This is a genomic window from Pontixanthobacter sp. (assembly GCF_049682855.1).
GTDB lineage: Bacteria > Pseudomonadota > Alphaproteobacteria > Sphingomonadales > Sphingomonadaceae > Pontixanthobacter.
The window spans coordinates 1-112935 of the sequence record NZ_JBAUIK010000007.1; the positions used below are offsets into that span (position 1 = coordinate 1).

119 protein-coding genes and 1 tRNA gene (1 of these 120 only partly in view) are annotated in these 112935 nt (G+C 57.6%); 64 read left to right on the forward strand and 56 right to left on the reverse strand.

Annotated features, from left to right (window positions below; translation table 11 throughout):
- Positions 1-860 (forward strand): ion transporter (locus WA922_RS02915; protein ID WP_424770178.1); only part of this gene is annotated, 860 nt, incomplete at its 5' end.
- A gap of 83 nt (positions 861-943) precedes the next feature.
- Positions 944-3265: a DNA topoisomerase IV subunit A gene (gene parC, locus WA922_RS02920; RefSeq protein WP_424770179.1), complete on the forward strand. Its 2322-nt coding sequence runs from the start codon at positions 944-946 to the stop codon at positions 3263-3265.
- Positions 3266-3329: 64 nt separating this feature from the next.
- Here the strand turns inward: parC and WA922_RS02925 are convergent, their stop codons facing one another.
- From WA922_RS02925 to WA922_RS02950, 6 genes are all read right to left on the reverse strand, one after another.
- Positions 3330-4934, reverse strand: a complete 1605-nt coding sequence (locus tag WA922_RS02925) for a DEAD/DEAH box helicase (protein WP_424770180.1) — start codon at positions 4932-4934, stop codon at positions 3330-3332.
- A 253-nt stretch (positions 4935-5187) separates the two neighbouring features.
- A complete protein-coding gene (locus WA922_RS02930; RefSeq protein WP_424770181.1) occupies positions 5188-6363 on the reverse strand; it encodes a CCA tRNA nucleotidyltransferase in 1176 nt (391 codons plus the stop codon).
- Positions 6356-6961: a CoA pyrophosphatase gene (locus WA922_RS02935; RefSeq protein WP_424770182.1), complete on the reverse strand. Its 606-nt coding sequence runs from the start codon at positions 6959-6961 to the stop codon at positions 6356-6358. The genes WA922_RS02930 and WA922_RS02935 overlap by 8 nt, the downstream gene beginning before the upstream one ends.
- A gap of 2 nt (positions 6962-6963) precedes the next feature.
- The gene (locus tag WA922_RS02940) at positions 6964-7512 is read right to left on the reverse strand and encodes a DUF1285 domain-containing protein (protein WP_424770183.1); all 549 of its coding nucleotides are present in this window, start codon (positions 7510-7512) and stop codon (positions 6964-6966) included.
- 52 nt (positions 7513-7564) lie between these two features.
- Positions 7565-8101, reverse strand: coding sequence for a GNAT family N-acetyltransferase (locus tag WA922_RS02945; RefSeq protein WP_424770334.1), 537 nt, complete (start codon positions 8099-8101; stop codon positions 7565-7567).
- Positions 8102-8265: 164 nt separating this feature from the next.
- Positions 8266-9462, reverse strand: coding sequence for a PQQ-dependent sugar dehydrogenase (locus WA922_RS02950; protein ID WP_424770184.1), 1197 nt, complete (start codon positions 9460-9462; stop codon positions 8266-8268).
- Between WA922_RS02950 and WA922_RS02955 the strand changes: the two genes are divergently transcribed.
- A complete protein-coding gene (locus WA922_RS02955; protein ID WP_424770335.1) occupies positions 9461-10096 on the forward strand; it encodes a ribonuclease HII in 636 nt (211 codons plus the stop codon). The two genes, WA922_RS02950 and WA922_RS02955, sit on opposite strands and share 2 nt — an antisense overlap.
- 40 nt (positions 10097-10136) lie before the next feature.
- Here WA922_RS02955 and WA922_RS02960 read toward each other — a convergent pair whose 3' ends face one another.
- On the reverse strand, positions 10137-11036 hold the full coding sequence (locus WA922_RS02960; protein WP_424770185.1) for a hydrogen peroxide-inducible genes activator: 900 nt from the start codon (positions 11034-11036) through the stop codon (positions 10137-10139).
- Positions 11037-11136: 100 nt separating this feature from the next.
- Here WA922_RS02960 and WA922_RS02965 point away from each other — a divergent pair, with 100 nt between their 5' ends.
- The 6 genes from WA922_RS02965 (at position 11137) to folP (ending at position 16704) form a co-directional block, all read left to right on the forward strand.
- Positions 11137-11310 (forward strand): hypothetical protein, encoded by a 174-nt coding sequence (locus WA922_RS02965; RefSeq protein ID WP_424770186.1) that lies wholly within the window; start codon positions 11137-11139, stop codon positions 11308-11310.
- Between the two features lie 140 nt (positions 11311-11450).
- Positions 11451-12626 carry a Na+/H+ antiporter NhaA gene (gene nhaA, locus WA922_RS02970; RefSeq protein WP_424770187.1) on the forward strand — a complete coding sequence of 392 codons (1176 nt, stop codon included), beginning with the start codon at positions 11451-11453 and terminating at the stop codon, positions 12624-12626.
- The gene (locus WA922_RS02975) at positions 12623-13540 is read left to right on the forward strand and encodes a calcium/sodium antiporter (protein WP_424770188.1); all 918 of its coding nucleotides are present in this window, start codon (positions 12623-12625) and stop codon (positions 13538-13540) included. The genes nhaA and WA922_RS02975 overlap by 4 nt, the downstream gene beginning before the upstream one ends.
- Before the next feature lie 261 nt (positions 13541-13801).
- Entirely contained in the window at positions 13802-14917 is a 1116-nt protein-coding gene (locus tag WA922_RS02980) for a site-specific DNA-methyltransferase (protein ID WP_424770336.1), read from the forward strand.
- Positions 14918-14933: 16 nt separating this feature from the next.
- Positions 14934-15344 (forward strand): hypothetical protein, encoded by a 411-nt coding sequence (locus tag WA922_RS02985; protein WP_424770189.1) that lies wholly within the window; start codon positions 14934-14936, stop codon positions 15342-15344.
- 229 nt (positions 15345-15573) lie between these two features.
- Positions 15574-16704 (forward strand): dihydropteroate synthase, encoded by a 1131-nt coding sequence (gene folP / locus WA922_RS02990; RefSeq protein WP_424770190.1) that lies wholly within the window; start codon positions 15574-15576, stop codon positions 16702-16704.
- Here the strand turns inward: folP and WA922_RS02995 are convergent, their stop codons facing one another.
- Positions 16705-17163 carry a hypothetical protein gene (locus WA922_RS02995; RefSeq protein ID WP_424770191.1) on the reverse strand — a complete coding sequence of 153 codons (459 nt, stop codon included), beginning with the start codon at positions 17161-17163 and terminating at the stop codon, positions 16705-16707.
- Between the two features lie 209 nt (positions 17164-17372).
- Here WA922_RS02995 and WA922_RS03000 point away from each other — a divergent pair, with 209 nt between their 5' ends.
- The gene (locus tag WA922_RS03000) at positions 17373-18149 is read left to right on the forward strand and encodes a hypothetical protein (RefSeq protein WP_424770192.1); all 777 of its coding nucleotides are present in this window, start codon (positions 17373-17375) and stop codon (positions 18147-18149) included.
- A 95-nt stretch (positions 18150-18244) separates the two neighbouring features.
- Here the strand turns inward: WA922_RS03000 and WA922_RS03005 are convergent, their stop codons facing one another.
- The gene (locus tag WA922_RS03005) at positions 18245-19015 is read right to left on the reverse strand and encodes an SDR family NAD(P)-dependent oxidoreductase (protein WP_424770193.1); all 771 of its coding nucleotides are present in this window, start codon (positions 19013-19015) and stop codon (positions 18245-18247) included.
- 84 nt (positions 19016-19099) lie between these two features.
- Positions 19100-20530 (reverse strand): sigma-54-dependent transcriptional regulator, encoded by a 1431-nt coding sequence (locus WA922_RS03010; protein WP_424770194.1) that lies wholly within the window; start codon positions 20528-20530, stop codon positions 19100-19102.
- 159 nt (positions 20531-20689) lie between these two features.
- Between WA922_RS03010 and WA922_RS03015 the strand changes: the two genes are divergently transcribed.
- The 6 genes from WA922_RS03015 to WA922_RS03040 are packed head-to-tail and all read left to right on the forward strand — an operon-like array spanning position 20690 to position 24502.
- A complete protein-coding gene (locus tag WA922_RS03015) occupies positions 20690-20815 on the forward strand; it encodes an aa3-type cytochrome c oxidase subunit IV (protein ID WP_424770195.1) in 126 nt (41 codons plus the stop codon).
- 12 nt (positions 20816-20827) lie between these two features.
- The gene (locus WA922_RS03020) at positions 20828-21946 is read left to right on the forward strand and encodes an NAD(P) transhydrogenase subunit alpha (protein WP_424770196.1); all 1119 of its coding nucleotides are present in this window, start codon (positions 20828-20830) and stop codon (positions 21944-21946) included.
- A complete protein-coding gene (locus WA922_RS03025; protein ID WP_424770197.1) occupies positions 21943-22356 on the forward strand; it encodes a hypothetical protein in 414 nt (137 codons plus the stop codon). The genes WA922_RS03020 and WA922_RS03025 overlap by 4 nt, the downstream gene beginning before the upstream one ends.
- A 58-nt stretch (positions 22357-22414) precedes the next feature.
- A complete protein-coding gene (locus tag WA922_RS03030; RefSeq protein WP_424770198.1) occupies positions 22415-22699 on the forward strand; it encodes an NAD(P) transhydrogenase subunit alpha in 285 nt (94 codons plus the stop codon).
- Complete coding sequence (locus tag WA922_RS03035; RefSeq protein WP_424770199.1) at positions 22699-24147, forward strand: NAD(P)(+) transhydrogenase (Re/Si-specific) subunit beta; 1449 nt, start codon at positions 22699-22701, stop codon at positions 24145-24147. Before WA922_RS03030 ends, WA922_RS03035 begins: the two co-directional genes overlap by 1 nt.
- Before the next feature lie 13 nt (positions 24148-24160).
- Positions 24161-24502, forward strand: coding sequence for a hypothetical protein (locus tag WA922_RS03040; RefSeq protein WP_424770200.1), 342 nt, complete (start codon positions 24161-24163; stop codon positions 24500-24502).
- Between the two features lie 6 nt (positions 24503-24508).
- Here the strand turns inward: WA922_RS03040 and WA922_RS03045 are convergent, their stop codons facing one another.
- Positions 24509-24925, reverse strand: a complete 417-nt coding sequence (locus tag WA922_RS03045) for a DUF2147 domain-containing protein (protein WP_424770201.1) — start codon at positions 24923-24925, stop codon at positions 24509-24511.
- A gap of 100 nt (positions 24926-25025) precedes the next feature.
- On the opposite strand from WA922_RS03045, the gene WA922_RS03050 reads away from it, so the two are divergent.
- From WA922_RS03050 to WA922_RS03085, 8 genes are all read left to right on the forward strand, one after another.
- Positions 25026-26243, forward strand: coding sequence for a parallel beta-helix domain-containing protein (locus tag WA922_RS03050; protein WP_424770202.1), 1218 nt, complete (start codon positions 25026-25028; stop codon positions 26241-26243).
- Positions 26240-27262: an SO2930 family diheme c-type cytochrome gene (locus WA922_RS03055; protein ID WP_424770203.1), complete on the forward strand. Its 1023-nt coding sequence runs from the start codon at positions 26240-26242 to the stop codon at positions 27260-27262. Before WA922_RS03050 ends, WA922_RS03055 begins: the two co-directional genes overlap by 4 nt.
- Entirely contained in the window at positions 27263-28309 is a 1047-nt protein-coding gene (locus WA922_RS03060) for an alpha/beta fold hydrolase (RefSeq protein WP_424770204.1), read from the forward strand.
- Positions 28310-28337: 28 nt separating this feature from the next.
- Complete coding sequence (locus tag WA922_RS03065; RefSeq protein WP_424770205.1) at positions 28338-29033, forward strand: aspartate/glutamate racemase family protein; 696 nt, start codon at positions 28338-28340, stop codon at positions 29031-29033.
- Between the two features lie 81 nt (positions 29034-29114).
- A complete protein-coding gene (locus WA922_RS03070; protein ID WP_424770206.1) occupies positions 29115-30275 on the forward strand; it encodes a deoxyguanosinetriphosphate triphosphohydrolase in 1161 nt (386 codons plus the stop codon).
- A complete protein-coding gene (locus WA922_RS03075) occupies positions 30268-30963 on the forward strand; it encodes an NAD(P)H-binding protein (RefSeq protein ID WP_424770207.1) in 696 nt (231 codons plus the stop codon). Before WA922_RS03070 ends, WA922_RS03075 begins: the two co-directional genes overlap by 8 nt.
- An 11-nt stretch (positions 30964-30974) precedes the next feature.
- Positions 30975-31424, forward strand: coding sequence for an ABA4-like family protein (locus WA922_RS03080; RefSeq protein ID WP_424770208.1), 450 nt, complete (start codon positions 30975-30977; stop codon positions 31422-31424).
- The gene (locus WA922_RS03085; RefSeq protein WP_424770209.1) at positions 31425-32027 is read left to right on the forward strand and encodes a DUF938 domain-containing protein; all 603 of its coding nucleotides are present in this window, start codon (positions 31425-31427) and stop codon (positions 32025-32027) included.
- A gap of 7 nt (positions 32028-32034) precedes the next feature.
- On the opposite strand, the gene WA922_RS03090 is transcribed toward WA922_RS03085, so the two are convergent.
- Entirely contained in the window at positions 32035-32163 is a 129-nt protein-coding gene (locus WA922_RS03090; protein WP_424770210.1) for a hypothetical protein, read from the reverse strand.
- A gap of 40 nt (positions 32164-32203) precedes the next feature.
- Positions 32204-33118 carry a DMT family transporter gene (locus WA922_RS03095; RefSeq protein WP_424770211.1) on the reverse strand — a complete coding sequence of 305 codons (915 nt, stop codon included), beginning with the start codon at positions 33116-33118 and terminating at the stop codon, positions 32204-32206.
- Between WA922_RS03095 and WA922_RS03100 the strand changes: the two genes are divergently transcribed.
- Positions 33105-33428 carry a hypothetical protein gene (locus WA922_RS03100; protein WP_424770212.1) on the forward strand — a complete coding sequence of 108 codons (324 nt, stop codon included), beginning with the start codon at positions 33105-33107 and terminating at the stop codon, positions 33426-33428. The two genes, WA922_RS03095 and WA922_RS03100, sit on opposite strands and share 14 nt — an antisense overlap.
- Before the next feature lie 12 nt (positions 33429-33440).
- Here the strand turns inward: WA922_RS03100 and WA922_RS03105 are convergent, their stop codons facing one another.
- On the reverse strand, positions 33441-34970 hold the full coding sequence (locus WA922_RS03105; RefSeq protein WP_424770213.1) for a CpaF family protein: 1530 nt from the start codon (positions 34968-34970) through the stop codon (positions 33441-33443).
- Between the two features lie 216 nt (positions 34971-35186).
- Here WA922_RS03105 and WA922_RS03110 point away from each other — a divergent pair, with 216 nt between their 5' ends.
- The 4 genes from WA922_RS03110 (at position 35187) to WA922_RS03125 (ending at position 42089) form a co-directional block, all read left to right on the forward strand.
- Entirely contained in the window at positions 35187-36638 is a 1452-nt protein-coding gene (locus WA922_RS03110) for a sulfatase-like hydrolase/transferase (RefSeq protein WP_424770214.1), read from the forward strand.
- A gap of 159 nt (positions 36639-36797) precedes the next feature.
- Positions 36798-37691 (forward strand): DMT family transporter, encoded by an 894-nt coding sequence (locus WA922_RS03115; protein ID WP_424770215.1) that lies wholly within the window; start codon positions 36798-36800, stop codon positions 37689-37691.
- A gap of 98 nt (positions 37692-37789) precedes the next feature.
- Positions 37790-39613 (forward strand): glutamine--fructose-6-phosphate transaminase (isomerizing), encoded by a 1824-nt coding sequence (gene glmS, locus WA922_RS03120; protein WP_424770216.1) that lies wholly within the window; start codon positions 37790-37792, stop codon positions 39611-39613.
- A gap of 175 nt (positions 39614-39788) precedes the next feature.
- The gene (locus tag WA922_RS03125; RefSeq protein ID WP_424770337.1) at positions 39789-42089 is read left to right on the forward strand and encodes a putative bifunctional diguanylate cyclase/phosphodiesterase; all 2301 of its coding nucleotides are present in this window, start codon (positions 39789-39791) and stop codon (positions 42087-42089) included.
- A 36-nt stretch (positions 42090-42125) separates the two neighbouring features.
- Here WA922_RS03125 and purQ read toward each other — a convergent pair whose 3' ends face one another.
- From purQ to purC, 4 genes are all read right to left on the reverse strand, one after another.
- Positions 42126-42803 carry a phosphoribosylformylglycinamidine synthase subunit PurQ gene (gene purQ / locus WA922_RS03130; protein WP_424770217.1) on the reverse strand — a complete coding sequence of 226 codons (678 nt, stop codon included), beginning with the start codon at positions 42801-42803 and terminating at the stop codon, positions 42126-42128.
- Positions 42803-43048, reverse strand: a complete 246-nt coding sequence (gene purS / locus WA922_RS03135; RefSeq protein ID WP_424770218.1) for a phosphoribosylformylglycinamidine synthase subunit PurS — start codon at positions 43046-43048, stop codon at positions 42803-42805. Before purS ends, purQ begins: the two co-directional genes overlap by 1 nt.
- Before the next feature lie 123 nt (positions 43049-43171).
- On the reverse strand, positions 43172-46084 hold the full coding sequence (locus WA922_RS03140; RefSeq protein WP_424770219.1) for a M16 family metallopeptidase: 2913 nt from the start codon (positions 46082-46084) through the stop codon (positions 43172-43174).
- Between the two features lie 65 nt (positions 46085-46149).
- Positions 46150-46950: a phosphoribosylaminoimidazolesuccinocarboxamide synthase gene (gene purC / locus WA922_RS03145; protein WP_424770220.1), complete on the reverse strand. Its 801-nt coding sequence runs from the start codon at positions 46948-46950 to the stop codon at positions 46150-46152.
- Between the two features lie 222 nt (positions 46951-47172).
- Between purC and WA922_RS03150 the strand changes: the two genes are divergently transcribed.
- From WA922_RS03150 to WA922_RS03160, 3 genes are read left to right on the forward strand one after another with little or no spacing between them, the layout of a single operon-like run.
- On the forward strand, positions 47173-47715 hold the full coding sequence (locus WA922_RS03150; protein WP_424770221.1) for a MaoC family dehydratase: 543 nt from the start codon (positions 47173-47175) through the stop codon (positions 47713-47715).
- A gap of 30 nt (positions 47716-47745) precedes the next feature.
- Positions 47746-48501, forward strand: coding sequence for an enoyl-CoA hydratase/isomerase family protein (locus WA922_RS03155; RefSeq protein ID WP_424770222.1), 756 nt, complete (start codon positions 47746-47748; stop codon positions 48499-48501).
- Between the two features lie 21 nt (positions 48502-48522).
- On the forward strand, positions 48523-49422 hold the full coding sequence (locus WA922_RS03160; protein WP_424770223.1) for an SDR family oxidoreductase: 900 nt from the start codon (positions 48523-48525) through the stop codon (positions 49420-49422).
- On the opposite strand, the gene WA922_RS03165 is transcribed toward WA922_RS03160, so the two are convergent.
- From WA922_RS03165 to infA, 6 genes are all read right to left on the reverse strand, one after another.
- Positions 49419-51050, reverse strand: coding sequence for an AMP-binding protein (locus WA922_RS03165; RefSeq protein ID WP_424770224.1), 1632 nt, complete (start codon positions 51048-51050; stop codon positions 49419-49421). The two genes, WA922_RS03160 and WA922_RS03165, sit on opposite strands and share 4 nt — an antisense overlap.
- Positions 51051-51123: 73 nt before the next feature.
- A tRNA-Phe gene (locus WA922_RS03170) sits at positions 51124-51199 on the reverse strand.
- 121 nt (positions 51200-51320) lie between these two features.
- Complete coding sequence (gene yacG / locus WA922_RS03175; protein WP_424770225.1) at positions 51321-51500, reverse strand: DNA gyrase inhibitor YacG; 180 nt, start codon at positions 51498-51500, stop codon at positions 51321-51323.
- On the reverse strand, positions 51497-52468 hold the full coding sequence (locus tag WA922_RS03180; RefSeq protein WP_424770226.1) for a ribonuclease: 972 nt from the start codon (positions 52466-52468) through the stop codon (positions 51497-51499). Before WA922_RS03180 ends, yacG begins: the two co-directional genes overlap by 4 nt.
- Entirely contained in the window at positions 52461-53048 is a 588-nt protein-coding gene (locus WA922_RS03185; RefSeq protein WP_424770227.1) for a Maf family protein, read from the reverse strand. Before WA922_RS03185 ends, WA922_RS03180 begins: the two co-directional genes overlap by 8 nt.
- Before the next feature lie 12 nt (positions 53049-53060).
- Entirely contained in the window at positions 53061-53318 is a 258-nt protein-coding gene (infA, locus tag WA922_RS03190; RefSeq protein ID WP_067600927.1) for a translation initiation factor IF-1, read from the reverse strand.
- Between the two features lie 176 nt (positions 53319-53494).
- Here infA and WA922_RS03195 point away from each other — a divergent pair, with 176 nt between their 5' ends.
- The gene (locus WA922_RS03195; RefSeq protein ID WP_424770228.1) at positions 53495-56332 is read left to right on the forward strand and encodes a hypothetical protein; all 2838 of its coding nucleotides are present in this window, start codon (positions 53495-53497) and stop codon (positions 56330-56332) included.
- Positions 56333-56368: 36 nt separating this feature from the next.
- Here WA922_RS03195 and WA922_RS03200 read toward each other — a convergent pair whose 3' ends face one another.
- From WA922_RS03200 to WA922_RS03210, 3 genes are all read right to left on the reverse strand, one after another.
- Entirely contained in the window at positions 56369-57172 is an 804-nt protein-coding gene (locus WA922_RS03200; RefSeq protein WP_424770229.1) for an esterase/lipase family protein, read from the reverse strand.
- Positions 57169-58803 carry a WS/DGAT/MGAT family O-acyltransferase gene (locus WA922_RS03205; RefSeq protein ID WP_424770230.1) on the reverse strand — a complete coding sequence of 545 codons (1635 nt, stop codon included), beginning with the start codon at positions 58801-58803 and terminating at the stop codon, positions 57169-57171. Before WA922_RS03205 ends, WA922_RS03200 begins: the two co-directional genes overlap by 4 nt.
- A 132-nt stretch (positions 58804-58935) precedes the next feature.
- Positions 58936-59886, reverse strand: coding sequence for a division plane positioning ATPase MipZ (locus WA922_RS03210; protein WP_424770231.1), 951 nt, complete (start codon positions 59884-59886; stop codon positions 58936-58938).
- Between the two features lie 191 nt (positions 59887-60077).
- Here WA922_RS03210 and uvrC point away from each other — a divergent pair, with 191 nt between their 5' ends.
- Positions 60078-62081: an excinuclease ABC subunit UvrC gene (uvrC, locus tag WA922_RS03215; RefSeq protein WP_424770232.1), complete on the forward strand. Its 2004-nt coding sequence runs from the start codon at positions 60078-60080 to the stop codon at positions 62079-62081.
- Here uvrC and WA922_RS03220 read toward each other — a convergent pair whose 3' ends face one another.
- The 9 genes from WA922_RS03220 to hisG all read right to left on the reverse strand — a co-directional run bounded on the left by WA922_RS03220 (position 62082) and on the right by hisG (position 70989).
- Positions 62082-62996, reverse strand: a complete 915-nt coding sequence (locus WA922_RS03220; protein ID WP_424770233.1) for an acyl-CoA thioesterase — start codon at positions 62994-62996, stop codon at positions 62082-62084. It abuts the gene before it with no gap.
- Positions 62997-63049: 53 nt separating this feature from the next.
- On the reverse strand, positions 63050-63952 hold the full coding sequence (locus WA922_RS03225) for a transcriptional regulator (protein ID WP_424770338.1): 903 nt from the start codon (positions 63950-63952) through the stop codon (positions 63050-63052).
- A gap of 2 nt (positions 63953-63954) precedes the next feature.
- Positions 63955-65112 (reverse strand): GNAT family N-acetyltransferase, encoded by a 1158-nt coding sequence (locus WA922_RS03230; RefSeq protein ID WP_424770234.1) that lies wholly within the window; start codon positions 65110-65112, stop codon positions 63955-63957.
- An 89-nt stretch (positions 65113-65201) separates the two neighbouring features.
- Complete coding sequence (locus tag WA922_RS03235; protein ID WP_424770235.1) at positions 65202-65351, reverse strand: prolyl oligopeptidase family serine peptidase; 150 nt, start codon at positions 65349-65351, stop codon at positions 65202-65204.
- A gap of 97 nt (positions 65352-65448) precedes the next feature.
- Positions 65449-67557: a sodium-translocating pyrophosphatase gene (locus WA922_RS03240; RefSeq protein WP_424770236.1), complete on the reverse strand. Its 2109-nt coding sequence runs from the start codon at positions 67555-67557 to the stop codon at positions 65449-65451.
- A 133-nt stretch (positions 67558-67690) separates the two neighbouring features.
- Positions 67691-68605, reverse strand: a complete 915-nt coding sequence (gene thiL, locus WA922_RS03245; protein ID WP_424770237.1) for a thiamine-phosphate kinase — start codon at positions 68603-68605, stop codon at positions 67691-67693.
- Positions 68580-69038 (reverse strand): transcription antitermination factor NusB, encoded by a 459-nt coding sequence (nusB, locus tag WA922_RS03250; protein WP_424770238.1) that lies wholly within the window; start codon positions 69036-69038, stop codon positions 68580-68582. Before nusB ends, thiL begins: the two co-directional genes overlap by 26 nt.
- On the reverse strand, positions 69035-70324 hold the full coding sequence (gene hisD / locus WA922_RS03255; protein ID WP_424770239.1) for a histidinol dehydrogenase: 1290 nt from the start codon (positions 70322-70324) through the stop codon (positions 69035-69037). Before hisD ends, nusB begins: the two co-directional genes overlap by 4 nt.
- The gene (gene hisG / locus WA922_RS03260) at positions 70324-70989 is read right to left on the reverse strand and encodes an ATP phosphoribosyltransferase (RefSeq protein ID WP_424770240.1); all 666 of its coding nucleotides are present in this window, start codon (positions 70987-70989) and stop codon (positions 70324-70326) included. The genes hisD and hisG overlap by 1 nt, the downstream gene beginning before the upstream one ends.
- A gap of 93 nt (positions 70990-71082) precedes the next feature.
- Here hisG and WA922_RS03265 point away from each other — a divergent pair, with 93 nt between their 5' ends.
- Positions 71083-72153 (forward strand): DUF2332 domain-containing protein, encoded by a 1071-nt coding sequence (locus WA922_RS03265; RefSeq protein WP_424770241.1) that lies wholly within the window; start codon positions 71083-71085, stop codon positions 72151-72153.
- 94 nt (positions 72154-72247) lie between these two features.
- Here the strand turns inward: WA922_RS03265 and WA922_RS03270 are convergent, their stop codons facing one another.
- Genes WA922_RS03270 through WA922_RS03280 form a run of 3 tightly spaced genes read right to left on the reverse strand, consistent with a single transcriptional unit; the run spans position 72248 to position 74240 of the window.
- Positions 72248-73063, reverse strand: coding sequence for an SDR family NAD(P)-dependent oxidoreductase (locus WA922_RS03270; RefSeq protein ID WP_424770242.1), 816 nt, complete (start codon positions 73061-73063; stop codon positions 72248-72250).
- 28 nt (positions 73064-73091) lie between these two features.
- Positions 73092-73970 carry a pirin family protein gene (locus tag WA922_RS03275; RefSeq protein ID WP_424770243.1) on the reverse strand — a complete coding sequence of 293 codons (879 nt, stop codon included), beginning with the start codon at positions 73968-73970 and terminating at the stop codon, positions 73092-73094.
- Positions 73971-73973: 3 nt separating this feature from the next.
- The gene (locus WA922_RS03280) at positions 73974-74240 is read right to left on the reverse strand and encodes a BolA family protein (protein ID WP_424770244.1); all 267 of its coding nucleotides are present in this window, start codon (positions 74238-74240) and stop codon (positions 73974-73976) included.
- A gap of 52 nt (positions 74241-74292) precedes the next feature.
- Here WA922_RS03280 and WA922_RS03285 point away from each other — a divergent pair, with 52 nt between their 5' ends.
- Positions 74293-74880 (forward strand): J domain-containing protein, encoded by a 588-nt coding sequence (locus WA922_RS03285; RefSeq protein WP_424770245.1) that lies wholly within the window; start codon positions 74293-74295, stop codon positions 74878-74880.
- Here the strand turns inward: WA922_RS03285 and WA922_RS03290 are convergent, their stop codons facing one another.
- Positions 74881-75990 (reverse strand): oxygenase MpaB family protein, encoded by a 1110-nt coding sequence (locus tag WA922_RS03290; RefSeq protein ID WP_424770246.1) that lies wholly within the window; start codon positions 75988-75990, stop codon positions 74881-74883.
- A gap of 90 nt (positions 75991-76080) precedes the next feature.
- Between WA922_RS03290 and cobS the strand changes: the two genes are divergently transcribed.
- Both cobS and WA922_RS03300 read left to right on the forward strand, forming a co-directional pair.
- Complete coding sequence (cobS, locus tag WA922_RS03295; RefSeq protein WP_424770247.1) at positions 76081-77064, forward strand: cobaltochelatase subunit CobS; 984 nt, start codon at positions 76081-76083, stop codon at positions 77062-77064.
- A 71-nt stretch (positions 77065-77135) separates the two neighbouring features.
- A complete protein-coding gene (locus WA922_RS03300; RefSeq protein WP_424770248.1) occupies positions 77136-79358 on the forward strand; it encodes a transglycosylase domain-containing protein in 2223 nt (740 codons plus the stop codon).
- Positions 79359-79372: 14 nt separating this feature from the next.
- Here WA922_RS03300 and WA922_RS03305 read toward each other — a convergent pair whose 3' ends face one another.
- From WA922_RS03305 to pyrE, 9 genes are read right to left on the reverse strand one after another with little or no spacing between them, the layout of a single operon-like run.
- Positions 79373-79789 carry a PaaI family thioesterase gene (locus WA922_RS03305; RefSeq protein WP_424770249.1) on the reverse strand — a complete coding sequence of 139 codons (417 nt, stop codon included), beginning with the start codon at positions 79787-79789 and terminating at the stop codon, positions 79373-79375.
- Positions 79782-80231, reverse strand: a complete 450-nt coding sequence (locus WA922_RS03310) for a PaaI family thioesterase (protein ID WP_424770250.1) — start codon at positions 80229-80231, stop codon at positions 79782-79784. Before WA922_RS03310 ends, WA922_RS03305 begins: the two co-directional genes overlap by 8 nt.
- An 8-nt stretch (positions 80232-80239) precedes the next feature.
- Positions 80240-80710 carry a Holliday junction resolvase RuvX gene (gene ruvX, locus WA922_RS03315; RefSeq protein WP_424770251.1) on the reverse strand — a complete coding sequence of 157 codons (471 nt, stop codon included), beginning with the start codon at positions 80708-80710 and terminating at the stop codon, positions 80240-80242.
- An 8-nt stretch (positions 80711-80718) separates the two neighbouring features.
- Complete coding sequence (locus WA922_RS03320) at positions 80719-81864, reverse strand: DUF3089 domain-containing protein (protein ID WP_424770252.1); 1146 nt, start codon at positions 81862-81864, stop codon at positions 80719-80721.
- Entirely contained in the window at positions 81854-82936 is a 1083-nt protein-coding gene (locus WA922_RS03325; RefSeq protein ID WP_424770253.1) for an AI-2E family transporter, read from the reverse strand. Before WA922_RS03325 ends, WA922_RS03320 begins: the two co-directional genes overlap by 11 nt.
- Positions 82933-83811, reverse strand: a complete 879-nt coding sequence (gene lepB / locus WA922_RS03330) for a signal peptidase I (protein ID WP_424770339.1) — start codon at positions 83809-83811, stop codon at positions 82933-82935. Before lepB ends, WA922_RS03325 begins: the two co-directional genes overlap by 4 nt.
- A gap of 39 nt (positions 83812-83850) precedes the next feature.
- The gene (gene acpS / locus WA922_RS03335) at positions 83851-84258 is read right to left on the reverse strand and encodes a holo-ACP synthase (protein ID WP_424770254.1); all 408 of its coding nucleotides are present in this window, start codon (positions 84256-84258) and stop codon (positions 83851-83853) included.
- Positions 84255-85007 (reverse strand): pyridoxine 5'-phosphate synthase, encoded by a 753-nt coding sequence (locus WA922_RS03340; protein WP_424770255.1) that lies wholly within the window; start codon positions 85005-85007, stop codon positions 84255-84257. Before WA922_RS03340 ends, acpS begins: the two co-directional genes overlap by 4 nt.
- 18 nt (positions 85008-85025) lie before the next feature.
- A complete protein-coding gene (gene pyrE, locus WA922_RS03345; RefSeq protein ID WP_424770256.1) occupies positions 85026-85604 on the reverse strand; it encodes an orotate phosphoribosyltransferase in 579 nt (192 codons plus the stop codon).
- Positions 85605-85791: 187 nt separating this feature from the next.
- Here pyrE and coxB point away from each other — a divergent pair, with 187 nt between their 5' ends.
- The 16 genes from coxB to WA922_RS03425 all read left to right on the forward strand — a co-directional run bounded on the left by coxB (position 85792) and on the right by WA922_RS03425 (position 97652).
- A complete protein-coding gene (coxB, locus tag WA922_RS03350) occupies positions 85792-86868 on the forward strand; it encodes a cytochrome c oxidase subunit II (protein ID WP_424770257.1) in 1077 nt (358 codons plus the stop codon).
- A 61-nt stretch (positions 86869-86929) separates the two neighbouring features.
- Positions 86930-88633, forward strand: a complete 1704-nt coding sequence (gene ctaD / locus WA922_RS03355; RefSeq protein WP_424770258.1) for a cytochrome c oxidase subunit I — start codon at positions 86930-86932, stop codon at positions 88631-88633.
- A gap of 110 nt (positions 88634-88743) precedes the next feature.
- Positions 88744-89685, forward strand: a complete 942-nt coding sequence (locus WA922_RS03360; protein ID WP_424770259.1) for a heme o synthase — start codon at positions 88744-88746, stop codon at positions 89683-89685.
- A complete protein-coding gene (locus tag WA922_RS03365) occupies positions 89682-89807 on the forward strand; it encodes a hypothetical protein (protein WP_424770260.1) in 126 nt (41 codons plus the stop codon). Before WA922_RS03360 ends, WA922_RS03365 begins: the two co-directional genes overlap by 4 nt.
- 3 nt (positions 89808-89810) lie before the next feature.
- Entirely contained in the window at positions 89811-90395 is a 585-nt protein-coding gene (locus tag WA922_RS03370; protein ID WP_424770261.1) for a cytochrome c oxidase assembly protein, read from the forward strand.
- An 80-nt stretch (positions 90396-90475) separates the two neighbouring features.
- The gene (locus WA922_RS03375; protein ID WP_424770262.1) at positions 90476-91342 is read left to right on the forward strand and encodes a cytochrome c oxidase subunit 3; all 867 of its coding nucleotides are present in this window, start codon (positions 90476-90478) and stop codon (positions 91340-91342) included.
- A 14-nt stretch (positions 91343-91356) separates the two neighbouring features.
- On the forward strand, positions 91357-91779 hold the full coding sequence (locus tag WA922_RS03380) for a DUF983 domain-containing protein (protein ID WP_424770263.1): 423 nt from the start codon (positions 91357-91359) through the stop codon (positions 91777-91779).
- The gene (locus tag WA922_RS03385; RefSeq protein WP_424770264.1) at positions 91776-92345 is read left to right on the forward strand and encodes an SURF1 family protein; all 570 of its coding nucleotides are present in this window, start codon (positions 91776-91778) and stop codon (positions 92343-92345) included. The genes WA922_RS03380 and WA922_RS03385 overlap by 4 nt, the downstream gene beginning before the upstream one ends.
- Before the next feature lie 75 nt (positions 92346-92420).
- Positions 92421-93821, forward strand: a complete 1401-nt coding sequence (gene thrC / locus WA922_RS03390) for a threonine synthase (protein ID WP_424770265.1) — start codon at positions 92421-92423, stop codon at positions 93819-93821.
- Entirely contained in the window at positions 93821-94711 is an 891-nt protein-coding gene (locus tag WA922_RS03395; protein ID WP_424770266.1) for a class I SAM-dependent methyltransferase, read from the forward strand. Before thrC ends, WA922_RS03395 begins: the two co-directional genes overlap by 1 nt.
- A gap of 9 nt (positions 94712-94720) precedes the next feature.
- A complete protein-coding gene (locus WA922_RS03400) occupies positions 94721-95092 on the forward strand; it encodes a dihydroneopterin aldolase (protein ID WP_424770267.1) in 372 nt (123 codons plus the stop codon).
- Complete coding sequence (locus WA922_RS03405) at positions 95079-95420, forward strand: Rossmann fold domain-containing protein (protein ID WP_424770268.1); 342 nt, start codon at positions 95079-95081, stop codon at positions 95418-95420. Before WA922_RS03400 ends, WA922_RS03405 begins: the two co-directional genes overlap by 14 nt.
- A gap of 13 nt (positions 95421-95433) precedes the next feature.
- Entirely contained in the window at positions 95434-96438 is a 1005-nt protein-coding gene (gene moaA / locus WA922_RS03410) for a GTP 3',8-cyclase MoaA (protein WP_424770269.1), read from the forward strand.
- 1 nt (position 96439) lies between these two features.
- Positions 96440-96682 (forward strand): MoaD/ThiS family protein, encoded by a 243-nt coding sequence (locus WA922_RS03415; RefSeq protein WP_424770270.1) that lies wholly within the window; start codon positions 96440-96442, stop codon positions 96680-96682.
- Positions 96683-96689: 7 nt separating this feature from the next.
- Positions 96690-97136 carry a molybdenum cofactor biosynthesis protein MoaE gene (locus WA922_RS03420; protein WP_424770271.1) on the forward strand — a complete coding sequence of 149 codons (447 nt, stop codon included), beginning with the start codon at positions 96690-96692 and terminating at the stop codon, positions 97134-97136.
- 78 nt (positions 97137-97214) lie between these two features.
- Positions 97215-97652 (forward strand): hypothetical protein, encoded by a 438-nt coding sequence (locus WA922_RS03425; protein ID WP_424770272.1) that lies wholly within the window; start codon positions 97215-97217, stop codon positions 97650-97652.
- Positions 97653-97699: 47 nt separating this feature from the next.
- Here the strand turns inward: WA922_RS03425 and WA922_RS03430 are convergent, their stop codons facing one another.
- On the reverse strand, positions 97700-98395 hold the full coding sequence (locus WA922_RS03430) for a Crp/Fnr family transcriptional regulator (RefSeq protein ID WP_424770273.1): 696 nt from the start codon (positions 98393-98395) through the stop codon (positions 97700-97702).
- Positions 98392-98901: a hypothetical protein gene (locus WA922_RS03435; protein ID WP_424770274.1), complete on the reverse strand. Its 510-nt coding sequence runs from the start codon at positions 98899-98901 to the stop codon at positions 98392-98394. The genes WA922_RS03430 and WA922_RS03435 overlap by 4 nt, the downstream gene beginning before the upstream one ends.
- A gap of 194 nt (positions 98902-99095) precedes the next feature.
- Between WA922_RS03435 and rplU the strand changes: the two genes are divergently transcribed.
- The 3 genes from rplU (at position 99096) to WA922_RS03450 (ending at position 100599) form a co-directional block, all read left to right on the forward strand.
- Positions 99096-99578, forward strand: coding sequence for a 50S ribosomal protein L21 (gene rplU / locus WA922_RS03440; protein WP_424770275.1), 483 nt, complete (start codon positions 99096-99098; stop codon positions 99576-99578).
- Positions 99579-99604: 26 nt separating this feature from the next.
- Complete coding sequence (rpmA, locus tag WA922_RS03445) at positions 99605-99874, forward strand: 50S ribosomal protein L27 (RefSeq protein ID WP_424770276.1); 270 nt, start codon at positions 99605-99607, stop codon at positions 99872-99874.
- A 218-nt stretch (positions 99875-100092) separates the two neighbouring features.
- On the forward strand, positions 100093-100599 hold the full coding sequence (locus tag WA922_RS03450) for a GNAT family N-acetyltransferase (RefSeq protein WP_424770277.1): 507 nt from the start codon (positions 100093-100095) through the stop codon (positions 100597-100599).
- A gap of 73 nt (positions 100600-100672) precedes the next feature.
- On the opposite strand, the gene WA922_RS03455 is transcribed toward WA922_RS03450, so the two are convergent.
- A complete protein-coding gene (locus tag WA922_RS03455) occupies positions 100673-101599 on the reverse strand; it encodes a metal-dependent hydrolase (protein ID WP_424770278.1) in 927 nt (308 codons plus the stop codon).
- A 29-nt stretch (positions 101600-101628) separates the two neighbouring features.
- Between WA922_RS03455 and WA922_RS03460 the strand changes: the two genes are divergently transcribed.
- Entirely contained in the window at positions 101629-102237 is a 609-nt protein-coding gene (locus tag WA922_RS03460; RefSeq protein ID WP_424770279.1) for a TetR/AcrR family transcriptional regulator, read from the forward strand.
- Here the strand turns inward: WA922_RS03460 and WA922_RS03465 are convergent.
- Entirely contained in the window at positions 102234-103049 is an 816-nt protein-coding gene (locus tag WA922_RS03465; protein WP_424770280.1) for a YgfZ/GcvT domain-containing protein, read from the reverse strand. The two genes, WA922_RS03460 and WA922_RS03465, sit on opposite strands and share 4 nt — an antisense overlap.
- A 178-nt stretch (positions 103050-103227) precedes the next feature.
- On the opposite strand from WA922_RS03465, the gene pyrC reads away from it, so the two are divergent.
- Positions 103228-104259: a dihydroorotase gene (gene pyrC, locus WA922_RS03470; RefSeq protein WP_424770281.1), complete on the forward strand. Its 1032-nt coding sequence runs from the start codon at positions 103228-103230 to the stop codon at positions 104257-104259.
- Here the strand turns inward: pyrC and rarD are convergent.
- Entirely contained in the window at positions 104256-105182 is a 927-nt protein-coding gene (gene rarD, locus WA922_RS03475; protein ID WP_424770282.1) for an EamA family transporter RarD, read from the reverse strand. The two genes, pyrC and rarD, sit on opposite strands and share 4 nt — an antisense overlap.
- Positions 105183-105562: 380 nt before the next feature.
- On the opposite strand from rarD, the gene WA922_RS03480 reads away from it, so the two are divergent.
- A complete protein-coding gene (locus WA922_RS03480; RefSeq protein ID WP_424770283.1) occupies positions 105563-106291 on the forward strand; it encodes a hypothetical protein in 729 nt (242 codons plus the stop codon).
- A gap of 5 nt (positions 106292-106296) precedes the next feature.
- Here the strand turns inward: WA922_RS03480 and astD are convergent, their stop codons facing one another.
- Together astD and WA922_RS03490 are read right to left on the reverse strand one after the other, a co-directional pair.
- Positions 106297-107718 carry a succinylglutamate-semialdehyde dehydrogenase gene (astD, locus tag WA922_RS03485; protein ID WP_424770340.1) on the reverse strand — a complete coding sequence of 474 codons (1422 nt, stop codon included), beginning with the start codon at positions 107716-107718 and terminating at the stop codon, positions 106297-106299.
- A 114-nt stretch (positions 107719-107832) separates the two neighbouring features.
- On the reverse strand, positions 107833-109230 hold the full coding sequence (locus tag WA922_RS03490) for a protein adenylyltransferase SelO family protein (RefSeq protein ID WP_424770341.1): 1398 nt from the start codon (positions 109228-109230) through the stop codon (positions 107833-107835).
- Positions 109231-109302: 72 nt separating this feature from the next.
- Between WA922_RS03490 and WA922_RS03495 the strand changes: the two genes are divergently transcribed.
- The 4 genes from WA922_RS03495 to WA922_RS03510 form a co-directional block, all read left to right on the forward strand.
- Complete coding sequence (locus WA922_RS03495; RefSeq protein WP_424770284.1) at positions 109303-110175, forward strand: alpha/beta fold hydrolase; 873 nt, start codon at positions 109303-109305, stop codon at positions 110173-110175.
- Positions 110172-111323, forward strand: a complete 1152-nt coding sequence (locus WA922_RS03500) for a glycosyltransferase (protein ID WP_424770285.1) — start codon at positions 110172-110174, stop codon at positions 111321-111323. The genes WA922_RS03495 and WA922_RS03500 overlap by 4 nt, the downstream gene beginning before the upstream one ends.
- 122 nt (positions 111324-111445) lie before the next feature.
- A complete protein-coding gene (locus tag WA922_RS03505; RefSeq protein WP_424770286.1) occupies positions 111446-112255 on the forward strand; it encodes a tetratricopeptide repeat protein in 810 nt (269 codons plus the stop codon).
- 45 nt (positions 112256-112300) lie between these two features.
- Positions 112301-112935: the beginning of a PQQ-binding-like beta-propeller repeat protein gene (locus WA922_RS03510; RefSeq protein WP_424770287.1), read on the forward strand. The gene runs 718 nt beyond the window's last position; 635 of the gene's 1353 nt are visible here — the first part of the coding sequence; its start codon is at positions 112301-112303; the stop codon falls past the right edge of the window.

Below are 112935 nucleotides of genomic sequence, written 5' to 3' on the forward strand. Positions count from 1 at the left end.
TTTCTGGACCGACGGATCAGGTGGCGAATTGCCAGCAAGACGGGCAGCGGCTAACGACCCGGTCTGAATTGTGCGAACCGTTCCGGAAAAACCCTGATATCATGCGCGACACTCTCCGTAGCTTTATCGAATCCAGCCGTTTTGAATGGACAATCACCGCAGTTATTGTGCTCAATGCGATCGTTTTGGGGCTGGAAACGGTGCCGGGTATCATGCGCGATTATGGCGCAGTGCTGGCGCTGCTCGATCAGTCGGCGATCATGATTTTTGTGATTGAGATACTGCTTAAACTGTTTGTTTACCGGCTCAAATTCTTTGCCAATGGCTGGAATGTGTTTGACGCGGTTATCGTTTCGGCTGCGTTGATCCCCGCCAGCCAGCAGTTCAGTGTCCTGCGTGCGCTGCGAATATTGCGGGCTTTGCGGCTTGTTTCGGTCGTGCCCAGTATGCGCAAGGTCATAATGGGCCTGTTCAAAGCCATTCCGAGCATCGGGACGGTCATTGTCATGCTGTTGCTGCTATTTTATATCAGCGCGGTCATGGCAACGAAGCTGTTTGGTGCGGCATTTCCTGACTGGTTTGGGACTCTCGGCCTGTCGCTATATTCGCTGTTCCAGATCATGACTTTGGAAAGCTGGTCGATGGGCATCGTGCGGCCGGTGATGGAAGTCTACCCTTATGCGTGGGCATTCTTCGTACCGTTTATTCTGCTCACCAGTTTTATCGTGCTGAACCTGTTTATCGGTGTAATTGTCAACGCTATGGCAGAAGCGACCGAGGATGATGCGCATAGCGAGCGCGAGGAGATTCTGGCCGAATTGCGCGCGCTGCGCGCCGATATCGCCCAGTTGAAGAGGTAAGCTGTCAAAATACCCCAACAAACCGGTGTGAAACCCGCGAAAAGCACCTCCCGCAGTGCCAAGCGACTTGCTAGATAGCGTATATGAGCACAGCCGACACCGACAATTTAGAGCCTGATCCGTTTGATGCGATTGTGGATGCGCCGTTTGATTCGGCTTTATCTGAACGGTATCTGGTCTATGCGCTTTCCACCATAACCGCCCGCTCGCTGCCCGATTTGCGCGATGGGCTAAAGCCGGTTCACCGGCGGCTGCTGTGGACCATGCGCCAGTTAAAGCTGGACCCGTCCAACACGTTCAAGAAAAGCGCCCGCGTTGTAGGAGAGGTAATCGGCAAATATCACCCGCATGGCGATACCGCCGCTTATGATGCGATGGTTCGGCTCGCACAGGATTTCTCGCTTCGCTATCCGCTGGTTGAGGGGCAGGGCAATTTCGGCAATATCGACGGCGATAATGCGGCGGCGTACCGCTATACCGAAGCGCGGCTGACCAAAACCGCGATGCATCTTATGGCGGGGCTCGATCAGGGCACGGTAGATTTCATCCCGACCTATAATGGCGAAGAGGAAGAGCCTGAGCTGATGCCGGGCCTGTTCCCCAATCTGCTGGCCAATGGCACCAGCGGGATTGCGGTGGGTATGGCAACCAACATTCCCAGCCATAATGTCGCCGAGATTATCGATGCAACGCTGGAATTGATTGATAACCCTTCGGTTGAGCATAGCCGTTTGATGGAGCTGTTTCGCGGACCTGACCTTCCCACCGGCGGCCTCGTCGTGGACAGTCCCGAGGTTATTTCCCACGCCTATGAAACAGGGCGGGGTTCATTCCGCATTCGCGGGCGGTTTCATGCGGCAGAGGCAGAAAAAGCCGCAGACCGTGATGCGGGGATAGAGCGGCTGGGCGGCGGACAATATCAGCTGGTCATCAGCGAAATCCCCTATCAGGTGCAGAAGGGCAAGCTGATTGAACAGATCGCGCAATTGATCGCGGATAAGAAGCTGCCGATCCTGGAAGATGTGCGCGATGAAAGCGACGAGAATATCCGTCTCGTGCTGGTGCCCAAGAACCGCAACGTCGATCCTGAATTGCTCAAGGCGTCGCTGTATAAGCTGACCGATCTCGAAACGCGCTTCGGGCTCAATCTCAACGTGCTCGACGCCGCGCGCACGCCGCTGGTGATGGGCCTAAAGGAACTGCTGCAAAACTGGACAGCGGCACAGATAGAGATTTTGCAGCGCCGCACGCAGCACCGGCTGGACAAGATCGCGGCCCGGCTGGAACTGGTCGAAGGCTACATCGTCGCCTTCCTCAATCTTGACCGCGTGATCGAGATTATCCGCTATGAGGATGAACCCAAGGCCGTGATGATGGCCGAATTTGAACTGACCGACCGGCAAGCCGAAGCGATCCTCAACATGCGGCTGCGCAGTCTGCGCAAGCTGGAGGAAATGCAGCTGCGCGGAGAGCGTGATGATCTGCTGAAAGAGCGTGAGGAGCTGGAAAAACTGCTCGGTTCGCCTGCGCGCCAGCGCACCCGGTTGAAGCGCGATCTGGCCACTTTGCGCAAGGAATATAGCGAAGACACCGATATAGGGCGCCGCCGGACCACCATTGCCGAGGCCGCGCCGACGACGCAATTCAGCATGGATGCCATGATCGAGAAGGAACCGATTACGGTCATCCTCTCACAAAAAGGCTGGATCAGGGGCGCGAAGGGGCATGTCGATCTGGGCGCTGATGGCAAAGGCGCCGATTTCAAATTCAAGGAAGGCGACGGGCCCGCTTTTGCGCTTCACGCGCAGACGACGGACAAGCTGCTGATTGCGGCTGATAATGGCCGCTTCTTTACATTGGGCTGCGATAAATTGCCCGGCGCGCGCGGGTTTGGGGAGCCGGTTCGCAACACGCTGGACATCGATGCCGAGGCGGGCATTGTGAATGTGATCGTCTATCAGGCGGGCGGGCAATTGTTGCTCGCCGCGACCAATGGCAAGGGCTTTGCCGCGCGGACCGACGAGATTCTGGCGGAGACCAAAAAGGGTCGCCAAGTCGTCAATCTGAAAGGCGATGCCAGGCTGTCGGTCGTGCGTCCTATCGCCAAGGAGCACGATCATATCGCGGTGGTGGGCGAGAACCGCAAACTGGTCGTGTTTAATCTGGAAGAATTGCCCGAACTCGCGCGCGGGCAGGGCGTGATGCTGCAACGCTACCGCGCGGAAAAGGGCGGCGGCGGGTTGTCCGATGCGATTACGTTCACATTGGCAGACGGGCTGAGCTGGGCGATGGGCGGCGATAGCGGGCGCACACGGACAGAGAGCGATATCTGGCAGTGGAAAGTCGCGCGCGGGGCTGCGGGGCGGATGCCCCCGCAGGGCTTCCCGCGCGACAACACGTTTTAGACTGATCAATGGTGAGCGGCCCGGCTGCTGAGTTTAGATCAGCTTTTGGGCCCAACCTCTGGGCTTAGCCTTGGCGGCGGCGCTGCGGGCGATTGCCGCCACTTTGCCCGCTATTCTGCCCTCCACTCTGACCGCCTCCATTGTTCCCGCCGAACCTTTTCTTGGCAGGCTGGCCGCCTGAACGGCCATCGCTGCGTTTGGCCTCGACCACCGGTTTGGTAACCGGTCCTTTTTTGTGGCTGACATTTTTTGCGCGGCCATAGACTGGCTCGTCGCGGCCATCTCTGCCGCCGCTGCGCTGGTCGCGGTCTTCGCGGCTTCGGTAATTGCCCTGATCGGGGCTGCGCCCCTCGGCATCACGCCAGTTACGGTCGCGTGGTTGCTGCGGCTTTTTCTTGGGGTTGTTGCCGCCCCGGCTTCCTCCGCCGCCTGACCCCTTGCGGAAACGGGCGGTGCGGTCATCGGGATTGCGCTCAGCGCCGGACCCTTTGCGCGCGGGCGCGGGCAGGCCAGCGGCCTGCGCAACAAAGTCTTCGGGCAATCTCGCAGGGGTCAGCTTAACATTGGTCAGCCGTTCAATATCGCGAATATAGGGGCGTTCATCGGGCGCGATATAGCTGACAGCAAGGCCGCTTTTGCCCGCGCGGGCAGTGCGCCCGATGCGGTGGACGTATTGTTCGGCCACATTGGGAATTTCAAAGTTGAACACGGCGCTCACGCCCGGCACATCGATGCCGCGCGCGGCAATATCGGTGGCGACCAGCACGGGCACACTGCCCCGCCGGAAACCGTCCAATGCACGGGTGCGCTGGGCCTGCGATTTGTTGCCGTGAATGGCGCCAGCATTGATACCGGCTGCAACCAGATGGCGCACAACGCGGTCCGCGCCGTGCTTGGTACGGGTAAACACCAATGCGGTTTCAATCTCTCCGCTATCGATCCCTTTCTTCAGGCTGAGCGTCAGCAGCGCCTGTTTCTCCTTCTGGTCGACAAAGGTCGCGAATTGATCGACGCGTTCCGCCGTGGTGGATTGCGGAGCAACCTCCACGCGGACCGGATTGGTAATGAAACGCTTGCCCAGATTGGCGATGGCATTGGGCATGGTGGCGCTGAAGAACAGGCTCTGGCGTTCTTTGGGCAGCATATTGGCGATGCGGGTCAGCGGCTTGATGAAGCCGAGATCCATCATCTGGTCGGCTTCGTCCAACACGAAGATTTCAACATGGCTGAGGGTCAATGCCCGCTGCTCACACAGATCGAGCAATCGGCCCGGTGTTGCCACCAAGACATCGCAGCCCGGCACCAGTTTGCGCGCCTGTTGGCGAACCGGCAGACCGCCGAAAACGCATTGCACCGATAGATCAAGGAAACGCGCATAATCGCGCATATTGTCGGCAATCTGTGCCGCCAGCTCGCGCGTGGGCGAGAGGATCAGCATCCGGCAAGCTGCAGGCCTGCGGGCGACCGGATTGGCAGCCAGACGGTGCAGCGAAGGCAGCGAAAATGCCGCCGTCTTGCCGGTACCCGTTTGGGCCACACCCAGCAGATCGCGGCCATCCAGCAAGGCAGGAATACTCTCGCGCTGGATCGGGGTGGGTTCGGTATAGCCTTTCGTATTCAAGGCACGGAGGATAGGCTCGGCTAGGCCGAGTTTTTCAAAATAAGACATAAATTACTTTCATTGCGCGCCAAACGGATTTTGAAATCCGGGCACGGAGAGGTCCTTACGGCGACCCACGCGTGAAACGGGAAGCAATGCGAATAACGCATATTCCATAAACCATATGCGGGACTAGCCCGTTGATAATACGGGGAAGTTCACGCTCGCAAATAGTGCCACAGGACCATTCCTGCGCTGGACGTTGGACGCCATGTAAGGGCAAAGGTGTGAATAAGCAATGAAATTACGCAGCGCGCATATTTCATTGCTTTAAGGCCGTATCCAGAATCTGTAATAAGCGCGTCTGATCGGGGAAGCCTTCTGCCACCCATTGCGCTTCTATATGTTTGGACAGGCGCGATATTTGCGGCCCGGCGGGAACCCCGCGATCCATGATGGCGCTGCCTTTCAGCGGGAATTGCGGCGGGGACCAATCTTTCAGCACAGCGGTATCTGCGCCGTTCAGCAACAGCCGGTCCAGCGCGCTTTCCCGCCCTTCATAATAGGCCAAAGCGCGCGGGTTTCCGGCGTCGCTTGCGCTGCGTTCAGCAGCACAGACCAGACGCCTGCGTTCTGCATTGGACAGGCGCAACCGGGTGCCGACTTCTTCTGCAATTGCGGGCAGGGCGGGTAACAAAGCGGCGAGGCGGCGGATTGGATCGGCGGCAATATCAGCGGCATTCTCGGCGCAAATCACATCGCGCAGACGCTGCAAATCGCGCGCGCCGCTTTCGGGCACGATCACTTTCCACACACCGAGCGCCATCATCTTTTCGACCGTTTTTGCGGGATCAGGCAGTGCGAGCAACAGCAACACTTCCTTCGCCACACGCTCGCGGCTTAAATGGGTTACTGTGGATGCCAGATCGCGGCAGGCATCCACCGCGCCGCGATTCCACTGCCCGCCAAACCGCGCCTGAAACCGGAAATAGCGCAGGATACGCAGATGATCTTCCCGAATTCTTTCACCCGCATCCCCGATGAAGCGTACATGATGGTTGGAAAGGTCCTCCAGCCCGCCGAAATAATCGGAAATCTCCCCGGTGTCGGGCGCCGCGTATAAGGCATTGATGGTAAAATCGCGACGGGCCGCGTCGCTGCGCCAGTCGCTTGCGAAGGCGACCGTAGCGCGGCGTCCGTCAGTGGCGACATCTTTGCGCAAAGTGGTGATCTCTACCGCGCCGCCTGCCAATACCGCGGTCACGGTCCCGTGGTCGAGGCCGGTGGGGATAGAGCGGATACCGGCCTGTTTCAGCCGGTCAATTACGGCATCGGGCAGCAGCGTGGTCGCCGCATCGACATCGGCCACATCTGCGCCCAGCAAAGTGTCGCGCACCGCGCCGCCAACCCAGCGGACATTGTCTGCGCCCAATGCCGCGACAAGCTGCGCCAGATCAGTCCGCCGCATCCAGCCGGAAAGGGGCAATCTCTTATCCATCCAGCACATCTTTAGCCGCAATCCGCCGCGAAAGGTTGAAAATTATCGCGGCAGTGACGCCCCAGATCCGAAAATTATGCCACTGCATTTCCAGAAAGGCACGATTTTGGCCGCGCCACATCACTTCATTATGGGTCCAGTTGCGGTCATCCAGCAGAATATCGAGAGGCGTCTCGAACCAGTCCTCAACTTCACGCGGGTTGGGTATATATGGCAGATCTGGCGGGACCACGCCCACCACGGGTGTAATCGTGAAGCCGGTGCCGGTCTGGTAAATGTCGGTGCTACCGATCAGCCGGACATTATCAGGATGGAGCGCCAGTTCCTCATGCGCTTCGCGCAATGCGGCAGAGGCAGCGTCTTCACCCGGTTCCAGCTTGCCGCCAGGAAATGCCACCTGTCCAGGGTGATCGCGCATTGTCGTTGGCCGCTGGGTTAGGATGACCCCCGGCTGCGGACCATCGGTAACCGCAATCAGAACGGCGGCCTGCGTATTACGGCCTGCCAGTGCGAAGCGTTCATCGGTAATCAGGCCGTCCACTTCGCGCATATGGCCGCGTTTGAACGCGCAGGATAACCGGTCGAACAGGACGCTCACGGTTACGCAGGTAACAAGGAGAATACAGCGCCCTGGCTGGGCACTGACCAATCATCACCCGCCGCCAGCGCAATCTGCGCCAGTTGCTGATAGGTACTGCGGTTCAGCCGCGCCTCGCATCCGCGCCGTGCGTGCAAATAAAGCGCGGGCGTATCGGCACTGCCGCGGGCCATTAGCGGATGATCCGGCCCGGCGATAACCAGCTCGTCAGTATTCAGCAGGAACGCCAAACCGTCATCCCTCTGAGCCACATCAACCGCGATAAAGGCGGCGTCCTCGACTGCGATAGACAGTTTTTGGTAAGGCGTGACCAGCCAATAGACCCCGTCCTGGCCGCGTGTCAGCAGACTGGCAAAGGCGCGCACCATAGCCGGGCGGGTTATCGGGCTGTTATCATGCAGCCATGTCCCATCGGCGCAGATGCGCATTCGGCTGTCGCCGCTATGCTCCGGCGCCCAGCTTTCAACAGGCGGCAGTTTGCGCTGCGCGACCTGATGGGCAATTTCCGATAGCGACAGCGAGGCGAGTTCCGGCGGGGGTATGTACGGCATTTCGGAAGATGCGATGCCAGAAACCATGCGCCGGGCCAAGGGGTTAAGCACTTTACCCCTCATCGCCCGCATTTATAGGCCACGGGCCAAGCATACCCTCGGCGGGTAAAATAGCCGGATTATCACAGCGCACTAGCAATCGCGCTGGATCATATGGTCCGGGGCAATGCCAGCCTTGCGTCGGCGCCGATGCGAAGCCGAAAAACCGGCCGTAATAGTCAGGGTCGCCGATCAAGACCTGCGGCAAGGCAGGTCCGGCTTCTTCCAGGCCAAGCGCACCGAGCGCGGCCACCATCAAGGCCTTGCCGTACCCCTCATTCTGTTTTTCTGGCAATACCGCCACTGGCCCGATCATGATCATGGGATGCGGCCGCCTGTCCCTGCCGGTAAGAGCGACCGGCCATAGCTGGATGGTGCCCGCCAGATAAGCATCATCATCCAATGCGGCGAAGCTTAAGGCGTCCAGACACTGTGCGCCCTCACGAATGCGGTAGGCGGTGCGTGCATGGCGCTGCGGCCCAAACGCCCGGTCGAGCAGTTGCTCGGTCATATCCGGCTGGACATTTGTTAAAGGGACAATCATCGCCATATGCGCGCGCCGATAGGATGCTGCGCGCACGCTGTCGAACACTTTGTCGCTTAGCCAGCCGCCAGCCTGCCGCGACCGCGAAAATTGCGTGGGTGTTCGGTTTGGCGATGCCCGCGCTATCCCTTTTTCGGTGTTATTTCGCGCCTGCGCGGTCCGATGCGCGCCTATTCTGCGGGTACCAGGCGGAGCAAGCGGCCGTTGCTGCCGTCTTCCAGCACCCAGATCGCGCCATCGCTCGCTTCAGTGACAGCGCGAATTCGCGATCCAAGATCATACCGCGCCACTTCTGCTGCAGCATCACCAGCAATTTTCACATGGACCAGACCCTGCGATTTCAGCCCTGCGATCAGGGCTGTTCCTTTCCAATCAGCAAACATGTCGCCGCGCATGAATGTCATGTCTCCCGGCGCGATTACCGGAGTCCAGGTAATGGCGGAACCGGCAAATTCGGGGCGAGTGGAATTGTCGGGGATAGGATCGCCATTGTAATGCTCCCCATCGGATACGATCGGCCAGCCGTAATTGCTGCCCATCGCAACCAGATTAAATTCATCGCCGCCAGCCGGTCCATGCTCGACTTCCCACAACCGGCCATTGGCATCAAAATCCATGCCCAGAATATTGCGGTGCCCGTAAGACCAGATCTCAGCCGCCGAGCCACCTTTATCGGCCATCGGGTTGCCTTCTGCGGGCGTGCCGTCCGGATTAAGGCGGACTATGGTACCCATCGTGTTCGAAATGTCCTGTGCCGGGGCCATTTTCTGGCGGTCACCCGAAGCGATAAATACATGTTCGCCGCCGGGCGAAAAGCGAATGCGGTGCGAATAATGGCCGCGTCCGGTAACTTTCGGGCTCTGCCGCCAGATAATATCGAGCCCTTCTACCGCGCAGCTGGTGGCTGTGAGGCAGTTTAATGTGCCGCGGCCGACGGCTGCGCCGCGCGTATCGTTGTCACCAGCTTCGGCCCAGCTAAGATATATCATTCGGCTGGTTTCATAATCGGGTGCAAAAGCGATGTCGCCAAGGCCGCCCTGACCGCCATAATCGACCGTCGGTGTGCCGCCGACTGCATGGGCTGTGCCCGTGGCCGGATCGAACATTTTCAGCTGGCCGGATTTTTCAGTGATGAAAAGCCGATCGGTTCCAGGTTCAAAAGCAGCCGCCCACGGTTCATCGAAACTGCCATGCTCCGTTATTGTAAAGGGCCCTTTCACCTCTCCCTCTGCCGCGCCGGAGGCAGACAGGACACCGGCGCTGCTATCCCCTGATGCGGCAGCACTGCAACTTGCGAGGGCAAGCGCAAACGGCGATAGGGACAGTGCACATGCGCGCGCGAGCGAAGGTATATTTTCTGTGGTCATAACCTCTGCAACACCCGAACACGGATTTGGTGCCCAGGAAATCATCATCGGCGTGGATGAGGCGGGCAGAGGACCATTGGCGGGGCCGGTCGTCGCCGGGGCGGCGGTATTGTGTGATAATCCGCCCTCCGGCCTGGCGGACTCCAAAAAACTGACCGCGAAACGCCGGGCTGTGCTCGATCTGGAGATACGCGCGAGCTGTATTTGGGCGGTGGGTAAAGTGGATCCGGCTGAGATTGACAGAATCAATATCTTGCAGGCGACCATGCTGGCCATGACCATAGCGGTTCAACGCGTCCTCGTGCTTCTCGATCGCGCACCGACGGCAATCCTGATCGACGGAAACCTGACGCCGGAGGGGCGCTGTCATCAATGGCGCTCCCCTGCAGGATCAGCGGTGCGCGCGATTGTGGGCGGGGATGGCAGCGAGCCATGTATCTCTGCTGCATCAATCGTCGCGAAGGAATGGCGCGACCGGGCGATGGTTGCTGCGGCGCAGGAATATCCGCATTATGGGTGGGAGCGCAACAAGGGCTACGGCACTCGGCAGCACTTGGCCGCTTTGCACGAATATGGGGCGAGCCCGCATCACCGGCAGAGTTTTGCTCCGGTCGCGCAATTGCATTTAATCTAAGGCGGGTTCTATAAGCCGGGGCCTGAATGGGGTGATGACCCTAAGTCAGAATATCGCGCGCTTCCTTGGCGACAACTTCGGCAATCGCGGCATAGGTATCGGCGAAGGCGGTCCCTTCGCGCCACAATGCGGCGATAGAGCGTTTTTCCGCCCAGCCGCGAATATCAAACCGCCTGACCATATCCTCGCCGCCGGTTTCTGACCTTAAATACAGTTCGGGCAGAATGGCAAGGCCCAGTCCCGAACCGGCCATCTGGCGCAGACTGTCAAGGCTGGTCCCTTCATAATCGCGCTGGATTTCCGCGCCGAGCCGCTCGCAAATGCCGCTCGCTTGCGCGTGTAAGGGGTGTCTGCGGTCCAGGCTCAGCACAGGCTGATCGGTGAAGTCGCTATATTCCAGCAACCCTTTGCCAAACAGCGGATTATCCGGCGCGCCAACCAGCTGGAGGCGCTCCTGAAACAGCGGTTCAATATGAATGTCCGATCCTGAAACCGGCAGCGGCGCCAGCATCATATCGAGATTGCCACCGCGCAATTCGGTGAATTGATCGGCGGGAATACCTTCACGAATGTAAAGCTTCAGCGCGGGATAATCGCGGTGTAATCGCACGACGGCGAGCGGCATGAGATAGGGGCCGATAGTAGGGGATACGCCGAGCCGGATTGTACCGGCCATTCCGTCCTTACTGCGTTCCGCGATGAGTTTGATTTGCGATATATCGCGCAGCACCCGCCGCGCCCGTGCTGCGATATCACGGCCGATCGGAGTTAGCCGGACTGGCCGTCCGCGTTCCACCAGCGTGCTGCCAAGCCGCAGTTCCAGCTCCTTTATCTGCTGGCTGAGTGTGGGCTGGGTGACGTTGACACTGTCGGCTGCCCGGCCAAAATGCTGCGTATCTTCGATCGCGACGAGATACTGCAATTGTCGAAGTGAAGGCATGATAGATTTTATCTATCGAAAATGAAGAATACTTGCAATTGGAATTATCACTCATTCGCCGCCATATAAGCTTGGAGACAGGCGAGATAGGACGAGTTTGATGGGGCACCATTTGCACACATTGCTGCTTCGCCATTGCCAGCCCGATCGCACGATCGATACGGCGAAAACTGCGGGAAAGCAGGAGGACCGCAAAGCCCCAAGGCGCATCCGATTGCGTTTGAAAGACAAAATTACCGCGCTGGGGCAGGACAGAGCATCTGTAACGCAGTAGAGCGGTAAGGGCGGTATCTGGTCTCTTCCCCTCCTCCGGGGACTGGATACCGTCCCAAAAATTAGTATGATCTAAACTTAAATAACAGCGCGGCGAGCGGGACCACCCTGCCGCGCCGCGTATGCTAAGGGGCTACCATTATGGCAGTAAAAGGCGCAGCAAAATTTCTTCAGGATTTCTTGAAAGAGGAAAGCGCGGGGGGCGTTGTCCTGATGATGTCTGCCCTTGCGGCTCTCATCGTTGCCAATAGCGCGCTTGCGGGCTGGTATATCGACACCTTGGCCACGCCGATCCACTTCACCGTTGGCGGAACGGGCATTGAAAAACCTGCTCTGCTGTGGATCAATGATGGCTTGATGGCGCTGTTTTTCTTCCTGGTGGGATTGGAAGTGAAGCGCGAGGTTCTCACCGGTCAGCTGTCCAGCTGGCAGCAATCATCGCTGCCTATTTTTGCTGCGCTGGGCGGTATGATTGCGCCCGCTGCGGTATTTGCGGCGATCAACTGGAACACGCCGGAAAATCTGAACGGCTGGGCCATTCCGGCGGCAACCGATATCGCTTTCGCGCTGGGTATTCTGGCCCTGCTCGGCAGCCGCGTTCCCGTTGCGCTGAAGGCCCTGTTGCTCGCGATTGCGGTGATTGATGATATTGGCGCGATCGTGATTATTGCGCTGTTTTACACGCCCGGCGTGGAAACGAACATGCTGATCGCGGCGGCGGTTGTATTGGCCGCCCTGTTCCTGATCGGCAGAGCCAGGGTTGGATCGCGCTTGCCCTATATCATACTGGGCGTGATCCTGTGGTATCTGGTGCTGAAATCGGGCGTCCACGCAACGCTTGCCGGTGTGGCCCTGGCGCTGACAATACCGCTGAAAAGCCGCGGCGGTGACACCGTGCTGGAAGAGATGGAGCATAGCCTCCATCCCTGGGTCGCTTTTCTGGTGGTGCCGATCTTCGCGTTTGCCAATGCCGGTGTCGGATTGCTCGATATTGAACCGTCAGCTTTGCTCGCACCGCTGCCCTTGGGGATCGCGCTGGGTCTGTTGGTGGGTAAGCAGGTGGGTATTGTCGGTCTGGCATGGGTCGCGACAAAAACCGGCATTGCATCTTTGCCTGACGGGATCAGCTGGGTGCAGATGTGGGGGCTATCGCTGATCGCCGGTATCGGTTTTACCATGAGCCTGTTCATCGGCAATCTTGCCTTTGCTTCGCCAGAGCAGATTGCGGCGGTGAAACTGGGCGTACTCAGCGGATCGTTGATTGCGGCGATTGCAGGGGTGGTTATCCTGCGCTCAGCGGGTAATAGACCCGCATGATTACGGCATCATTACTGGTCCTTGCGGGCCTCGTCGGACTGGCTTTTGGCGGTGACTGGCTCGTGCGCGGCTCGGTCGGAATCGCGCAGCGTATGGGCATATCCAACCTCGTCACAGGTTTGGTGATTGTCGGCGCGGCCACATCAATGCCCGAAATGGTGGCGAGCATTCAGGCGGCCCTGATCGGCTCGCCGGAAATTGCCTGGGGTAATATTGCCGGGTCCAACCTCGCCAACACATTGCTGATATTGGGCGCAGCGGCATTGGTCGCGCCGATTGTCCTCACCGGGGCTGGGCGGCGCGATGCGGTGGTGGCCCTGGCTGCATCGGTGTTGATGTGGTTTATCGCATGGCAGGGGTATGCTTCTGCGCTTGTGGGTATTGGTCTGCTGGCCTTATTGGCAGCCTATATCATCTGGCGCTACCGTCATCCGCGCGTGGATGATGAGGGTGAAGAGGAGGCCCCGTCTGCCTTGTGGCAGGCGATTGCATTTTTTGTCGTTGGTGTCGCCACATTGATCATCGGGGGTAAATTGCTGGTGGACGGCGCTGTCGATATTGCCCGTTTTGCCGGATTGAGCGAAACGGTGATTGGGTTGACCGTGGTGGCCGTCGGTACCTCCTTGCCCGAGCTGGCCGCATCGGTGGCTGCCGCGCTCAAAGGGAAATCATCGCTCGCATTGGGCAATGTCGTGGGGTCCAATATTTACAATATTTTCCTCATCGGCGGAGCGACCATGATAATCGCGCCATTCCCGATCCCGCGCGAGCTGATAGATGTGGAAATGCCCGCAGTGGTTATGACCGCTCTGATGGTTTTGCTGCTGTGCTGGTTCGCCAACAGCATCAGCCGCGTGATGGGCGGCCTGCTGGTGGCCGGGTTCGCGGTGATGACGGTGCTGTTTTTCGTCTAGGTACGAATTTTTTTCAAGAAAACTGCAAACCAGAGTCCTCCGCGCAACACCCCATCATATCGAGTCCAGGAAACCTTCGGGACTCAATATGTTGTGGGGGACTCTTTTCGTTCTGTCCCACGTCAAACATGGTTAGCGGCGCGTTAACCATGTTCCGCCATAGTCTGTGCTTGACGCAGGGCACGTTTGGACTCACCCTGTGGATAACTTGTAGGCGGGACAGTTTGGGGAACAGTAATGGGGGTCATCGAGACCAAAGGGATGCGCGCAAAAACGGCGCCAGAACGTAAGGCGACCGCTCCGGCCGATCTGCCGCTTGGCACGATATTGTCCGGCGATTGTGTCGAGGCTATGCGCTCGCTGCCGGACAACAGCGTGGATATGGTATTCGCCGATCCGCCCTATAATCTGCAACTTGGCGGCGATCTCAACCGCCCTGATGGCAGCCAGGTTGATGCGGTGACCGATCATTGGGACCAGTTTGCCAGCTTCAAAATCTATGATGATTTCACGCGCGACTGGATGGTGGAGGCGCGCCGCGTGCTCAAACCCGACGGCGCATTGTGGGTTATCGGCAGCTATCACAATATCTATCGCGTTGGGTCGATTTTGCAGGATCTGGGGTTCTGGATTTTGAACGATATCGTCTGGCGTAAATCGAACCCCATGCCCAATTTCAAGGGCACGCGCTTTACCAATGCGCATGAAACATTGATCTGGGCGAGCCAAGGGGAAAAATCCAAATATCAGTTCAATTACCGCGCGATGAAAACGCTTAATGATGAGCTGCAAATGCGCAGCGACTGGGTGTTGCCGATTTGCGGTGGCGGCGAACGGTTGAAGCATAATGGCACCAAAGCGCATCCAACACAGAAACCCGAATCGCTGCTATACCGTGTGATGCTGGCGACCACAGAGAAGGGCGATGTCGTGCTCGACCCGTTCTTTGGCACGGGCACGACCGGCGCTGTCGCGAAGCGTCTTGGCCGTGAATGGATCGGCTGCGAGCGCGAGGATTTCTACCGCGATGTCGCGATGAAGCGGATCGAAAAGGAATTGCCGCTGGATGAGAGCGCGCTCGAAACGATGCGGAGCAAGAAAAACGCCCCGCGGGTCGCCTTTGGTGCATTGGTGGAAAATGGCTATATCGCGCCGGGTACGGAACTTTTCGACAAGAAACGCAACTGGGTCGCGAAAGTGCGCGCTGACGGATCATTGAAATATCAGAAGCAGACCGGATCAATCCACGGCCTCGGCAAAGACTTGCAAGGCGCGCCCAGCTGCAACGGCTGGACATTCTGGCATTTTGAAGACGGCAATGATGTGAAGCCAATTGACGCGGTGCGGCAGACCTATCTGCTTGCAACGGAAGATTGAAATAAGGAGAAAAGTGATGTTTAATAAAATGTGGGTCAAGCTTGCAGCAATGGCCCCGATTGTGTTTGCATTGACGGCCCAATCAGAAGTTGAGCAACCCAAGCTCTACACATTGGCGTTGGTGATCAGCGATTCCGGTGAAGTCATCGGCTCTCCTCAGCTTAAGACTATGCTCGGTGAAACCGCAACATTCCATATCGAACCTGGCAACGGCAATTCATATAAGGCCCAGGTAAATCTTTCGGGTACCAATTCCGATCAAATAAATGTGAAAACCCAGATAGATGTGACCTCGCCGACCGTTGGCACGATCAACTGGACGCCCGAATTTGACATCAAGCAGGGGAGCCCTGTGCGGATCGAATATGGTAATACGGTTCCGGGCAACCGCCCATTGTGGATCGAGTTCACACTTTCTGATGAATAAATGTTGCGGGACCGGCCCGACACTTTAGCGCAAAAATTTGCGCCCTTGATCTGATCAGGGGTGGCGCGATGTATGGGAAAACAACCGCTGTCATCTGTCCTACTTTCTGCAGTTGAGCTAACACTGGTGAATGACCCAAAAGCGCCCATTTCTCACCGTCTTGATTCCAACCCTAGGACTGTGTCCCATATGTCACTTTCCTACAATTTGACCGAGGTGAAGCTGAGCAATGACTGCGCAAATCTATATCCAACCCACCGGCCTTTCGCTTAGCCCGCAAAGCGATGGCGGCAATGCGGTTCGTCTGGCGGGCGGCATGGCCTATGCGCATCAATTTGCGGTCATCACTCGCGACGGGGCGCAGATCACGGCACGCCATATTGTCACGCCGGATAGTATTGACAGTGTGCTGGGTAACTTGCCGGATGATCTGGCGAACAGTGCCCGCGAACAATGGACCGCTTTATCTGCTGTCCATGCTCCGCTGCAATTGGGCGAGCGGACTATCTGCCTCGACCAGCCACAAATTATGGGCATCCTCAATGTTACGCCCGATAGTTTTTCCGATGGCGGCGAATTTCTTGATAAGCCCGAAGCGGGGCGGGCCCATGCCTCGGCCATGCTGGAGGCTGGCGCGGCGCTGATCGATATTGGCGGTGAAAGCACGCGCCCAGGTGCGGCAGCAACTTGGGAAGGGGACGAGCTGGAGCGCGTGCTTCCCGCCGTGGAATATTGCGCCGCGATGGGTGCAGCGATCAGCGTGGATACGCGCCGCCCCGCTGTGATGGAGGCGGCGCTGGATGCAGGCGCGCATATCATCAATGACGTATCGGCATTACGTTATGACCCGCGCAGTCTGAACATGGCGGCAGCGCAGGACTGTCCGGTCATTTTGATGCATGCGCCGGGCAATCAGGGCGGGGAGGGCGATGATCTGCATGCCAATGGCAGCTATTCCAATGTCGTGCTCGACGTGTTCGACTGGCTCCGCGCCGCGCGTGATCGTGCACGCGGCGCAGGGATTGCGCGCGACCATATTATCCTTGATCCCGGTATTGGATTTGGCAAAACTCTGGCGGACAATCTGGCATTGATGAATGCGCTGCCACTGTTTCATGCGCTGGGTCAGCCACTGGTGCTGGGGGTGAGCCGGAAGCGGATGATCGGAGCCTTGTCGCATGAAGCGCCCGCTGATCGGCGGCTTGGCGGCAGTATTGCTCTGGCTATGGCCGGGATGAATGCCGGCGTGCAATTGCTGCGCGTGCATGACGTTCCGCAAACGGTGCAGGCGCGCAATGTGTGGCGCGGTTTGCGCGATGCGGCACTGACGGATTTCAGTATGCTGGCGGCAGAGGAATAATCACGCGGCTTCCTGCTGCCCGCTGCCACCTTGATCAAAAATCTTTGCAGCCGGTTTGTCACCAGCGGGTATAATCCGCATGATCACCAGCTGCAGCGCCTGTTCGATCCAGCATTCATCGAGATGCTCATAATCGTCGGTGATCGGTGCACCCTCGGCCAAGGCGAAGCGGCTACGCTCCACAGTGCTGCAATCCATCACGGTCTGTCCGTCTTTCAGGCACATGGATACTGCAACGGTCCGCTGGCCATGAACCTTGATGACGAACCGCTTGACCGTGCTCGTCGCGCCTTCTTCTGCAAGTTCAAAATCTTCGCGCTTGTCAAATGCCGCGCGCAGCAATTGCGCCATCCGGGCGAGCCGCGGCGCTTCGTCACGCGTCCAGCGGAACCGTTCATATTGGGTGTCATCAACGGCGCTGGACAGCGTGTCGCAAGCTTTTTGGAAATTGTCTTCCATCGCGGTGTTCCTCGGTTGGTGCAGATCATCAACGCTGCCAGACCGGCCATACCCGCAATATCCTAACAACTTGCAATCAGCCGGGGCCAACGCGGTCAGAGCCGGCATAGTAGGCGCACATGTAACGATTAAGCCGAAGCGCCCGAATATTCTTACGGGAAGGGCAGGCACCGCCATCACAAACTGGCGCATTGATTGAGAAAGTTATTATGACCCCCGCACCATCGCTTCGTATTGTCGCCGCTGCCGGATCGCTTGCGGTTCTGGCCATCGCTTCGCCATCAATTGCACAGGACCGCGATGAGTTTGTGCCGAAGGGCGGTGCATATGTGGCCATTCTGGCCGGTGTGACATCCCCGACAGATGGCGATTTCAGCGGCATACAGGATCCGCAAGGCAATGCGCCCGGAGCGGCGGGCGCAGCTGCCAATGTGCGGGCGGAATATGATGACGCATTTCAGGGGGCCGTCGCACTGGGGTATCGCATTCCCAAGCGAGTATTCAGCCTGTTTCAGCCGAGCGTTGAGCTGGAATACAGCCGCTTCAGTGCAGATGTCAGTGCTGGATCATTCAACGGCGGTAACCAGACTTTCGCTGGCGGTGCTGACGTGAGCGTCTACGCGGTAAATTACCAGTCTGACATTCGCTGGTCGACCGATCAGCGGGTTATTCCGTTTCTGGGTAGTGGTATCGGCGTCGCTGATGTCGGCGCGGACCTGGCGTATTTTCCCAATAACGGCATTGCTTCCGCGCCGACTTTTGCCGTGCGCGATGGTGATACGGGTCTATATTTGCAAAGCAATGCCGGTGTGACGTTTGTGATCAACGATACCGCTGATTTCAACACTCGCCTGCGGTACCAGCGGGTCAGCGGGCTTGATCTCGATCGCCGTTTTGTTGCTGGCGGCGCTGATGACCGCAATGCCGAACTGGAAGGCCAGTTTGAGACTGTCAGCCTGCTGGCGGGTGTTCGCTTCCGCTTCTGATTCATCCCAGCCCAAGCAATCCGCGGCATCGTGCCGATTGCAGGGGGGATACGCGCCTGAAAATCGGGTCAGCGAAACCCGGGGTTGGTCAGCGTTTAGAGCGAGAAACCGCCATCACTGATATGGACAGTGCCGGTTACATTGGCAGCGGCGTCGCTGAGTAAATAGCCGATATTGGCGGCAATTTCATCAGACGTGGCGAGTTTGCCGCGCGGCGTACCAACGGCCAGCCCTTGCAAGGCGGCATCACGGCCGTGCTCTTTGGCTGCCTTGCGGAACGCCTCGCCTGTATCCCAGATGGCAGTATCCGCGCCGCCCGGCGCAATGGCATTGACGCGGATATTGTCCCCGGCGCTCTCTGCCGCAGCGATCCGCGCCATGTGCGATACGCCCGCCTTGGCAACACCGTAAGCGCCGATACCGGGGACAGCCTTGTGGCCGGTCACCGATGAAACCATTACTATGCTTCCGCCACCTGACGCTTTCATCGCCCGCAAGGATGAGCGCAAAGTGAGAAATGCGCCATCAACATTAACGCCCATGACGCGCCGCCAATCCGCAAGCGTGTGTTCTGAAAACGGGGCGAACGCACCAATACCGGCATTTACCACAGCAAAGTCGAGAGCGGTGATGGATGTATCGAGGCTATCCCAAAACGCTTCATCGCTTACATCCGCGCCATGTCTTTGCACAGCGCAGCGAAAGTCCAGCCTGGCCAGCCCGGCCTCGTCCCGGTCGATCAGGATAAGCGTTCCGATGCCCTGGCTATCGAGGTGCCGTGCGCATGCAGCACCAATGCCCGATGCTGCGCCGGTGACGAGGGCGGTTTTTCCGGTGAAGCCGGGAAGCGATAAGGGGGATGGCATAGAGCGGGAATTCCTTGTTTCGGGTTCCGGCCCTTTGGCTCAATTCAGCAGTATGAGCAATGTCTGGCAATGTTTCGCCGCCGGTTATGCAGCATCGCCGATGCCCAGGTCACCCAGCTTGCGGTATAATGTCGAGCGTCCGATGCCAAGCCGGCGCGCGACCTCTGTCATACGTCCCCGATAGTGGCCGATGGCAAGGCGGATGACATCAGCCTCGATCTCGTCAAGCGGGCGTAAATTGCCGTCTGGCGTGTAGAGCATGATCCCGACGCCCTCTTGCATCGGATTGATCGCCTCATCGCATTCGCCCAGCAGTTCAGAGAGCTGCGGGAAGCTGTCCGCGGTCAATGTTTCCTTATCGCAGTGCACGGCAGAGCGAAACAGAACGGCCTGCAATTGGCGGACATTTCCTGGCCAGTCGAATGCGGATAGCAGCGCGAGAGCGCCGTCGGTAATGGTGATATGCCGCAATCCCGGCTGTTCACCAATCCGCGCGAGGAAATGGCGGGTCAGCGCCGGAATATCGCTTTGGCGTTGACGCAAAGGCGGCAGAACGATTGTCGTCTGACCAATCTGTTTCAACAGATCTGGGTGGAAATGCCCGACATTATTGTGTTCATTGGTCAAATCTGCAAGCGGCAGATTGCTGGCGCATAACAGGCGAACATCGACCCGGAAGCCGTGCGCTGCGCCAATCGGGCGGACAATGCCGCTGTCCATCGTCTCCGCCAATTTCGCCTGCAAACGTTCATCAAGCCGGTCAATTTCGTCCAGAACCAGCGTTCCGCCATCGCAGTGCTGCAACGCGCCGACTTGTCGGTCGAACGCCCCGGGGAATGCGTTTTGTTCATGACCAAACAATACCGATTCGATCGAATTGGCGGCGACACTGCGGATATTGATCAGGCGGAACGGGTTTTTGGCGCGCGGGCTGGCGGAATACATCGCCCGCATCAGCATTTCCTTGCCGGTACCGTTCTCGCCCTCGATCAGAACCGGCCCGTGGCCGCGCGCTGCCTTGGCCGCTTTGGCCAAAGCCGAACGAAATGCCGGGGAATTACCGATCATCGCGTCAAAATCGAGCGAAGCGGGCATTTTTTCGGTCAGAGGCTGCAACTCGTCCTTGGGCGGCTCGTTCTTGGTCGAGCTGCGCAGCGCCTGCATCAGCCGGTCTGGCGAAACCGGTTTGATCAGATAATCAGTCGCGCCTGCGCGCATCGCTTCGACCGCGAGCAGCGGGCTGGCGCTGGTGGTCAGCATCAGGATGGGCATGGCCGGGCGGCGCGTTTTCAACTCTTCAATCAAGGTGCAGGCATCATCGCCGGGCACCCATTGATCCAGAATGATCGCGGAACACTGCATCCCCTGACGCGTACCGAGCGTTGCAATGGCCGTTTCGGAATCCTTCACCACCAGCGTGCGCCACCCCTCACGCGCAGCAAGTGCTGTGATGAGACGGCTTTGGGCAGGCTCATCATCAATCAGCATCAAAAGGCGCGATTCGCTGTCTGACATAATTCCAAAATTGTCCCGTCGTGATACGGTGCAAGTCTCTAAGGCAGAGGAGTAAAGGTCAGATTAAGGCTAAGAACAGCTTTTGCGCTCTTGATGGGCATCGTGGCTCAGGTTAGACGGTTATCACATATTTCAACATACGATTTGGGGAACGATACAGTGCCAGCAGAAAACGACATGAAAGCCGCGAAAAGCACATATGACAGCTTTATCGCCAACCTTAAATGGAGCGTGCCATTGATCGCGGTAATAACCCTGATTGTCGTCATCGTCATTGCGCCATAGGGTAGAACGGCATTGAAAATCGCAGCATTGAAAGAGAGCGCGCCGGGCGAGACCCGGGTCGCCATAACGCCTGAAACGGTCAAGAAATTCATCGCGCTGGGCGCATCGGTTTCGGTCGAGAAAGGCGCAGGAGGCTCAGCCTCTGTCTCCGATGCTGCTTTTGAAGATGCAGGTGCACAGGTCACGGCAGCTGCCGAAGCGGTTGCGGGCGCGCAGATCGTGCTTGGTGTGCAAGCACCCGATACGATGCTGCTCAAAGGCGCGGCTGACGGCGCATGGGTTGCTGCAACCTTTGACCCCTTTGCCCAAACAGGCCGTATCGCCGCCTATGCCAAGGCCGGTTTTGAAGCCTTGTCGATGGAATTTATGCCGCGCATCACCCGCGCGCAAAGCATGGATGTGCTCTCCAGCCAATCCAATCTGTCTGGCTACAAGGCTGTTCTGGCTGCCGGGCATGAATATGGCCGCGCTTTTCCGATGATGATGACCGCTGCGGGCACGGTCCAGGCAGCGCGGGCTTTTGTGATGGGCGTCGGGGTTGCCGGTTTGCAGGCGATTGCAACTGCGAAACGGCTGGGCGCGCAGGTTTCTGCCACCGATGTGCGGTCTGCAACGAGGGAGCAGATCGCATCGCTGGGCGCAAAACCGATTTTTGTTGAGGACGTTGCCGGTATCGAAGGCGAGGGCAGTGGGGGGTATGCGTCGGAAATGAGCGAAGAATATCAGCGGGCGCAGGCCGAACTGGTATCACGCCATATTGCGAGGCAGGATATCGTCATCACAACCGCGCTCATCCCGGGCCGCGCCGCGCCGCGCCTGATATCGGACGCCCAGATCGCAACGATGAAGCCCGGGAGCGTGATTTTCGATCTCGCTGTGGCGCAGGGCGGCAATGTCGAGGGAAGCCAGGCTGACGAAGTGGTTATCAGGCACGGCGTGAAAATCATGGGCTATTCCAACACGCCCAGCCATCTGGCGGCGGATGCTTCGGCATTGTTCGCCCGCAACCTGTATAATTTCCTGTCGGCCTTCTGGGATCAGGAGCTGGGAAAGCCCGTCCTGGACGAAGAAATTGGCAATGCTGTCCGACTGACAAAGGGCGGCGTTATCGTAAATGAGAGGCTGAAATGATCAAATTTACGTTACCGATCGCCTGCTTCGCGCTCGCCGGATGTTCGATGATGGAAAGCGACACCAGCTACAGCGCATCTGATGCCAGCGATGGTGCCGCGTTCCGGGTGGAAGCGCGCGAAGTGTTCGGGCGGCTTGACCCCGTCTGTCCGTTTACCCGGGATGCTGATCAGCTGGCCCGCTATGCAGCAATGCAGGATCGTTACGCGCAACTGAAGGATTGGGTTGGCGGCACCCCCTTCGCGGTCGATCTGGCGATCATAGAGGCCGACTATGCCAATTTCTGGGCGTCCAATTCGGTCGAATGCGGACCGACTGATACCAAGGAAAGTATTGCGCAAATGAATGCCGAACTGGAAGCGATAAATACGCGGCTGGACACGCTGGAGACATTGGCCGGAGCCGTATAGCCAGCCAGACTGTGTCTTTACGCGGATGTGAAGATTTTACTTTTTGGGAATGCCGCTGATGGACTTTATTTCAATCCTGTCGATTTTCGTGATGGCCTGTTTTGTCGGCTATTATGTGGTGTGGTCGGTTACGCCTGCGCTCCACACGCCGCTCATGGCGGTGACGAATGCCATCTCATCGGTGATCATAGTCGGCGCATTGATCGCTGCGGCGGAAGCGGGCAGCCCCACGGCCAAATGGCTCGGGCTTGCAGGTGTAGTCCTGGCGAGCGTGAATATTTTTGGCGGCTTTGCTGTGACCGAACGAATGCTGGCGATGTATAAAAAGAAGGAGAAGAAGTGATGCTGACGCTTCTTGCCTCTGGAACAGGCGCGATTGCAACGCCTGCCTGGGCGATGCTCGCCTATCTCGCATCGGGTGTATTGTTCATCCTGGCATTGCGCGGATTAAGTTCGCCGCAAACCAGCCGCGCGGGAAACCGTTATGGCATGGTAGGTATGCTCATCGCGGTCGCAACCACTCTTGTCACTCACAGCATTGCGACATTGCCAGAAATCGCCATTGCTATTGCGATTGGCGGGTTTGCTGGTTTCACAATCGCGCGCAAAATCGCGATGACGGACATGCCGCAACTGGTTGCAGGGTTCCATTCGCTGGTTGGCCTCGCTGCCGTTCTGGTGGCGCTGGCGGCATTTCTTGATCCGCTTGCATTCGGGATTGCTGATCCTGCGGGCCAGATCATGGTTGTCAGCCGGATAGAGCTTGCGCTGGGCGCCGCGATCGGTGCGATTACATTTTCCGGCTCGGTCATTGCCTTTGCGAAGCTTAACGGCAATATGTCGGGTACGCCTATCCTGTTGCCCGCGCGCCATTTGATCAATCTGGGCACGCTGGCGGGGATTATCGTGCTGACAGGACTATACGCCATCAGCCCGGTGGGCGGCGCGGGCGAAGGCTGGATGTTCTGGGTCATTCTGGGCGCGGCATTCATTATCGGGTTCCTGCTGATCATCCCGATTGGCGGCGCAGATATGCCTGTCGTGGTGTCGATGCTGAACAGCTATTCCGGCTGGGCTGCCGCCGCGATGGGATTTACGCTTGGCAATACGGCGATGATTATCACCGGCGCTCTGGTCGGGTCGTCAGGTGCGATCCTGTCCTACATCATGTGCAAAGCGATGAACCGCAGCTTCATCAGCGTAATTGCCGGCGGCTTTGGCGCCGATGCATCGAGCAGCGGCAGCGAACCGCGCGAACAGCGTCCTTACAAGCAGGGCAGCGCCGCCGATGCGGCCTTCATGCTGGAACAGGCCGAGCGGGTTATCATCATCCCAGGCTATGGCATGGCGGTTGCGCAGGCACAGCACGTGCTGCGCGAAATGGCCGACGTGCTGAAACAAAAGGGCGTTGACGTGAAATACGCCATTCACCCGGTCGCTGGCCGGATGCCAGGGCATATGAACGTGTTGCTGGCCGAAGCCAATGTGCCCTATGACGAAGTGTTTGAGCTGGAAGATATCAATAGCGAATTCGCGCAGGCCGATGTCGCCTTCATCATCGGGGCGAATGACGTGGTGAACCCGGCGGCAAAGACTGACAAGTCCAGCCCGATCTACGGCATGCCGGTATTCGATGTCGACAAATCCAAGCAGGTGTTCTTTATAAAACGCAGCATGGGCGGCGCGGGCTATGCCGGGGTCGATAATGACGTGTTCTACATGGACCAGACCATGATGCTGTTATCCGATGCGAAAAAGATGGTCGAAGAGATCGTCAAGAACCTTGACTGAACCGGTGTAGCTGATGCGTAAATTGCTGATCGCTATTGTTGTGGTGGCGCTGCTGGCGGTGATTGCGGTGCAAACCGGCGCGGCAAAGCCGGTTGTCCAATGGCGCGTAGAGGCTGCATTGCTGGACTCCGGCCTGTCCGAACAGCGCGCTGAGTGTATGTCCGCACGGATGGTGGACCGGCTATCGATTTGGCAGCTTTACAAATTGCAGCAAGGTATGGCGCCGCAAGCGGGCGAGGCAGAAAGCCCCACCGGCCTAGGCGATTTGATCAAGCGTCTGCGCCGTGCGGATGATACAGAAGCTGTCGCGGTCACCGCCAGCAGTGCAGGCCTGTGTGCCATAGGGATCGGCTAGAGTATTTCAGGCCTTAGTGAATGTCGCAGTACGGCAGAACAGCAGCACGCACCCCTTGACTTTCAGACGATTACCTTCGCGCCAGACCTGCGCGTTAAAATTGCGGCCATCTTCGGGGCTATAGCCGTTGCCTTTGAACTTGCTGCCATCAGCCTTGAGGTTCCAGAAAATCCGCAAGCCCAATAGACGTTGCGACCGCTTTGACCGGTCAGGGTTTTCGGTGTCACGCGCGCCGCCTGCAGGTTCCGGGACGAGAAACTTTGAAATCTTGCCGCACATGGATGATCCGCATTGGTAGAACTGGATGATCGATTTTCCGTCATCGGTCTTCCAGTTGCCGGTAATGGATGCAGGTGCTGCCTGTGCCGGCGCGGCAATCATCAGTGAAGCAATCAGGGGCATAACCCATTTGGCGGTTGTCATTCGCATATTCCTCTTAAAAATGCCCAATGCGTCTTTCGCATGAAAGCGGCACTTGGTTTCATTGTAATTTTAGGACACAATGATTGTAACCGGGAGAAATATGATGGCAAAGCTGAACATGACGTGTCTGGCAGGTGCGGCTGCGCTCATGATAGCCGCGCCAGCTTGCGCCGAGACGATCATTGTCGCGCCGGGGGAAGGTGCTCAGGAACGGCTTCAGGAAGCGTTGATTTTGGCTGAGCCGGGCGACGAGATCCGCCTGGCAGAAGGGCGCTTTGTTCTGACTGACGGGCTTTCCCTGGATGTTGACAGCGTAATCCTGCGCGGTGCGGGCAGGAATAAGTCGGTGCTTGATTTCTCTGCTCAACGAGATGCAGGTGAGGGCTTGCTGATTACCTCCGACAACGTAACCTTGCGCGATTTCGCGGTCGAGAACACACGCGGGGACGGGATAAAATCAAAAGGTGCGGACGCCATTGTCTATTACCGCTTGCGCGTGGAATGGACCGGCGGGCCGCTGGAAACCAATGGTGCCTATGCCGTCTATCCGGTGGAGAGCGAGGATGTGCTGATTGACAGCGTCACCGTGCGCGGCGCATCTGATGCGGGCATTTACGTGGGCCAGAGCACAAACATCATCGTGCGCAATTCTGTCGCAGAATATAATGTTGCCGGAATAGAGATAGAGAACAGCCGCAATGCGCGCGTCTTTGGCAATTACGTTGCCCATAATACAGGCGGTATCCTGGTATTCGACTTGCCCAATCTGCCGGTGATGGGCGGCGGTAATGTGATGGTCGATCACAATCTGGTGATCAACAATGATGTTCCCAATTTTGCGCCTGCTGGAAATATCGTCGCCAGCGTGCCGATGGGATCGGGCATCATGGTGATGGCGAATGACAATGTCGCGATTGAAAATAACGTTGTCGACGGCAATGCCACAGCGGGGGTTCTGGTGGTCGCTTATTCACAGAGCTATGATGATGACCGGTATGATGCGCTGCCGCGCAGGGTTAGCGTATCGGACAGCAACCACTTCGGCAATAATGGCTATGCGCCCGATTTCCCCGGCGGTGCGATGCTGGCCGCAGCGTTTGGCGGCAATATCCCGGCTGTCATGTGGGATGGGCTGGGCACCGATGCGTTGTTGGCGGATGCAGAGGTGCCGGTTCTCTCGCTCGGCTATAGCGAGCAAGGGCAGGGGCCGGAAAGTGCGCGCCCAGATTTGGTGACCGGCACGGTGGCTGCCGCTGAGAAAGTGGACGCATTTTCCGCTACCCACCGCGCCGATATTGAGCAGCGTGCGCGTCCGTGAAGAATAGTGCGTGTCTTCTGGCGGCCACGATATCGCTGAGCGGGGCGCTGCTGATGCAGACACCCGCTCCGCACGCTGCGGCCCCTATCACCGTAAATGACGCCGTTGTTCAGGAGCGGCATCTCCCGCGTAAACTGTCTGATTTCGGGTTCTTTCAGAACGGCAGAGCGCAGATCCCGGCCGCCAATGTGATGCCATACCGGCTCAATATCCCGCTCTATTCCGACGGGGCGGAGAAACTGCGTTTCGTATATCTGCCAGACGCTCTGAACGCCTCCGCAGCCGGGGAGGGGTTACTCGCTCTGCCGGTTGGGGCTGCGCTGATCAAAACATTTGCCTTTGGTGAGGGAGAGGATCGCCGCCTGATTGAAACGCGAGTTTTACTGCACCGCGCCGATGGCTGGGTGGCGCTGCCGTATATCTGGAGCGATGAACAAACCGACGCGCGGCTGGCCATTGCCGGGGCGCGGATCGATATGGTCACGCCGCGCGGGGAGGGTATCAGCTACCGCGTGCCGAATAAGAACCAGTGTAAGGAATGCCACGGCCTGGATGGCGTAGTTATTCCAATCGGCCCGAAAGCGCGCAATCTATCGGGCGAATGGCTGAAAAAATTGACCGGCCTGGGCAAATTGGACGCGGTCCCGCAGGGGCACAGTCATTTTCCGCTGTGGAAAGACCGCGCTACGGCGGATTTGACCGCATCTGCGCGCGGCTATCTCGATGTGAATTGTGCGCATTGTCACCGGCCGGGCGCCACTGCATCCAATTCCGGTCTCGATCTGCGCTGGGAACAGGATGACCTGCATGCTCTGGGCATCAATAAGCGTCCGGTGGCTGCTGGGCGTGGTTCTGGCGGGCATACGTTTGATATCGTGCCCGGCGATCCCGATGGTTCGATTATGACTTTCCGCATGCGCAGCAATGAAGCGGGTGTGGCTATGCCTGAGCTCGGCAAAACGACCATAGATCAGGACGGCGCAGACATCGTCGCGCGCTGGATAGAGGGCATGCAATAAGTGAAAACCTTGGGAAAGATCCTGCTTGGCGCGGCGGCGCTATTGATTATCGCCTTACTGTTTTTTCGTACGCCCGATACTGATCCGGCCGAAATGCGTGCCAAATATGCTGGCGAGCCATCACAATTTGTTGCTCTGCCCAATGGCGTGACGGTGCATTTGCGCGATGAAGGGCCAGCCAATGGGAATGCCAATGGTGGTGCCGGGGCACCAGTGATGATCCTGCTGCATGGCTCCAACGCCGATCTGCTGACCTGGGACCCGTGGGTTGAGCGGTTATCGGATGAGTACCGGATCATCCGGTTCGACCAACCTGGTCACGGCCTGACCGGCGGAGCGCCCGATGGGACGTATGAGATTGAAAGCTATGTCGAAACCGTCGACCAGCTTGCCGATGCGATGGGGTTAGAGAAGTTTATATTGGGCGGAAATTCGATGGGCGGCGGGCATTCGCTCGCCTATGCCGCGGCGCATCCCAAACGGGTGCAGGGATTGATACTGATCGATGCATCGGGCGCCCCGCCTAGTGCACGAACGGGGGAGGATAAGAGTAGAGGCAATATCGGCTTTACCATCGCGCAAACGCCAGTGCTTAACCAATTAATGAAGCATATTTCACCGCGCAGTATCATCGAGCAAAGCCTGCGTCAGAGCGTCACCAACCAGGATATCGTGACCGATGCCGCCATCGATCGCTATTGGGAAATGCTCCGTTATCCCGGCAACCGTGCGGCAACAATTGTGCGTTTCAGTCAGACCCGCACACCGTTTAGCAAACAGCAATTGGCTAAATTGACCATGCCGGCTCTGGTGATTTGGGGGGGTAAAGACACGGTGATCCCCTTATCTGCCGGGCAGTGGCTGGACCAAAACCTGCCAAACAGCAAGTTGGTCGTGCTCGAAAATATCGGTCACTTGCCAATGGAGGAAGCGCCCGATGCCAGTGCGAATGCCGTGAAGGCATGGATGAGGCAAAGCGGGTTGGCTGGCTCATCAGCGCAAACATTGCCGCCGCCACCGGTAGACGAACGCGTAACGGGCACGTAAAGCGTCCGCTCTGATAGAGGGATACATCGTGCGCAAACTGGGTATAATCGGCGGAATGAGCTGGGTCTCTACTCGTATTTATTATGAGCAGATCAATAAACGCATCCAGAAACGTACTACCCCGATGACCAGTGCACCGCTATTGATCGAGAGTCTCGATTTTTGTGCGCTTTACGGTCTGACCAAAGCCGAAGATTGGGACCGCGCGGCCGATGTCATTTCTGCATCAGCAAAAAGACTGGAAGCGGCTGGCGCGAGCGCCATCGTCATCGCTGCAAATTCCATGCACAAAGTCTACGATCAGGTCGCGGCGAATGTTGCGATACCGATCCTGCATATTGCCGATGCGGTGGGCGCAAGGATGCAGGCCGACGGGGTTACACAGGCGACCTTGCTGGGCACGCGCAATGTCATGACGGAAAGTTTCTTCCGTCAGCGATTGGTTGCACATGGTGTGGATTTGACCGCGCCGGTCATGGCCAATGTCGAGATACTCGAAACGATTATTTATGATGAGTTGATGGTAGGAAAGGTTACGCGTGATGCGCAGCGCGCGCTTAAGACTATCATTACCCGCAAAGAACAGGACGGCGTGAAGGCCATCGTTCTGGCGTGCACGGAGTTGGACATGATTGTTGATGTGGATGCCAACATCCTGCCGATCTACGATTCTGCGCGGATTCACTGTGAAGCGGCGGTGCGCTGGATTATGGACGAAGACTGATCCCTGCGCCGCATTCTGCACAGTGTGTTCCCCTATTGATCCCGTTGTCGCTGATCCGCCGCTCGCCTAAGCCGCCTGTCTATGACACGCGCTCTATATGCCGCTGATCCTGCTACCTCTCGCGGGAGGGAGTTTCCCGAGAACCGCGATGGCGCGCGCGGGCCGCGTAGCGAGTTCCAGCGTGACCGGGACCGGATTATCCATTCGATTGCATTCCGCCGTCTGCGTAGCAAAACCCAAGTGTTTATTGCGCCAGACGGGGACCATTACCGAACCCGCCTTACCCATAGTCTGGAAGTTGCCCAGATTGGCCGCGTTGTCGCACGCGCGCTGGGTCTCGATGAAGATCTGACCGAGGCGCTGTGTCTGGCGCATGATATCGGCCATCCGCCATTCGGCCATGCAGGGGAGAAGGCCCTGTCAGCAGCGATGGAAGCGCATGGCGGATTTGACCACAATGCCCAGTCGCTGCGCACGCTGATGCGTTTGGAAAGCCCCTATTGCGATCATGACGGGCTCAATCTGACATGGGAATTACTGGAAGGTCTGGCAAAGCATAATGGGCCTGTTGAGCACCCGGGCTGGGCGCTGAGCGAACTGGATAGTGCCTATCCCTTGGAATTGTCACAGCACGCATCGCTGGAGGCGCAAGTTGCTGCAGTCGCTGATGATATTGCTTATGACAATCATGACATAGATGATGGGCTGCGCGCCGGTTTTCTCGATCTTGATGAATTGCTCTCGCTCGATTTCATCGCGGAGGCCTGGCGCCTGGTCGAAAAACGTTTCCCCCATGCTGCGAGAGAGCGCCAGTTGCGCGAATTGATCCGCGGGCAAATCGGCGTGATGGTGAATGACGTTCTGGACCATACGCGGCGCAATGCAGAGGGCCTGGAATCGGCGGGCGAAGTGCGCCGCGCAGGAAAAATGCTCGCCGGTTTTTCGCCAGCTATGGCAGCGCAGGAGCGCCAGCTCAAGAATTTCATGTATAACAAGCTATACTATCACCCTGAACAGCTCGCCACAGCGGCGAAAGCGAGCGATGTCGTGGCCCGGCTCTATGCTGCTTTTGATCGCGATCCTGCGTATATGTCATCGGGTTGGCGCAACACATTGCCGCAGGACGAACCACATCGCAGCCGCCATATTGCAGACTTTATCGCCGGGATGACGGATAGGTTCGCGATCGAGCAGTTCCGCCGGATTTATGGCACCGAGCCGGAGGGATTGAGCAATGTCTAGCCCCCTCAGCATCGCTCTTGTTGGCGCAACGGGTTTGATCGGCCGGACACTCATTGAACGCAGTGTTGGCCGAGAAGATATCCGAATTCTGGCGGTCGCGCGGCGCGAAATGAAATTGCCCGCCGGCGCGAAAATGGAGCTGGTCGTCGCCGCTCCGCAGGAATGGGGAGCGGTATTTGAACGGGTGCGGCCTGACGTTCTGGTCAGCGCACTCGGTACGACATGGTCCAAGGCGGGCAAGGATGAGGCGGCGTTTCGCGCGGTCGATCAGCATCTGGTGCTGGATACGGCGCTGGCGGCAAAGGCATCTGGCGTTATGAGGATGATCGCAGTCAGTTCCGCCGGAGCGGATGCGGCATCCAAAAACTTTTACCTGCGGGTCAAGGGCGAAGTCGAGCGCGATCTGATGAAAGCCGGATTGTCCCGGCTCGACATCCTGCGGCCAGGCCTGCTGCGCGGATCACGCCGGAATGATCCCCGCCTCGGAGAAAGTCTGGCGGCCGTTGTCAGCCCGGTAATGGATATGATGCTGCATGGTCCCTATCGTAAATACAGGTCGGTCAGGGCCGAAGTGGCAGCGGACGGTATTCTGGCACTGGCGCTGAAAAAAGCGGCGGGCAGGTTCATTCATGATGGTGACGCGATTATGCGCGCGGCAAACAGTTTGCCGCATATCGCGCGCGATTGAAGGGAACAGATATGTGGAATGTTATCTTTGCAGCCGCAAACCTGCTCGCTCTTGCGTGCTGGATCACACTGATCCTGCTGCCGCGCCATCCGCTGGCGCTCAGCGCCATCATGTATTGCGGTGTGGGGCTGCTCTGTTTGATCTACACGGCGTGTATGGCGTCCCTCGTCACCGGCCTTGCCGATCCGGTTGGGCCGCGCGGTGATATCAGCGTTTCGACGATTGCAGGCGTGCGGGCGATGTTTGCTACCGATGGCGGCGTAACGATAGGCTGGGTGCATTACCTCGCCTTTGATCTGTTTGCCGGGTTATGGACCGCGCGTGATGCAGATGCAAAAGGGTTTTCGCGGATAGTGCAGGCACCGATCCTGTTGCTCACATTCCTCGCCGGACCGATAGGCTTGCTCACCTGGCTGATTGTGCGGGAGCGTGCTGCGCGTAAACTGGGCCGGATGACGTAAATGAAACGCCACGCCCCTGCGACAGCGCGCAACAGTGCCGCAATAGCCAAGGTGCTGGGTAAAGAACTGCCGAAAACCGGCTCTGTGGTGGAGATTGCGAGCGGATCGGGCGAACATGCCGTTTACTTCGCGCGCCAATTTCCTGACACGGTCTGGTATCCGACCGATTATGAGGTGGATGCGCTGCATTCAATTCGGGCCTGGACTGACGAAGCGGGCCTTCCCAATATCGCCGCACCGCAGAAACTGGATGCCAGCAATCCGCCGTGGGATATCCCGCCCGCTGACGCAATTTTCTGCAGCAATCTGGTCCATATCAGCCCTTGGGCGGCCAGTGTCGGCCTGTTTGCAGGGGCGGCAGCGACGTTGCGGGGTCATGCTCCGCTTATATTATATGGCCCATTTCTGGAGGCGGCGATAAATACCGCGCAATCAAATCTGGATTTTGAGGCCAGTCTCAAAGCCCGCAATACACAGTGGGGGCTGCGCAATACGGATGACCTTGATGCGCTTGCGCGGGATGCAGGGCTAGCGAGAACCGCGCGCTATCCAATGCCGGCCAACAACCTCATTTTGGTCTACCGCCGCAAGCACGACAATTAATATACTGTCAGACCGCTTCATCGACATCGTTGGCAACTGATTCCAGATCCTGCCCCGCGCCGCGTACGGTATTGCACGCGCTGAGCGATAACCCGACAAAAATGAGTGTAAGAGCGAGAATGATTTTCTGTATCATGCGATCAATCCTTATGTGCAAGCGGTCAACGGCACATGCATCATTTAGTTCCAGCCGTTTTCATGGCGGCCCGCTTTGACAACAAACGCTCGCGCCAGGCAACCAGCAGACCCGATGCGATGATGAGCGGTGCCCCGATGGCGAGCGTAGCGGGGGGAATACGGTCAAACAGGAAATAGCCGAACGCCGTAGCCCAGATGATCGATGTGTAATCCATAATGATGATCGTCGCAGCTGATCCGTATCGCAGGCTGGATGTCAGCAACATTTGCGCTGCGGCGCCGCATACCGCCACAGCGAGTATCAGCTGCCATGTGGCGGTGTCATGTGCTGTCCACACAAAAGGCAACGCCAACGCCGCGACCGGTGATGTCAGCGCAGTAAACCAGAATACGATGGCCCAGGGGCTTTCGGTTTTGTTCAAATCCTGTATCTGGATGGATATCAGCGCGACCAGAAACGCCGCGACCAGCCCGACAGCGACACCGACCATATTGATATCGCCGCTGCCGCCGGGTTGCACAACGAACACCACGCCCGCGAAGCCGATAGCGATCGCGGCCACACGGTATTTGCCAATTCTTTCAGCAAACAAGATCATCGATAGAAATACGGCGAACATCGGCGCAGTAAAGCTGATGGCTGTCGCTTCCGCCAGAGGGAGGAGGATAACCGCGCCGTAAACAAATACCATGCCGATAATGCCCAATACCGACCGCCGGATATGCGCATTCAACCGCGTGGTTTTGACCGCCGCGATCCGGCCCGCGAAATACATAAAGCCGCCAATCAGCATAAATGTGATCGCCTGCCGCCAGAAAATCAGTTCCAGCAGATGCGCGCCGCGTTGCTGCGCCAGTTTAAGCAGAGCGCCCATCGTGGCCAGCGACAGCGCCGTCATCAGGCGAAGACCCAGCGCCAGCATCGGGCGCGGCCGGGCGATGGTACCGTCCATATACCGCGCCATAGGCGGTTGGGGCCGGCGTGCAAGTGTGGTTGCGCAATCGGGCATTTCTACCCATATCCGCGGCGCGATGGATGTGCAGCGGCTTTGGATATTTGCAAGTGACGCAGAGATCGTCGGCCTGTGGGGGCTCGGCTTTATCATGCTGGCATTGCTCGCGCTGCTGGCTGAACGCAGGCGCAACGAACACGCACGGTTTGACCGTGTCGGATGGGTTCCGTGGACCGGCCTGTTTATGTGCTGCGCGATGATTGGCGGCGGGCTGATAGCTCTCGCCGCCAAAGGGATTATTGCGGGTTAGCGCGGTGTTTTCTTAAAGACAGGCTTCGAGATAGGCCTGATCGAAACCGAACATGCGCGCTTTCTCCAGCGTGTAGGGGCGCAGACCGGAGGCGCGGTATTCGCCCACAATCTTGCCGTCTTCGCTTTCATCGAGATATTCGAACTTGAACAGGTTCTGGGTCACGATCACGTCGCCTTCCATCCCGATGACCTCGGTAATGTCAGTGGTCCGGCGTGAACCATCGCGTAAACGTTTCACCTGCACGATCAGGTCAACCGATTCGGCAATCTGGCGGGAAATTGCTTCCTTCGGGATTTTGATGTCGCCCATCAGAATCATGTTCTCCATCCGGCCCAGACATTCGCGCGGGCTGTTGGCGTGAAGCGTACACATCGATCCATCGTGGCCCGTGTTCATCGCGGCCAGAAGGTCAAAACATTCCGCGCCGCGAATCTCACCCAGGATAATCCGGTCAGGGCGCATACGCAGGGCGTTTTTAACCAGGTCACCAATAGTGATCGCGCCTTGCCCTTCCAGGTTTGGCGGGCGGGTTTCCAGCGGCAACCAGTGGGGCTGCTGCAAGCGAAGCTCTGCCGCATCCTCAATGGTCAGAACGCGCTCGCCCGGATCGATCATTTTTGACAAGGCGTTGAGCATGGTTGTTTTACCGGAACCCGTACCGCCGGAAATAACCACGTTGAAACGACACGCACCGGCAATTTTCAGTGCAGTCGCCATCTGGTCGCTCATCGAACCAAAGCCCTTGAGCATATCAATGGTAATCGGTTTCTCGGAGAATTTACGTATCGAAATCGCGGTACCTTTGAGCGACAGTGGTGGAACAATGACGTTCACACGCGAACCGTCTTTCAAACGGGCATCAGCCAGCGGCGTGGTCTGGTCCACGCGGCGGCCGACCTGGTTGACGATGCGTTGGGCAATCTGGAACAAATGCGCTTCATCGCGAAAGCGGATGGGCGCGATGACCAGCTTGCCGCCTTTTTCAATATATGTCTGGTCCGGGCCATTGACCATGATATCGGAGATATCCGGATCGTTTAGCAATTCTTCGAGTGGGCCAAAGCCGAGCAGCTCGTCAATCAAGACTTTTTCCAGCGCGAATTGTTCGCGCCGGTTCAGTGTGACTTTAAGTTCGGCCAGCACTTCCATGATAATCGGGCGAAATTCTTCCGCGAGCTCTTCTTTGCTGAGCGTTGCGGCGGCTTCGGGATCGACCCGTTCAAGCAGGCGCGGCAGCACCTGTTCCTTAATTTTATGCACGCTGGCTTCGAAGCCGCCAATCTCTGCGGTCCCTTCCATAACCGCGTTGGCGCGGTCGGTCAGGCGGGTCATCGCGTCGCTTTTGTTCGGCGGCGTGGCGGCTGGCATGGCGCTCTCGTCTTCACCGGGCAGCGGAGGAAATTGCTCACCGCCGGGTGGCGGAACATCCGACGGCTTGGACGATTTGCCATCGCCCTTCATCGGGCGGGCGACGCCAAAGGATGGTCGCGCGCCGGATGCCATACCGCTTGGTCCGTTTTTCCGTCCAAATGCACTCATCTGTGATCCCCATGCGCGGCACAAACCCGCGTCGATATAAGTGTTGTACTGGGCACCAGCGCCCAATCAGTTCTCAATGGAAATGGTGAATAGATTGGAAACCTTATTTTTTTCTAAATGCGGCTGTCACGGTCGCTTTCATGGCTCTGAAATATTTAATTAACCAAAACTCGGTACCCGCACTCCGTGGAAAATTACGGATCTGCGGGAAATAACATGACGCAATGGTTTCGCTTTGAGCTTTTTAAGGAGATACCGTGGCGCTGGCTTGTTTTCTGGCTGTTGGTGCCCAACGCAGCCATCATCCTGATGTGGCCTGTCGGCGGACCGGCAATGACGATTCCGATATTGTTCTGCAGCGCATTGGCCTTGGTTGCATCGCAGCTGCCGTGGAAAGCTGTACGGTATGTGTCACTGGTAATTATCTTTGTAATTCTGCCATCAACCTACATAACGAGTTCGTTCAACATATCTTTGATTAACATATTCTATGCCGATCAATATCTGAATAATCTGGATATGATGCGATCAGCCGACTACGTTATCGCATTGATATTGATGATCATTGGCCTGGGCGTTGCCTTGCGCTTTGGTGCGACCACCAAAAAGTTCGTGTCAAAAGATCAATATATAATGGCAGTCGTATCAATACTGATGCTCGTCAATATGGATATCTATGCAAGTTCCGACACACGCGGGAGTTACAAAGCGCGGGCACCGGCTGATGAGCCGATCGACTCGGCGGTCATCCAGGCGGGTATCCATCCCGCAACTGTCAGCGCACAAAATCTGGTTGTAATCATTGTCGAAAGTTGGGGGGTTCCGATTGCAGAAACGGACCGTCAGGTCGATAACCGGAATTGGGATACCTCCATCCTGGAGCCGCGATATATTGCTGAGCGAGGAACAAGTAAGTACTTTGGTTCGACGACCAACTCAGAAATACGTGAATGGTGCGGTGTTTGGGCTGACCATTTGAGCTTTGCATTTGACGGAGCGCATTGTCTGCCAGAAAAATTTGGTGAATCGGGATTTCACACCGCTGCCTTTCATTCCTTCACTGGCACTTTTTTCAATCGTGACGAGTGGTACGTGAAACTCGGGTTTGACCAGCAAGTATTTAGAGAAGGATTGTTCGATAAAGGCGCCGATGCGTGCAAGGGGTTATTCAACGGTGTGTGCGACGCAGACGTGCCTTCGATCATTGGTGATTACCTTCGTCATTCAAAATCGGAGCGCAATCTCGTTTACTGGCTCACATTGAACGCGCATCTGCCTATCGCGGTTGATGAGAAGGTCGGGACGGATAAATGTACCTTAGGGCCGCAGCAGTGGCGCGATGATTTTCCGGTGCTGTGCAGAAGCTATACCGTCCACAAGGTTCTAGCAGATTCGATCTTCCAGGAGATTATGGCCAGCGATTTTCCAGAATCGGATATTTTAATTGTCGGCGACCATATGCCGCCATTTTTCCCCAGAGCAATGCGGACGCGTTTTGATCCAGGTCGGGTTCCCTGGATTTATCTTAAAAACAGGCAAGCGCAGGAACGTTCAGTGTCTGAACCATCAGAGGCCGTCAAACTGACTTCGATCTCGCCCAGATCCGCACTTAGTAAGCCAACCAGCCTTCCCGGCGAGCAGCTCCGCCCGATATCCTCGTCATTTTGACACCGCGCCTGGGGGGATGAATTGGTACACGCCTCAGGGTTTTTGATCGAGCTAAACATACCGAAGCCACAATCTCCGAATTGCTCAGAACCCGCTGATTGCGGTGCTGGTAATATTATGTTCCGCAGCATAGAGCCCTCTTGATGAGAGGGGGGCGGCGTGACCGATCAGAATACGCGGCTGGGATTACTGCTGGCACTGTCCGGTTTTGCCATCCTTTCGGTGGGTGATGCGGTTGTCAAGACAATGGCCAATGACTGGTCACCGGTGGCAGTGGCAGCCTTGCGGTTTACCATTGGCGCTGTTGTCTTGGCCGGTTTTCTTGGTCTGAAAGAGGGGGCAGTAGCGTTCCGGCCAGCAAGAATGTGGCTACAGGCCGTCCGCGGCTTTAGCCTTGCGGGCGCGACCTTGTGCTTTTTCTCCGCCATATTTGTCATGCCCTTGGCCGATGCGACTGCGATTGGCTTCGTCGCGCCGTTTTTGGTCGCGATGCTCAGCTGGCCAGTATTGAAGGAAAAAGTGCTGGCATCAACCTGGGGGGCGGCGGTCATCGCGTTTGCCGGGGTGTTGCTGATCCTGCGCCCTAATGTGGCGGAGCTGGGCTTTGCTGCTTTGCTACCGCTCGGCGGGGCACTGTTCGTCAGCATATTGGTGCTCGGCAACCGCGCTGCGGCTGGCACCGGCTCTGCACTGTCAATGCAGGTCTTTCTGGCTGCATTCGCCGCGCCCATGCTGATTGTCGCGGCATTTGCGGGCAGGGCAAGCGGCATTGAATTGCTGGACTTTGGCTGGCCCGATTGGACAGTTGTGGCACGGTGCGCCTTTGTCGCCGTCACCGCGAGTACCGCGCATCTGCTGATTTATCTTGGCACTACCAGAGCGGGCGCAGCGACAATTGCCCCGATGACCTACGTGCAATTGCTGGTGGCGGCCGGGCTCGGCTGGCTGTGGTTTGGCGATGTCCCTGATATAATGACACTGATCGGTGCGGTTATCATTATCGGATCGGGTCTCGTCATGTGGTGGGCGGGGAAGCCAAAACCCGTGTCGTAATCGGCCCGGAAATATTACAGGAATTGCAACGTTTTTGGGCTAAGAACGTGGCGAGCGACTTTCAGAATCACACTTACATACGCTAAAGGCATTCTTCTATGTGCGGCATCATTGGCATTGTTGGAAAAGACCCGGTTTCAGACCGGTTGGTCGATGGCCTGCGCCGGATGGAGTATCGCGGCTATGATAGCGCCGGTGTCTGCACGATAGATGATGGCGCGCTGATCCGCCGCCGTGCTCAGGGTAAATTGGCCAATCTGGTGACGGAACTGGCGGGGAACCCCGCGCCCGGCTTGATCGGTATTGCGCATACACGCTGGGCCACGCATGGCGCACCGACCACGCATAACGCGCACCCCCATGCAACCGACCATGTTGCTTTGGTTCACAATGGTATTATCGAAAATTTCAAGCCGCTGCGTGATGCTCTGATTGCGAATGGCCGCATACTGGAAAGCGATACGGATAGCGAAGTGGTGGCGCATTTGATCTCCGCAGAGGTCGAGAATGGTGCCTCACCCGAAGAGGCGATCAAAGCCGTCTTGCCGCAATTGCGCGGTGCGTTTGCGCTCGCCATCGCCTTTCGTGAATTTCCCGACATGTTGATCGGGGCGCGGCTCGGCTCGCCGCTCGTCGTTGGTTACGGAGAAGGGGAGACCTTTCTTGGTTCAGACGCGCTGGCATTGGCGCCGCTGACACAAAAGATCACCTATCTGGAAGAAGGCGACTGGGTTGTCATAACCAATGATGGCGCAGTTATATTTGACGCTGACAATACGCTGGTTCAGCGGGAAATCACCACATCGGGCGCATCGGCGGCGGCAGTGGAAAAGGGCAATTACCGCCACTTCATGCAGAAAGAGATTTTCGAACAGCCTACCGTAGTGGCGCAAACACTTGCCAGCTATGTCCATCGCGCAGATGAGCGCGTGGCTTTGCCGCAACTAGATTTCGATTTGTCGGCGATCAAGCGGATTACGATCGTCGCTTGCGGCACATCCTATTACGCCGGTCTGGTAGCGAAATATTGGTTTGAGCAATTTGCGCGGGTGCCGGTTGATATCGATGTGGCGAGCGAGTTCCGTTACCGCGACCCGGTGCTGGAGGATGGTGGTCTTGCGCTGTTCATCTCCCAATCGGGTGAAACCGCCGATACTTTGGCTGCGTTGCGTCATTGCAAAACAGCAGGCCAGACCATTGGTGTGGTGGTCAATGTGCCGACCAGTTCGATGGCGAGGGAGGCGGATCTCTTACTGCCAACCCATGCAGGCCCCGAGATAGGCGTGGCTTCAACCAAGGCCTTCACCTGCCAATTGGCCGTGCTCGCCGCGTTAGCGGCGCATTTGGCGGTTAAAAAAGGTCGGATGGACCGGACAGAAGAGCAGGACGTGGTCAAACATCTGCTCGAAGCGCCAGCCTGTTTGAACGCCGCATTGCAGCATGATGATGATATTGCAGCGATGGCACATCTGATCGCGCCCGCGCGCGATGTGCTATATCTGGGGCGCGGGTCCGATTTCCCGCTGGCGATGGAAGGCGCATTAAAGCTGAAAGAGATCAGCTATATACATGCAGAAGGCTATGCATCGGGCGAAATGAAACATGGGCCGATTGCTTTAATTGATGAGCAGGTTCCAGTCATTGTTCTGGCGCCGTCGGGCCCGCTTTTCGAAAAGACTGTTTCCAACATGCAGGAAGTGCGCGCGCGCGGCGGGCAGATCGTGTTGATCTCTGACGAAGACGGTATTGCGGATGCGGGCGAGGGATGCATTGCGACCATAGAAATGCCCAATGTTCATCCATTGATCGCGCCGCTGGTCTATGCGGTACCGGTTCAGTTGCTTGCCTACCACGTGGCATGTGCCAAGGGCACCGATGTCGACCAGCCACGCAATCTGGCCAAATCGGTGACGGTCGAATAGCTCGCTACGGCAAAAATTCTGTAATATTTTCAGCATATTAACTTATACTCCGACGGGGCAAAAAACTATGTGAAGTCACCCTATACTTTACCGGACGCTAACCTTTTTTCCGTAACGGAAATCTGTGAGCGAAAATCGATCCGATCTGCCGGCATTGCCCGAAAATCTGCCAGCTATGGCGGTGCTTGGTTTGACCAATCCGGTTGGCGATGATTGGGCGCGCTTGCGCAGCATGCAATATGCCTCGCTGGCGGAAAATATGTGGCTTCGGGTTTCGGTCCACATGGTTACCGCCGCTCTGACAGCCTGGTTATATCTTGCCTTGGTCAGTCCGCTCGCTATTGGCGGCTGGTTTGCTGCGCTGCTTTGCGGGTTATTTTACGCATCGCGATCTGACAAAGGTCTGTCGGATGCGGATACGCGTAATATCTCAAGACTTGAATTCCAGCGGCAGAATATTTCTGTGCTCATCCTGGGCGCCATCTGGTGCGTCCCGCTGATTATTTTCAGCTCGTATGGCACGATTAAAGAGCTGCTGATCCTTTGGACCGTGGCGCTGGCCCTCATTGTATCGACCGCATTGATGCGTGCTTCCGCCCCTCTCGGATCAATTATCTTTAACCTTGTGACGGGAAGCGGTGCGATTGCTGCGGCCGCGCTGATGGGGGAATTTACTGCTGCGGTCTGCATGGGTTTTGTCCTGCTGATCATCATATTGGGCACGATTGAATGCGGGCGCACATATCTGGTGGCTCGCATTGCCGAGGCTGGAATGGAGGAGAAGAACGAAGTCGTCTCGATGCTCCTTCGCGAATTTGAAGAGAACCAGGCGGATTGGTTGTGGCAAGTTGATACAGGCCGCCGCATTCGCAGCGCATCGCCGCGCTTCTCTTTTGCATTGGGGCAAAAACCCGCTGACGTCGAAGGCAAGCCGTTTCTGCAGATGATTGCAGGAGAAACGTGGGAATCGGGGAAATTCGCGCCGAGCCTTCACGAACTTGCCGAAAAGCTCAAAGCGCGAGAGAATTTCTCTAACCTCATCGTGCGGGTGTCGATTGACGGGCAAAGCCGCTGGTGGGAGATTTCAGGCACGCCCATTCTGGACGAGCACCAGCATTTCATGGGCTTCCGCGGAGTGGGATCGGATGTGACCGAGCAACGCGAATCGAGTGAGAAGATCGCTTATCTTGCACGGTATGACACGCTTACATCGCTACCCAACCGCATGATGCTGAATGAGGCACTGCGCGATGCCATTGCCTATGCAAAAAAATGGCGGACCCGCTGCGCTTTCCTGATGCTCGACCTCGACCGGTTCAAATCGATTAACGATTCGCTTGGCCATATGGTGGGGGATGAATTGTTGGCAGAAGTCAGCAGCCGATTAAACGAATTGATGGATGATAACACGACTTGCGGCCGTCTGGGCGGAGACGAGTTTGCAATCGTTATTCGCGATGCGTCGGAAAAAGGTCTGGTTGAACGCCTGGCGCGGCGCATCATCCGCTCTTTGTCACGGCCTTACAATATCAACAACAACACCCTTTATGTTGGTGCCAGCGTTGGTTCTGCAATTGGCCCGCGCGACGGGAAAACCGTTGAGGAGATCATGCGTAACGCCGATCTCGCACTATACCGTGCCAAGGATGAAGGGGGCGGGGAGCATAGTCCGTATGAATCGACGCTTCACGCCAATGCGGAGGAACGCCGCCAGCTGGAGGTGTCTTTGCGCAGCGCGCTGGAAAATAACGAATTACACCTGAACTATCAGCCGGTGGTTGATGCCAATAGCGAAGCTTTGGTCAGCTTTGAGGCGCTGCTTCGCTGGAACAGCAAAGAGCACGGCTTTGTGCGCCCGGATAAATTTATCGCCTTGGCAGAAGATACCCGGCTAATCGTTCCGATTGGCGCGTGGGTATTGCGCGAGGCATGCCAGGAGGCCACAAACTGGCCCGGCAGGGTCCGCGTTGCGGTGAACGTTTCGGGTGAACAGCTCATTGAGCCTGATTTTGCCACCACAGTGGTGCAGGCTCTGTCGCGCAGCGGACTTGAACCGAGCCGGCTGGAGATTGAGGTCACCGAAAGTATTTTCCTGCGCGATCCGAATATTGCGCGCGCCGCATTGGAACAGGTCATTGCGCTGGGCTGTACCGTGGCGCTGGATGATTTTGGAACCGGATATTCATCGCTGGGCTATTTGCGAAAGCTAAGTTTTTCCACCATCAAGGTGGATCGCAGTTTTGTACAGGGCGCCGCGCAGGGGAGTGCTGAAAGTATCGCGATTATCCGGGCAGTTGTTGCAATGGCAGATAGCCTTAAAATGGCGACAACGGCAGAAGGCGTTGAGAATATTGAAGAGGCGCAAATGATCCGCGAAATGGGTTGCAGCAAGATCCAGGGATATTACTTTGGCCGGCCGATGAGTGCGGAGGATGCGGGGCAGCTGTGCGCCCGCACGCAGAAACTTCGGGCCTGATAGCTGTGGCGTAAACGCTTGGCCCCTGCCATTTTGCTATGCGCGGACCAGACCATTGATTGCGCTTTCAAACAGAGCCCGTCCATCGCTGCCGCCATGCGCGGGTTCAATGGCGCGTTCCGGGTGCGGCATCATTCCAAGTACATTGCCTGCCTGGTTCAAAATGCCCGCAATATCGCGGCGCGATCCGTTGCAGGCTTCCGCGTAACGAAACGCCACGCGGCCTTCACCGTCCAGTGCATCCAGCGTTGCCTCGTCGGCAAAATAATTGCCGTCATGGTGGGCCACCGGGATGTTGATTGTTTCTTTCTCTGCAAATCCGTTAGTGAAGAGCGAGCGGGTATTCTCGACAATCAAAGGAACGGTTCGGCAGATAAATGTCTGCCCGGCATTGCGCATCAAGGCGCCTGGCAACAAGCCGCTTTCGGTGAGTACCTGAAATCCGTTGCACACGCCCAGCACCGGCACGCCGCGCCGGGCGGCTGCAATAATTGCTTTGGTGATTGGGCTTCGTGCAGCCATCGCGCCCGACCGCAGATAGTCACCATAGGAAAAACCGCCGGGCAGGGCGATAAAATCCAGATTGCCGGGCAATTCGGCATCGCCGTGCCAGATGCGGATGGGCGCCGTCCCGGAAACACGCTGCAGCGCGACTGCCATATCGCGGTCACAATTGGACCCGGGGAAAGTGACCACGGCAGAACGGAACGCCATCAGGCCGCCTCCTGATCCAGTATTTCAATGCGGTAATTCTCGATTACCATGTTTGCCAGCAGCTTGCGGCACATCTGATCCAGATCATCATCTGACGTTCCGTCCGCCACATTCAGTTCAATGAGCTTGCCCAGCCGCACATCATTGACACCCGCAAAGCCTAGAGCTTCCAGCTCGTGATGGATGGCTCGGCCCTGCGGATCGAGCACGCCGGGCTTTAACGAAACGTGGATATGCACTTTCATCTAACGCTCTCACTGATGCGGTGGGGCCGGAGTGCGGCCCTGCCAAGTCTGCGGTTTCTATGCCGCCACAACGCGTTACTATCAAGGCAGCGCAGCCTGCAACCTGTCGGAAAGTCTGATCAGTCAGTCTGCGCTGGCTTGCGTCAATACATCCGCGCCGGGCACAACGCGAAATTCGACCGCGCTGGCTGGATCAAGATATTGCTTGGCAAGAGCCTGCAATTCCTCGCGCGTGATCGATTTGTAACGCTCGGTGGCGGTCAAGAAGTTGGCGATATCTTCGGGCTCTGACTGGGCGCGATTGACCAGCGCCATCCATCCGCCGTTGCTTTTCAGCCGGTTACTTATCGCTTCCAGCACAGGCTGCCGCGCACGCTGGATGACATCTGTATCTGGTCCGTTGTCACGCAGGTCAGCTATAACGCCAATAAGGGCATCTCTGGCTGCGTCCAACTGGGCCGGATCAACCGATGCACCGATGGAAAACGTCCCGTAATTTGGGTATATACCCGATTGGCTGCTGGTCACCGATGATGAGTATATCTGGCCCAGTTCCTCGCGCAGTTTCTCAGTAATTTGCAGCCGGATTACGCGCGATAACAAGTTCATTCGTGATGTCAGCTCGACATCGGTATCATCGGTTGTGGGCCAGACCATGCGGATAATCGCCTGATCTGCCTCGCCATCATGTTCGACGGTCTTCACGCCGCGATCCGCTGTGAAGCTGCGTTCACGTGCCGGACCGTCATAGGGCCGGAAGTCAGCTTCACGCTCTGGCAGAGCGCCGAATGTCGAGGCCACGAAACGAATGGCTTCTTCCTCGTCAAAATCGCCGACAATACCTATTTCAATCGCGCCGTTTCGCAGTCTGCCGCCAATCACCGACTCTAATTTCTGAAAATCAAGTGTGCGGTAGGCATCTATCGGCTGGCGGGTGAAGCGTGGATCGTTGTCAGACAGGATGGCACGCGACGCCTCGGAATAGGCGGAGCCGGGTGTCTTGCCAAGGCGCGCGAAGAAATCGTCGAGGCTTTTGCGATATGGGCCGAGCCCTTCGGGGCGATAGCCGGGATCGGTGATATAGGCGGCAAGCAATTGCATCTGCAGCTCAAAATCACGCTTGGTCGTGGTGCTGGTGCTGACAAATGTCTCTGACCGGCTGCGGAAATTACCGCTAACCGAACGGCCAGCCAGCACTGACTGCAATTCATCCAGGCTATGCCGCCCCAGTCCGCCACTGGTGAGCAGGCTGCCAATCTCTACCGCCAGGGGGTCGTTTCGGGTGCGCAGCATCAGACCGCCATCAATCGCGACCTGAATTCGGATATTGCCGTCCTCCAGATCGGTTGGCTTCAGGTTCAGGCGGACATTATTGGCAAAGCGGATTGTGCGAATATCAAGCCGATCGGTGCGGGTATCTGTTATGATATCCCCAGCGGCACCGAAATTGGTATATGCAAACTTGTCGGCTGCGCTATCTTCCGGCGGGGCTATAGCGCGCGCAAAGGCTGCATCGACTGCGCGGCGCAGTGCATCGCCCCCGCCTTTGGGAGCAGATTTTCCGCTAAACCGGATCAACGGTTCTGTCAGATCGCGCGTACGCGCACGGAAGACATCTGTAACTTCAGCAGCGGTCAGCCCGTCCACCATACGGCCAAACCGTTCCAACCCGGCAACGGGTCCGGCCGGCACTGAGCTTGCGCGGACAATGCCGATTGCTTCATTGGCAAAGCTCGCGTTGGACCGTGTCCCTGCATTGGCAACGGCGTTTTCGTAAGCCGTGCGTAGATTGGCCACTTGTTCGGCAATCTCGCTATCGGAAAAACCAAATTGCAGCGCGCGGCGCGTTTCGTCGATCGCCGCATCAAGCCCGCGCTGCCAGCCGCCTTCCTCGGTTGAGACGCTAATCTGGGCCGTTTCTGCCTCGTCAAAAAACGCGACGGTAGAGACATTTACTCCGCGAAACGGCGGGTCTTCACTGCGCAGCAGCCGTTGGTAGCGGCGGCCCAAAGCGCGCCCGGCAATCGAATATAGCAGTGTTTCGCGGCGTGTGTCATACGTATCTGGCCGGTCCTGATACGGGAAGTGACGCGCCAGAACGATCGTTTCGGTCAGTGCGGGATCAAGATAGATGTCCGTCTGGCCTTTGCGCGCCCCATCCACTGGCCCTGCGCCCGGTTGATCAGGGGAGGGGGACGCAGCCCAATCGGCGAACCGTTCGGTGATTTTGGCCTCAACCACTGCGGGGTCAAAGTCGCCGATGACTATCACAACCGTATCGGCGGGCACATATTCGCGTTCCCAAAAGCCGCGCAGTCCCGCCGCTGTTGCGCCTTCTAGAGTTTCGATTGTGCCAATTGGAAGGCGCGATGCGATCCGCGCCTCGGGATAGTTGAACTGCAATCCGTCAATGACGTTTTGCAAATTGTAATTGTTGCGTACACGGCGTTCAGACAAGATCACGCCGCGCTCACGGTCCACGGCCTCTGGTGAAATGGTCAGTTCGCTGACAGTCTCGCGCATTAGCATCAGCGCCGTATCGAGCAATCCTTCATCGGCACGGGGCAGATCCAGCCTATATTGAGTCTGTTCAAAACTGGTCGAGGCATTGGTATTTGCGCCGAATGCAAGCCCTGCGCGCTCCAGCAATTTGATCATTTCGCCTTCGGGAATATTGGTCGACCCATTGAAAGCCATATGTTCAACATAATGGGCAAAGCCCTGCTCTTCAGGGCGTTCATCAATTGACCCGGCAGCAATCTCCATGCGAACCAATGCCGTCTTTTCGGGCCGGTCATTTTTTCGGATAATGTACCGCATGCCATTATCCAGCCTGCCGAATACCCAGCCAGCCTCCGGCAGGAATTCGCTGTCGTCAAAATCCCAATCTGCCGGGTTCCATCCGGTTTCCGCACTCCGCGCTTCGGCGCCCTCTGCTGCGGTTTCCGCAACACCATCCTGCGCAGCGAGAGGCGCCGCGAGCAGGGCGGTCAGAACAAGCGATGCCGCAATATGCGTGAAAAGGCGTGAGGTCATGGCTTTCACCATGCAGAAACAAGTCCCAGCCTGCAATGCCCGGCCAACAGCCGATCACGATGGCGCTATTTTTTTGGCGGTGTTCCGCGCAATTTTCCGCGATGCGCGTTGAGATCGAACACTTCACCGGGGCTATTATCCTCATTACCAAGAATACCCAGGCGGCGCGCAACTTCCTGATAGGCTTCCTCTTCGCCGCCCAGATCCCGGCGGAAGCGGTCCTTATCAAGCTTCTCATTGGTGGTCATATCCCACAACCGGCACCCATCGGGACTGATTTCATCTGCCAGAATAACCCGGCTGAAATCACCATCATACATCCGGCCAAATTCCAGCTTGAAATCGATCAGACGTATGTTGATGGCGGCAAACATCCCGCACAGAAAATCATTCACGCGAATGGCCATGCTGGCAATATCCTGCATTTCTTCCTGACTGGCCCAATTGAAGCACGCAATGTGCTCTTCAGAAACCAGCGGATCGCCAAGCGCATCATCCTTGTAACAATATTCGATCAAGGTGTGGGGCAGGGGCTCTCCCTCTTCAAGCCCCAGACGTTTGCAGATCGAGCCTGCGGCGACATTGCGTATGATCACTTCGATCGGAACAATTTCGACCTGACGGACGAGCTGTTCGCGCATGTTCAGACGGCGGATGAAGTGGGTTGGGATGCCGATATGGCTTAGCCGCGTAAACACATATTCGCTGATGCGGTTATTGATCACGCCCTTGCCGTTAATCGTGCCCTTTTTCTCAGCATTGAAAGCGGTCGCGTCATCTTTGAAATATTGGATGATCGTGCCGGGTTCCGGGCCTTCATAAAGGATTTTTGCCTTGCCTTCGTAAATTTGGCGGCGACGGGTCATGCGTGGTTCCTTAAAAAATCGCAGCCCCGACGTAAGCGGTCAACAATACCAGCATAGGGGGGACAGGAATGGCATTTACTGGTATCAATGGCAAAGTGCAATCAGCACGCGGCGCATAATTGTGGTCAGCCGCAGCGCATCCGGCGCACGCGTACCGCGAATGCGCCGGGCGGAACCAGCTTGCTATTGACCGGCGGGTTGGTCAGCGACCATTGGTGCAAGGTGGCTGCATATCCGGAATGGGAGACATGGGCGATGCGTGATGGTGTGATCGAAGTGGCTCCGGGCCGTTACCGCGAGACATTTGGCCGGTATTACGAGGATTTCGCCGTGGGTGATGTGTATGAACATCGTCCCGGACGGACAATTTCGGAGCATGACAATACGTGGTTCACTTTGCTGACGATGAATACCCATCCGCTGCATTTTGACCACGAATTTGCCGCCAGAACCGAATTTGGCAAGCCGCTCATCTGCTCTCCGCTCACAGTGGCAATCATGACCGGTCAAAGTGTGTCCGACGTCAGCCAGAAAGCGGTCGCCAATCTGGGCTGGGACAATATCAAGCTGCCTAGGCCGTTATTCGCTGGCGACACGCTATATTCCGAAAGCGAAGTTCTGACACTGCGCGAATCGGAACAGCGGCCGGAGCAGGGCATCGTCAAGATCCACACGCTTGGCCGCAATCAGCATAAAGACGTTGTGTGCAGTTTTGACCGCACCATGCTGGTCTGGAAACGCGGATATGGGCCAGCCGATGACTGAAGTGATGCACAGCTTGCTGATCCCCGCAGCTTGACCATCCGTTTCAAACAGGAAGGCGCGATCGGCTATCTGCTGATTGACCGGGCGGATCGGCGAAACGCGGTATCACTTGCCATGTGGCAAACCATCCCGGACCTGTTGCAGACCGCTTCCCGCGCTCCTGACATGCGGCTTCTGGTGGTTCGGTCTGCCAATGGCAGCAGCTTCAGCGCGGGCGCAGATATCCACGAAATGCTGGCGAATAAAGATGATGCCCAGTGGCTGCGTGCAAACCAAGACGCGATCTTTGCTGCGCAATATCAGCTCACCCGATTTCCTCTGCCGACAATCGCATGGGTTACGGGTGACTGTATCGGAGGGGGATGCGGGCTGGCTTTGGCCTGCGATATTCGTGTGGCGTCACCCGGTGCACGGTTCGCAATTACTGCGGCCAAGCTGGGGCTGGTCTATCCGTTTCATGATATAAAGCTACTGACCGATCTGATTGGTCCGGGCCAAACGAAGAGATTGCTCTACACAGGCGAATTAATCGATGCAGTCGAAGCGCACCGGATCGGCCTGGCCGAGATTATTACCGACGCACCCGATGCTGTGTTCACCACTATTCTGGCCGCGTCGCGTACTTCCACCACTGCGATGAAGCAGCTGGTTCGCTTGGCACTTGGCGGCCAAACCGAGGATGACGCGCACACCAAGGCAATGTTTGCCGCAGCTTTTGACGGGGCAGATTTCGCTGAAGGCGCTGCCGCCTTTGCCGGAAAACGCATACCAGATTTTACCGATTGAACTGACCTGAAAGGCTTTCCGATGGATATTGCAAAACTGATGTACCGCGACGGATTGATGCAGGGCGCACGTATTCTGGTGACCGGTGGCGGCACAGGCTTAGGCCGTGAGATGTCACAAGCCTTTCTGAAACTGGGCGCAACCGTGCATATTTGCGGGCGGCGCCAGAACAAATTGGACGATACCGCCAAGGAATTGATGGACGCGCATGGCGGCACGGTTATCGGCCATTCCTGTGATATTCGTGACCCCGGTGCCATCGAGGCTATGGTTGATGCGATCTGGGCCGAAGGCGGCGCGCTGACCGGCGTGGTCAACAATGCGGCGGGTAATTTTATCAGCAGGACCGAAGATATCTCGGTCAACGGGTTTAACGCCATTGCCGATACAGTTTTTCGCGGGACGTTTTATGTGACGCACGAGATCGGGAGACGCCTGATTGATGAAGGCAAGTCGGCCAGTTTCCTGTCGATCCTGACGACATGGGTGTGGAATGGCGGACCATTTGTGGTTCCATCCGCCATGTCAAAATCGGCGATCAACACGATGACGCAAAGCCTCGCGGTGGAATGGGGGCGTTACGGATTGCGGTTCAACGCGATTGCGCCTGGCCTGTTTCCGACCGAAGGCATGAGTGCGCGGCTATCGCCCGGCGGGCGCGGCGGCAATTCCGATGACCGGATGAACCCGATGGGCCGCCACGGGGAAATGCACGAGCTTGCAAATCTGGCCGTTTTCCTGATGGGGCCTGGCGCGGAATGGGTAAACGGACAGACTATCGCGATTGACGGGGCCGGATATCAGGCTACCGGCGGCACTTTCTACCAGATGCTCAGCCCGCTCGGCGATGAGGAGTGGGACGCTATGCGTGCAATGATTAAGAACACCAACGCGAAGGACAAGGCGGACCGCAGCAGTTAGGCGGCGGCTTTCTCCGCAAGTTCCTGCGCAGTTTTATAGTCGGGCTTGCCATTGTTGAGGCGGAGCGATTGCTGAGTAAACACATAGAAGCGCGGTATTTTATATCCGGCGAGAGCTTCGCGGACTGCGCTGTCAAGGGTTGCCTCAATTGCCGCATCGCCTTGCACAACGGCTGCAATCTTCCGCCCAAAACGCGGATCATGCACGCTGACGACGCGGACATCGCTTACGCCTTCGCAACTGTGTAAAACGGCCTCGACTTCCTCGGGAAAGACTTTTTCGCCGCCGGTATTGATGCACATATTGTCGCGGCCCCGGAATTCTATGCTGCCATCTTCGCGGTAGCGCGCCATGTCGCCGGTCATGAGCCATCGTTTGCCGCCGATTTCCGGAAATGTCTCAGAGCTTTTCGCGTCCTCGCCGAGATAGCCCAGCGGCAATGGGCCGGAGCGTGCGAGAATGCCAAAGGCATCTGTTCCGGGTAGAATTTCGCGGTAGCTGCCATTGTCCTTCACGGTAAATATCTTTGTCTCCCGCCCCGGCATCGGCGCAAAATGGCCGCCGCCGCTGGTGCCAGCCGCAGTGGTGATGGTTACCGCAGTGCCCGCGCTTTCGCTGGAGCCCAGTGCATCGACAATAACCATTTGCGGGTGGATCCCTATCAGACGTTTCTTGACCGCTGGGCTGAATACCGCGCCCGATGAGGTAATCATGCGTAAGCTGCCGATTGCCTGTGCAGAATCGGGGCGCGTCTCCAGCGCATCGGCCAGAGGCGTGGCAAAGGCATCTCCGACAAAAGCAAGCGAGCGGGCCCCGTGCGCGGCGATCGTGTCAATCGCCTTATCGGCATCGAAGCGGTTTGCGGGGATGGTTGCCAGAGTGCTGCCGCGCATCAGATGGATCATAGCGGCGAATTGTCCGGCGCCGTGCATCAGCGGGCTTAGCAGCAGCAGCGGCGCTATGCTATCAGGCCCGCCGGGTGGCAGCGATGCGGCAATGGCGCAGTGGCTGGCCAGCGAACCGGCTATATGGGGCGGTTGTCCCAGACCCGTTGGCCAATGGGAAATTTGGAAAGCGTCCCACGCTTCTTCAAACGGCCACATGACGGCTTTGGGCATACCGGTGGTCCCGCCCGTCGCGGTATAGAACAGAGCTTGCGGGTCCGGGTTTGCGGTGAAATTTGGCGGGATCGCCTTATTGCAGATGGCTTGCCATTCCGCATTGCCCGCATCTGCCGTGATAATCCGGTCAAGGCCCGGCGCGTTTGCCGCCCGCGATCGTTCGGCGAACTCTTCCTCGACAAATACCGCCTTCAGGCCAAAGCGCACGAATATATCGCCAAGCTCGCCTTCCTTGTAATGGTAATTGACATTCACCGGCGTGATACCGGCCTTTACGCAGCCGAAATAGGCCAGAATATACTCCGGTGAATTTCGCAGCATCTGCCCGGCGACATCGCCCGGTTTCAATCCCTTCGCGAGCAGACCGGCTGCAATGGCATCGCTTTGCTGGTCCAATTCCTGCCAGGTGACCATACGGTTACCATGCAGCAGCGCGGGACGCCCCGGTTCGACAGCCTGCGCAATGGCTGTCACAGCCACGCCGAAATTCTCGCCCTTCCATATCATGCATGCGAACTTAGCAGCCGCACCGACAGATGGCGAGGTTTGAGGTCTTTGCGGACTTCCTGATTAAGGGAAATGGTGCCCAGAGGCAGATTCGAACTGCCGACACCACGATTTTCAATCGTGTGCTCTACCAACTGAGCTATCCGGGCACATCGGCGCTGGTTCATCGTCATACCAGTGCGGGTTGGAAGCGGCGCTATGGCGAAGCTGGACGCGCTTGGCAAGGGAAAATCAGCCGTGCCGCGGCCGTTTTCTGACAACCGTTTGGTCTTACTTATCCCAATCGGCTGTCGTCAGTTCTTCTACGGAGGCTGGCCGGCCGGGAACAGCATACCCATCTTTGAACCACTGGTTCAAATCACGGTCCCGGCAACGGCCGGAACAAAAGGGGTGAAACTGGCTATTGCGCGGTTTCTTGCAGATCGGGCAGGTCTTTGATGCAGTCGTCATAATGGTACCGACTGGGCGAAAGCGCCCTCCAGCGCAAGGGCGGGCTGTACCTCTATCCGCACCTCTCGTCCGGTACGCCGAGCCAGCTGTTCGAGCCAATTGGGGTTCAGCTTGGCTTTGATAGCCGGATGGACTGACAGCAATATTGCTCCGGGATCGGAGAGATGTTCGGCTTGCCGCAATAGCTGTCTGGCGATCAGTCCTGCCCGCGATGTGCTGGCACGATGAAAGAGCGAGGGGCGCTGCAACCGCGCGACCAACTGCACAAAGCCGAAGCCGTTCATCGCCGTGCGCTCATGCTGCCAATCACCCAATGCGGCATCCAGCGCCTCATCGACGGCGCGGCGATCCTGCCTGCCTGACACAGTCGGGAAATCAATCCCGATCATACCGCCAATATCAAACTGTCTGATGGCGCGTGCAATGGCCGGTATCGCAGCCATAGCCAAGCCGCGCGGTGGCAGAATGCCGTCAATATCAATCATCAGCATTGCGGGGGTAGGGGATAGGAGCAGCGTGCCGCCATTAAACGTCACCGATTGGGCGAGACTATCGGCGATGATGCCGGACCAGCCAGAGACCGTGAAGCGCCGCACTGGGCGGACGGGAAAACGTGTTGTCGCCAGGCTGTCTTCCACAGTGATCGACGCGGGCTCCGACGTGCTGGGCCGTGCTTGCGCCATTTTCAGGCGGCCGCGTTCTCCAATGGCAGAGCGTGTAACTTCTACCGTGATCTCTGCGCCTTCTTGTGCATTGGCAGGCAGCCGATCGATAAGAATTTCGGTGCCATTGCTTAAACGCCCGGTGCCGCGTTTGCTGCCGGCGATTTTTGAAACCAAAATGGCCGTTATGATCGATCCAGAGATGAGCTCACCATGCCAATGCTGGCGGGTTTGCAGAATATGGCCACCTTCTGTCAGTATTGCGCGGTCTTCGCCTATACCGCGCTCGATCTGCCACTCAGCCAAGGCTGAAACCAGCGGATTTTAGCAGCGCGCGGGTTTCAAACAGCGGCAGTCCAACAACCCCTGAGTGACTGCCGTGTATCGACGCAATCAAGCCTTCGGCGCTGCCCTGAATGGCATAGCCGCCAGCCTTACCCTGCCACTCGCCGCCAGCGATATAGGCGTCCATTTCACTGGCGCTCAGCCGTTTGAAACGGACAATGGTTTCACTCAGCTTCTCGCAAATCTTGCCGTCAGGATATTTGAGTGCGATAGCGGATAAGACCCGGTGACGCCTGCCGGAAAGCAATTTCAAACAGGCCCGGGCAGACACTTCGTTTTCGGTCTTTGGCAGGATGCGGCGCCCTGCGGCAACCACAGTGTCTCCAGCCAGGATAAACTGACCTTCGGTTGCTACCGCCTCGGCTTTTTCGCGCGCCATCCGAACCGCGTAAACGCGCGGCAGTTCGGCATTGCGGGGTGTCTCGTCAATATCTGCAGGACACACGGCCGAAGGCTCAATACCCAGCCGCGCGATTAATTCGCGGCGGCGCGGGCTGGCGGAGCCGAGTACCAGCGCGGGGTCTGTAATCGATGCGGTCATGCCCGCAGCATATTATGCCGGACCGGGGCCCTGGCCGGGGCCGCCGCGGCCTGGCATGAAGCGGTAGGTAATCCGCGCCTTGGTCAGGTCATACGGTGTCAGTTCGCACAGCACTTCGTCGCCGACAAGCACGCGAATACGGTTCTTGCGCATCTTACCGGCGGTGTGGCCTAGCACTTCGTGACCGTTTTCAAGCTCTACCCGGAACATCGCATTGGGCAGCAATTCCACCACCTTGCCGCGCATTTCGAGGAGTTCTTCTTTAGCCATATGTGCTCTTATTCCGTGTTGTTGGTCGATTAATCTAGCGGGCACATAGACCCCGCCGGGATAAAAGGGAAGCCTTGAGCGTATCTGATGCAAACCGTCACCTATTCTTGCGGTTTGCGACAAATTGATACTGTAAAACTGGTTACTAGAGAGCCTGTTTCCATCACAAGGCAAGAATGATGATCGCTCCTAAACTTCTGTGTTCCTGCGCGGCGCTCGCGCTGGCAATCCCGTCTACCGTATATGCTCAAGATGCGGCACAGGACGCAGAGGGCGATCCGCCGCAGGCAGACCGCCCTGACACCAATGAAATTGTGGTGTTTGGCGATCGTTTGCGCCAGCAGGTTGATACAGCGCAGGCGCCCATTTTGGAGCTTGGCGAAGACGAAATCGCGGCATATGGCGCATCGTCTATCGCCGATCTGGTCGCCGCAATTGAACCGCAAACCGGATCAAACCGCGGGCGAGGCGGCGGACAGCCGGTATTTCTGGTCAATGGTATTCGAGTTGCCAGCTTCCGCGAATTCCGGTCTTACCCGTCAGAGGCGATCCGCAAAGTCGAAGTCTTGCCAGAGGAAACCGCGCAATTATTCGGGTTTCCGCCCAATCGGCGCGTGCTAAACTTTATTCTGAAGGACAAATATTCTGCCATCACGGCAGAGGTCGAATTTGAACAGCCGGATCGCGGCGGATATTCGGTTAGTGAGCAGGAGTTAACGCTCTTGCGGATCGCGGGTGGCGGGCGGCTCAATCTCAATGCGGAAGCGCGCGATGTCTCGCTGCTGACCGAGGATGAGCGCGCCATCATTCAGACCCAGGGCAGTCTGTCTGACGTGGCCAGTGATCCCGATCCGGCCGCGTTCCGCAGTCTGATTGCGGACAGCGCCCAGAAGGAAATTACCGCCAACTGGGCAAAAGCGTTTTTGAACACCGGATCATCGCTGAGCGTGAATGCCACTTACGAGCGCAATGACAGCCTTAGCCTGTCAGGCCTCAACAGTGTTCTTTTGACCGATGACCTGGGCAATCAGTTGTTCCGTACATTTGGCGCGGATGATCCGCTGGAACGGCGCGGATCATCGGACACGGTCTCGGCCGCGTTGTCATATTCGCGCCCGATCGGGGATTTCCAGTTTGCAGCGACCGCAGACGGTGCCTTTTCAGATAGCCGGACAGAAATTGACCGCCGCGCCGTTGTGAGCGGCATCATTGCTGCCGCCGCCGATGGCGCTCTAGACATCGCCGGCGCCTTGCCCGCGTTGGCAGATGCCGGTTTTGACGTGGCAAAGGTGGGTACATATTCCGCAGACACCAAGCTGACACTACGCGGCAGCCCGCTGTTTGTGCCGGCCGGTGAAGTCAGTACGACCTTTGATCTTGGCTATATGTGGAACCGCATCGACAGCACGGACTCGCGCGGCGGATCGGATGTGACGCTGGAGCGCGGGACGATCTCGGGCGGATTTAATATCTCGGTACCGGTTACCAGTACCCGCGATGATGTATTGGGCGCGCTCGGCTCGATCACATTAAATGGTCAGATCGGTTTCAATGATGTGTCGGATTTTGGCACTCTATATAACTGGACAGCAGGTGCAAACTGGGAGCCGTTTGACGGGCTTAGTTTGCAGGCAACCTATGTCTACCGCGAAGTGCAGCCGACATTATTGCAGCTTGGCAGCCCAGAAATTACGACGCTGAATGTGCCGTTCTTTGATTTGGTGACCGGCGATACTTCGCTGATAAGCGTGACCACGGGCGGCAATCGCAACTTGCGGGCAGAAACACAAAAGGACTGGAACCTGTCGGCCAATTGGGAACTTCCCTTTGTCGATGGCGCGCGATTTACGGTTGATTACGTCAGCAATCGGTCCGAAAATGTATCCTCTTCCTTCCCATTTCTTTCATCCGAGATCGAAGCCGCCTTTCCCGGGCGTATCACGCGCGCTGCACCCGATCCGTTATTTCCCAACATTCCCGGCACCTTGCTCGCAATCGACCAGCGTCCAGTGGATTTTTTTGAATCGCGGACCAAACGTATATCCTTCGGCCTGACGATGCGCGGGCGGATCGGCGGATCTGAGCGGCGCGGTGGCGGCACGGACGGGTCCTCTGGCGCCGCAACCAACCGACCGCCTGCAGGTGGACCGCCAGAAGCCACCGGGGGCGGCAACCGAAGGGCCGGGCGGCCCGACTTTGCCAATATAAGCGAAGAGCAGCGCGAGCAAATGCAGGCCTTCCGTCAGCGTATCTGCGCCGATGATGGCGAGGCATTCCTGTTGCAATTGGCGGGTGCAATCGAAAACGGTGAAACGCCCGCCGGGATAGAAGGGTTGGATAGGGAGCGCGCCGCACAGATGCTGGGGCGGGTCAAAAATGAGGATGGTACGATCGACCGTGAACGGCTTGCCATATTGCGTACCCGCATGTGCGAGCGCGGCAGTGATGATAGTCGGGCCGAAGGCGCCCAGCCATCCGGTAGACGTCCTGTGGAAACGCGGGGCGGGCCTAGCATTCCCGGCTCCGGGCCCGATAATGCCGTGCGGTACTTCTTGAACCTGACGCACAGCGTCGAAGTGGACCGTCAAATTTTGATTGCTCAGGGCGGGCCATTGCTTGATTTGCTGGATGGCGACTCGCTCAGCTCTTTTGGAACGGCCAGCGGGTCGTCACGGCTTGAAGCAGGTGTTTTCGGAAAAGGGCTGGGTATGCGCCTATCGGGCCGTTATACCGGCAGCGCGCGAATTGACGGCACCGGTGGTAGCCCGCAATCCAATCTTTTCATCGACGACCTGCTGACTTTCGATCTACGATTATTCGCCAATCTGGGTGAAATCTTTGATCAGGAGCAGGGAGTCTTGAAAGGCATGCGGCTTGCCTTGCGCGCTGACAATCTGTTCGATGGCAGACGGATAGTACGCGATGCGAACGGCAATATCCCTACTGGCTTCCAGCCGCTTTTGATCGACCCGACCGGCCGTTATCTCGGCATAGATTTGCGCAAGCTGTTCTAAGCCCTGACGACTGACGATACCTGCCAAGGCAACGGGTCAATGCAATTGGTCGCGCGGAAATAACAGGCCGGTGAAGCCGCGCGGCACGAATGGTTTCCACGCGCCTTCCGGCTGCGCCAGCCGGTCCGCAATCGCTACCATAACAGTCGGGTTGACGCCCAATCCAATATGACTGGCATTGACTACGATATTCTCCGTCTGACCTGGCAGTCCCGCATCCGAGGCCTGAACCGATCCGCGCCAATGCACGATGCCATCGGTTTTGGTCAGAATTGACGTCGTTGGTACCGGCGGTGCCCGGTCCAATCCGGTGAAACGGCCTTCTTTCAATGGCTCGGGCTCTTTACCGTTAAGCCATTCAAACAATCTGCTCGCATTGGTATGGTTGCGGTCATCGCTGATCGGGCTGCCGAGCGAAATCACCAAACGGACTTTTTCAGGAAGCATTTTGGCGAGCTCGCGGGCGAAAACGCCGCCCAGGCTCCAGCCGACAATGGAAATCTTGCCGCCGGTCCTATCGTATAGATTCTCCACGCATTTGGCCATTTCGGCCACCCGGATATTGTCCACCTTGACATTACGCCCAAGGTCCCACCCCGCCGTTTCATATCCCAGACTGCTGAGCAAACGGCGCATCGGAGCCGTCGACCGGTCAGTCGCCATAAATCCGGGCAGGACGAGCACACCGTGCCCGTCGCCTTGCGGCAGATGGCTCATGGCAGGGCGCAAGGCGACGAAACTGGCATATTCTGCCATCGCGCGGCCTGGTTCGGTCAAGGTATGAAAACGGCTTGGCGGGCGGGCGCGGGTCGCGCCTGCATCTATGGTGGCTACGCTCATGACGATGACTTTCTCTGGCTGGGACGTTTCGCCGGAGCCTTACGCCCCGTTTTTGGTGACAATTTTTTGCGGGCTGCCGCTTTTGCAGCAGCTTTTTTTGGACGCGGCTTTTTTGCGGTAGATTTCGCCGCGCTTTTGGGGGCAGAAACTGAACCAGATTCCGCATTGGCTGATGTTGAACTAGCCGCACCCGTCTTAGCAGACCCTGAACCGCCCTTTACGGCCAGATCCCTATATTCATCGAAACTTTCCTGAATACATTTTGCGTAAAATTCGGGATCAGGCATCAGTTTACGGCAAGCCGTAAAGGCGATCGTTGCCTCGCGGCAATAGGATTGCACCACATGGCCCAGCCCAAGTCCGTCTGTCAGGCACAACAGACCCATCATACTTTCCAGCTGTGCCCCGGAGGAATAGATTGGCACGGGCGGGCCTGGCACGTTGGTTACGACAGTGGTGAAAGGCGGTCCCATTCGCTCAGCGAGGCCAAGCCGCGTGTAGAGCTGCGCGCCCAGCGCCATGAACAGAGCAGGGCTGACCTTGCTCATTTCGGTCATGTTACGCGCACCCACCGCATCGCTCATCGCTTTGGAATTGGTGGTTTGCGAATAGACAAAGCCAAGCCGCTCTACCGGATCCTCCAAATGCGTTCCAAGCGGTGCAATCATCGCTGCAACCTGGTTACCCATTTCGCCCTTTTCGTCGGTTGATCGGACGGATATCGGCGCCATCGCAGTCAGCGTCTTGGCAGGAAGATCGCTTTTATCCAGCAAGTACCGCCGCATGGCACCGCCGATAATCGCCAGGAACACATCATTGACTTTGCATCCATCTGACAGGCTTCGGATCGCCTTGATATCGGCCAGGGGCACGCTGCGTCCCTCGACCACACGGGCGCTGGAAATGACTTTGTTGAAGCGGCTGCGCGGAGCGACCATCTCGCTGCTGACTTTAAAGTCTTTGACCACCAGACCTTTGATTGCATTGGCGAGCCCCGGTGCGGCTTTTGCGGCAACTTCCAACTGTTTGACCGGATTGGCCAATGCGCTGAGATAAGACCGGCCAAGCAATTCTGCCGCGCTCGGCATGTTTTCCGGCTGCCACGTATCGGGGGTGTCCGGTGCGGGTGCATCGGGCATCAGCGTGTGCAACGCTTCCATCAGATCGACGCCGCTCATTCCGTCAATCGCGGCATGGTGTACCTTGGTCACCATCGCATAGCTGCCCGGGCTGACGCCGGGGACATTATCCAGCCCTTCGATCACCGTAAACTCCCACGGCGGGCGAGAGAGGTCCAGCGGGCGGGCAAAAACGCGCGCAGCCTGAATGCATAATTGCCGCCAGTCGCCCGGTTTGGGTAAGGCGATATGACGGACGTGATATTCCAGATCGAATTCCGGGTCTTCAATCCAATAGGGATAATCCAGATCAAACGGAACCTTGACCAAACGTTGGCGCATTGTTTTGGACAATTGCATCCGGCTCCGGAAAAAAGCCAGAATGTCTTTAAAACGGACAAATCCGCCCGGCGCTGTTGCCGGATTATAGATCAGCAGCGACCCGATATGCATCGGGGAATTACGGGTTTCTAGGGCGACGAAAGACGCATCCATCCCTTGAAGTTGCTGCACACTGATCCCTCCCTATGTCCGTTCTCCGCCGGATATGTCAGGTCAGAGGTAACACAGCAACGCAGCAGGTCAATGAAGTTACGGCAGATGCTGCAAATCAGGACAGATCGCTTTCACCGCCGCCCTTGATGATTACACTGTCTCGCGCGACCTCAAGGCTGAGCTGACATGTGTACGCAGAGATTTACGGTACCGCTTCATCGACCGGGCCGGTGCACGCCGTTTTGGCGCGTGGGGCTGCGCATTGACCTGTGCGGGTGAGGCGACATCCATTTCGCCGATGAACCGGGTAATCTCGTCGGTATTGCTGACGCCCATATGCGCCATTCCCGGCAAATCGGCGCAATCTGCGTGAGTCAGTCCGAACATGAACAGTTCCCGGTAGGCGACCCGTTCGGTGAGGCCTGACAGCAACCGCACCCCAAGATGGGCTGGCAATTGATCCAGTGCCTGATCAAAGCGTTTTAGCTGCAGCCTTTCGGCTTTGCGGACGCGGTTTTTCACCACCATCCAATCGGTCTTGGATAGCCCGCGCTCGTGCCGCTCGGTCTGCAATTGCTCCACGGTTTCGGCGAAGCGGCCCAATTTGGCGAAGCGCATCGTTGCGGCATTGAAATGGGCGACCGAATCGAGATCGATAAATGTCGGGTTGACCGGTGTGATGATCTTGTCGGCCAGCGCCATCGCGCGGCGCGCAATCGGGGAATCGTGCCCGGCAACATCAATGATGATCGTCGTTGTACCCGTGCCGACACGTGCGATTTCCTGCATCAGCATCGCGCCGGTCTGATGATCCAGCATCAGAGTTTGCGGGCTGGGCAGGTCGATACCCAGACTGCGCGAAGTGGCTGCACGGTTTTCCAGCGCACGGCAAAAGGATTGCTGGCGGCGGTCCAAATCGATCGCCAACACCTTATGACCCGCGCGGGCCAAAGCTATGCTGGTGTGAAACGCAAGCGTGGATTTGCCAACGCCGCCCTTTTCATTGGCAAACACAATGATCTGAGCGTTAATTTCTGGACGACGGCAAATATCGGCCAGTACGACCGATGGATGCTCTCCGTCAGAATGTCTGATGCTCATCACCACCCCCTGATGCCTACCGCCGCGACTCGTCGCGCGAATCGTCAATATGCGGCAGTGTCATCAATTTGAAAGTTATCCACAAGAGAAAAGAGAGTCCCATTTCTGGAAACATCGCTCTCGGCCGGCCCCAAAGCTTGGGGAGCGCGGTCGAAACTTCCAATTTATGCGACACCGCCTATGTATGGCCTATGTCCCGCCACGGTACTCCCCCGTCATCCAAAGCGCCGCCAATTGCAGACCAGGCTCGGGGCCATCAACCTGGCGCGGCAGAGCGATTTAACGAGGAACGCGCGGCCTATACGGTCGCCTCCGCACAGCCCAATCTTGAGGCTGGTCTGGACGCCATCAGAACAACCGTAAAAACATTGAAACCGGTACCGGGTGTGTACCGGATGCTCGATGCGCGCGGCGATGTTTTGTACGTTGGTAAAGCGCGCGCGTTGAAAAACCGTGTCGCCAATTACGCCCAGCAGAATAATTTGACGCAGCGCCTGCTGCGTATGGTCAGCCAGACCCGGGCAATGGAAATCGTCACGACCAATAGCGAGGCTGAGGCGCTGTTATTGGAAGCGCAGTTCATCAAACGGTTTCGTCCGCCATTCAATGTTCTGCTACGCGACGATAAGAGTTTCCCGTTTATTCTGCTGCGATCCGATCACGGTTATCCGCGGATCATGAAGCATCGCGGCGCGCGCAGGGCAAAGGGTAATTATTACGGCCCGTTTGCCAGCGCGGGCAGTGTCAATACGACCATAAATGCACTGCAAAAACTGTTTCTGTTACGGTCTTGCACGGACAGTTTTTTCAGCCGCCGTGACCGGCCCTGTCTGCTGTATCAGATCAAGCGGTGCAGCGCGCCGTGCGTTGGCCGAATTGACGAGGATGGCTATGCCAGGCTGGTCAAACAGGCGCAGGACTTTCTCGGCGGAAAAAGCTCCGCCGTGCAGTCCGATCTGGAAAGGCAGATGGCCAAAGCCTCCGAAGACCTTGATTTTGAAACCGCCGCAATTCTGCGCGACCGGCTGCGTGCGGCGACCTTTATCCAGGGCAGTCAGGCCGTCAATGCCAGCGGTGTCGGGGATGCGGATGTGTTCGCACTAGCGAGCAAAGGCGGGCAAACAGCCGTGCAGGCGTTCTTCATTCGCGGCGGTCAGAATTGGGGGCATCGGGCGTTCTTTCCGCGTCACCCCAAGGATTTCGACGAAGGCCAGGTCCTCGCCAATGTGCTGGCCCAGTTTTACGAAGAGGTGCCGCCGCCGCGCACGATATTGGTCGATCGCGATCTGCCCGAGCGGGAATTGATCGAGGAAGCCTTTGCCGCCAGCGCAGAGCTTGGCGGAGTGGGTCATAAGGTAGACATTTCGATCCCCCAGCGCGGGGACCGGCGCAAACTGATGCAGCAGGCCCAGCGCAACGCGATCGAGGCGCTGGAGCGGCGTTTGGCCGAAAGCGGGACCAAGGCAAGAACGCTGCGCGCAATGACGGAATTTCTTGAATTGGCGGATATACCCCAGCGCATCGAAGTGTATGACAACAGTCACATTCAAGGGGCCAAGGCAGTTGGCGGGATGATAGTTGCCGGGCCAGAGGGATTTCTGAAAAACCAGTACCGCAAATTTAATATTAAATCCGCCCAGACCAATGATGATTTCGGCATGATGCGAGAAGTGATGAACCGGCGTTTCAGCCGCGCGATGAAGGATGATCCCGATCGGGAGACCAGCGGGGAAAAGGCTGTGTGGCCCGATCTGGTGTTGATTGATGGCGGGAAGGGGCAAATGAGCGCGGTGCGAGATACTCTTGCCGAGCTGGGTATTGAGGATATTGCGCTGATCGCCATCGCCAAGGGCCCCGATCATGGCCGCGAAGGGCGCGAAGTGTTTCATTTTCCCGATGGGCGGGAAAAAACCCTGCCGACCAATTCACCGGTATTGTTTTATCTCCAAACCTTGCGTGACGAGGTCCACCGCTATGCCATCGGCGCGCACCGCGCAAAACGAAGCCGTGCGATTACGGCATCACCATTGGATGAAATTCCTGGTATTGGTCCTGCAAGAAAGCGCGCATTGCTGCTCCATTTTGGTACTGCGGGCAAAGTCCGGGCGGCATCGCTGCAGGATTTACAGCGCGCGCCCGGCGTCAGCGAAATGGTCGCGCAAGTGATTTATGACTTCTATCATGCAGGCGGGTGACTAAGCCGGGCTGCGTCGTCGCCGGATCATGCCTTCCTGGGCGACGCTGGCGATCAGCGTGCCGCTGCGGGTGAATATCCGCCCGCGGTTAAACCCCCTACCGCCGCCGCTCCACGGGCTGTCGGTGGCGTAAAGCAGCCAGTCATCCGCGCGCGCGGGCCGGTGGAACCAGATTGTATGATCAAGGCTGGCCCCGGTCAGCTCGCCGCGCATCCAGCTGAGCCCGTGCGGCAGGGCGCTGGTCCCCAGCAGAGTATAATCGCTGGCATAGGCGATCACCGCGCGGTGCAAAGCCGGATCATCGGGAAGCGGTGCAGCGGTGCGGAACCAGCTATGCGCGGCGGGTTCCCTTGGCTCGCTATTCATCCAGTGGAGCCTGTCGATCGTCCGCATTTCGATCGGGCGCGGGCGCAGCATCAATTGCCGCGTTGTCTCTGGCATATCGGGCTGCGCGTCGATCACCGCGCGGCGCAGGTCCATATCAGATTTCAGCCTCTCGGGCGGCGTGACATCGGGCATAGAACATTCCTGATGCTCCAGACCATCTTCGGCTATCTGAAAACTGGCAGTGAGGTTCAGTATTGCCCGGCTGATCCCGTCTTCCCCGGTTTGACTGGCGACAACACGGCGATTGGCGAAACTGCGTCCGTCAAAATCGCATGCGATGCTGTAATCAATAGGAGGGCCTTCTTTTCCGCCGCGCAGGAAGAAAGCGTGCAGCGAGTGCGCAATTTTTTCTGCCGGAACAGAGTTTTGTGCCGCCATCAGTGCCTGTGCAATAACCTGTCCGCCAAAGACCCGTCCGACACCGCCGATCTGCGGGAGACCGGTAAAATGATCGTCGGAATTTCGTGTTACGGATAGCAACCGGACAAGCCCGTCGACCAGTTCCTGCGGCTTTTTGTAAGTGTTCATAGGCCCGCTTTGCTAAGCGCGCCGTGCTTCGTCAATCGCCAACTGTGCGCAGCTTACACCAGACCCAGCTTGCGTAGCGCCCGGTAAGCGCAGGCTTTGGTGGTATTATTTCCTGGCCAGCGGGCAGGGGCGGCCGGCGACAGTCCGGCTTTACGCAATATGCGGTTCATACCGCGCGCGTCGGCTTCTGCAAAGCTCCAGTCGCTACGCCATGTAATCGACAATGACAGAGAGCTGACCGGTCCGTTGCGGACGAAATGCGGCGCCATGACAGGTACGAACAGGGCCTGGCCAGCCGTAATGGCCAGCGGTGTACCACCGGTTGCAAAGTCGTTCTGCCAGACGAGCTCGCGCGGGCCGCCGGAATGATAGCCTTCGTGAATTTCATCCGCAGCATACCGTGTATCGCCCGCCGGGAACTGCGTCATCACTTTGGAACCTTTCAGCTGGAGCAGAATATTATGCTCCGGATCGAAATGATAAGGAGTAACGGCATTCGGGGAAGAGATGAAAATATACCCCTGGGGGCGCAACATCGCACCGGTCTTTGCCTCGATCTGTGGCCTGATTTCGGACAGCAGCGACAGCAGCAGTTCCTTATATTGGGGTGCTTGTTCGACATTCTTAAGAACAGCCCAGCTATTGCTGGTAGCAATGTGGCGGATCGTGTCCTGAATGCTAAGACCGTTGCTATCCGGTTTGTTTTCAATGCCAATTGGCACATCACCGCGATTATATTCGATTGAGCTGTCAGGCATAACCACCGCCAGATCAGCAAGGGCATCGAGCGTCAGCAAACGGTGCGTGGGCAGGCTGTGCTGCAAAATATGCGGCGTTTCCGGATAATTTTCTGCAAAGATTTCGCGTGCGGCGTCGCTGAATACAGCAACGCGTTCGCTGTCATCGGCGCCGTTTGCTGCGCTGTTGTTGGGGGTGATGGTCTGAAGGCTTTCCATCATTATGTTCCAAGTAAGTGCGCGCTGGCTTCACAGCGGATCATCTGGCGAAACATGGTATGGCGCACTGCGCCGCCGATGCCGATATTGACTTTGACCATACTGCGTTTTTCGCGCCAGATGCGTTCGATCATTGGATGATCCGCTGCCGCGCAACTATCTGTCCATTCAACCGTTTTATTGCTGAGCAGATCAAGGTTTTCCCGCTGCAGCAATACACCCGGCGAATAGCGCGCATAGTTTTCATCAAAGGTCGTCTTGAAAGAATAGGCGCCAGGGGGCGTGATAAAGTTGACCAGCATTGCAATGGGCCGCTGGTCGAGCGACAGGGTCAGACGCTCCAGCCTGTTCGCTTTCGCAGCGCCTGTCAGCGTTTGTTCAAAGAAGGTCTTATTTGCGGCGTCGGATGCCAATGCAGAGCCATCTCGCCCTTTCCACCCTTCGGCTTCCAGGGCGAGAAACTGCGCGGTCCATTCGGTCAATCTATCAGCATCGCCATGACGGCTAAAGGACACAGCGCCCTGTTCACCCAGCCGGTTGGCCAGGCGGCGCAATTCTTTGCGTTTCTTGCAAGAAAGCGATGCGGCGTAATACTCCTCCGGGCGCTGAGATGATTTCAGCATCGCGCGTTTTTCGCGGTGGACCACCGCAGCGGTCAGGCCGTGATCGCCGCATTGTTGGCGCAGTGCTGTATAAAATGGGCCATCCTGCGGAATGTGGCTCAAATGAAGAAACAAACCATAGCTGTAACGCGTCTGCATCCATTCCAGCAGAGCGGCGAGGAAGGCTTTTTCCGATCCTGGCAGGACAAGCGGCACTCCGCAGAACACATTATCATGCAGCCAGCTCGCCCAATGGGGTATCGGGCGGCCGTAATACAGTTTTGGCGTCGACACGGGTATCAGCCCGCTTAAAACGTCACCGTCATAATATGCCAGAACCTTCACCGCACCCGGTTTTGGGAATGCGCGCAATGCAGGGATCAGCATCCACGGTTCGAAAAAAGGATTGGGTTCTGCACTATGCGCCGCCAGGGTCTGCCAGCGGCATATCAGGGACGGCCCGATATCGCGCAGTTCCAATGCCTCGATACGCCTGGTAGCGCGGAAGTCAGAAAAGGCCGCTGGCAGCAAAGCATCGCGCTGAATGTCTCGGTTCATATGGCCCATGCATTAACCCCTCTCCAGCGCGGAAAGAACGCTTGAATGGTCTGTTAGCAGAGGAAAGCTGATAAGGTTTTAACGATCTTCTATACCAAAAAGGGCGCGAAGAAACAGCCTTCGCGCCCCGCACATGCGGCGTAACCGCCATAGGACCAGCCCATGATACAGGCCCGGCTTGGATCGATGATACCTTTTTTGCCATATTGCGTAAGCAGATCGTTCAGATCATTTTGCATCCGCTTACCATAACCGCCTGGCCGGCTGCGACTTCCTGAAAAAACCCCGCCGGAATTGCTTCCAGCGGGGCGTTTTTAGGCCGGGTTATTTGGCGGATCAGCCCGCGGCGAGTGCGGCCAGCAGAAGAAGCGCCACGATGTTGGTAATCTTGATCATGGGGTTCACGGCCGGGCCCGCTGTATCCTTGTAAGGATCACCAACCGTATCGCCGGTTACAGCCGCATGATGCGCTTCTGAACCTTTACCGCCGTGATTGCCGTCTTCGATGTATTTCTTGGCATTGTCCCAAGCACCGCCGCCAGCGGTCATGGACAGCGCAACAAAGATGCCCGACACGATCACACCCAGGAGCAAAGCACCCAGAGCGGCGAAACCGTTGGCCTGCCCTGCAACCGCAGTGACCGCGAAATAGACAATTACCGGCGCGAGCAGCGGTAACATCGACGGTAGGATCATTTCCTTGATCGCGGCCTTCGTCACCAGATCGACTGTCCGGGCGTAGTTGGGGCGGCTGGTCCCTTCCATGATGCCAGGATCTTTCGCAAACTGGTCACGCACATCAATCACCACGTCACCCGCGGCGCGCCCAACGGCGGTCATACCCATCGCGCCAAACAAGTAAGGAAGCAGCGCGCCGAGCAGCAGGCCAACGATGACATACGGATTTTCAAGGCTGAAGCTGACTTCAAGATCCGGGAAGAACTCTTTAAGATCAGCGGTGTATGCGCTGAACAGTACCAGAGCAGCAAGACCGGCGCTGCCGATGGCATACCCCTTAGTCACAGCTTTCGTGGTGTTGCCAACAGCATCAAGCGCGTCGGTTTTTTCACGAACACTTTCTTCCATCTCAGCCATTTCGGCGATACCGCCCGCATTGTCGGTGACCGGGCCATAGGCATCCAGAGCCACCACCATTCCGGCCAAAGCCAGCATCGATGTCGCTGCAAAGGCGATGCCCATCAGGCCGGCAAGCTGATAGGTCACAATAATGCCGACCACGATGACCAATGTGGGCAGCGCAGTGGATTCAAGGCTGATCGCCAGGCCCTGAATGACATTGGTACCGTGACCGGTCTCAGAAGCTTTCGCAATGGATCGAACCGGCCGGTACTCAGTGCCGGTATAATATTCGGTAATCCAGATGATCAGGCCCGTGACGGCCAACCCGACCATCATCGCCCAGAATAAAGACATCCCGGTGAAGCTGCTCTCTCCAACGCTGTACTGCGTCCCCATACCCACGGCATAATCAGTGGCAAAGTATATCGCCGGGATCGACAGCACGGCTGTGGTGATGAAGCCCTTGTACAGAGCCCCCATAATATTCTTCGAGCTGCCCAGGCGGACAAAATATGTGCCGATGATCGAGGTGACAATGCAGACACCGCCAATAATCAGCGGAAGGCTCATCAAAGCGAACAATTCAGTCTGGGCGAGACCGGCGAACAGCAGCGCCGTCAGCACCATCGTCGCGCCCACGGTCACCACATATGTTTCAAACAGATCGGCGGCCATACCGGCACAGTCGCCGACATTGTCACCGACATTATCGGCGATGGTGGCCGGGTTACGCGGGTCGTCCTCGGGAATACCGGCTTCCACCTTACCGACCAGATCGGCACCGACGTCAGCCGCCTTGGTGAAAATACCGCCGCCCAGACGGGCGAAGATTGAAATTAGCGAAGCACCAAATGCCAGACCGACAAGAGCATCAATAACCTCGCGCTTCTCGTCAAGCACGGTCAGGTCCAGCGCCATTGGTCCGATCAGGACATAGAAAATGCCAGCAATGGACAGCAATGCAAGGCCGGCGACCAGCATGCCAGTGACCGCCCCAGCGCGGAATGCCACGGTAAGGCCTTCCTGAAGGCCCGTTTCTGCTGCGGCAGCCGTGCGGACATTCGCGCGGACCGATATATTCATTCCGATAAATCCGGCGACACCCGACAGGACGGCACCTATCACAAAGGAAACGGCAGAGATTGCGCCCAGAAATACAAACACCAGAATGGCAACCACCACACCCACAATACTGATCGCGGTATATTGGCGTTTCAGATAGGCTTGCGCGCCTTCCTGAACAGCACCGGCGATTTCCTGCATTCTTGCGTTGCCGGCGGCTGCGCCGAGCACTTGGCGGCTGGTGATCAGGCCGTAAAGGACCGCCAGCAATCCCAGTCCGATTGCGATATATACTACTTGCACGTTTATCCCCTCATGCGGATGGCATTAGACATGGCCCGCTTATACGGGTCCAGAATGATGGCGCAGGTATAGGCGGACCGAGGCGGGGTGCAAGTCCAAACCGATAGAAATGCACGGTTCACCGCAAACCGGATTAACCGGCAGACCGCTCGTGCCGGTAACCAAGCCGGTCAGCCGGGGTTAGAATGGCATTGTCGACCCATAACAGCGCGCTGTCCTTCGCCTCTACTTTCCCGATCTGCGTCGCCGGAACGGGGCAGGCGGTGCGCGGCGGCAGGGTAAACAACAACTCATAATCATCGCCCCAGCGAACACAGTCATCCGCCCGTGCGGGATCGGCGACCGGAAATGTCTGGCTGATAAGCTGGAAGGTCATATTGCTCGCCTTCGCCATACGCCATGCGTCCAGTAGCAATCCGTCGGAAACATCCATCATCGCGCTGACGAGGGGCGCCAATTGCTGCCCTTCAGCAAGCAGCGGTACCGGACGTGTATAAGCACTTGCATATGCATTTTCGGCGAGCCCGCCTTCCAGTCCCAGCATGGCCCTGCCAAGAGTGCCAGTGACAAAAATCCGGTCGCCTGGTTTGGCGCCTGATCGGGCTGGCACAGGGGTATGGGTGGCTGAACCGACAAGCGTGGCACCCAAACTGCGCGGGCCGTTGGCACGGGTCGTGTCCCCGCCGAGCAGCGCCACACCGTATTTCTGCAGCACTTCGGCCAGACCTTCGGCGAACCGGTCATCGCCGCCGCCCAATTGATGGCTGATAAGCGCGCCGACAGGTTCTGCGCCCTTTGCCGCAAGATCAGACAGATTGGTTGCGATCAGTTTCCATGCGATATCTGCCGGGTCCTGATCGGGCAGGAAATGAACGCCCTCGACAATGCTATCATGCGTCAAAACAAGTGTCTCATGGCCTATTTCAAGCACTGCAGCATCATCATCAAGGCCGCGCGCGGCGGGATGCGACGCGAGTGCGCGCAGGCTGTCGATAAAGGCGCTTTCGCCGCTCAGTGTGGTTCTACCGTACCGCTTTGCCAACCGCATCAAGGACGCCGTTCACGAACTTAGCCTCGCGATTATCGAAGAACGCCTTGGCGACATCGACATATTCGTTGATGATTACCGCCTTGGTGATATCGGCGCGTGCCAACAGTTCATAGGTACCCGCGCGCAGGATTTGCAGCATGGTTTTATCCAGCCGTGCCACAGTCCAGCCATCGGCCAGTTTCTGTGTCACTGTATCGTCTATTTCATCGCAGCGGGCATCCACGCCGCTGACGATATCGTCGAAAAAATCGATATCGGCATCGGCATATTGATCGTCTTCAATCTCCTGGCCCAGACGGTGCTGGTGAAATTCGTCAAGTAGTTTTGGCAGTTTGGTGCGTTCCATGTGCCGCTGATACAGGGCCTGCACAGCGGCGAGCCGTGCTGCTGACCGGGCGACAGATCGCGCTGACGATTTGGATACACTCATTTCAGGCGGCTTTCGATAGACTTGGCATGCGCGGGCAGCCCTTCTGCATATGCAAGTTTCGCGGCTGCAGGACCAATCGCGCGCAAGGCCGCTTCGTCCAATTCGATGAAGCTGGTGCGTTTCATGAAATCGAGCACGGAAAGCCCGCTGGCGAACCGCGCGCGGCGTCCAGTGGGCAGAACATGGTTCGGGCCGGCAATGTAATCTCCCACCGCTTCGGGGGCAAAGCGGCCAATAAAGATGCTTCCGGCATGGCGGATGCCGTTAAACAGCGGCTGCGGGTTTTCCACTGCCAGCTCGACATGCTCAGCAGCCAATTCATTCGCCAAACCGATGGATTGTTCGATATTATCGACTTGAATGATAACGCCGTGATCCTGCCAGCTTTTCTGTGCGACTGCGCTGGTGGCCAGCGTCGCGGATTGCACGTCAACCCGGTCCTCAACCTGCCGCGCGAAACTCGGGTCGTCGGTGATCAGTATCGATTGCGCATTGGGGTCATGTTCGGCTTGGCTGAGCAGATCAGCGGCAATCCATTCGGGATTATTATGACCGTCGGCAATTACCAGAATTTCGCTCGGGCCGGCGACCATATCGATACCGACCACACCAAACAGTTGCCGCTTGGCCTCGGCGACCCATGCGTTTCCAGGACCGGTTATCACGTCCACCCGCGCGATCCGGCCCGTACCATAGGCGAGCGCCGCGATCGCTTGCGCGCCGCCGATGCGCCAAATTTCGTCCACGCCCGCCAAATGTGCGGCGGCGAGAACGAGCGGATTGACCTGGCCCTTGGGCGTTGGGGTTACGACCGCCAATCGCTCCACCCCGGCAACTTTCGCCGGGATTGCGTTCATCAGCAGAGATGAGGGGTAGGCTGCCCGTCCGCCCGGCACATACAGACCCGCTGCGTCCACCGGACACCAGCGCGCGCCGAGCCGGACACCCTCAACGTCGGTATAATCGCGGCCTACGGGAAGCTGCGCTTCGTGATATGAGCGGATCCGGTCTGATGCCAGTGTCAGCGCACCGCGCAAGTCCGCCTCAAGTCCGTCAAACGCCGCCTTGCATTGTGCCGCAGAGATCGACCAGTCACTTTCACTTGAAAGGGCATGACCATCATGCCGCGCAGTGAGTTCGAGCACCGCTGCATCGCCGCGCGCGTGCACATCGCTCAGGATGGTTTCAACCTGACGGGCGACACTGGCGTCACCCTCGCGCCGGTCATTCACAATCTTGCGGAAAGCCGCATTGAAACCTGGATCGCTGATGTTGAGCCACTGCATTATGCCGCTGCCTTTGCCGCTTCATCACGGAACATTTCCACCAGCCGCGCCACGCGCGGGTCGGTTTTCAGCGCCGCCCGATTGACGATCAGCCGTGCAGAAATATCCATGATCCTGGCCGTTTCGACCAGCCCGTTTTGTTTCAATGTCGCGCCGGTGGATACCAGATCGACAATCCGGCTGGCCAATCCAAGCGAGGGTGCCAGCTCCATCGCGCCATTCAACTTTACGCACTCGGCCTGAATTCCGCGCGCTTCGAAATGGCGGCGTGTGATATTGGGGTATTTGGTTGCAACGCGCAGATGGCTGGCCCCTGCCGCCGCATCCGCGCCATTGACCGGTTCGGCAACTGACAGATGGCAATGGCCGATATCAAGATCAACCGGTGCATAAAGGTCTGAATAATCAAACTCTTCAATGACATCGCTACCAACGATTCCCACCTGCGCCGCGCCATGTGCTACGAAGGTCGCGACATCAAATGCGCGCACCCGGATCAACCGCATATCGCCGCGCGTTGTGGCGAAGCTGAGCGAGCGGTCTGTTGTGTCATGGAAGGCATCCGCCGGAATGACACCAGCGCGCGCCATCACGGGCAGGGCATCGTCTAGAATACGCCCCTTGGGCACGGCAAAAGTAAGGCTGGATCGGGTATCGAGAGACATGAGGCGCCAGATAGGGCGGCAAGCCGCAAAGGGCAATGGATGAACGGGCAAACGGGGACGCGGGCAAACGGGCAAACGGGCAAGGTAATAATTATGGACGATGCAATTACAGACGATGCAGTTACGGATAGAGACACCGTGGCTGGCGGAATTGAATGGCAGGCGCGCCATGCGGAGGAGGCGGGCGCACCGGGCACGGGCAAAATCGCGCGGGCGCAATTGCAGCTGTTGAACTTGGACACGGCGGTGGGCCGCCGGATCGCCAATTGGCAGGGAAACGTGACCGAGGATGCGCTGCCGCTGAGGCTCAATGGGGGGCTGCACAATCTGGTCCTGACCCGAACCGATGAAAGGTTGAAGCCTGTCTATGCCGGTCTGATTTCCAATCAAATGGATATCGATGCGATTGTTGTCGATCTGGTCAAGACATATGACACGCGCCTGTTGCCGTGGCTGGACGGGCCGCCGCAAACCAATGAGGCTGCGCGGTCCTGGGCGTTCATGGCGGCACTCAAATGGCTTTCTGCGCGGCTGGGTCCCAAATTTGAGTTGAACGAACTGGGAGCGAGTGCGGGCATCAACACGATGATGGAGCGGTACCATTTCAATCTGGGCGGAGTGCTCGCTGGTCCGGAGGCGTCTCCCATGCAGATTGCACCCGAGTGGCGGGGCGAGTCGCCGCCTGACGTCCCGGTTGAAATCGTGGGTATTCGCGGATGCGACCAATCGCCAGTTGATCTGTCTGACCATGAGGCGGCTTTGCGGCTGAAAAGCTATGTCTGGCCAGAGGCAGCAGCGCGTATGGCCCGGATCGACGCGGCAATCCAGCTTGCGGTCGAGCAAGCGCCCGAGATTATGAAGCAGGACGCTGGTGATTTCGTTGCCGGTCTATTGGCCAGGCCGCAGCCGGCCGGCGTTACCACAGTGCTCAACCATTCTATCGTTTGGCAATATATTTCCGAAACAACCCGTGCACAGATCACGGCGGCAATGGAGCAAGCGGGAAAGACCGCCACAGCGCAGCGGCCGCTCGCATGGGTAACGCTGGAAACCAATCGGGAGACTTTCCGTCACGAATTACATGTCCGCTATTGGCCGGGAGGCGGGCAGAAGACTTTGCTGGCGTGCGGCCATCCGCATGGGGTGTGGGCGCAATGGCTTTAAGGTTGCGCGCATTGGCAGCAATGAATCGCGCATGGCAGCCAGCGCGGCGGGGGTACGCTACCCTGTGACCTTCTCTACTGCCTGGCCGGTCCGATCATCCTTCTGCCTCCATCTTTTCGATATAGCCGGATGCTACGAGTGCCGCGACTTGATCGAACAGGGCGTCCGGCGTGCGGCGCATTTCACCCATCGCGTCTTCCATACCGCGCGCAACGATGATCTCGCGCTGCCCGGCTTCGATGGCACAGACAATTGTCTCGGCAGCCTCGGCTGGTGCAATACCATTATCAATCGCATCGTCGCTTTTGCCCCGCCTGGTTCCGTCTGATGTCAGTGCGTTGCGGCTGACATTGGTTGCAACCGATCCTGGTGCGATGACATGCACATCCACTCCGTGAGCAGACATTTCTGCACGCAGTGCATCGGCATAACCGATCAGTCCGAACTTGGCCGCGCAATAGGCGGTGCGCATCGGCACACCGACTTTGCCCGCGATTGAGGAGATAAAGACGAGCCTGCCCGATCCGCGCGCGGCCATATGCGGCAACAGGGCCTGCGTGGCGGCGATCTGCGCAGTCAGATCAATATTAATGATATCGCGGTACACTTGCATATCGGTGTTAAGCGCCTGACTACGCTGCGAAATACCGGCATTGGCGACAAACAGATCAACATTGCCGGTCCATGCAATAGCCTGCTCGGTTGCGGCCAGCATCGCCGTATCATCACGCACATCGAATGGCAGAGTGAGCGTGTCTGTTCCAAGCGATCCGGCAACCTTGGCCAGCCGCGTCTCATTTCGGCCCGACAGTATTATTTTCGCGCCCCGCTTGGCCCATTGCGCTGCCAGCGCCGCGCCAATACCCGATGATCCGCCAGTGATCCATAGTGTTTGGCCTGTGAAATTCATTCGCGGCTCTCCTGCGCTGGATGATTGTCTAGGGTGCAACGGTCTTGGGTTTCGTGGGGATCGGTATCCATTCTTCCTCATCCCCCACCACTGCTGGAAATCGGCCCACTGACCAATCCTCCTTCGCTTGATTGATCCGGTCACGGCTGGAGCTGACAAAGTTCCAAAATACGTGGCGCTGTGTGGTAAAGGCTTCACCGCCCAGCAGCATAATCCGCCCGCCGCTGTCGGAGGATAGCGCCGCAGCTGCGCCAGGTTTTAAGACGGTCAATTCATACAGGCCAAGCTGCTGCCCGCCTAATTGTGCGGTTCCGCCGACCAGCATCACCGCCCGTTCATCCGCCTCTGCGTCAACCGGAATGGTGCCGCCAGCCTCCAGCATGATCTCGGCATAGATCGTATCGACATGGGTCGTTGTCGCGGCGCGCTGCCCCCAGAGATTTCCCATAATGACAACAGCCTTTGCGCCATTGTCTTCAATGACCGGTAAGTCGCCAACCGCCTCAAACGCTGGATCAATGTCTTCCTGGCCATCGGGCAGCGCAAGCCAGGTCTGCATACCGTAAAGGCGCGGTCCCGCATCGCGCTCGGCCTGCGGGCTCCGTTCTGAATGAACGATACCTTTGCCCGCAGTCATCAAATTCACTTGGCCAGGGCGGATAGTGGAGAAACTACCGATGGAATCGCGGTGATCAATCGCGCCGTCGAACAGCCAGGTGACCGTGGACAGGTTGATATGCGGGTGCGGGCGGACATCCAGACCGCTGCCGATATCAAGCTGTGCAGGTCCGAACTGATCGACGAAAATAAACGGCCCGATCATTGTCCGTGCGCGGGCGGGGATCGCGCGGCGGACTTCAAATTGACCCAGATCATGCGTGACCGGCGTGATGGTGTGTTCAATCATTGATTAGTCCTCCGGCGGGCTCGCCCTGATCGCCAGCGCGTGGACCCGCTCGCCCGGTATATCGCCCAGTGCGGCGTTAATCATACGCTGGCGTTGCAGCCGCGATATGCCCGAAAACTTGGCGCTTTCAATGATAATGGTGAAATGCGATTCGCCGCTGCCATCATCGCCTGAATGGCCGGAATGCTTTGCGCTGTCATTGATTATCTCTAGCTGGCTGGGCGCAAATGCGCGTGTCAGCAGTTGTCTCATTTCATCGGCAACGTGCATTATCGTACTCTCCAATTTGCATTTTTCCCGTCACACCCCATCCTTAGATGCTATGCGCAGTGACAGATTTCATGGGCGGTTTGAAGATACAGGGCAAGAATGCCAAGCCCCCGGTTGCCACGAGGCAGGCGAATTTCGTGCGCCGGGCGTGCGCGGCAACAGTTTTGACGGGCCGGGCATGTGGCGCTGGTTCTGCCTCGATCATGTGCGCGAGTTTAACGCGGGGTATGACTGGTTTGAAGGGATGAATGCGGACGAGATACTCGCCGCGCAGTCGCCTGCATCGGGCTGGGCCACCGATAGCAAGGCCTTCCGCGCAGATGCTGGAATAGACGGAATGCCGCGTTGGGCCGATTTCAACGATCCGCTGGATGCGATCGGCGGGCGCGCTGCCGATATAAAGGCGCGCGCGGCGGGCAAGCAAGCGATCTATTCCAAGTTCACACCGCGCGAGCAGGAGGCGCTCACCGAAATGGGACTGGATGCGGACACTGATCGTCCTGCGGTGCGCCGCCGCTATTCTGCTCTCGTGCGGCAATATCATCCGGACCGCAACGGCGGTGACCGCAGTCATGAAGCGCGATTGGGCCGCGTAGTGGAGGCCTATCAGGTGCTGAAGAACAGCGCCGCCTTCACCTGATCAAACGGTCTGTTTGAAGGCCCAGCGCAATGTTCGCCCAACCGAATAGGCAGCAAATTTGGCCGGAATTTTCTCCAGACCCGGCCTTCGCAGATCAAGCATGTTTCGGGCATAATCGGGCAGCAGATCGACGGCCGCCGTGCCGAGAGTTTTTTGTACCGCAATCGGCGCGCCCGCGGGGCGCTGGGTCAGAACCAGACGGGCAATCTCCTTGGCCTCTTCGCTGGAGCGCAAATCTGTTCTGAATGCGCGCATCGAAGCCTCTGCCTCACGCCTGGTTTCAGGAACAGGGTCTGCGCCGAGCATCCGCGCGACCACCGCAAATTGGCGAAAATATTCATCCTGATCGGCAAAGGACATGTTCGGTTTAACATAATGGAGATACGCCTCGAGGAAGCTGACCGCCTCTGCCACATGCACCCAGGCCAGAGTGCGCGGAGTGGATGCCAGATAAGGCGTTCCATCGGGCAAAGTGCCTTTCACCTGCGCGTGTATCCGGTTGACACGTTCGCAAATCCGGACCGCTTCGTCGCGGTGGCCGAAAGTGGTGATCGCAATGAACCGCGCGGTGCGGCGTAACCGGCCATGCATATCCTCGCGGAAGTTGGAATGGTCGAGCCCCCCTTGCAATGCATGCGGATGCAGCATTTGCAGCAATAGCGAGCGAATGCCGCCAATCATCATCGAAACCGCATCGGCGTGGACCATGCGGATCGGTGTGTCCCTGGCGAACAGCGCATCGTCTGATGGCGGCACCGGCTGCTGGCCGCTATCGGCATCGTTGAACACTGCCCGAACGCGCCCGACCAACTTCTGACGGATTAATTCGGACGGGCTGGACGCGGGCATATGCCGGATATGGCAACTTATGACGCCGCCACCAAGACCTATCTGTATGGCTTGAACAAGAAAACAGATCGACGCGTTCGATGTGATTGCCAATGTCGGCCAAATATTATCGCGGGTCGCGGTAAGCCGCGCCGGGACCGCCACATGCGCGGCGTGGCCGGTTACGAACAGGCGCTGCCTGTGTTTGATGACGCTGGAACGGCAAATGGGGGTACGTAGCGGATGGCGCAAAATCCGGCGTAAATCGGGTTTTATCGGCACATTACGGCGTCCATCACAGTTTAAATCCGCGTAGCGATGCTCGCGGCAGTATTGCAGGGACCCAATCGCGCCGCTAGGCGTTGCGGCCATATGACAGACAAGACATTCGATCCGACCTCCAAAACATCCCTGTCCGCCCCTGACATTACCGTCAGTGTCCGCGATACGTTTGGGATTGATCTGGACTGGGATGTGCCCGCTTTCAGCCAGGCGGATGAGCGTGTGCCCGATCTTGATCCCAATTATGTCTTCGATGGTGATACCACTTTGGCGATTCTGGCCGGTTTCGCGCATAATCGCAGAGTGATGGTACAGGGGTACCACGGCACCGGCAAATCAACCCATATTGAACAGGTCGCCGCACGCCTGAATTGGCCGTGTATCCGGATCAATCTGGACGCGCATATCAGCCGGATTGATTTGGTCGGACGCGATGCAATCGTTCTGCGCGACGGGCTGCAAGTCACTGAATTTCGTGAAGGTTTGCTACCCTGGGCGCTGCAACATCCGGTCGCTCTGGTGTTTGACGAATATGATGCTGGCCGCCCGGATGTTATGTTTGTGATCCAGCGCGTTCTGGAAGCGGAGGGTAAGCTCACTCTGCTTGACCAGAACCGCGTGATCCGGCCCGATGCGGGTTTCCGCTTGTTTGCCACCGCCAATACGGTTGGTCTTGGTGACACCAGCGGGCTGTATCATGGCACGCAAGCGATCAATCAGGGACAGATGGACCGCTGGAATATTGTCACCGCACTCAACTACCTTCCCGCCCAGACCGAGCAGGACATTGTTAGCGCGAAAAATCCGGATAGCGATCCCGGTCAGATTGCCGATATGATCAAGGTCGCCGATTTGACCCGCCAAGGGTTTATGAATGGTGACATCTCGACGGTCATGAGCCCGCGTACCGTTATCACCTGGGCGCAAAATACGGCTATTTTCAACGATGTCGGTTTCGCTTTTCGCCTCAGTTTCCTCAACAAATGCGATGAGGCTGAACGGATGATGGTGGCCGAGTATTATCAGCGCGTATTTGGCACAGAGCTGCCGGAGAGCGTTGTCGGTAACGGCTAGTTTTCCGCTCGCGTTCTGCCGCCAACGTTTTTCCACTCGCAATAGCTGTGTTGTTAATATAATACAGTCTAATGTTTGGCTGGTTGTTACAGAAATTACGCGGGGCCGATAATACGGAGCGTGACCCTTCGCAGGGTTATTATGCCGTGCAGGAACCCTATGGCAATGGGTGGTCTGACGATAGCAGCGATGATGACTATGACTATGACTATGACGATGATGATGCCATTTCCCGGTCCGGCAATAACCGGTCACGCGCTTCGCGCCCCGATTACGACCGGTGGGCTATGCAGCTTGGCAGTATTGACGAGCGTTTTCGTCAAGAACAGCGCCGCAGGGAAAAAATGTGGCACCCGCGCTTTTGGCGCGGGCGGCGCAAATTATGGTGGTTTTCACGGATAATCGCATTCGGATTGGGGCTGCTGATCCTGATCATCGCATGGCTGGCGATCACCACGCCGCTGTCCAAATCGCTGGAGCCGATTGCGGACCCGCAGATCACTCTGCTGGCCGCGGATGGGACACCGATTGCGCGCAACGGCGCCATTACCGACGCGCCAGTGGATGTTTCCGCCTTGCCGGATCACGTGGTTGAGGCGTTTCTGGCGATTGAGGACCGGCGGTTCTATAGCCATTGGGGTGTCGATCCGCGCGGCGTAGCACGGGCGGTATTTAAGGGTGTTGGCGGGGGAAGCACGATCACTCAACAGCTCGCCAAATTCACTTTCCTGACGCCGGAACAGACCTATACCCGCAAGGCACGCGAAATGTTGATCGCATTCTGGCTGGAGACGTGGCTGACGAAGGAAGAAATTCTCGAACGCTATCTCTCCAATGCGTATTTTGGGGATAATGTCTATGGACTGCGCGCGGCATCGCTCCATTTTTTCTATCGCAAGCCCGAAAATCTGAAACCTGAACAGGCGGCGATGCTGGCCGGATTGGTGCAGGCGCCGTCACGGTTCAATCCGGTGAAACATTTCGGCCGGGCGGAAAAACGCCGCGCGATGGTGGTCAGCGCAATGGTGGCAGCGGGGTATATTACCCAGGCCGAGGCGGATGAAATGCCAGTGCCAAGGCTGGACGTCCGCACGGTTGATGACCTGCCAACCGGCACCTATTTTGCTGATTGGGCGTTGCCGGAGGCGCGCAAATTGACTGCGCAGGGCTATGCCCGGCAAACCATCACCACCACGCTCGATTCGCGGCTGCAGACTATCGCACGCAGAACGGTTGCGCGTGCGCGCCTGGGTGATGCGCAAGTCGCATTGGTGGCCATGCGACCGGACGGCGAAGTCGTCGCCATGATTGGCGGGAAGGATTATGCCAACTCCCCATTTAACCGGGCAACGCAGGCCAAGCGGCAACCGGGATCGACATTTAAATTGTTTGTCTGGCTGGCGGCGCTGGATGCGGGAATGGAGCCCGATGATGTGATCGATAATAGCGCGATCGAGGCGGGAGGTTACCGGCCGAAAAATGCAGGCGAGAAATATTCTGCTACGATTACTTTGGGTGACGCGTTCGCACGGTCGAGCAATGTTGCGGCAGTGCGCCTATTCAACCAGCTCGGCGATGAGGCTGTGGTCACGATGGCGCGGGCTTACGGGATCACTTCCAAGCTGCCCTATGGCGATCCCAGCTTGGCGCTGGGAACATCATCGGTAACATTGCTGGAATTGACCGCCGCCTATGCCGGTGTGGCGGGAAACGCATATCCGGTGACACCGCGCGCCTTTGCCGCAGAAAAGGAAGGCTGGTTCGATTGGCTGTGGGACAGAGCAGACAGCATGCCGGGCTCTGACCATGAAGCTATGGAACGTATGCTGCGCGACACCGTCAATGGGGGGACGGGCCGCGCCGCCATGCTATCGATCCCCAATTTTGGCAAGACGGGCACGAGCCAGGATAACAGAGACGCACTTTTTGTCGGCTATGCAGGCGAGGGCTCAAACCGGTTGGTGGTTGGCGTGTGGGTCGGCAATGATGACAATTCACCGCTCGACGGTGTCACTGGCGGCAGTTTACCGGCACGGATATGGCGTGATTTTATGCGCCAGGCCAGCGGTAAACCGCCTGCCCGGAGCCGTGCTCCCAAAGCCGATCCGGCTGGGCCGGTCCAACCGATGGACGTGCCAGAGCCGGAAGATATTCCGCTCGGGGACGGCGGCTCTACCTTGCGCGTGCGCGACGGGGAAGGGGTGACGCTATCGACCGAGATCGAAGGCATCCCGCTGGACGTGACGCTGGATGAGAATGGCATCAATGTCGAAAGCGGCGCCCGCGAAAATTGAGTCTTCGGCGAAAATTAAGTCTCCGGCGCGGCCATCAAGATATTCATGATCGCAGTAGCAATGGGCCGGTCGCGGTCGGCCTGCCAAGCTTCGACTGAAATATTTGCATTGCGCCGCCCCAGTTTGGTAATCCGGCCCTTGGCATAGGTTATCTGCTGCTTGCCAGCCGACAAGAATTGAACGGTAATGCTGATCGGTTTCAAACGGTGGACGCGGCCCAGCCTTTCCAGTTCGGCGCGCAGCAGGGCATAGCCAGCGGTTTCCAGAAGACCGCTGGTCGCACCGCCGTGCAAGTGCTGCGGACGGCCTTCGACATCGCCTGAAAAATCAAACGCCAATATCGGTGCCCCATGCTCTTCGCCATCGTAGCGGATGCCGATGGACTGCGCATACGGGGTAAGCGCGGGATATTTGCAAGCACTGTCAGACATTACGCGTATCCCCGCCTATAGTCATGAACACGCCCGCCATTGTCGCAACTGAATCGCCGGGATCACCGTCATGCGCTATCCCGCGCACAAAGGCGGCGGATTTGGTCAGACGGTAACATTCCACATGGGCGATAACCGCAGTCTGGGGCCGGGCGGGGCGCTGATAATCGACGCGCAGATCAAGCGTGGCAATCGCCACAAATGTGCCATGCGTGGTCCAGATGGCCAAGCCTGATGCCATATCGAGCAGACTGATAATCGGGCCGGAGGCGAGAATTTTGCGGTCCACCTCACCTACCAAATCCTCACGCCAGGGCAGTTCAAGATCGACCCAGTTTTCGCCGTGATCGTGATATTGCAGTCCGAGCTTGGCCGAGTGCCCATGACGCAGCAGCAATTTCACGGCCTGGCGAGGATCAAAGCTTTTTTCAGACATGGCCATGCTGCAACCTATAGGATTCCGCCAGCCATTGCATCAATCGCTCCTTGCAAAATGATCGCAGCGGCGTGACTATCAATTTTTTCAGCGCGTTTGCGGCGGCTCATATCCTGTCCGATCATCGCGCGCTCTGCGCTGGTGGTAGACCAGCGTTCATCCCACAGAAGCACCGGCAATTCAAACGCCGCCGCCAGATTACGGGCATAGGCGCGGCTGGCCTGAGCGCGCGGCCCTTCGCTGCCATCCATATTGCGCGGTAAACCAATGACGATCGCCTTGATGCCGCGCTGACGGATTGCTGTGCCCAGGGCATCACGGTCCCGGCCAAATTTCCCGCGCTGCAGCGTGCTGCCTGCCGTGGCGAATTGCCAGCCCGCATCGCAGGTGGCCATTCCGATAGTTTTGGTGCCCAGGTCCAGAGCCAGTAACGCGCCCCCTTCGGGTAATGCATCACGCATCTCATTCGCGCTATCGGTAATCATGCGGCCACTCAGGGCTGCGCCGACATGGAGCGGACCCGCGCAACCACGCCTTGCTGCACATTTTTCCAAAACAGCGGAATATCATAGACGTGGTAATTATTACCAGGCAGCACATAATTGCCCATTTCGGGCGGCGGACCAATGAGAAGCAAACCGCGGTCATCACATGTCGCAGGTACGGCACCGGGTAAAAGCGCCCCCGTTTGGAAACCGTCTTCAGGTACCAGAGTGCCGAGGTTTTGAGCACTGTCGGCAGCACCGCCGACGCCGCCCGTCAACGGATTGGTGCACAATATCTTGCTATCGCCGCGCGGCTGCCCATCAAAGCCGGTAGAAGTCTGATAGGCTTCCAGCACCTGCGAAGGATCGGCGGGCTCGGCGTAGCTCGACCATGCCATCAGGCAGCCCGATTGCTGCGCGGTGGCGCAGGCGGGGATGCCAAGCAATGGCAGGTCGTGTTCGACCGATACTGGCCAGCCAACGGCATAGGCGGCAGCCAGTCGTTCCTTGACAGGCGAGCGGGCGACCTCTTCTTTCAGCAATCGCAGCAAATGGACGCTGCCTTGGCTATGACCGGCCAGCACGATCGGCGTGTCCGGTTCAACCGAAGACAGAAAAAACTCATACGCAGCTTTGACATCGGCATAGGCAGCATTCAGCGCGCCGGTTGCATCCTCGCTTTCGGCCAGAAACGCGCCAAATGTGGCCTGCCGGTAACGCGGCGCCCAGATTTCGCTCGCCTGATTAAACGGACTGGCCATACCGCGAACATAGATGCGCGCGATACGCTGCGATTCTTCATCGTCCAGCGGCGCATTCCAGTTGGCGCGATCAAGATAGCTGGTCGGATGGATGAAAAAGACCGCGAAATCGGGTGCGGGCTCTGGCGGATTGCCTGGAACGGGGAGCCCATCCGCGCCGCTCTGTATGGCCGGTTGCCAGCGCGCCGGGTCGCTTGTGCCAATACCCGGGCGCGAAAACCACATGGCGGGATCCTGATAGGCGTTTCGCTCCAGCGGTTGCTGCTCGACGAAATCGGCGCTGGGCACCATTGCAAGTTCGGTCAGCTCTTTTGACCAGATCGCCAAAATCACTGCGCCGAAAAAGACCAGAACGATGATTGTAGCGATGAAATAGAGAAATTTACGTGCCACTATCAGCCTCCAACACCCGGTCATCCTCCGCCTGGTTACGCGCCGCCCGGCGTTCCAGAGCGACTTTCAGCATTGCCAGCATGGGATCGGCCAGAAACAAACCGAGGATACCGAACAATATGCCCATAATTAGCTGCCCGGTCAGTACCACTGCCGGAGCCAGATCGACTGTCTTCTTGGCGATCAGCGGGATAATCACATAGCCATCGAACGTCTGTACCAGAAAATAGACAAAAATCGTATAGAGTCCCATTTCCGTTCCGCCGGAGAAACCCACCAGAACCATCAATGCCCCCGCAATCAAAGCGCCCAAATTGGGAATGAAAGCGAGCAATCCGGTCAAAATACCAAGCAGGGCAGCCATCGGCACGCCGTACCAGGCAAGCAGGGCCCAAGTGAAGATCCCCTCAAACACCATCCCGATCAGGCGGCCAGCCATCAACCGCCGCATGGTGAAAGCCATCTGCGATACTGTTTCGTAAAACCCGTCGCGCCGATTGCGAACGATCAGCCAGGCAACCCCGCGCTCATATAGTTTGGGTTCCATCGCCAGATAGATGCCGATGATGGTGATCAGCAGAAGGGTGGTCAGGCCGCCGAAAATCCCTCCGAGCGCGCGCGTCAGCGTGCCGACACCGCTTAGGAGATTGGTCGCTAAACCCTGAATATCAGCCGGATCGATGGCAAAACCCTGACTTTGCGCCCATGCCAGCGCGCGCGTGACCTGCCGTTCAACGATTGACGGTAATTGTGCAGCTTCCTGCGATATCTGCGTCCCGGCATAGGTCGCCAGCCAATAAAAAAAGCCGATCGTCAAAATCAGGATCAGCAATACGCGCCAGGGCCGGCCAATCGGCAATATCCGGCCGATGAGACGCGCACCGCCATCAATCATGGCAGCAAACACCATCGCCCCGAAAAGCACCAATAATGACTGCGAGATATAAATGGCCAGCAGAATCAGCCCGATCACTGACGACCAAACGAAGGCCCGTTGCGCTTCGAAGCGTAATTCTGGGTTCAGGATACGCGATGGGCTGGTGCCGAGATCGGGATTGTCCTGCTTATTCATTGTGAGACGCCTTCTTCTGCAATCGCCGGGCGCAATGTCGACCATGCCCGGTCGCTACGCAAGGAACTGAACCAGGTCGACGGGTTCCAGCTCGTCGTTCCATCGAGTGAGAATGTGATAAATTCGGCTCGGCCGCCGACATTCTGCAACGGCACAGGTCCGCCCAGACCGTCGGCAAAAGCCTCGGCGCGGCTATCGGCGGAATGATCGCGATTGTCGCCCATCATGAAAATATGCCCGTCGGGAATGGTGATCTCGGCGAAATTATCGAGCGGGTCTTTTTCATGGTCGATCACGAGATAGCTTGCACCATTGGGTAATGTCTCCCGGTAGACAGGAACTTCATACGCTTTCGCGCCATTGTCGAGCGTGACCAGATATCGCTGGAAATAGCCCAGGCATTGCAGGCCGGAACAGATTTGCTGCGCATCATACGGTAGCCTAACCGGCGGTTCGACAGTCCGCGGCACTTGCGTGCCATTGAGTATGATCCGGCCATTTTCCACGGCAATCCGGTCCCCCGGCAAAGCGACCACCCGTTTGATGTAATCCTCGTCGCGTGTCGGCGGCACGGCAATAACGATATCGCCATAGGCCGGGTCAGCACCCCAAATCCGCGTATCGCTGCGCGGGAGGACGTGGAACGATGCCGACACCCATGACCAGCCATAGGGGTATTTGGTCACCACCAGCCGGTCACCCACCATCAGATTGGGCAGCATCGATGTGCTGGGAATGAAAAATGGTTTCGCAACGATACTGTGGAATGCCAGCACGGCCAGCAGCATGAGAAACAAGCCGCGAAATTCCGCAAACCAGTTGATGGTTTCGGCGTTTTCGCCAGGGGTATCAGATGGTTGGGTCACGGTGAGAATATCGAAGCTCTATATATGTGAAGGCTGGGTACTCCGCGTTTATGGGCGGACCGGAACTGCTTCGATGATCACGAATGCCTGGGCCCAGGGATGATCATCGGTGAGAGTGAGATGAATCACCGCTTCATGCCCGGGCGGCGTCAGTTCCGCAAGCCTGTCTGCCGCGCCATTGGTCAGGGCCAGCGTGGGCGCGCCCGATGGTGCGTTCACCACGCCTATATCCTTCATATAAACGCCGCGATAAAACCCTGTGCCGACGGCTTTGGAAAAGGCTTCCTTGGCCGCGAACCGTTTGGCATATGTGCCAGCGCGCGTGTACGGGCGTTTGGCTGCTTTGGCGCGCTCAATTTCGGTAAAGCTGCGGCGTTCAAACCGTTCGCCGTGCCGGTCGAGAGCTTTGGCGATACGCTCTATATTACACAGATCCGAACCGAGGCCGATAATCACCGCGCTTCGTCCATCAATTGCCGCATCTTTCTGACGGCATGTTCCAGGCCGGTGAAAACCGCCTCGCCAATTAGATAATGGCCGATATTGAGTTCGGCCAGTTGCGGTATCGCGGCGATCGGTTGCACATTCTCATATGTCAGGCCATGACCGGCATGGGGCTCGATACCGTTTTTGACTGATAAAGCCGCCATGTCAGCAATGCGCCTCAGCTCGGCTTCCAGCGCGGCGGCATCTCCATCGATAAAAGCATGGGCATACTCGCCGGTGTGAAATTCGACAATATCCGCGCCCAGCCGCATCGCAGCCTCCAGCTGGCGGGCGTCTGCCTCGATGAACAGGCTGACCCTGATATCGGCATCCTTCAGGCGCGATACGATCGGCGCGAGGCGGTTGTGCTGACCTGCTGCATCCAGCCCGCCTTCAGTCGTGCGCTCTTCGCGGTTTTCGGGAACGATGCATGCCGCGTTGGGCAAATGCCGCAACGCAATCGACAGCATTTCGTCTGTCGCGGCCATTTCCAGATTGAGCGGCAAGTCGGTTGCAGCCTGAATGCGCTTCAGGTCATCATCGCGGATGTGGCGGCGATCTTCGCGGAGATGCGCAGTTATGCCATCCCCGCCAACCGCGGCGACGATTTGCGCCGCGCGCACGGGATCGGGATGCGCACCGCCGCGTGCATTGCGGATGGTGGCAACGTGATCGATATTCACGCCAAGGCGCAAAGCGTTGCGCGTATGGGCATTCATGGTGCGCACGTCATGCACTTACTTGCGGCTCCCCGGTTTTGTGACTGGAATGGCAGCCAGTTCCATCGGTATTTCATCATCGGCATATGTCGGGAAGGTTATCTCTAGCAAAGCGAAATAGGGCACGTCGAACGTCGCTGCGCCGCCGGTACGATTGACGATGGATACCAGCGCAAGGACCTCGCCGCCAGCCGCCTGGACCGCTCTGATCGCCTCGCGCGATGACAGGCCTGTGGTGACAACGTCTTCAACCAGAACGACCTTGGCTCCCTGTTTGAGCGCGAAACCGCGGCGGAACTCAAATGTTCCCTCCGGCCGTTCCAGAAATATCGCCTCTTTACCCAAAGCCCGGCCCATCTCGTGACCGATAATTATGCCGCCCATCGCCGGCGACACAACCGTATCAATCTGGCTGCGCAATTCGCGCGGTATTTTTGCGGCAAGTCCCGCTGCGATTCGGCTGGCGCGCATCGGGTCCATAAGTGCCCGCGCGCATTGCAAATAATGCCCGCTATGCCGACCGGAGGAGAGCAGAAAATGTCCTTCCAGAAGGGCGTCACTGGCTCGGAATTCGGAGAGTACGTCTTCTTCAGTCATCGGCAATACTCCGGTAAATCGGTGGAAACTTGTTCGTTTGGCAACACCGGTTGCGGATTTTTCTCCTAGAACCGCTTGAGACAGCGGGCAAGCGTGCGTATAGGCACAATCGGAAAGCCCCATATTAAGGGGGTGAGGTAAGGGCAGAGATTGCGATGTCCTGTAACGAACAGAGAGCTGTGTGCTAATGAATTTCGGTGATCGGTCCATGCGGGCTTTACGGATGTTAACCACGCTGTGTGCGGCAATGTTGGCCGCGCTCGCGCCGCAGGTCGCTCTGTCGCAAGACGCTGTAACGGTAACGGATGCACCGGGCACCGTGGCGCCTGCCCAGGCGGCTGAGGCCGATGTCGTCGTTACGGAGGCGGCTGGCCCGGACGCGGCATATGAACCGCTCGGCCCCGAATGGATCAAGGGGCAGCCGACATCATTTGAAGATGATGCGGCTGGCTCGATGACGTTCCAGGACCAGTTTTCGTCCAATGGCGATTATGCCCTGTGGATGCATGATGCGATATTACTGCCGGTGATCACGATCATCAGCCTGTTTGTGCTGGGTCTGCTGCTGTGGGTAATCGCGCGGTATCGCCGCAGGGCAAATCCGGTTCCTTCAAAGACCACGCACAACACTCTGGTTGAAGTGGTCTGGACATTGGTCCCCGTCCTGATCCTGGTCGGGATCGCAATTCCGTCCATCACCCTTCTTGCGCGCCAGTATGAGACGCCGCCGGAAGAGGCGGTGACGATCAAGGCGATCGGTTACCAGTGGTATTGGGGTTATGAATATCCTGATAATGGCGGCTTTGAAGTCGTCTCCAACATGCTGAGCAATAGTGAAGCGATTGCCAATGGCGAGCCTGCCTTGCTGGCGGTTGATAACCGCATGGTTGTGCCGGCGAATACACCGCTTCGAATTCAGACGACCGGTGCCGATGTGATCCACGCATTTTCTGTCCCATCGCTGTGGTTCAAGATTGACGCGGTACCCGGCCGGTTGAACGAGCGGATGCTGACGATCGACGAGCCGGGCATTTATTACGGGCAATGTTCTGAACTGTGCGGTGTGAAGCACGGCTTTATGCCGATCGCTGTCGAGGCATTGCCGCGCGACAAGTGGGAAGCATGGGTTCGCTCGCAGGGCGGCACTGTCGCTGGTGATGAACCTGCGGTAGCTGAACAGGCTGATACGGCGGCGCCCGCTGCGGATGCCGCTGCCGATACCGAGAGTGAGGTCGCGGGTGAGGAAGCTGCACCGGCAGTATAGCTGCTGGCCGCTGCCGAAAATATAGAATTACGCCGAAACGCATATTGAGGTTTGATACAACATGGCAACAACAGCCGAAACATTTCCAGCACATAGCGACGATCATGCGCATGATGCTGACCATAAGCCCGGCTTCTTTGCGCGCTGGTTCATGTCCACGAACCACAAAGATATCGGTACGCTGTATCTGATATTTGCGATCTGTGCGGGCATTATCGGCGGCGCGATTTCCGGTGTGATGCGGATGGAATTGGCAGAGCCTGGTATTCAATATCTGGGTGCTGTTGTGGAATTGATGGGCGGCGAATCGGCCATCGATCAAAATCTTCACATGTGGAATGTCCTAATCACGGCGCACGGTCTGATCATGGTGTTCTTCATGGTTATGCCCGCCATGATTGGCGGTTTTGGTAACTGGTTTGTGCCATTGATGATCGGTGCGCCCGACATGGCGTTCCCGCGGATGAACAATGTGTCATTCTGGCTGACAGTGGCCGGTTTCGCCAGCCTGATGTTCTCCATGTTTGTACCCGGCGGATCCGGTAATGGTGCCGGGGTTGGCTGGACGGTCTATGCACCGCTTTCCACATCGGGCTCGACCGGCCCGGCGGTTGATTTCGCAATCTTTGCGCTTCACCTGGCCGGTGCTGGCTCAATTTTGGGCGCAACCAATTTTATCACCACCATCTTTAATATGCGCGCGCCAGGCATGACGCTGCATAAAATGCCGCTGTTCGTATGGTCGGTTCTGGTCACGGCGTTCCTGTTGCTTCTCGCTCTGCCGGTTCTGGCTGCGGCGATCACCATGCTGCTGACGGACCGTAACTTCGGCACGACATTCTTCGATCCGGCGGGCGGCGGTGACCCGGTTCTCTACCAGCATCTGTTCTGGTTCTTCGGCCACCCTGAAGTCTATATCATGATCCTGCCCGGTTTCGGGATGGTCAGTCAGATTATTGCGACCTTCAGCCGCAAGCCGATCTTTGGTTACCTCGGTATGGCCTATGCGATGGTTGCCATCGGTGTGGTCGGCTTCATCGTGTGGGCGCACCACATGTATACGACTGGCCTGGACGTAAATACGAAAATGTATTTCACCGCTGCGACGATGGTTATCGCGGTGCCGACCGGGGTTAAGATATTCAGCTGGATCGCGACAATGTGGGGCGGCTCGCTAGAGTTCAAATCGCCGATGGTATGGTCACTTGGTTTCATTTTCCTGTTCACCGTTGGCGGTGTGACCGGCGTGGTACTGGCCAATGGCGGCATCGATGATAACCTCCACGATACATATTACGTGGTGGCGCATTTCCATTATGTTCTGTCGATGGGTGCGGTGTTCTCGCTATTTGCCGGATTCTATTACTGGTTCCCGAAAATGAGCGGCCGGATGCACAGCGAATTTCTGGCGCAACTGCACTTCTGGGTGTTCTTCGTCGGGGTGAACATCATCTTCTTCCCGCAGCATTTTCTTGGCATGAACGGCATGCCGCGCCGGATTCCTGATTACAATGAATCCTTCGCTTTCTGGAACGAGGTATCCTCTTACGGTTATGCGGTGATGGGGGCGTCCATGCTGATCTTCTTTGCCAACCTGATATATGCCTACACAGCGGGCAAGAAGGCAGCGGATAATCCTTGGGGAGAGGGGGCAACCACACTTGAATGGACATTGTCCTCACCGCCGCCTTTCCATCAATTTGAAACTCTGCCGGTGATCACTGATAAGAATGACTATCATGATCACCGTCCGGTCAGCGCATAGGCGTTGCCGCTTCCCCAACGGAAGCAAGGAATGTTCATACTTGGAGGGGCGCAGCGGAAACGCTGTGCCCCCTTTGGCAAAAATTCAGTTGAAAGGCCGTGCGCCCTGTAATGACCGTCACCACAACCTCCTCGGGACATATTCTGCCGGCTGATTGGCGCGACTTTTATGCGTTGACCAAGCCGCGCGTTATGACATTGGTGATTTTCACTGGTATTTGCGGTCTGGCTGCGGCGCCTGGCAGCATTCATCCGATCTTGGGGTTCACCGCGATCCTGTGTATCGCACTGGGCGCTGGCGGCTCGGCGGCACTGAACCAGTGGTGGGAAGCCGATATAGATGCGGTAATGAAGCGGACATCCAGGCGTCCATTGCCAGCAGGCCGTATGAACCCGGTTGACGCACGCGATTTCGGCATAGCCATTTCTGCTGCATCGGTTGGTATCATGGGCCTCGCGATTGGCTGGCTCGCGGCAGCTATTCTGGCTGTGGCGATTTTCTATTATGCTGTCATTTATACGATCTGGCTGAAGCCGCGTACACCGCAGAATATTGTGATAGGCGGCGGTGCGGGGGCATTTCCGCCCATGATCGGCTGGGTCGCGGTGACCGGCGATGTCACGATTATGCCGATCCTGCTATTTGCCATTATCTTTTTCTGGACACCGCCGCATTTCTGGGCGCTCGCCCTGTTCGTACAGAGCGATTATTCTAAAGCGGGCATCCCGATGATGCCGGTGGCAAAAGGGGCCGCTGCGACGCGCCGGCAGGTTCTGATTTACAGCATCATGCTGGTGCCAATCGCTGCAGCCCCGTGGTTTGTGGGCGGTACCGGCGCGCTGTATGGGGTGATTGCGCTCGCGTTATCGCTAATATTCTTGGCCCTGTCAGTGCCGGTTGCCTTCCGCACGGCCACGCCAGAGGATATGATGAAGCCTGAAAAGCGGCTTTTTGCGTTTAGCATTGTCTATCTATTTGCGCTGTTTGGTGCGCTGGTTTTGGACCGCGTGGCAGATTACCAGAATTGGCCCATTCCCGGAGTAACGCTATGACCCCCGAAGAAGACGCCGAATATCGTCGCCGCCAGAAAGGCCGCAACCTTGTGATCGGCGGCGTATTGCTGTTTTTTGTCGTGCTGTTTTATGCCATTACCATCGTACGTATCGGAGATTGAGCTGTGACAACGGCTACGCTTGAACAGAAAAATGTGAGAGTTGGCATATACGCGTTTATGGGCGCATTGGCGATGCTCGGCATGGGGTATGCTGCGGTCCCGTTATATGATCTGTTCTGCCGTGTGACCGGCTTTGGCGGAACCACGCAGAAAGCCACCGAAACAGAGGCAGAGATTGCCGCACGCCTGGCACAAAGCGGCGCAACGCGGCCAATTTCGATCCGGTTTGATGCATCCACGGCGCGCGATGTGCCGTGGTCTTTCCGGCCTGAGCAAGTGACCGATAGAGTGCAAATTGGCCAACGCGATCTGGCCTTTTACACTGCACGTAATGACAGCGACGTGCCCATCACAGGCACCGCAACGTTCAATGTCGAGCCAGAGCAGACCGGACGCTATTTCAACAAGATCCAGTGCTTTTGCTTTACCGAACAGACATTGCAGCCCGGCGAGTCGATCCGGATGCCGGTTCTATATTATGTTGATCCGGCAATTTTGGATGACGATAACACCAAAGACGTGGAGCAGATCACGTTAAGCTACACCTTCCACAAATCTGCCAATGCTCCCGAAAATCAAGCGCCGTAAGGCTGGACCAAACGTGCCCGGCTCATTATGAGCAATACCGGGCGAACATCAGATAATGTTCTGACAGAACGAGAGAATTCATGGCTGGTACGAAAAACCACGATTATCATATCTTAGCACCTGACATCTGGCCGTTTGTCGGATCGGTTTCCGCTTTGGTGTTTACCACCGGGATGGTGCTGTTCATGCATGAAATGGCCAGTGCGCATCTGGTGCTCGGCCTGGGTATCGCGGGATTGATTGCAACCTTTTTCAGCTGGTTTGCCAATATTGTCCGGGAAGCGGAAAGCGGCGATCATACACCGGTCGTGCAGCTCCATATGCGCTACGGCATGATCCTGTTTATTGCCTCTGAAGTCATGTTTTTCGTCGGCTGGTTCTGGGCGTGGTTCGATTTTGCACTTTTCCCCGCGCCGCTGGAATATGTTGATGGTGTGACGACGAGCCTGTTTGGCCAAGAGGGTGAAAGCCTTGCGCGAACATTCCCGCCAGCCGGCCTGGAAGTGCTTGATCCGCTGGATTTGCCTTTGCTCAACACGCTGATCTTGTTGTGCTCGGGCACCACTGTCACTTGGGCGCACCATTCGCTGATCCAAGGGGACCGGGACGGTCTCAAGAAAGGCCTTTGGGCGACGATTGCACTGGGCGTTCTGTTCACGGGTATTCAGGCCTATGAATATACCCACGCGCTCAGCGCATATAGCTTTGGCGGGAATACTTACAGCTCCGGCTTTTACATGGCGACGGGATTCCACGGTTTCCACGTTTTGATCGGCACTATCTTTTTGGCCGTATGTCTGTTCCGGTCTTACAAGGGCCATTTCACCCCGCGTCAACATTTCGGTTTTGAAGCGGCAGCGTGGTATTGGCACTTTGTCGATGTCGTGTGGCTGTTCCTGTTTATTGCAGTGTATATCTGGGGCGGTTGGGGCGCACCGATCCATTAAGTGACTGGTCGCACATGACATCAGAACGATCTGATCCGAAAGGGCAGTCCGGCATCCAGTCGAATTGGCGATTGCTTTCGTCAAAGACCGGATTGGGGGCTGCCCTTTTCGGTTCATGTCCCAAATGCGGGGCGCAGACCCTGTTTGCAGGTGTCGCGCAATTTGCCCCCAAATGCGGCGTCTGCTCATTAGAGTATAGCCAGTTCAATGTGGGAGATGGCCCGGCCGGATTTCTCACTCTCATTATCGGCGCAATCATTGTCGGGCTCGCATTGTGGCTCGAAGTCAGCTGGGCACCGGCATTCTGGGTTCACGCTGTGCTGTGGATACCGCTGACTTTCTTGATGGTGATCGGCGGATTGCGGATCGCGAAAGCGGCGTTGCTGTTTGCCGAATATAGCCGCAACGCACGCGAGGCCGGCAGCGGCGATTTATGATCAGGACCGTTCCGATTATTCCCACGCTGCTGGTGCTGCTGTGCGCGGTGATCATGGTGGCGCTGGGGATCTGGCAATTGGGCCGTGCGGAGGAAAAAAACGCCCTGCTGGCGCGTTACCAATCAATTAGTGCAGATGCGCCAGCGGTTCCTTACCCGTCCGGTGATGCAGCGATGGAAGCAGCACTTTATCGCACGACCATGATTGATTGCCCGGATATCATTAATATCCGTAGCACTGCCGGTACCAATGCTGTCGGAGTAAAGGGCTGGGCGCATATTGCCGAGTGCGCACTGGGCGGCGGGCGGACTGCCGAGGTTGCGCTGGGCTGGTCGCGTAACCCCAATGCCCCTGAATGGCGCGGCGGCACGGTAACGGGAATATTGGCACCGGGCGGCAAGATTATCGCTGACCCGGCGCTCGCCGATCTCGGTCCGCTGGCCAAACCCGATCCCGCCGATTTGCCCAACAACCATCTCGCCTATGCCGGGCAGTGGTTTCTGTTCGCTCTCACGGCGCTGATTATCTATGGTGCGGCGCTGCGGCGGCGCGCACGGTTGCATTAAGGGCAGCAAAGCTATGCGCGGATAAAGCCGGGCTGACTTGCCCCCCGCCGCGCGCGCCGCTAACCGCGAGATATCATGCACTATATTTCCACACGCGGCGCTGCGCCGGTTCTTGATTTTGAAGGGGTTACGCTGGCCGGTCTGGCGAGCGATGGCGGGCTGTATGTGCCGCAGGAATGGCCGCATTTCAGCGAGGCCGAGATTGCCGATATGGCAGGATTGCCTTACGCCGAACTGGCGGCGCGGATTATGACCCCGTTTGTCGGGAATAGCCTCAGTGCGGATGAACTCAGCGATCTGTGCGGACGCGCCTATGGCCGGTTTTCGCACGCTGCGGTCACCCCGCTAAGGCAATTTGACGAGCAGCAGTGGCTGCTGGAACTGTTCCACGGACCGACCCTGGCATTCAAGGATGTCGCTTTGCAGTTGCTAGGCTTGCTGTTCGAGACATTTCTGGAGCGCAGCGGCGGGCATCTGACCATCGTTGGCGCGACCAGCGGCGATACCGGCTCGGCCGCGATCGACGCAGTTGCCGGGCGTGACGGGATCGATATTTTCATGCTCCATCCTAAAGGCCGGATCAGCGACGTTCAGCGCCGCCAGATGACGACGGTGCTGGCGCCCAATGTCTACAACATCGCCATTGATGGCAGTTTTGACGATGCCCAGGCGTCGGTGAAACGGATGTTTACCGATACTGATATGAATGGCCGGTTCCGTATCAGCGCCGTCAATTCCATTAACTGGGCGCGGCTGATGGCGCAAATCGTCTATTATTTCGCCGCCGCGCTGCAACTGGGCGCGCCGCATCGCAAGATCGCTTTTTCCGTCCCGACGGGAAATTTCGGCGATGTGTTTGCGGGCTATGTCGCGGCGCAAATGGGTCTGCCGATTGAGCGCCTGATTGTCGCAACCAATGTGAACGACATTCTTCACCGCGCGTTTGCCAATGGCGATTATTCTGCCGGCAGCGTCACGGCCACAGCGGCGCCGTCTATGGATATCCAAATCAGTTCCAACTTCGAACGGTTATTGTTCGATGCGGGCGGGCGTGATGCTGGCGCGATGGCGCAGCAAATGCGCAGTTTTGAACACAGCAAAACGATGCAGCTCACCAATGCGCAGCGTCAGCATGCCGCCAGTCTGTTCACCAGCGCCCGGGTCGATGCGGACGCCATGTCGCAAGCGATGCGGTGGGCGAATGATGCATGCGGAGAAGTCATCGACCCGCATACCGCGATTGGATTACATGCAGCGCGGGCGGTTGAGCTTCCCTCTTGCGTCCCGGTAGTGACCCTTGCGACGGCGCATCCGGCGAAATTTCGTGATGCGGTCGAACGCTCCACAGGCACGCGCCCTAATCTGCCGGCCCGGGTCGGCGATCTGTTCGCCCGCGAGGAACGCTATGATGAATTGAGCGGCGATTACGCCGCACTCACCGACTATGTTTCTAAGCGGGCAACCGGGTCACAATAATGGCGCAGCTGCGTCCACACGCTGTAATGATGGCTGGCCATGCATGGGATGATTACGGGCTGGTCGATAGCGGGCACGGGCGCAAGCTGGAACGCTATGGCAGCTACCGCTTCATCCGGCCCGAACCGCAGGCCATGTGGCAACCCAGGCTTGGTGAGTGGGATGCGCATGGCGAATTCGTACCGGGTTCTGATGAGGATGGCGGTGGGCGTTGGCGGTATGACAAACCTGTGCCGCAGGATGGCTGGCCGCTCAGATGGCGCGCGGTGGATTTTACCGCGCAATGTACACCGTTCCGGCATTTGGGTTTCTTTCCCGATATGGCACCGGTGTGGGAATGGATGCGCAGCCAGCTGGACGGCGAAGATGATGCCGAGACACTCAATCTGTTTGGCTATACCGGGGTGGGCAGTCTGGCCTTGTCCCAATGCGGCAAAGTCACGCATGTCGATGCATCCAAGAAGTCAGTGGCGCAGGCGCGCGAGAACGCGGCGCTGGCCGGAATGGAGGATCGCCCGATCCGCTGGCTGGTTGATGATGCCGCGAAATTTGCCGCGCGCGAGGTCCGGCGAGAGCGCCGCTATGACGGAATCATCCTCGACCCGCCGAAATTCGGGCGCGGACCCAAGGGAGAAACGTGGCGGTTGGAACAGGATTTGCCCGATCTGGTATCCGATTGCCGCCAATTGCTTGATGCGAATAGCCGCTTCCTGTTCCTCACCGTATATGCCGTGCGCATGTCCAGCCTTGCTTTGGGCGGATTATTGAACGAGATTTTTGCCGATTTGCCCGGCGTGATCGAGCATGGCGATCTATCCGTGCAGGAGGAGGGTGAGCACGGCCGTTTTCTGCCCACGGCAATCTTCGCGCGTTGGAGCAATCCCAGCTAAGGAACCGATATGGCCGATTCGCTCATTCTAGAAGTTGCTGACCTTGAACATGACGTCCTGACGGGGATTTATTCGGAGGAAACAGGCAAGCCGCAGCCGCTGCGGATCACCATTCAGGCGAAAATCGCCATTGCTGATCGGTATGATCCCGACACGCCGCTTGAAGCCAGCAAGAACTATATGGATTTGAAAGCGGCCGCGACCGACCTGCTTCCACACGGCGTGCATTTCAAATTGATAGAAGCTCTGGCCGATCACATCTGTACCACATTGATGGACGGTGATGACCGGATCGAAGCGGTTACGATCAAAATCGTGAAGCTTGCCATCGCCGAAGCGGATGAGAAAATTGGCATAACCATGACGCGTGAGCGGCGCTGAGCCCCGGATGCAAGACGTTGTGCATATTGAGACTTTGCCAGACGGCGCGCTGGACGCAGCCAGCGAATTTGCGCTGCGATGGCTTCCAAAACTGCGGGAGCGCATTGGCCAGCACGGCAGCATTGTGATAATCTTGCCGCCGGCGGATATCGATCACACGGATTGGCGCCGCGCGGTGATACGCGATTTTGCGCGCGCTTCTGCACCGATGCGGGTCAATCTGATCGGCGGCGGAACAGACCGCGCGCGCGCCGCAACACTGGCCTATCTTGAGGGCGCAGCAGGCGTGACCGGCCAGTATCTACCGCTCACTGACGAATCAACGTGACACGGCGCTTGTCATGACCCCGCCTCTGCCGCTGATTGACCAATTCAACCGTCAGATAACCTATCTGCGGTTATCGGTGACTGATCGCTGCGATTTGCGCTGCACCTATTGTATGCCGGAAAAGATGCAGTTTCTGCCGCGCGCAGAAGTGCTCAGGCTGGAAGAGCTGTATGATCTGGCGCGCGGTTTCATGGATCGCGGTATCACCAAAATTCGTCTGACCGGCGGTGAGCCGCTTGTTCGGCGTGATGTCATGCAATTGATCACTGCGCTGGGGCGTCATGTCGGTAACGAACTTGAAGAATTGACGCTCACGACCAATGCAACCCAGCTCGCCCGGCATGCAGCGGATTTGGCCCTGGCCGGAATACGCCGTGTAAATGTGTCGCTTGATACGCTCGACCGGCAGACATTCGCCCGCCTTACGCGGCGCGACAGGCTTGATGACGTATTGGCAGGAATTGCTGCTGCGCAGGATGCAGGCATGCAGGTCAAGATCAATACAGTCGCGCTGCGCAATACCAACGAGCGCCAATTGCCTGATCTTATCGCCTGGGCGCATCATTGCGGCTGTGATATCACGCTGATTGAGGCGATGCCGCTGGGGAAGATAGATGAAGACCGTGCCGATCATTATCTGCCGCTGACGGCTGTGCTGGATGATCTTGAACGGCGGTGGACATGTGTTCCCTCCGCCCATGTCACCGGCGGCCCAGCGCGCTATTTTGATGTGGTCGAAACCGGCGGACGGTTGGGCATGATCACGCCGCTTACCAACAATTTCTGCAGCGGATGCAACCGGATCCGGGTCACCGCCACCGGGCAATTATATCCATGCCTGGGCGGCGGAGAAAAGGTCGATCTGCGCGCAGCGTTGCGCTCTGGCGATCCGGCCGGCAATCTGTCGACATCGCTCGATATGGCCATGCGGATCAAGCCGGAAAGGCACGGCTTCCGGATTGATCGGGCCGGGCAAACACCCGCACAGCCGCGTCATATGTCAGTGACCGGTGGCTGATATGACCATCCGCATTGTGTTTCTCGGCCCGCTGGCCGATATCGCACCTGCCCCTGATATGCGGGCGGATGCTCCGCTTGACTGGGCCGGATTGCTCGCGCTGGCGGGTGAAGAATCTGCCCGGCATATGCGCAGCGACAAAGTGCATGTGGCGTGCGCGGGAACAGTGCTCGCAGATAAAACGGCGCTCAATGCGCAAACGGGCGATGAAGTGGCAGTGCTGCCCCCTGTCAGCGGGGGATAGCGCGGATATGATGCGCGACCTCCGGTTAATTGCCAAGCCCTTCGCGTATGATGCGCTGGTCAGCGCCTTTGCCCGATCGAATACCGGCTTTGGCGGGATGTGTACCTTTGTCGGGGAAGTGCGCCGTGACGAGGATGTGCAGGCGCTGGAACTTACCCATTACGAACCGCTCACTCTGCCGGGAATGCACCAGATCGCTGATGCAGCAGAGCAGCGTTTTGCGGTGCTTGGTATTCTGATGGCCCACCGCTTTGGTACCTTATATCCCGGCGAACCGATCGTGTGTGTTTCTGCTGCGGCATTACACCGCCGCGCGGCGATTGATGCAGTGGATTTCTGCATGGATCATTTGAAAAGTGCGGCATGGTTTTGGAAACGCGAATTGCGCGGCGATGGCTGGCATTGGATCGAGCCGCGCAGTGACGATTATACTGCGCTGCAAAAATGGAAATAATTCGGCGAGTTTGATCAAGATCAAAGCGGCGGCGGCATGATCGCGTCACAAGGGGCTTCACAACAAAGGAGCCTCATCATGTCATACCATTTTCTTCGCGATCAGATTGCGCAACGCGCAGCCATCCGCACCAGCGCCGTTCTGGAGAGCGGTGATGCACCGCATCAGGTGGACCGGACCTTTGAACTGCCCCGGTGGATATATGCGATAACAGTGGGGTGTTACCTCGCATTTGTGGCGATCATGGCGGTGGGCTTTTCTTCGCCGGGTCTTACCATCCCAATGATGATTTTCACTCTGTTTATCGTCGCAGGCTTCGGCGTTCCTGCAATCTGGACCCGATTGTCACCCGAACCAGGCGCCAAAGCGATGAATGCGGGCCAATTTCGCCGCTTGGGCATCAGCACTTTAACCGGCAGACTGTCGGCGAGTGAAGCGGCAACGCAAATATTGATTTTGCCGGTTCTGATAGTCCTGTGGGCTGTTGCCGTGGTCATTATCGCCGCATTTGTGTGACAGTGTGGCCGGTCGCCGGCTAAGCGCGCATTCTGCAGGGCTGCTGGTCAGCGCCCCGTCTCAGCAAGCTGCAACAGCAATGCGGGATCGGCTATGTCGATCCCGCGCGCGCCATTCTTGCTTATCGCGCCCTCTTTTTCCAGAATGGAAAGCTGACGACTGACCGTCTCGATGGTCAGCCCGGCCAAGTTGGCGATCTCCCCGCGCGTGAGCGGCAGTTCAAATGAGCGGGCAGGATGACATGGCGAATCGCTCGCTGCTTTTGCGAACGCCATCAGCAAAGCGCCTATTTTCTGTTTCGCGTTACGCATTGCATTGATCGCCAGCAGTTCCCTCGAAGCGTGCACGTCCTCCTGCGTGCGGCGCAACAGGGCGTGCGTGAGGGCGGGGTGCTGTGCCAAAGCGGTGGTCATATCTGCCCGGGCGAACAGGCACAGCTCGCTGGCGCCCAGCGCAACCACGTCATAGCTGGAAAACGGTTTATACAATTCCCCGATAAAGCCGGCGGGGTGGACCAGCGCAAGAATATGCTCATCCCCCGCGGCATCAATCATTCGTATCTTAAGAGCGCCCGAAACCAGCGTCGCGCAGACAGTGTCCTGGTCACCTGCGTGAAACAGCGTTTCGCCGCGCGCCAATTGTCTTTTTCGGCCTTGTGCTGCCAAGGCATCGCGCTCGAGATCACTCAAAACAGAGCAGGCTGCGCTGTCACGAACAGGGCAACTGGCGCAGACCAGGCTCATCGGCGCACTGTATCTCTTAACTGAGCAAGCACGGCATCCTCTGCCTGGACCAGGGCCGTGACGCGTTGCCGGGCTTCGCCGATCTCATCATTCGATTGCAGCGCGGTGGCGGCGCTTGCATAAAACAGATCGAGATCGGCCAGCGCGATGGCGGTCAGGCTGCGCTTGGCCTCCAGATCCGCCAAGGCGACCAGCGCATCCCCGGCAGCATCGCTGCCAATTGGTGCACGCGCGCCGCGTTGGACGGCGCGCCGTGCGGAAGGCGCAGCCTCGATAAACGCCCGATGCGCTGACTGGGCGCGCGATTCGATACCGGCGATCTGGCTGGTCTGCGCGGGGGTAAGCGACGCAGGCGGCGCACTGGCCGGCGGGGGCGCGCCATATGCTGCCGGATTTCGCTCAAAATCGCGAAGCTCCAACGTCGGATAGTCAGCAGTGGTCGCGGTGCACCCGGACAATGCGGCGGCAAGGATACATATGAGGGGGAAGCGGGCCGTTGTGAACATGCCGTCGGTCTTATCACAAACGCATGAATGTTCCAGCGGTGGATGCTGCGGCCAGCCCCTGACTTGCACGTTGACTTGGCTTGGCCTTTCGCTTAACGGGACGTTCTTTCCACAGGGCCGCGTCGGCGGTGCTTTGGGTATGCGGTGTTTTGTAATGAACACAGCACAGCTATTAGATTGAAAGTGATACAACCATGTTCGCAGTAGTGCGCACTGGCGGCAAACAATACCGCGTTGCAGCCGGAGACAAAATCGCAGTTGAGAAGCTGGCTGGTGAAGCCGGTGATACGGTAACGCTGGGCGATGTTCTGCTCGCTGGTGAGGGCGATTCGATTGCAGATGCATCGAAAGTTTCGGTTTCTGCCGAAATTATTGCGCAGGCCCGCAGCGAAAAAGTGGTCGTTTTCAAGAAGCGCCGCCGTCACAACTATCGCCGCAAAGCTGGCCATCGCCAGTCGATGACGCTGCTGCGCATCGTTGGTGTGGGTGACAGCAAAGCGCCTGCCAAAAAAGCTGCCGCTGCGAAGAAAGAGGTTGCACCTGCGGCTGCTGAAGAGAAAAAGGCGCCTGCGAAGAAAGCTCCAGCAAAAAAAGCGGCCCCTAAGGCTGCGGCAGACAAGAAGGCTCCTGCGAAGAAGGCTCCTGCCAAGAAGGCACCCGCTAAGAAAGCGGACTAAGACAGTTTTTTAAAGAGTAAGAGACAATGGCACATAAAAAAGCAGGTGGTTCATCCAATAACGGTCGCGATTCAGCAGGCCGCCGCCTTGGTGTGAAAAAATTCGGTAGCCAGGAAGTGGTTCCGGGCAACATTATCGTGCGTCAGCGCGGTACAAAATTCTATCCAGGTGCCAATGTCGGCATTGGCAAGGATCATACTCTATTCGCCCTATCCGGCGGACGTGTGCGATTCCACGGCGGTAAACAGGGCCGCAAATATGTGTCCGTGGACATGATGGCGGAAGCCGCCGAATAAGTGCGATAGTTCACTTACAGGACTATCCGACAGGATGGTCCGCCGAAATATCGGCAACTCCAGAGGGAGATTGGGTCATCCAGTCTCCCTCTTGTCGTTTCTCCCTCTGACTGTATCGGAAAATTGGGTTTCCGGTGCCACGGATTTGTCATGCAGCGCCTTTACCGGGGCGATGCGGGGCTTGAGGAGAAAGCACCATGTTTCATCGGAGCGAAAGATTGTTCTTACGGCCCGCGTGGCCAGAGGATGCTGATGCGATTTATCGCGGGATTGCCGATGAAGCGGTCGTGCGCAATCTCGCATCCGCTCCGTGGCCCTATCACCCGGCCGATGCCGCCGAGTTTGCACAATTGCCGCATGATGCATCGCATCCGCGCTTCATGGTAACCTTGCCCGAAAGCGGAGAACTGGTCGGCTGTATCGGTATCGATCCGCATGGCGATGATATCGAAATGGGATATTGGATCGCGCGCCGCCACTGGGGACGAGGCTATGCCACTGAAGCGGGGCAGGCTGTTATCGAAATGGCACGGATGATCGGGCGCAAGCGGATTGTTGCCAGCCATTTTGCCGATAATCCGGCATCGGGCAGAGTGCTGCGTAAATTGGGGTTTAGCCCCACCGGTAGTGTCGAGCCGCGCAAGAGCTTGGGGCGGGGTGCACCAGCAGAGGCCATCGGTTACTGCCTGAACCTAGAGATCCCTCAATCGCGACGGGCGGCCTAAATGGCCGCCCGTTTTTGATTAGGTCACTGGGAAGCAGTGCGCGGCGATTACGGGAACACGGGGCGGCAGGACTTCATGCCGGTTCGGCTGGCAGCTGCGCATCTGCATAGGGGCTGCCGGGCAAATTGATCAGAGCGCGATCATCCAGATTCCACGGATGATAGCCCGGCATTAAAATCTTTGACCATTCCCAAAACATGCGCCGCATCATGCCCGGTTTCCACCACAGAAATGCATAGAGCTTGCGCTTGGCCTGCCGCCGAGTGAACCCGTCCTGTTCCAGCAAGCCAATGGCATCGCGGATGCGGTTGCCGAAATATTTGCGGGTAATCAGCACCGCGATCAATGTCTTGACGCGGTACCGTTTCCACCGGCTCCAGTCCTTGGTCGCATGCAGCCAGACATCATAGGTGATGCCTTTATGCTCGATTTCCTCGGTTGCATGCCAGCGCCAGATGTCCGCGGCGACCGGATCGGCCCCTTGCAGATAGCGCGGATCGGACAGCAGATGATGGCTGATGATCGCGGCAAAATGTTCCAGCGCAATGGTGATTGCGAGGTTGAATTCCTTCGGCCGGCCTTCGGTCAGCGCGAGCATCGCCTGAATACCCTGATCGATGCTTTCGACATTGTATCCGTGATCGGATACCAGCCGGTTAAACGCGACATGCTCGCGCGTGTGGTTGATTTCCTGCGCCGTGAAGGCTTTCATTTCTGCGGCGATTTTTGGCGGAACCTGATCGCGGAACATCCGCATCGTATCAATAAAAAACGCTTCGCCGCGCGGCAGGCTGGCGGACACAGAATTGTACCAGGCGGTTGCTACCGGATCGCCCGAATGCCACCAGCGGGGGGTGTTATGAGTGCGATCAAAACGCTGGTTCCGGACGGTCAATCCATGTTCGTCGGGGGTGGCCGATTGAATAGCGGTGAGGGTCTTTGCATCCGGCTTGCCGATCGCGTCCGCCCGTTCTACGTCGATGGATGTCTGTTTATTCATGCTTCACAACCTATTGAGCGGTTTGGTCAATGGCAACACGTAAAAGATTAACCCCTGAAGAGTCGCGCGGCACCGCATTGGAAGCGGCCCGGGCATTGCTTATCGAAACCGGACCGCAATCCGTAACTTTGAAAGCAGTGTCGGCCCGCATAGGCAGAACGCATGCAAACCTGTTGCATCATTTTGGTTCGGCATCAGGATTGCAGAAAGCACTTGCTGAACATCTCGCAAAAACCGTGTGCGGGACGATCAAGGACGCGATCCGCGCAACCCGTGCCGGTTATGGCAGTCCGCGCGAAGTGGTCGATCTGACATTCGACGCGTTTGATAAAGAAGGCGCGGCGGGGCTGGCCAGCTGGATGCTGCTGACAGGTAACGAGGATGCGCTTAATCCCATTATCGAGACGATACACGAGCTGGTTGATGAACTGGCACCCGAGGAGGCGGACGGTCATAGCGGGGTCATGGCAATGCACGAAAACACGCTGACGCTGGTACTGCTGGCGCTGGGTGATGCGCTGATCGGCACGGCCCTGTCGCGTTCGCTGTCTTTGCCAGACAGCGCAGCGCGCGACCGGGCGGAAAGAATTCTCGTCGAGGATTTAGAGCTGCGCGCTGTGCCTGACTGCGGCGCCTAATCAGTTACAAGCGGAGCGTCTGCGCCCAGCGACATCCATGACGGGACGATATCGGCGGTAATATCTGCAACCCGCATATGATCGACTGCCAGATCCAGATCGGGGTAGGCGGCTTTACGGCGCTTCTCGTCTGACCGGCTGAGCGGCACCACAACCAGCCGCCGCTTGACCTTTTGCCGCCAGTTCATTCGCGCAGTATTCTCCTGGCCGATATAGCAGCCTTTCTCAAAACTCACTCCGCGCAGATCCACCGCATTGGTTTCCAGCCAGAGAATATCGCCAAGCTCGCTGCCGCCTTCTGGAACACCCAGCGCCAGCCGGTGCGATAGCCATTCATCATCAGCGGCAACGTCCGTATCACACGCACGCATTATCCATCGGTAGCCCAGAGCATCCAGGCGAGGGTCGAGCGCGGCGGGTGCGGTCTGGGCGGTTTGCCAGTACACACCCCGTACGGGGTCCACCTCAATCGTGATTTTGCGGCGCAGACGGTACAGCGACAGGCGTTTTGACAGGGCCGGTGCGGCATCAGCCTCACAATCAATCAGGATCGCGCGCGCATCGTCCGGGTCTGCCCAGATGATGAAGTCAAACATTGTTTTGCCTTGGGCGCTGAGCAAACCGGCCCAAACGGGCAGCGCGCCCGGAAGACCCCCGCAAACTTCGCCCATAACTTCGCCCATAACTTCGCCAGCAACATTGCCCCTGACATCGCTGGTGACCAGCCCTTGCAGGAAATCGCGGACATTCTCGCTATCATCTGTGGGAGACAGCCGAATGACGGCGCGGTTGAAAAGGCGTGGTTGTGACATTTTCGCAAAGTGGCGTCTGGCTGCGCGCAAATCAAGATGTGCAGACCGGCGCCTTTCGGCAGGACAGGGATTGTCCTGGGCGGTTAAGATGTGGCACGGGTTGACGGGGTATGGGGCGCAACGCTCCCTTTATACCGTGTTCCAACTGTCCCTGTTATATGGAAAAGTGCTGCCGAATATGAACGAGCTGACGATCCGCCGCCCTGATGATTGGCATGTCCATTTGCGCGATGGGGACGTTATGCGCGGTGTTGTGGCGTATACTGCGCGGCAATTTGCGCGCGCCATCGTAATGCCCAACCTGTCCCCGCCGATCACCGATGTTGCGGGCGCACAAGCCTATCGTGAACGGATTCTGGCAGCGGTACCAGGCGGCATGTCCTTCACGCCGCTCATGACCTGTTATCTGACGGACCGGACAGACCCGGATGAGATTGCACGCGGATTTGATGAAGGCGTGTTCACAGCGGCGAAGCTCTATCCCGCCAATGCGACCACCAATTCGGCCAATGGCGTGAGCGACATAGACGCGCTCGGCAGCGTGCTGTCGCGGATGCAGCGGATCGGCATGCCCTTGCTGATCCACGGCGAAGTGACCGACCGTGATGTGGACATATTTGACCGCGAGAAAGTATTTATCGAACGCAGTCTGCGTAAAGTGGTCGCGGGATTTCCCGATCTGAAAGTGGTATTTGAGCATATCACGACGGCGGATGCCGTCGAATTTGTTGAGCAATCCGGTCCCAATATTGCTGCGACTGTTACGCCGCAACATCTGCATATCAACCGCAATGCGATGCTGGTTGGCGGAATGCGGCCGCATGCTTATTGTCTGCCAGTGGCCAAGCGCGAAATGCACCGCCTGGCTCTGCGCACAGCGGTGACCTCGGGCTCACCCAAATTTTTCCTGGGCACCGACAGCGCGCCCCATGCCCGAGGTGACAAGGAAAGCGCCTGCGGCTGCGCAGGCATTTTCAACGCGCCATATGCGCTCGAAAGCTATCTCACCGTGTTTGAGGAGGAGGGCGCTCTCAATCACTTTGAAGCCTTCGCATCGCTCAATGGTCCGGCGTTTTATGGTTTGCCGGTAAATGAAGACATGGTGACGTTACGCCGCAGCGGATGCGATATTCCTGCGATGGTCGATGCGAACGGTACGGATATCGTTCCGTTCCACGCAGGTGACCGGTTGGCATGGACGTGTGCCTAAGGCGTTGCTGTCACAGGTTTTTTGCGGCGCGACCATATATCCCAAAGGAAAATCGCCAGCGCGGTCCAGATCAGAATAAAACATAGCAGCTGCGCGGTTTTGAGCTCTTCCTTGAATACGAACAGACCGAGAAAAAATACAATTGTCGGGGCGAGAAACTGAATAAATCCCAGAGTGGAATAGTCCATCCGCCGCGCAGCCAGAGCAAACAAAAGCAGCGGGATGGCGGTAACTATTCCGCCGAGCATAATGTACCCGCTCAGCACCGGATCACCGCCAAATGCGCTACCTTGCGACGATTGCGCGTAATACAGAACGATGGCAACCGCTGGCAGCAGGAGAATGGCCGATTCGATGGTCAGTCCGGGCAGCGAGCCGACGGCGACCTGCTTGCGGAGCAGACCATAGGTGCCGAAACTCATCGCCAGCGTCAGGCTGATCCACAATGTGGTCAGCGCGCCGCTAGCCAGGATCAGCACGCCGCTCGCTGCCAATCCCACCGCGACCCACTGTTTGCGGGTGAGCTTCTCGCTCAGAACCAGCGTGCCCAGAACCACATTCAGCAAGGGATTGATGTAGTAGCCAAGGCTGGCTGCAAACACATTGCCCGTCTGGATCGCCCAGACATACATCAACCAGTTGATCCCGATCAGCGCCGCGCTTGCGCTCAGAAACACAAGGCTGCGCGGGCTTTTCAAAGCTGCCAGCAATTCCCCGGCCTGTTTACGAAACGCCACAATCAGCAAACAAAACGGCAAAGTCCAAATAATCCGCCACCCGACAAATTCAAATGGCGGGACAGTTTTCACCAGGATAAGATAAAGCGGCAGAAACCCCCAAATAGTATACGCGCCCAGTGCAGGGATCAGACCGGATTTTGCCGGTCGCAACGCCGCCTCCGGATCATGTGGTGCCTGGCTCATCCGTAGCGTTTACGCCGGTGCCTGTCATGCGGCAACCGACAGCGCGCGCAATTTCTGACGATATCGTTGCATTCAGTTCAGAAAAACCGCTCTATAGATGAATGGCAATGAGGTATCGCAATACGCGCGCCCGCCTATACCATCTTCGGCTGTTCCCACCGGCAGCCAAAGCGCAGCCTGAAAAGGGTGTGGAAGGGATCCGGCCTGTCATAGCTGGCAGCCGGATCCCTTTATATTGAACGGCACCGAGCGCGCCGGTTAATATTCTCGGGCAGACCATCCTTTATCGGGACAGCCGAAAAATTAACCATATTTTGTAACAAGCCATTAACTCCGGCACAGTGATGCATGGGGACATTCTGATTGATGGAGTTTTTGCGATGCCCGCTTTCATATCCAGGCATGTGTTGCTGGCCGGCACGGTGCTTCCCCTTCTAATCCTTGGCGCCTGCAGCAGCGAGGCGGATGATGGTGCTGCTGGCGAAATGGATCCGGCGGCGGAGCAGGCGCTGAATGACCAGATTATGGTCGATCCCGATCTTGCCAATCAGAATGAGGCGAATGCGGCACTGACAGGGGGAACAGACCAATCAATCCCGCCCGAAAACATGACTCCTGAGGCGATAAATGCCGCGCGCGAGGCGGCGTTCGCGCTCGTTGGCGGCAGCGCCGGGTTTAAGGATTTGCCCGCGCCGGAGCGGCTGGAGCGGTCCATTCCCCCATCCTCTACATTGACCGCAGCAGCGCGTGCCGCGGCCTCGCCCGGCGGTGCCAATTGCGCAGAGAAAGTAGAATATTCAGCAGCTTGGGCGGCAAAGTTGCCAGCCGATTTCCCGGTCTATCCGCGCGGCACCACGAAGGAGGCGGCCGGAACCGATGTCGGGGACTGTTCCTTGCGGGTGGTCAATTATCTCACGCCGGTTCCGCTCGATGAAGTGCTGAAATTCTACTACAGCCGCGCGCTTTCTGCCGGTTACTCTTCCGAGCATGTCACATATGACGGCGATAACATAATCAGCGGTATGAAAGGGTCCGGCAGCTATGTCGTTTATGGACGCAGCTTGCCCTCTGGCCTGACCCAGATCGATCTGGTCACCAGCGGAAACTAAGCCGTTTAGGTCTGTTTCATGCCCACGCCGATCGTCGCGCGCGGCTGATCCATTTCTGTGCTTGCCACGGGATAGGCGCAGTAATCGGCTGCATAAAATGCGGCAGGGCGGTGATTGCCTGACAGACCGATCCCGCCAAATGGTGCGTTGGACGATGCGCCATTGGTCGGGCGATTCCAGTTGATAATGCCAGCGCGGATATTGGCCCAGAACCGGTTATAGTCTTGCGGATTGCCGCCAATCAGCGACGCCGACAGGCCAAATCGCGTGCGGTTGGCCTCAATAATTGCTGCATCAAAATTCTTGACCTTGATCACTTGCAATAGCGGGCCGAACAATTCCACATCGGGCCGATCCGTCATCGCTGTGGTATCGATAATGCCTGGTGAAATGAACGGCAAATCGTCATTCGGGCGCTGCATATGGCGGATCGCTTTTCCGCCATTCGAAAGCAGATACAAAAAGCTCTCAACCAATTGATCGGCAGAAGCGTTGTCGATCACCGGGCCCATAAACGGGGCAGGATCGGCAAAGGGTTCATCCACGATAAGTTTGCCGGTCATGGTTTTCAGCTCTTCCACAACTGCATCGAACATGCTTTCGATGATGATCAGTCGGCGCGCTGCGGTGCAGCGTTGTCCCGCGCTGGTAAACGCGGATTGCACGATTAAAGTCGCCGCATCGCTTACCTTCGGCGTTTCGATCACAACAATGGGATTGTTTCCGCCCATTTCCAGCGCGACGATTTTGCCCGGATTGGTCGAGAGTTTTTTGTTGATCGCGATGCCGGCCTGGGCAGAGCCTGTAAACAGCACACCATCCACGCCGCGATGCGCGACCAGGGCCTTGCCTTCCTCCGGACCGCCGACAAAGAACTGGGCGACCGCTGCCGAAATGCCCGCTTTGTGCATGCATTCCATCAGCAATTGACCAACCGCAGGGGTTTTCTCGCTCGGCTTGAAAATCACGACATTGCCAGCGATGAGCGCCGGAATAATATGGCCATTGGGCAGATGGGCGGGGAAATTATACGGGCCCAGTACCACCATTACGCCGTGCGGCTTGTGGCGGACTGCGGCAGTTCCCTGAATACCGCTATTGAGTTTTTTCTGGCCCGTACGCTCTGCAAAGGCGGTTACAGAGATGTCGACCTTGTTCATCACCGCTTCGACTTCGCTACGCGCTTCCCACAGCGGTTTGCCGGTCTCCTTGGCAATCAGTTCGGCCATTTTGTCGGATGCACTACGCACTTCATTAGCAAAACGGCGGCACAGCTCGATGCGGGTTGCCAGCGGCTTGGCCGCCCATTCGGGCCACGCGCGCCGGGCGCGGTCCACTGCGGCATCGACATCATCAATTTTGCCGCGCCACAATTCTTCGCCGGTCGCCGGTTCAAAGGAAATAAGCTCTGGTCTAACCACGCTGATCGTCGTCCCGTCTGTGTGCGAGTCAGTGACTCGTCGTCCATCTATTACATGCGTTCTGACAGGCTTCTACTGTCCGGTGCGGTAAGGTCAATTAGCTGGCACATATCATTCGTGTCATTCGTGCCCGCGCGGGGTTGGCGGGGTGCCATGCGCCTCCCCCATCCAGCGGATTCGAGCAATCTTATCGTGCAGCGGCTGCCAGTCATCGCGCCGGGCGATGGCATCCCACACCCGTTCGACCTCATCAATGACCAGAGATTCCGCCGTGTCCTCCTGCCAATATGGGTGGGAGCTGTCCGTCGGTACGTAGCCCGCCAGCGCCTGCGCCGTGCCGTCCGCCGCATCACGCCCGCCGCGGTGACGGTGAAAAAAGCTGTCTGGCTGAACGCCGCTGCTGCGCATTGCCTGTTCACACGCCGCCACCAGCGCAGCGTCTCTTGTCGGGCTGTGCGGTGCAACCCCCAGCCGCCAGCACCACCGCCGCGCAACCGCCTCCATATATAGCGGCCCAAACCGTTCCATCGCCGCGATCAGCGGCGGAGCATCGACGAGCAATCTTAGAGCGACTGCCAATTGTCCGCAGTTCCAGTGGATCGCTTCGGGCTGGCGGCCAAAGGCATAGAGGCCCGAATGATCGAAATAGGCGGCGGTGAAGCCAGCATCCCAGCTTGGCAGCCAGCGCCACGGCCCGTAATCGAAACTCTCGCCGGTAATGTTGATATTGTCGGTATTGAGCACGCCGTGAACGAAGCCTGCCACCATATAGCTGGCGGCAAGATCAGCCATCCGGCTGATTACCTGATGCATTAATTGCACGGCTGGCTCATCGCGCCCCGGTGCATCCTGCGGCGGCGGCGGACCGGGAAAATGGGCTAGGCAGTAACCGACAAGAGCGGCCATATGGTCGCGTTCCTCCAATGCCAGCAGACGTTGGAAAGTCCCGATACGCAGATGCCCGTGGCTAAGGCGCACCATCACGGCCGAGCGGGTAGGAGAGGGTTCATCGCCGCGCTCCAATTGCTCGCCGGTTTCGATGATCGACAGCGTTTTGGATGTGTTTACGCCCAAAGCTTCCAGCATCTCGGTCGCCAGAACTTCACGGACTGCGCCTTTCAGCGTCAACCGCCCATCGCCAGCGCGGCTATGTGGTGTGCGTCCCGATCCTTTCGTGCCCAGATCAAGCAAACGTCCCTCATCATCGCGCATTTGCGCAAACAGAAAGCCGCGCCCATCGCCTATTTCCGGATTGTAATTGCGGAACTGGTGCCCGTGATAACGCAAGGCCAGCGGCTGCGGCAGATTATCCGCCAGCGGTTCAAACCGGCCAAAGTGTCGCTGCCAATCCTGATCCGGCAAACCGGCGAGCCCGACAGAGCGCGCTGCGTGGTCATTGCGGAAACGAATATCGGTTGCGGGGAAAGGGGCCGCAGACACAGGATCGCCCAGCCAATTCGCCAATTCCAATATCTTCGGGTCCGGCCTATAGGCTGCGGCTTGCGGTTCGGCTGTCATCGCGCGATAATGGACGCCGTGATTGCCAGATGCAATCTGGTCTGCTGACAGGGATAGGGAAATTTCCGCCACATGGATAAAGCATATAGCAGCCGTTTCTGGGAAAGCGCAGACGGGTTAAGACTGCATTACCGCCATTATCCAGCGCGCAATGGTGCCAAACCAGGCGCTGCGCCGATCCTGTGCATGCACGGTCTGACGCGCAATGCGCGCGATTTCGCCATACTGGCGCAGCATTTATCGCAAACGCACGACGTGCTGGTGCCCGAAATGCGTGGGCGCGGGGGGAGCGATTATGCCAAAGATTTCGCCACCTATAACCCGCTGACCTATGTGGCGGATATTGAGGCATTGCTCGCCCATGAAAACATATCACGGTTTATTGCGATCGGGACCTCTCTGGGCGGATTAATGACGATGATTATGGCCGCTGGCGGCGCAGAGCGAATTGCCGGAGCAGTGCTGAATGATATCGGTCCTGCAATTGATGCGGAAGGAATTGCGCGTATTCGCGAATATGTCGGCCAAGGGCGCAGCTATGCGTCATGGATGCATGCCGCCCGCGCTTTGGAGGAAGAGCATGCTGCCTCATTTCCCGCATTTAGTCTGGATGACTGGCTGGCAATGGCCAAACGCGGCATGGCGGTGCAGCAGAACGGCCGGATACTGTTCGATTATGACATGAACATTGCCGAACCATTCCAGAATGATGACGGCGCTGCGCCGCCCGATCTTTGGCCCGCTTTAGAAGCTCTCGCCGGGCGGCCTGTACTGATTGTGCGCGGCGCCTTGTCCGACTTGCTGAGCGAGGCGACACTGGCCGAAATGCTCAGGCGGTTGCCCGATGCCGTATCAGTAACTGTGCCCGATATCGGCCATGCGCCGCTGCTGGAGGAGCAGGCCGTTATCGATGCAATCGATGCATTATTGGCCCGCATTTCATGAGTGGAGAAACCGTGCGGCAGCCGCGCATCCTGCATTTGCATTCGACATTTTCTGCTGGCGGCAAGGAAATCCGCTGTGTGCGTTTGATCAATGCTTTCGGCACACAATTCAGCCATGCCATTGTCTCTGCCATGCCCGACCACATGGCGGCGGCGCGCCTGATCGCAAACGGCATGCGCGTCACTTACCCCAATAATTTTCCATCATTACGCGGCCGCCCGACCCCGGGCCGTTTATATAAAATCGCCGCCGCGATGCAGGGGTATGATCTGGTACTGACCTATAATTGGGGTGCAATGGATGCGGTCATGGCGCACACCTTGTTCAAGGACAAACTCGGTTTGCCCCCGCTGATCCATCATGAAGACGGATTTAATGAGGATGAACAAAAACGGTTGAAGCCCACGCGCAACCTCTATCGCAGGATTGCGCTTGGCAAATCGTCGGGCCTGGTGGTCCCCTCCGAAGTGCTGGAAGATATCGCGCTGACCATCTGGGATCAGCCAATGGGCCGGGTGAAGCGGATCGCCAACGGGATCGAAACCCGCAAGTTCGCCAGAAAACCGAAGCCCGATGCGCTGCGCGGTGTGGTGAAGCGGACGGACGAATTCTGGATTGGAACGCTTGCCGGTTTGCGTGCAGTGAAGAACCTGCCCAAATTGGTCGCCGCGTTCGCTTCCATGCCCGAGGAATGGCAATTGGTGATTGTCGGGGAAGGGCCGGAAGAGGATGCCATTCGCGCCGAAGCAGACCGGCTCAATATCGGCCACCGAGTCCATCTGCCCGGCTTTGCCGCCCAGCCGGAGCGGTTTATCGGTCTGTTTGATATATTTGCGCTATCTTCCGATACGGAACAGTTCCCGATCTCGGTTCTGGAGGCGATGGCCTCCAGCATTCCGGTCGTGTCAACCAAAGTGGGCGATGTCGCAGATATGGTCAGCGCGCCAAACCGCCCCTTCGTGGTGGATGGCCGTACAGCCATAGCCGTGACCGGCGCGCTAGACGCGTTGGTAGCTGATCCGGCATTGCGCAAAACACTGGGCGAAGCCAACCGGATCAAAGCGTTAGAGGAATTTGACGAGGCGGTGATGATCGACAGCTATTTACGGCTATATTCGTCAGCAATGGGCGTTCCCGTCACACGCTAACCCGCTCTGCTTCACCTTTGGTTCACGCTGCGGGGGACAGCAGATCAAACAAGAATTGCATCGCATGGCCCATCGGCTAAAGACGGCGCACTGTTTTTGTTAAAAGATTGGACGCGCCACCCGTGGCCCTTACACCGACATCTCCCGAAACGCCTAAACCCTCCCGCGACCAGAAAAAGGTGGCCGAAGAGGATGTGCTGATGCGCGAAGTGGACGAGGCTGTCCGGCAGGACCAGCTGGCGACCTTTGCGGAGAAATACGGGAAACCATTGATCGCGGCGATCGTGCTGGGTTTGGCAGCATTTGCAGGATATCTTTACTGGGACGGCCAGAACACCGCCGCGATGGAGCGCGATACCGAAACATTGACCAGCGCGCTGGATCAGCTTGAAGCGGGGAATCTCGATACTGCCTCGACCACGCTGGGTCCGCTGGTTGCAGAGGGAAATGGCGGCGCGAAAGCCGCCGCACAATTGTTACAGGGCGGGATTGCGCAGCAGCAGGGCAAATCCGCCGAAGCCGCGCGCATCTTTGCGGCAGTGGCTGCTGATCAGGGTTCGCCCGAAACCCTGCGCAACCTGGCCACTATTCGGGAAATTGCGGCTACTTTCGATACGCGCGAACCCGCAGACATTATTGAACGGCTCAAACCGATGGCCGTGCCGGGCAATGCCTGGTTTGGCAGTGCGGGCGAAATGGTTGCGATGGCCTATCTCAAGCAGGGTAAACGGCAGGAAGCCGGCACTCTGCTTGCCGCCATCGCCAAAGACGAGGATGTGCCAGACAGCCTGCGTTCACGCACGCGCCAATTGGCTGGCCTGCTGGGTGTTGACGCGATTGAGGATGTTGACGAAATACTCGAGGAGATCGGCGCGAATGACGATGCGCCATCCACCGCTGCGCCTGCTGCCAACGGGGCACCTGCGCAATGATTGATTTGCAACCTGACCGCACACGAAATAGGATATGCCTGACCAATGATCAGTAAAAATTCTGCAAGTTTAGGGCGTATCGCTACGGGTCTGTGTTTGATCGGGGCATTGTCTGCCTGCAGTGGCGGCCTGTTTGGCGGGGGCTCGGATGAGAAAACGACCCCGACGCTCGGCAACCGGATTGCTGTTTTGTCCACCATTGCCAATGACGCTGAAGTCGATCCCGCGCTGGCCGGTACATCGGTCGTATTGCCGCCCCCTGCTGTCAATACCGAATGGGCCCAAGCTGGCGGCAATGCCGGTAAATCCAATGGTCATGTGGCCTTGGCCGAAAGCCCCTCAGTCGCGTGGAGCGTTCAAATAGCCGGTTCGACCAACCGCCGCCGGTTGGCGTCTTCGCCGATTGTGGGTGGGGGCGTGCTGGTGGCGGTGGATACCAACGGCGTTGTCCATGCCTTCGACGCGCAGAGCGGCGCACGCCGCTGGACCTATAAGATGGCCGTTGCCAGCAATTTGGAATCGGCAGCCTTCGGGGGCGGCGCGAGCTACGACAATGGCAGGATCTACGCCACAAATGGCATCGGTGAAGTGGCGTCGCTTAATGCCTCAACCGGCGCCGAAATATGGAAGGTGAAGCCGGCTGGTCCGCTCCGCGGCGCACCGACAATTGCCTTCAATGC

Bases quoted from the DNA above. Each gene is read 5' to 3' on its own strand.
- glmS (WP_424770216.1), top strand. From the start codon at position 37,790: ATGTGCGGCATCATTGGCATTGTTGGAAAAGACCCGGTTTCAGACCGG.
- WA922_RS03420 (WP_424770271.1), top strand. From the start codon at position 96,690: ATGATGCGCGACCTCCGGTTAATTGCCAAGCCCTTCGCGTATGATGCG.
- WA922_RS03040 (WP_424770200.1), top strand. From the start codon at position 24,161: ATGCGTAAATTGCTGATCGCTATTGTTGTGGTGGCGCTGCTGGCGGTG.
- WA922_RS02945 (WP_424770334.1), bottom strand. From the start codon at position 8,101: ATGGCGATGATTGTCCCTTTAACAAATGTCCAGCCGGATATGACCGAG.
- ctaD (WP_424770258.1), top strand. From the start codon at position 86,930: ATGGCAACAACAGCCGAAACATTTCCAGCACATAGCGACGATCATGCG.
- WA922_RS03465 (WP_424770280.1), bottom strand. From the start codon at position 103,049: ATGTCACAACCACGCCTTTTCAACCGCGCCGTCATTCGGCTGTCTCCC.
- WA922_RS03140 (WP_424770219.1), bottom strand. From the start codon at position 46,084: ATGACCTCACGCCTTTTCACGCATATTGCGGCATCGCTTGTTCTGACC.
- WA922_RS03415 (WP_424770270.1), top strand. From the start codon at position 96,440: ATGACCATCCGCATTGTGTTTCTCGGCCCGCTGGCCGATATCGCACCT.
- infA (WP_067600927.1), bottom strand. From the start codon at position 53,318: ATGGCTAAAGAAGAACTCCTCGAAATGCGCGGCAAGGTGGTGGAATTG.
- pyrE (WP_424770256.1), bottom strand. From the start codon at position 85,604: ATGACTGAAGAAGACGTACTCTCCGAATTCCGAGCCAGTGACGCCCTT.
- uvrC (WP_424770232.1), top strand. From the start codon at position 60,078: ATGTCCCGCCACGGTACTCCCCCGTCATCCAAAGCGCCGCCAATTGCA.
- WA922_RS02985 (WP_424770189.1), top strand. From the start codon at position 14,934: ATGTTTAATAAAATGTGGGTCAAGCTTGCAGCAATGGCCCCGATTGTG.
- nusB (WP_424770238.1), bottom strand. From the start codon at position 69,038: ATGAGTGTATCCAAATCGTCAGCGCGATCTGTCGCCCGGTCAGCAGCA.
- purC (WP_424770220.1), bottom strand. From the start codon at position 46,950: ATGACCCGTCGCCGCCAAATTTACGAAGGCAAGGCAAAAATCCTTTAT.
- WA922_RS03090 (WP_424770210.1), bottom strand. From the start codon at position 32,163: ATGATACAGAAAATCATTCTCGCTCTTACACTCATTTTTGTCGGGTTA.
- WA922_RS03200 (WP_424770229.1), bottom strand. From the start codon at position 57,172: ATGAGCGTAGCCACCATAGATGCAGGCGCGACCCGCGCCCGCCCGCCA.
- WA922_RS03400 (WP_424770267.1), top strand. From the start codon at position 94,721: ATGGCCGATTCGCTCATTCTAGAAGTTGCTGACCTTGAACATGACGTC.
- WA922_RS02925 (WP_424770180.1), bottom strand. From the start codon at position 4,934: ATGTCTTATTTTGAAAAACTCGGCCTAGCCGAGCCTATCCTCCGTGCC.
- WA922_RS03105 (WP_424770213.1), bottom strand. From the start codon at position 34,970: ATGAGTGCATTTGGACGGAAAAACGGACCAAGCGGTATGGCATCCGGC.
- WA922_RS03340 (WP_424770255.1), bottom strand. From the start codon at position 85,007: ATGAATGCCCATACGCGCAACGCTTTGCGCCTTGGCGTGAATATCGAT.
- hisD (WP_424770239.1), bottom strand. From the start codon at position 70,324: ATGCAGTGGCTCAACATCAGCGATCCAGGTTTCAATGCGGCTTTCCGC.
- WA922_RS02975 (WP_424770188.1), top strand. From the start codon at position 12,623: ATGATTACGGCATCATTACTGGTCCTTGCGGGCCTCGTCGGACTGGCT.
- WA922_RS03310 (WP_424770250.1), bottom strand. From the start codon at position 80,231: ATGGCCATGTCTGAAAAAAGCTTTGATCCTCGCCAGGCCGTGAAATTG.
- WA922_RS03005 (WP_424770193.1), bottom strand. From the start codon at position 19,015: ATGCCATCCCCCTTATCGCTTCCCGGCTTCACCGGAAAAACCGCCCTC.
- WA922_RS03080 (WP_424770208.1), top strand. From the start codon at position 30,975: ATGTGGAATGTTATCTTTGCAGCCGCAAACCTGCTCGCTCTTGCGTGC.
- parC (WP_424770179.1), top strand. From the start codon at position 944: ATGAGCACAGCCGACACCGACAATTTAGAGCCTGATCCGTTTGATGCG.
- WA922_RS03075 (WP_424770207.1), top strand. From the start codon at position 30,268: ATGTCTAGCCCCCTCAGCATCGCTCTTGTTGGCGCAACGGGTTTGATC.
- nhaA (WP_424770187.1), top strand. From the start codon at position 11,451: ATGGCAGTAAAAGGCGCAGCAAAATTTCTTCAGGATTTCTTGAAAGAG.
- WA922_RS03230 (WP_424770234.1), bottom strand. From the start codon at position 65,112: ATGAACCGAGACATTCAGCGCGATGCTTTGCTGCCAGCGGCCTTTTCT.
- WA922_RS03030 (WP_424770198.1), top strand. From the start codon at position 22,415: ATGGACTTTATTTCAATCCTGTCGATTTTCGTGATGGCCTGTTTTGTC.
- moaA (WP_424770269.1), top strand. From the start codon at position 95,434: ATGACCCCGCCTCTGCCGCTGATTGACCAATTCAACCGTCAGATAACC.
- WA922_RS03265 (WP_424770241.1), top strand. From the start codon at position 71,083: ATGGACGATGCAATTACAGACGATGCAGTTACGGATAGAGACACCGTG.
- WA922_RS02960 (WP_424770185.1), bottom strand. From the start codon at position 11,036: ATGCCTTCACTTCGACAATTGCAGTATCTCGTCGCGATCGAAGATACG.
- WA922_RS03455 (WP_424770278.1), bottom strand. From the start codon at position 101,599: ATGAATAAACAGACATCCATCGACGTAGAACGGGCGGACGCGATCGGC.
- WA922_RS03235 (WP_424770235.1), bottom strand. From the start codon at position 65,351: ATGCAAAATGATCTGAACGATCTGCTTACGCAATATGGCAAAAAAGGT.
- WA922_RS03050 (WP_424770202.1), top strand. From the start codon at position 25,026: ATGATGGCAAAGCTGAACATGACGTGTCTGGCAGGTGCGGCTGCGCTC.
- rpmA (WP_424770276.1), top strand. From the start codon at position 99,605: ATGGCACATAAAAAAGCAGGTGGTTCATCCAATAACGGTCGCGATTCA.
- WA922_RS03275 (WP_424770243.1), bottom strand. From the start codon at position 73,970: ATGATTGAACACACCATCACGCCGGTCACGCATGATCTGGGTCAATTT.
- WA922_RS03025 (WP_424770197.1), top strand. From the start codon at position 21,943: ATGATCAAATTTACGTTACCGATCGCCTGCTTCGCGCTCGCCGGATGT.
- WA922_RS03045 (WP_424770201.1), bottom strand. From the start codon at position 24,925: ATGACAACCGCCAAATGGGTTATGCCCCTGATTGCTTCACTGATGATT.
- WA922_RS02980 (WP_424770336.1), top strand. From the start codon at position 13,802: ATGCGCGCAAAAACGGCGCCAGAACGTAAGGCGACCGCTCCGGCCGAT.
- WA922_RS03305 (WP_424770249.1), bottom strand. From the start codon at position 79,789: ATGTCTGACAGTGCTTGCAAATATCCCGCGCTTACCCCGTATGCGCAG.
- WA922_RS03375 (WP_424770262.1), top strand. From the start codon at position 90,476: ATGGCTGGTACGAAAAACCACGATTATCATATCTTAGCACCTGACATC.
- WA922_RS03500 (WP_424770285.1), top strand. From the start codon at position 110,172: ATGAGTGGAGAAACCGTGCGGCAGCCGCGCATCCTGCATTTGCATTCG.
- WA922_RS03365 (WP_424770260.1), top strand. From the start codon at position 89,682: ATGACCCCCGAAGAAGACGCCGAATATCGTCGCCGCCAGAAAGGCCGC.
- cobS (WP_424770247.1), top strand. From the start codon at position 76,081: ATGACAGACAAGACATTCGATCCGACCTCCAAAACATCCCTGTCCGCC.
- WA922_RS02930 (WP_424770181.1), bottom strand. From the start codon at position 6,363: ATGGATAAGAGATTGCCCCTTTCCGGCTGGATGCGGCGGACTGATCTG.
- WA922_RS03085 (WP_424770209.1), top strand. From the start codon at position 31,425: ATGAAACGCCACGCCCCTGCGACAGCGCGCAACAGTGCCGCAATAGCC.
- WA922_RS02995 (WP_424770191.1), bottom strand. From the start codon at position 17,163: ATGGAAGACAATTTCCAAAAAGCTTGCGACACGCTGTCCAGCGCCGTT.
- rarD (WP_424770282.1), bottom strand. From the start codon at position 105,182: ATGAGCCAGGCACCACATGATCCGGAGGCGGCGTTGCGACCGGCAAAA.
- pyrC (WP_424770281.1), top strand. From the start codon at position 103,228: ATGAACGAGCTGACGATCCGCCGCCCTGATGATTGGCATGTCCATTTG.
- WA922_RS03035 (WP_424770199.1), top strand. From the start codon at position 22,699: ATGCTGACGCTTCTTGCCTCTGGAACAGGCGCGATTGCAACGCCTGCC.
- WA922_RS03095 (WP_424770211.1), bottom strand. From the start codon at position 33,118: ATGGACGGTACCATCGCCCGGCCGCGCCCGATGCTGGCGCTGGGTCTT.
- yacG (WP_424770225.1), bottom strand. From the start codon at position 51,500: ATGACGACTGCATCAAAGACCTGCCCGATCTGCAAGAAACCGCGCAAT.
- WA922_RS03325 (WP_424770253.1), bottom strand. From the start codon at position 82,936: ATGAATAAGCAGGACAATCCCGATCTCGGCACCAGCCCATCGCGTATC.
- rplU (WP_424770275.1), top strand. From the start codon at position 99,096: ATGTTCGCAGTAGTGCGCACTGGCGGCAAACAATACCGCGTTGCAGCC.
- thrC (WP_424770265.1), top strand. From the start codon at position 92,421: ATGCACTATATTTCCACACGCGGCGCTGCGCCGGTTCTTGATTTTGAA.
- WA922_RS03430 (WP_424770273.1), bottom strand. From the start codon at position 98,395: ATGAGCCTGGTCTGCGCCAGTTGCCCTGTTCGTGACAGCGCAGCCTGC.
- WA922_RS03300 (WP_424770248.1), top strand. From the start codon at position 77,136: ATGTTTGGCTGGTTGTTACAGAAATTACGCGGGGCCGATAATACGGAG.
- WA922_RS03165 (WP_424770224.1), bottom strand. From the start codon at position 51,050: ATGATATGGAAGGGCGAGAATTTCGGCGTGGCTGTGACAGCCATTGCG.
- WA922_RS03460 (WP_424770279.1), top strand. From the start codon at position 101,629: ATGGCAACACGTAAAAGATTAACCCCTGAAGAGTCGCGCGGCACCGCA.
- WA922_RS03070 (WP_424770206.1), top strand. From the start codon at position 29,115: ATGACACGCGCTCTATATGCCGCTGATCCTGCTACCTCTCGCGGGAGG.
- WA922_RS03185 (WP_424770227.1), bottom strand. From the start codon at position 53,048: ATGACCGCATCGATTACAGACCCCGCGCTGGTACTCGGCTCCGCCAGC.
- WA922_RS02965 (WP_424770186.1), top strand. From the start codon at position 11,137: ATGGGGCACCATTTGCACACATTGCTGCTTCGCCATTGCCAGCCCGAT.
- WA922_RS03000 (WP_424770192.1), top strand. From the start codon at position 17,373: ATGACCCCCGCACCATCGCTTCGTATTGTCGCCGCTGCCGGATCGCTT.
- WA922_RS03480 (WP_424770283.1), top strand. From the start codon at position 105,563: ATGCCCGCTTTCATATCCAGGCATGTGTTGCTGGCCGGCACGGTGCTT.
- purS (WP_424770218.1), bottom strand. From the start codon at position 43,048: ATGAAAGTGCATATCCACGTTTCGTTAAAGCCCGGCGTGCTCGATCCG.
- WA922_RS03495 (WP_424770284.1), top strand. From the start codon at position 109,303: ATGGATAAAGCATATAGCAGCCGTTTCTGGGAAAGCGCAGACGGGTTA.
- ruvX (WP_424770251.1), bottom strand. From the start codon at position 80,710: ATGATTACCGATAGCGCGAATGAGATGCGTGATGCATTACCCGAAGGG.
- WA922_RS02950 (WP_424770184.1), bottom strand. From the start codon at position 9,462: ATGACCACAGAAAATATACCTTCGCTCGCGCGCGCATGTGCACTGTCC.
- coxB (WP_424770257.1), top strand. From the start codon at position 85,792: ATGAATTTCGGTGATCGGTCCATGCGGGCTTTACGGATGTTAACCACG.
- WA922_RS03385 (WP_424770264.1), top strand. From the start codon at position 91,776: ATGATCAGGACCGTTCCGATTATTCCCACGCTGCTGGTGCTGCTGTGC.
- hisG (WP_424770240.1), bottom strand. From the start codon at position 70,989: ATGTCTCTCGATACCCGATCCAGCCTTACTTTTGCCGTGCCCAAGGGG.
- WA922_RS03360 (WP_424770259.1), top strand. From the start codon at position 88,744: ATGACCGTCACCACAACCTCCTCGGGACATATTCTGCCGGCTGATTGG.
- WA922_RS02940 (WP_424770183.1), bottom strand. From the start codon at position 7,512: ATGCCGTACATACCCCCGCCGGAACTCGCCTCGCTGTCGCTATCGGAA.
- purQ (WP_424770217.1), bottom strand. From the start codon at position 42,803: ATGGCGTTCCGTTCTGCCGTGGTCACTTTCCCCGGGTCCAATTGTGAC.
- WA922_RS03110 (WP_424770214.1), top strand. From the start codon at position 35,187: ATGACGCAATGGTTTCGCTTTGAGCTTTTTAAGGAGATACCGTGGCGC.
- WA922_RS03425 (WP_424770272.1), top strand. From the start codon at position 97,215: ATGTCATACCATTTTCTTCGCGATCAGATTGCGCAACGCGCAGCCATC.
- WA922_RS03125 (WP_424770337.1), top strand. From the start codon at position 39,789: ATGGCGGTGCTTGGTTTGACCAATCCGGTTGGCGATGATTGGGCGCGC.
- WA922_RS03210 (WP_424770231.1), bottom strand. From the start codon at position 59,886: ATGAGCATCAGACATTCTGACGGAGAGCATCCATCGGTCGTACTGGCC.
- folP (WP_424770190.1), top strand. From the start codon at position 15,574: ATGACTGCGCAAATCTATATCCAACCCACCGGCCTTTCGCTTAGCCCG.
- WA922_RS03160 (WP_424770223.1), top strand. From the start codon at position 48,523: ATGGATATTGCAAAACTGATGTACCGCGACGGATTGATGCAGGGCGCA.
- thiL (WP_424770237.1), bottom strand. From the start codon at position 68,605: ATGCGGTTGGCAAAGCGGTACGGTAGAACCACACTGAGCGGCGAAAGC.
- WA922_RS03285 (WP_424770245.1), top strand. From the start codon at position 74,293: ATGCGCAGTGACAGATTTCATGGGCGGTTTGAAGATACAGGGCAAGAA.
- WA922_RS03100 (WP_424770212.1), top strand. From the start codon at position 33,105: ATGGTACCGTCCATATACCGCGCCATAGGCGGTTGGGGCCGGCGTGCA.
- WA922_RS03195 (WP_424770228.1), top strand. From the start codon at position 53,495: ATGATGATCGCTCCTAAACTTCTGTGTTCCTGCGCGGCGCTCGCGCTG.
- WA922_RS03435 (WP_424770274.1), bottom strand. From the start codon at position 98,901: ATGTTCACAACGGCCCGCTTCCCCCTCATATGTATCCTTGCCGCCGCA.
- WA922_RS03395 (WP_424770266.1), top strand. From the start codon at position 93,821: ATGGCGCAGCTGCGTCCACACGCTGTAATGATGGCTGGCCATGCATGG.
- WA922_RS03010 (WP_424770194.1), bottom strand. From the start codon at position 20,530: ATGTCAGACAGCGAATCGCGCCTTTTGATGCTGATTGATGATGAGCCT.
- WA922_RS03225 (WP_424770338.1), bottom strand. From the start codon at position 63,952: ATGGAAAGCCTTCAGACCATCACCCCCAACAACAGCGCAGCAAACGGC.
- WA922_RS03280 (WP_424770244.1), bottom strand. From the start codon at position 74,240: ATGCACGTTGCCGATGAAATGAGACAACTGCTGACACGCGCATTTGCG.
- WA922_RS03490 (WP_424770341.1), bottom strand. From the start codon at position 109,230: ATGACAGCCGAACCGCAAGCCGCAGCCTATAGGCCGGACCCGAAGATA.
- WA922_RS03380 (WP_424770263.1), top strand. From the start codon at position 91,357: ATGACATCAGAACGATCTGATCCGAAAGGGCAGTCCGGCATCCAGTCG.
- WA922_RS03270 (WP_424770242.1), bottom strand. From the start codon at position 73,063: ATGAATTTCACAGGCCAAACACTATGGATCACTGGCGGATCATCGGGT.
- WA922_RS03220 (WP_424770233.1), bottom strand. From the start codon at position 62,996: ATGAACACTTACAAAAAGCCGCAGGAACTGGTCGACGGGCTTGTCCGG.